Source organism: Agrobacterium sp. SUL3 (assembly GCF_001263295.1).
Lineage (GTDB): Bacteria > Pseudomonadota > Alphaproteobacteria > Rhizobiales > Rhizobiaceae > Agrobacterium > Agrobacterium tomkonis.
Genome location: NZ_KQ414505.1, coordinates 172,601 through 284,825, shown reverse-complemented (window position 1 = coordinate 284,825; position 112,225 = coordinate 172,601). Strand labels below are relative to the sequence as shown.

Below are 112,225 nucleotides of genomic sequence, written 5' to 3'. Positions count from 1 at the left end.
GCCGCGCGCGGCAAGGTCATGCTGAAGGTGATGGAGCGGGCGAAAGAGGAAATGGCGGCGGGTCGCGAACTCATCATCTATCCCGAAGGCACACGCCGCCCGCCCGGCGCCGAGCCAGAGTACCGTTACGGTATCGCCCGGCTTTACCGTGATCTGCAGGTGCCGGTCATTCCCGTCGCCATGCATCCCGGCCTCTTCTGGCCACGCCGTTCGACAATGCGTTATCCCGGCCATTTCAAGGTGCGTATCCTGCCGGCCATCGAGCCGGGGCTGGATCCCGATGTGTTTTTCAAGCGATTGATCGACGTCACGGAAAAGGCGAGCGACGAGTTGCTGCTGGAAACCGCGCGCAACAATCCGCACTTGCCGTTGCCGCCAACCGCCATCAAGCGGATCGCCGAACTTCAAGGCACGGGCACGCCCTCCGCCGGCTGAACCACGAACGTGCCGACATTGGCGGCAATGCTTTCCAGCAGAGAGTCGCGAATGCCCATATCCTGTAGATGCTGCACGGTATTGAAAACGTAATCCGTGTTCGGGCCGGACCGACCCGAGGCAGTCGCGACGATGCTGGCCGCCTCGGCCACAGCAAGACCGCCGATATATTGCTCATGCGCGGGGTCGGCCACATAGGTTACGGCGCTGCCGCGCCTGCCGTCGGCAAATGCAATGGCAACCACCCGTTCCTTGTAGACATTCGTCACCAGTTCGCGCTCGCGCAGATAAGCCATGACGGAATCCTGATCCTTGCCCTGCACGCGAAATGCAACACCGAGGCAGGAGCCGCCGCGCTCCAGACCCAGCACAAGACCGGGCTTTTCCTCCGTGCCACGATAAACGCTGGAACTGATGCAAAGGGAGCGGCGATAGCCATGCAGCCGCGCCTGCTGCCTTTCCTCAAAAGCAAAGCCGGGGTTCCACATCAACGAACCGTAGCCAAAGACCCAAAAATCGTCCATATCCCAAGCCAAATCAAAATTCCCTGAAGTCTGTTCATCGGAGATCAATATGGCAGCGTCAAGCCAATCCGGCACCGCCAAAAAATTCCTCTGGCTTGCCATCGCCGTCGCGGTGGTCATCGGACTTTATACGGCCGGGTGGTTTTATGCCGCCGACAGGCTAAAGCAGACGGTGCTGAACGTCATTGCTCCCTCACAGGCGAGGAATCTCAGCGCCGAATGCGGCGATATCGCCTTCCGGGGTTATCCTTTCCGCATCGGCCTCTTCTGCTCAAAGGTGACCGTGGACGACAGCGGGAACGGCGTTTCCGCGTCTTTCGGCGAGCTTCGCTCGGCAGCACAGGTCTATAATCCCGGCCACATCGTCTGGGAACTCGATTCGCCCGCAGAAATCCGCTCCGCCCATGGCCTGACCGTTTCAGCCTCCTGGCAGAACATGCAGTCGAGCGTCGTCACCAAGCTGAAGGGCATCGACCGCAGCTCGCTCATCATCGACGGGCTGAAGGCGCAGGCGGTTTCCTCCGTCACCGGCCAGACGATCGACTTCGATGCCGTCAAGACGGAGATGCACCTGCGCCAGAACGGGGCCGATCTTGACGGCGCAATCACGCTGACCGACTCGGCCACCGTCATCAAGGACTGGCCGCAGGTTCTTCCCCGCCTCGACGCCATCGTCGATGTGACGCTCGCGGGTAAGGCGGGCATGGTGGACGGCAGCGACACGTCAGGCCTTTACGGCACAAGCGGCGAGCTTCGCCGACTGGTGGCCGATATTGGCGACGGCCGCACCATGCGCATCAGCGGCCCCTTCTCGTTTGACAATGAGGGCTATCTCTCCGGCCAGTTCAAGCTGGAGATCGAAAAGCTCGGCGCTTGGTCGGACAATGCCAAACAGGCTTTTCCACAGCTGCAATCCACCATCGATACGGCCCGCAAGCTGCTCGGCGCGCTCGCCGGCGGCGGAGACAGGGCATCCGTCGATCTCGTGGTGGATCGCGGCCGCGCCACTGTCAGCGGCTTCATTCCGCTGGGCAAGATTCCGCCGATTTAACAGAGAGCTTTTGTAAAAAACACCTCAGCGGCATCCTGAATTTTTGGAAGGTTCAGGATGCCAGCTTCTTTGTATCCATTGCGACGATGCCACGTCTGCGGTTCCTGCTCGTCCTGCTGGCTGGAGGTCATCACCAGTGAGGCACCCTGCTCACGCATCAGGGTTTCCCAAAAAACTGTAAGCGTTGCACCGACGCCATGCCCGCGAAACTCGGGAATGACGCGGATCATGTCCATGTAAGGAATCTTGCCCCAGAACATCGAGAACCGCAGAAAACCGACTAGAATCGTATCTTCTTTCGCGACGAGATATTCGCGGTGTCCGACGCAACGCCGCAACCAATCCTCACCGATCCATTTGTCTTCGCGCAGCAGCCATTCGATATCGTCATCCGTCGCCGCCGATATCAGTATCATGCCAGCGCCCTACTTCTTCTGATCCAGCGCGTGGCGGCCGAAGTCAGGCGCGTCAACATCCTGACCAGCCTGCACGATAGAGCGGCGGATGGCGCGGGTGCGGGAAAACAGCTCAAACAGCTTGTCGCCCTCGCCCCAGCGGATCGCCCTTTGCAGCGACGCAAGGTCTTCGGAAAACCGTGCGAGCATTTCAAGGATGGCATCCTTGTTGTGCAGGCAGACGTCACGCCACATGGTCGGATCGGAAGCGGCGAGACGGGTGAAATCGCGGAAACCGGAGGCGGAATATTTGATGACTTCCGATTCGGTCACCGTCTCCAGATCATCCGCCGTGCCGACGATATTGTAGGCGATGATATGCGGCAAATGCGAGACGATCGCCAAAACCTTGTCGTGATGCTCGGCATCCATTTCATCGACGCGGGAACCGAGCGCCCGCCAGAAATCCTTCAGCTTTTCCAGCGCCTTGGCATCCGTGCCCGGCAGCGGCGTGAAGATGCACCAGCGCTCACGGAAGAGACCGGCGAAACCAGCATCCGGGCCGGATTTTTCCGTACCCGCCAGCGGGTGTCCGGGAATGAAATGCACATTGTCGGGCATATGCGGGGCCATCTGGGCGATGACCGAAGCCTTGGTGGAGCCGACATCGGTCACGATGGCGCCCGGCTTCAGATGCGGCGCGATCTGCTGCGCCACGCTTTCCGAAGCACCGACCGGCACCGAGACGATGACGAGATCGGCATCCTTCACCGCCTCCGCCGCCGAGACGGTATAATCCGTGCCAAGCGCCAGCTCCTCCGCCCGTTTCAGCGTGTCTTCGCTGCGGGTGGAAATTGTCACATGGCGGGCAAGACCCAGTTCCCTGATATCGCGGGCAATAGACGAGCCGATCAGGCCGATGCCGATCAGCGCGATGCGTTCAAACATGATCTCGCCCATCACGCCTGCCCCATAAACTCGGTGAGAGCAGCGATGACGCCGAGATTGGCCTCTTCCGAGCCGACCGTCATTCTCAGCGCATTCGGGAAGCCGTAACCACGCACCGCGCGCAGAATGTAACCGCGGCGGCTCAGGAACTCATCCGCATCCGTTGCCCGCTTGCCATCCTGATCCGGGAAATGGATGAGAATGAAGTTGGTGACCGAAGGCGTGACGGTGAGGCCGAGACCGGTGAAGGTAGTGACCAGCTTTTCCATCCACAGGGCATTATGCGCCACGGCCTTTTCAACGAAGGCCTGATCGCGGATTGCAGCGGCACCGGCAGCGATGGCCGGCGCGCTCATGTTGAACGGGCCTCGAACGCGGTTCAGCGCATCGATGACGGCGGCCGGACCATACATCCAGCCGACACGCAGCGCGGCCAGACCGTAAACCTTGGAGAAGGTGCGGGTCATCACCACGTTTCGGTTGCCGGAAACCAGCTCCAGCCCGGCTTCGTAATCATTTTTGCGCACATATTCGGCGTAAGCAGCATCCAGCACCAGCACGACATGTTTCGGCAGGCCGGACTGAAGACGACGGATTTCCGCAACCGGAACATAGGTGCCGGTAGGGTTGCCCGGATTGGCGACGAAAACCATCTTGGTCTTCGGCGTCACGGCGGCGAGGATCGCATCCACATCCACCGCGCAATCCTTTTCCTTCACCGTCATCGGGGTCGCGCCCGCACCCATGATCTGGATCTTGTAGACGAGGAAACCATGCTCGGTGATGATCGCCTCATCTCCGGCACCCAGATAGACATGGCACAGCAGGCCGAGCAGCTCGTCCGAACCGTTGCCGCACAGGATATTCGCGATGTTGAGACCATGCACATCGGCAATCGCCTGACGCAGCGCGATAGCCTGACCGTCCGGATAGATTTCCAGATGGCTGGCGGCTGTACCGAAGGCCTCGATCGCCTTCGGGCTTGGCCCAAGCGGCGTTTCATTGGAGGAGAGCTTATAAACCTTCGCAACGCCGTCCACATGTTCCTTGCCGGGAACATAAGCGGCGATATCCAGAATACCCGGACGCGGAACAGGTTGGTTAAGCTCTGCACTCATTTGATCGACCTTTGGAAAAACGCCGGAGAACCCGGCAAAAGCAATGCCGGAGGCATTAGACCGGAATGGCCGTTTTGTCGAGGGTCAGCGCGGCTTTACTTGGCTTGCGGCAGTGCGGGTGGTGGGCACCCCCTGCGGGGCGAGAACCGGCACAAAAACCCGGCGCGAGGCGCGCTGGGTGACGGGCAGTCCTTGGTAGAGACGTTTCTGGGCTTCCACCACGATGACGCCGGAAAAAAGCGGCCACAGCCGGCGGCCGGTATGTTCGAGATAACGGCGGAATTTCAGCACCGGCCGGCTGGTGGTGGGCGGGAAGAACAGCGCCTCTGCGGTGGCTCCCGGCGTGAAATTGGTTTCGCGCAAAAGCGCCGTCAACTGCCCGCGCGAATAGGGTCGGCCAGAACCGAAAGGCGTATGTTCCATGCGTGCCCAGACGCCGCGTCGGTTCGGCACCACAATCACCAGACGGCCGCCCGGCGCCAGCACCCGCCAGAGTTCTTTCAGCGTTTCCCGCGGGTTTTCGGCAAATTCCAGCGCATGCACCATCAGAACCCGGTCTATCGACGAATCGGGAAGCGGCAGTTCCTCGTCGAACACCAGCGCCGTTGAAGACAGCTCGCCAGCCGGCCAGTTCACCGCCCCCTGCCCCGCCGGCATGAAGGCGAAAGTGCGCTCCGTATCATGGCGGAACCGCTCCAGAAACGGCACGGCATAACCGAGGCCCACCAGCCGCTCCTCCGGCAAGGGCGGCCACAGCGTCGATAGCGCCATGGTGATCGCCTGCTCGGCCGAACGGCCAAGCGGAGAATGATAGAATTCGCGCAGATCGACGATATCGGTATTCATGGGCGAGAATGTAGCATCAGGTGGTTGGACTTCAAGGCGTCTGCCCCTACATTGGACGTCAGTTGGGAAAGTCAGGCGGGCGAATGCGCCGGTTTTGGCCGGCAAACGGAGAGGATACGATGAAACCTTTGGAAATAGACGTCTTTCTTTGCCGCAGCGATAATTTCGGAGTGCTCCTGCATGATCCCGAAAGCGGGGCGACGGCCACCATCGACGCACCGGAAGAAGGACCGATCCTGCGCGCGCTCGACGGCCACGGCTGGAAACTGACCCATATCTTCACCACCCATCACCATCAGGACCATGTGGAAGCCAATCTGGCGCTGAAGGACAAGTTCCGCTGCGAGGTATACGGCCCCTATGACGAGGCGATTGCGATCCCCGGCCTCGATCGCTCGCAGGCAGATGGTGACGAGTTCGAATTTGCCGGACGCCGCGTTCAGGTCATCGCCACACCCGGCCACACGGCGGGTCATATCTGTTATTATCTGCCGGACGACGGCCTGTTGTTTGCCGCCGATACGCTGTTTGCCATGGGTTGCGGTCGCCTGTTCGAACGCCCGGCGACGGACATGTGGCACTCCTTCCAGAAGCTGATGGCCCTGCCGGATGAGACGCGGGTCTATTTCGGCCACGAATATACGCTTTCGAATGCCCGTTTTGCACTGACCGTCGACCCTGATAATGCCGTGTTGAGCGAGCGCGCGGCGCGTGTCGAGACGGCGCGGAAGGCCAATGAGTTTACCATTCCCACCACCATCGGGCTCGAAAAGCAGACAAATCCCTATATGCGCGTGGCGGATGCTGGCATTCGCAGACATCTCGGTCTTGAAGGGGCCGCCGATGCCGACGTCTTTGCGGAAATCCGCACGCGCAAGGACAATTTCTGATGGGCGTCGATCTGTCTGCGGAAGCGATCATTCGCGAATTGGGGCTGGAACCGCATCCGGAGGGTGGTTTTTACCACCAGACTTTTCGCGACAAGGCAGGCGGCGAGCGTGGCCATTCGACGGCGATTTATTATCTGCTGGAAAAGGGCGTGCGCTCGCACTGGCATCGGGTCACCGACGCGGTTGAGGTCTGGCACTATTATGCCGGCACGCCGATCGCGCTGCATCTTTCGCAAGACGGGCGGGAGGTGCAGACCTTCACGCTCGGCCCCGCCATTCTCGAAGGCGAGCGTCCGCAGGTGATCGTGCCGGCTAATTGCTGGCAATCGGCGGAAAGCCTCGGCGATTTCACCCTTGTCGGCTGCACGGTCTCACCGGGATTCGCCTTCTCAAGCTTCATTATGGCCGAGCCCGGCTGGTCGCCTGGGAATCCCCTATAACCCGCAACGACGGCCTATAGAGTGAGCGGTTGCCGCTTGCTTCTTCTCCCCACCGGGGAGAAGGGCGCGGCAGCGGGATGAGGGGCGCCGCCAGAGATATTCGGAGAGGGTACCCCCTCATCCGACCCTTCGGGCCACCTTCGGGCGTCAGCCATCCCGACATGAGCCGTAATCAGCCGCCGTATTTCGTGGCCGTAATATACACCTGACCCACCCGCGTCGGAATGATCGCATAAACCGGCGCATAGACATCCATATTGTTTGACTTGGCGAACCAAATCTCCATCGAGATGGATTTCAGATATTCTATATCCTTGCGCCCCTGCCGGTAGCCCGACTTCGGCACATAACGCGCCTTGCAGACGATGGCGTCACCGTTAAAGCCGTTGGTCTTGAACGGCTTGGTGCCACTGGAGCTCAAAACGAGGTCGAGTCGCGATTCGCCATCATAGATCGGCAGGCGCGTTGGGCAGATGCGGCCGCCTGAGGGTATGATGAGACCGGAAATCGGATCGAGAACCGAGCGCAGGTCGCGGTCCTTCACATCCACCCAATTGTCCGGTCGGGCCTTGGGTTCAGGTTTCACCGTCGTCGATGTGACATTGCCGTTGCGGTAGACGACGTCATAGGTGCGTACCCGCTTGCCATCCTTATAGACCAGCGAATATTCGTTCGCCTGCAGCCGGTGGCCACGCTTGGCCCCGGAAACCGTTGTCTTGCCGGAAATGTCCTTGAGGATGCTGGCGAGGCCAGCGGCGCTGAAGGAACCGGAGATCGAATAATTCGGTCCGTCCATGCGAGTCGAAAAACTTGCCCGCGCAATCGGCAAAATGCCCAGATTGATGCTGTATTCGCTTGTGTGGCGTGCTTCGGCGGCGAGCGAGGGGGAGACGCCCGCAAACGCCATCGTCACGGCCATAAAAATGCTTTTTCCTCTGGCAATCATTTCGATATCACCTTAAAAGAGGCGCGGAAGCGGCCTTATCGGGCGATGATATACGCTGACTTGTGGCAATAAAAAAGCGGATGCCGGTTGAAAACGCCGGAATTTCCTTTCATTTGATCGCGAGCGGCTTGACTGTTAAGTCTCGTCTGACTATAGAACCGCAACTTTCCAATCATGGCCAGTTGGATTGCCACCCCGGTTTTGCCGGTGGCGAGCCAGTGGTGAAACAGACGAAACGAAATAGGTGTACCCATGTCCCGTGTATGCGAATTGACCGGCAAGGGCGTCCAGACGGGCAACAACGTCAGCCACGCCAACAACAAGACCAAGCGCCGGTTCCTTCCGAACCTCTGCCAGGTTACGTTGATCTCCGATGCTCTCGGCCAGCGTTTCCGCCTGCGTGTTTCCGCAGCCGCTCTGCGCTCCGTTGAACACCGTGGCGGCCTCGATGCTTTCCTTCTGAAGTCCGGCGAAAACGAACTGAGCATGCGCGCTCGTCTCCTGCGCCGCCAGATCGCCAAGAAGACGGCTGAAGCTGCTTAATAGCGGTTTCGACATCATCGATATTCAGAGGGCTTGAATGGCTTTTGCCGCTCAAGCCTTTTGTTTTATTTCAGCTCAGCTCCAACTGGTGGCATCACCCAGGATAAAAAAATGCTGACCCTGCGCTATACGCTGATCTACGTTCTCCTGATGACACTCGTGGTCGTCGCTTCCAATATTCTGGTTCAGTATCCGCTCTCCGGATCGCTGCTCGGCGTCAATCTCGGCGATCTGTTGACCTGGGGTGCCTTTACCTATCCGGTCGCCTTCCTCGTCACTGACCTGACAAACCGCCAGTTTGGGCCCTCCATTGCGCGCCGCGTCGTGCTGGCCGGCTTTGTCGTTGGGGTAACGTTGTCCTTCTGGACATCCATCCCGCGCATCGCGGTCGCTTCCGGCACCGCCTATCTCATCGGCCAGCTGCTCGATATTTCTGTCTTCAACCGCCTGCGCCGCCAGCGCTGGTGGCACGCGCCGCTTGCCGGCTCGATGCTGGGTTCCGTGCTGGATACGGCGCTGTTCTTCTCCATCGCCTTTGCCGCGAGTTTTGCTTTTGTCGGCCCCAATGATGCCTTCGCCATTGAAAATGCGCCTATCCTTGGCGTCTTCACTCTCGAAGCGCCGCGCTGGATCTCCTGGGCGCTGGGCGATCTTTCGGTGAAAATCCTCGTCGGCCTCGTCATGCTTCTGCCTTACGGCGCGCTGATGAACACGCTGAAGCCCATGCCGGGCGCGGTCAAATCGAGCTGACATTATCCGCCAGCCGCATTTGAAGCTGTGCAGGCGTGCATCAAATCACGCTTGCAAACCCACAGGTGGCGTTGCAATCTGCCGCCCGTGACAAAGCACGGAGGCGGATCGGCATGCAGATCAAGGACGTTATCGACATTGTGGATGCAACGAGCGCCACGCTCTCGGGCTCCAGCTTTGATGACGTCAATCTGTCGGGAACGGTCTTCAACAATGTCAATCTGGCCGGCACACGCTTCAACGACATCAACTTTTCCGGTGCGTCATTTACGGACAGCAACATGTCCGGCTGGTCAATCGATGACGTCAATTTTACCGGATTGAAGCTGAGCAACACGAACCTGTCCGGCGCGCAGATAATGGCATGTCGAATGACCGGCATGAAGATCGACGGCATTCCGGTCGAGGATCTCCTCGCTGCTTACAAGGCGGCACAGGAGCGGGCCTGATATTCAATCCACCAGCTTGAATTCCAGCATCAGATTGCGCTGAAGAAACGAGTGGTTGTCATCGGACACGATGATGAGGCGCGTCGAGCCATCCGGCCCCTTCACCACATCCATGCCCTCCATATTGTCGATCTGGTAGGCCATGCCCGCTTCCATCAGGATCTCACCATCTACCACCGCGCCCGGACGGATATCGGCGCCGCGGATACGGCGGATGCGCATGCCGACGCCCTCGGCGAAATTGAACCGGCGTTCCAGAAGCAGCAGGTCGCCATTGGGCAGGAACGCACCGTCCGTCACGTCGAATGAGGGATGATGCGTAACGGCAAATGTGCCCTTGCGCGGGCCCTCCAGAATGGCGGCAAGAAGATTACCGTCCGTATCGATGCTTTTTTCAGCCACCACGACCAGAGCGCCGGCAAGCGGCGAATCGGCCGGCGATACTGCGAGAGCCTCCATGCCGCCATTATGGCGCAGCTCGTTACTGGGAATGAGATATGGCAGGCGGTCGAGCGGCTTTGAGGTAGCAAAACCCGGATCGGGATAGATATCGATCCTGTGGCGCTGCTCGTAGCTGACGAACACCTTGCCGTCGCGCAGCGCCAGCCCTTCCGCATCCATTTCCATCTTGCGCGGCGGTTCGCGGCCGCTCATGTCCAGCATGGGGGTGATGCGGACATCGGCAAGCCCGGACAGCGCGCCAGCAGCACCACGCGTGATCCTGCCCGTCAACCAATGGCCGGTATCCAGCACCGCCACGAAATCCTCGCCATTGGGGCGGAAACGGATGGAGGATATCGCCCCGAACAGCTTTTCCGGCGCGCTCATCACCATGCCGCCGATAAATTCCAGCTTGCCGAAACGTTTTTCGCTGGTGCCGACTTCGAAAGAGGAGAGCAGACGCACGCCTACCGGCACATCGATGGTGGAAGCACCGATGGAAACCGGACATAGCGATATGGCCGCCAGAATGGCGGCCATCGCAAGCGTTTTGCAGGCGGAAGAAGCCCGGCCCCGCTTATCCCGCACGGCGAACCCTGCGGGACGAACCGGAGGCGCTGCTCGTATCCTCGAAGAGCGCTGCGAGCTGCTCGGTCATCGCGCCTGCAAGCTCATCCGCATCCACGATGGTCACGGCACGGCGGTAATAACGGGTCACGTCATGGCCGATGCCGATTGCCAGCAGTTCCACCGGCGAGCGCGTTTCGATCTGCTCGATGACCGCACGCAGGTGTCGCTCCAGATAGTTGCCCGGATTGACCGACAGGGTCGAATCATCCACTGGCGCACCGTCGGAGATCATCATCATGATCTTGCGCTGCTCGGGGCGGCCGATCAGGCGGTTATGCGCCCACATCAGCGCTTCACCGTCGATATTTTCCTTCAGAAGGCCTTCACGCATCATCAGGCCGAGATTGCGCCGTGCGCGCCGCCACGGGGCATCCGCGGACTTGTAGACGATGTGGCGCAGATCATTGAGGCGACCCGGCGAAGCGGGCTTGCCATTGGCCAGCCACTGTTCGCGCGACTGCCCACCTTTCCACGCCTTGGTGGTGAAGCCCAGAATTTCGACCTTGACGCCCGAGCGCTCCAGCGTACGTGCCAGAATGTCGGCGCAGGTGGCTGCAACCGTGATCGGACGACCGCGCATAGAGCCGGAATTGTCGATGACGAGCGAAACGACGGTATCGCGGAATTTGGTGTCGCGTTCCTTCTTGAAGGAGAGCGGCTGCATGGGATCGATGATGAGCCTGACCAGACGGGCCGGATCGAGATAACCCTCTTCCAGATCGAAATCCCAGGAACGGTTCTGCTGCGCCATCAGGCGGCGCTGCAGCCGGTTCGCCAGCCGTCCCACCGCACCCTGAAGATGGGCGAGCTGCTTGTCGAGAAAAGCGCGCAGCCGGTCAAGCTCGGCCTCGTCACACAGTTCCTCGGCGCGGATTTCCTCGTCGAATTCCTCGGTAAAGATGCGGTAGTCGACCTTCTCGTTGAAATCATCGAAAGGGCTGTTGGGGCGGCGGGTCTCGCCGGGCGTTTCGGAATCCTCGTCGAGATCGTCGGACATTTCTTCGTCCGACATCTCGGCACCGTCCATCTCGCCTTCTTCCATTTCCTCCTGCGAGGCCTCGTTTTCATCGGCGGGCGTCGCATCGGAGCCGGCCTCTTCCTCGACCTGCTCTTCCTCGGTCTCGTTGGTGCGCGGCTGATCCTCGTTGGATTCCGCTTCCTGGCTTTCCGGCTCGTTATCCTCGTCGCCGAAATCTTCCGCCATCTGCATGGAGGTCAACATCTTGCGCACCAGCCGCGAAAACGCCTTCTGGTCGGTAATGACGCGGGAAAGATCGTTGAGGTCGCCTGCGGCCTTGTCTTCGATGAAGTCGCGCCAGAGATCGAGAACCTTGCCGGCGCTCGCCGGCGGCTTTTCGCCGGTCAGTTTCTCGCGCACCAGAAGTGCCACAGCCTCGGCTAGCGGTGCATCATCCTTATTGTTGATGCCGGAAAAATTGGCCTTGGCGTATTTTTCCGTATTCATGGCCTTGATATTGGAGGCCATGCCCGGCATGCGCAGCGCGCCGATGGATTCCACCCGCGCCTGTTCGACGGCATCAAAAACCAACTGCGCTTCGGCGCCCTGCGGTGACATCGCCGCATGGGTATCCGCATCATGGCAGGCGAGACGCAGCGCCATGGAATCACCGAGACCACGCGTGATGGCGATCTCCTGCGCCGTGGGTTTCTTGGAGATTTCCGGCAGGCGCATGCGCTCACCGGCAAGGCCTGGCCGCTCATTGGCGAAGACGACCTCAACCTCGGCGTCACCGGCAACGGATCGCACGCACCCGGCAATCGCCTGACGCAACGGCTCCGTATCAACCGCCGTACCCGGTTTCGCTCTGGAATTGTCGCCGCGCCCTGCCATAGTCTTTCCTGTCAGTTGCCGACGCCTGCGGCCCACCCATCAGAGGATGCGCAGCCGCCGGCGTCTTCAAGTCATCGGTGATCTTCTCCGGAAAACCGGGGACGATCAGGCGCTGAGAACGATGTTCGCGGCGCTTTCTTTGAGCTCAACGCCGAAAGCGCGCTGATACTGCTCGGCTACCAGGGTACGCTCAAGCTCGTCGCACTTGTTGAGGAAGGTCACGCGGAAGGCAAAGGCGAGATCGCCGAAAATTTCCGCATTTTCCGCCCAGGTGATGACGGTACGCGGGCTCATGACCGTGGAAAGGTCACCATTGACGAAGGCCGAACGGGTAAGGTCTGCCACGCGCACCATCTTGGAGACGGTTTCGCGGCCCTTCGGATTGTCGAGGCTCTTCACCTTGGCGGCGATGATGTTCACTTCCTGCTCGTGCGGCAGGTAGTTCAGCGTGGTGACGATGGACCAGCGGTCCATCTGCGCCTGATTGATCTGCTGGGTGCCGTGGTAGAGGCCGGTCGTATCACCGAGGCCAACCGTGTTGGCCGTTGCGAAAATGCGGAAAGCCGGGTGAGGACGGATGACACGGCTCTGGTCGAGCAGGGTCAGGCGGCCGGAGGATTCCAGCACGCGCTGGATAACGAACATCACGTCCGGGCGGCCGGCATCATATTCGTCGAAGACCAGCGCGACATTGTGCTGATAGGCCCAGGGGAGAATGCCGTCCTTGAATTCGGTAACCTGCTTGCCGTCCTTCAGGACGATGGCGTCCTTGCCGACGAGATCGATACGGCTGACATGGCTGTCGAGGTTGACGCGCACGCAGGGCCAGTTCAGGCGGGCAGCCACCTGCTCGATATGGGTGGACTTGCCGGTGCCGTGGAAACCGGAAACCATGACACGTCGGTTGTGAGCAAAACCGGCAAGGATCGCAAGCGTCGTGTCGCGGTCGAAAAGATAGTCGGGATCGAGGTCAGGCACATAGGCGTCGCCCTGGGAATAGGCGGGAACCCGCAGATCCGTATCAATGCCGAAAACCTCCCGCACGGACACCGTCGTGTCGGGCAGGTTGGAAATATCAAGGTCGATTTTGCTCATCACGTCTCCAAGGCGGGCGGCAGCCACCCGGCCACATCATCAATCAGGCGGTAAACACGTAAGTTGGCTTAGCAGAAACCTGACTGCTTTAACAATTGATATGCTTGAACAACAGCCCGAAAACGTTCTTCCGAACCACGATCGCCACCATTAGCATCAGGATGGTGCTTTTTGACAAGCTCCTTATAGCGCCTTTTTATCTCTTCCTGCTTCGCATTGGCAGAAAGACCCAGCGTATCGAAGGCTTTTGCCTCCAGCGTCTTCAGCTTGCGGTCCTGCTGCATGCGCTGTCCACCGGCCTTTGCGCCGCCCGCAAAACCGCCGGCGAAGCCGAAGGGATCGCGAATGCGGGCATTGCCGCTCGCGGCGCCGGATCGAAGTGTCGAATGCAAAGGGCTGTCGCGCGCCGTCTTGTTGACGCCCACCGTCCAGGTCGGACGATGACCGGTGATCGCCTCCTTCTGGTAACGGGCGATTTCGCCGTCCGACAGGCCGGAGAAGTAGTTATAGCCCTTGTTGTATTCCTTCACATGCTCAAAACAGAACAGGAAGAATTGCCCCTCGGCATTGCGGCCGACAGGTGCGCGGTGAACGCCCGGTTTATCGCATCCGTCCCACTGGCAGGTAGGAGCCTGAACCTCAGGTTCCCGCTCCCTTTTCCGGCGCGTGCGGATGCGGTCGAAATATTTCGAATCCAGTTTCATGATGCCCTGATTATGGAGTGCGAAAAGCCGCACAACAAGAATTGACAAAGCGGAATGTTGCTGGCTTTTAGGTAACCCCCTTCAAGACCAGCCAACAGGAATGGAGCCCTTCGCATGTCCCTGCGAGAACGTATAGAAACGAAGCTCCGTGAGAGCTTTTCACCAGAGCGCCTGAAAGTCGTCGATGAAAGCCAGATGCATGCGGGCCACCAGCCGGATATAACCGGTACGGGCGAGACACATATGCGTGTTCAGATAGTGTCGGAAAGCTTCTCCGGCAAGTCTCGCGTCGAACGCCACCGGGCGATCAATGCTGTTTTGAAGCCGGAACTCGACGCGGGGCTGCATGCGCTCGCGATCGAGGTGGCGGCACCGGGGGAAGCGGTGCGGTTTTAGATTAACGCTGTCATCCGGGCCGAGAGCAAGCCCCCTCATCCGGCCCTTCGGGCCACCTTCTCCCCCTCGGGGAGAAGAAACCAGGCGGCAGCGCTTTGCTCAAAGCTAGGCCGCATGGCATTGCCATTGCGGCTTGTTCTTCTCCCCGCCGGGGAGAAGTGCCGTAGCGAAGCGAGGCGATGAGGGGGTACCCTCACCGTTTCTCACCATAAATCACGTAACCCGGATGCTTCTCCGACAGGAAGGATTGCACCTCCGACGACGCCACATCATCAGCCACGAAAGACTGGCCGATGCCGTGGGTGAGGATGAAGGTGAGCTTGCCGCCCTTGACCTTCTTGTCCTGCGCGATCGCCGTCATCAGCGTCTCGACCGGCGGCAACTCACCGGGAATGTCATTCATCGTTGTGGGCAGTCCAACCGCCTTCAGGTGCGCCTCGACACGGGCCGCATCGTCAGGGCTTGCGAGGTTGAGACGGGCTGAGAACTGGTGCGCCAGCACCATGCCGATCGCCACACCTTCACCGTGCACCAGCCGCTTGCTGTCGTAATTGGTCGCCGCCTCCAGCGCGTGGCCGAATGTATGGCCGAGATTGAGGAGCGCGCGCACGCCGTTTTCCTTCTCGTCGGCCACAACAACATCGGCTTTCGCCTGGCAGCTGGTCGCAATCGCCTGGATGCGGGCGGGGCCGCCGGTGCGAATTTCATCCCAGTTCTTTTCGAGCCAGAAGAAGAAATCCGGCTTGTCGATCAGGCCGTATTTCACCACTTCGGCATAACCGGCGCGGAATTCGCGCGGGCTCAGCGTATCGAGCACAGCCGTGTCCGCCAGCACCAGATCCGGCTGGTGGAAAACACCGACAAGGTTCTTGCCATGACGGCTATTGATGCCGGTCTTGCCCCCCACCGAGGAATCGACCTGCGCCAGAAGCGAGGTCGGTATCTGCACAAAACGCACGCCACGGCGCACGATGCCGGCGGCAAAACCCGCGAGATCACCGATCACGCCGCCACCGAGTGCGATAACCGCATCGTTGCGTTCCACACGTGCGGAGAGAACCGCATCGCAGACGGTGACCAGATGTTCGAAGCTCTTGGTTTTTTCACCAGCCGGCAGGGTCAGCGACACCGCCTCGATACCGTCCGTCTGCAGGCCATCCATCAGGCCTTCGAGGTAAAGCGGCGCCACATGCTCATCGGTGATGATCGCCGCTCTCCTGCCCTTCAGCCGCGCCGAAATCTCACCGCCCGCCCTGCCGATCAGTCCCGGCCCGATCAGAATATCATAGGCGCGCTCGCCGAGCGGCACATGGACAAGGCGTTCGTCGGCGTGGATTTCGGAAGGCGTCATGATGGTCAGTCTTTCTGTTCGATGCCGGCGATGGCGGCCAGCACTTCAGTCACGATGATTTCCTTGCGGACATCACGGGATTCGATGGTGAGATCAGCTCCGGCATAGATCGGGTAACGTTTCTCCATCAGCGCCGCCAATGTGGCCTTGGGATTTTCGGTCTTGAGAAGCGGACGATGATCGCGCTTGTTGACCCTTTCCCACAAAACCTCGAGATCGGCTTTAAGCCACAGCGAGATGCTGCCCCGCGTGATGTGACGTCTGGTATTGTCGTTGATGAAGGCTCCACCACCGGTGGAGATAACCTTGGGACCGCCGCGCAAAAGCCGCTTGATGACCCGTGTTTCCAGCGCCCGGAACTCTTCCTCACCATAGGTGGCGAAAAGCTCTGATATCGTCATGCGCGAGACACGCTCGATTTCCACATCCGTATCGATGAATTGGACTTTAAGCTGCTGGGCAACCATTCGGCCTATCGCGGACTTTCCAGCCCCCATCAGCCCGACAAAGACGATGTTGCGCCGTCCGAGCTTTGCCCGCGCTTGTTCCCCGAGTGTGGCCGGGACGGATAAATTCGTTTCATTCATAAATTTGAAAGCCCGTTTGGCATGGATATCTGCAAATGTTTACGAAGCGTCAAGCCAAATTGCTGACTGAATGGCGTTGAATCACAATCATCGCCGCATGCGGCACGGGGCGAAAGCCGGCTTTTTGATCTTGCCGCCGCTTTCGCCGCACCGCATATAAGTTCGACCGCCACCTTCACGGAGCCGCCATGCCCACCCTCTTCCGCTTCACGATGATACTGGCGACCATCGCGGGGCTGATCTATGGCGGCATGGTGCTGCTTGTCATGGTCGTCAAACCGCGCGACCGCGAGGTGACGGTGCGCATTCCGTCCGAACGTCTGAACCCACCGGCGGCAGAACCGGCAAGGCGCACTCCATGAGCGGACTAGCGGCAGGGCGTGACGGCGCACGGCTCGAAAGTTTTCTGGAGATGATGAGCGCCGAAAGAGGTGCTGCCGCCAACACGCTTTCCTCTTACGAACACGACCTTTCGGATCTGCGCGAATTTCTGGCCGGCCGAGGTCAGTCTTTGACCGAGGCCGCCACGCCAGACCTGTCCGCCTATCTCACTCATCTTTCCACGCAAGGCTTTGCCGCCACCTCGCAGGCTCGACGCTTGTCCTCGATGCGGCAGTTCTATCGCTTCCTCTATTCGGAGGGGCTGCGCGGCGACGATCCGACCGGCATCATTGACGCCCCCAAAAAGGGTCTCAGCCTGCCGAAGACCATGAGTGTTGCCGATGTGACGGGACTTCTCCGCATCGCAGCAGAGGAAGCAGCCACCGTCGGTCCCGGCCAGCTTGCCCGCATCCGCATGCATCTGCTGCTTGAACTGCTTTATGCCACCGGCATGCGCGTCAGCGAGCTCGTCTCCTTGCCGGTCAAGGTGCTGCGGCAGGAAGGCCGCTTCCTGATGATCCGGGGCAAGGGTAACAAGGACCGCATGGTGCTTCTGTCACGCGCCGCCATCGAGGCCATGGAAAAATACGACGCCGCCAGAAAGGCGCTCGCGCCGGAGAAAGCCAAGGCGGGGAAAAAAGCCGACACATCGGAAAGCCCGTGGCTGTTTCCTTCGAGCAGCAAGGAAGGTCATCTGCCACGGCAAGTCTTCGCCCGCGACCTCAAAGATATCGCCATTCGCGCCGGCCTCACCCCTTCGGCGGTGTCACCGCACGTCCTGCGTCATGCCTTTGCCAGCCACCTCCTGCAGAACGGCGCGGACCTGCGCGCCGTACAGGAACTGCTCGGCCATTCCGACATTTCCACGACACAAATCTATACGCATGTGCTGGAAGAACGCTTGCAAGAACTGGTACAAACACATCACCCCCTTGCCAAACAGGGCAAAAACCTTGATTAGAGCGACCGGAACCGCCGGATAATCCGGTCAAACCTTGCGCAAAACGATCGGAAACGGATCTCATGCACAATTATCTCGACTTCGAAAAACCTATCTCGGACCTTGAAGGCAAGATCATCGAGCTGAAGAAGCTTGCCGATGAAGACGAGAGCATAGACACCTCGGAGGAGATCAACCGCCTGGAATCGCGCGTCAATGATGCGATGCAGGATATCTATTCCAAGCTGAATGCCTGGCAGAAAACGCAGGTCGCGCGTCACCCGCAGCGGCCGCATTTCGTTGACTATGCCAAGGCGCTGTTCACCGATTTCACGCCGCTTGCCGGCGACCGCAAATTTTCCGAAGACGCCGCCATTCAGGCGGGCCTTGCCCGCTTCAACGGTCAGCCCGTCGCCATCATCGGCCAGGAAAAGGGTAACGACACCAAAAGCCGCCTGAAGCATAATTTCGGCAGTGCACGTCCGGAAGGTTACCGCAAGGCGATCCGCGTGCTGGAACTGGCTGACCGTTTCTCGCTGCCGGTCGTCACCCTCATCGATACCGCTGGCGCCTATCCCGGCGTTGGCGCCGAAGAACGCGGCCAGGCCGAAGCCATCGCCCGCTCGACGGAAATGTGCCTTAACGTCAAGGTGCCGATCGTATCCGTCGTCATCGGCGAAGGCGGTTCAGGCGGCGCGATCGCCATCGCCACCGGCAACCGCGTCTATATGCTTGAACATTCGATCTATTCGGTGATCTCGCCGGAAGGTGCGGCCTCCATTCTCTGGCGCGATTCGACCCGCGCCAAGGAAGCCGCAACCAACATGAAGATCACGTCCGAAGACCTGAAGTCGCTCGGCGTCATCGACGGTATCATTGCCGAACCGATCGGCGGCGCGCATCGCGACCCGGAAACCGTCATCAACGCCACCGGCGATGTGATCGCCAAGGCGCTGGCCGATCTTTCGCAGCGTTCGGGCACGCAGCTTCGCGCCGAACGCCGCCAGAAGTTCCTGGATATCGGCCGGAATCTCTAACTCCGGCCTTATTTTCCTTGAATATCGCCCCAACTCGGCCATAGTCCGGTCACATCAAAAGATGTATCGGCGGCCGCGGGGGCGGATCCGATTTGAGTTAAGAAGATGTAAACGGTTAATACCGTATTTAAAATACACACGGGACGGTGTAGAACTGCCGCCGCTTCGTGCCATCGTCTTTCGGATCAGATCATGCGTTTGACACATTTTGCACTTCTTGCCTGCACCGCGCTCGTTCTCGCCGGCTGTAACGATACGCTCGAAACCGTCGAACGCGACGTTTCCCACGTCAAGAACAAGGTTGATTACCCGCTGTCTCCGTCCATTCTGGCCGAGATCGACAAGCGGGGCATGGATCGCACCTCGCCGATCATGATCCGCATCTTCAAGGAAGAAGGCGCGCTGGAAATCTGGAAGGCCAGACGCGACAACCGTTTCGAGAAGATCGCCGGCTACGAAATTTGCGCCTGGTCCGGCAAACTCGGCCCGAAGGTGAAGGAAGGCGACCGGCAGGCGCCGGAAGGTTTCTACAACCTGACGCCCGCGCACCTTAATCCAAACTCGAAATATTACCTTGCCATCAATACCGGCTTCCCGAACCGTTACGATGCCGCCAATGGCCGCAACGGCACCAATCTGATGATCCATGGCGCCTGCTCGTCGTCCGGCTGTTATTCGATGACGGATGCGCAGATTCTTGAGATTTACGGTTTCGCCCGTGACGCCTTCAAGGGCGGCCAGAAGACCGTGCAGCTGCAGGCCTTCCCGTTCCGAATGACGGCGGAAAACATGGCCCGCCATCGCCAGAGCGAACATCTTGAATTCTGGAAGATGCTGAAGGTCGGTTACGACAATTTCGAAGTGACCAAGCGCCCGCCGGACGTAAACGTCTGCGAGAAGAAATATGTCTTCAACCAGCAGACGGAAGGCGGCACCTTCAACGGCTCCGCGCAGTGCCCGGCCATGAGCACACCGCCGGCGCTCGTCAGCGCACTTTCGAGCTACGAAAAAACCTATGATCTCGCCTATGAAAAGGCGATGAAAAAATATGACGGCATGGCCTGGTACGACCCGAGCGAAGCCGAGCGCAAGGCGCTGGTCGCCGAAAAGCGCAAGGGCCGCGAACCCGCCTATGCGCCGACCGGTTCGGCGCTGAAGGCCGGCAAGCTGATGAAGGAAACGGAATATGCAGCGCTGATGGAGAAAAAGGCGCAGCAGGTGACGTCGTCTTCACCGGCCACAACTGCAACCGCCTCTTCCCTGCGCGGCCCGCGCCCTTCGGCAGCACAGCCCGCCGCTCCGCAATCGAACCCGGCACCGGCGGCCCCGACAATGGTTGCCACAGCCACCCCTTCGGCCGCCGGACAGAATGGAACCGCTGCCCAGAGCATACCGGTTCCGGCCCTGAACCCACTCGCCTATTCCGCAGCACCTGCACCGGAAGCGCCCGAGAAGAAGCCGTTCTGGAAGTTCTGGGCCAAGGAATGAGCGACACGGCCGAGATAATTTTCGATCTGAGGGGGCTTAAATGCCCCCTTCCCGTTTTGAGAAGCCGCAAGAAACTCGCGGCACTGAAAGCGGGCGATATTCTGACTATCGAGACGACCGATCCGCTGGCGGTGATCGATATTGCGCATATGTGCAATGAGGACGGGCATAACTTGCTGGAAACCACTGCGGTGGATAAGGGGCATCGGTTTCGGATTGTGAAGGGCGGGTAACCGACGTTCAATGGCGTCGGTCGTGGTTACCCCCTCTGTCCTGCCGGACATCTCCCCCTCAAGGGGGGAGATCTGCAAGAAGCTCCCCCATCACTTCATTCTCAAATGTCGAGATGGCCGAAACCTCGCCTCGATTCGATCTCCCTCCTTGTGGGGGAGATGTCCGGCAGGGCAGAGGGGGTAACCCCACCCGCCGATTTCAACGCCNAAGGGGGGGAGGTCGGGGGGGGGGGGGGGGGAACCCCCCCCCGCCGATTTCAACGCCATCACGCGATCTAAAACCGCAACCCGGAAACCGCCAGCGGATTATCCGTCATTGCCTGCCTGTCCGGCCGGTCGATACCTGGCGTACCGGTGAAGGCCGCGAACAGGTCCTTTACGAAAGCCTCCGGCAAATCCTTCGTAATCAGCACCATGCGCGTGCGCTGGTCCGACGGGTCCGGCCAGGCCGAAAGACGCTGAGGCGTGTGGAAAATGTTCTGCACCCCATGCAACACCAGCGGTCTGCCCGGATTATCAGACAGCTTGACGATGGCCTTCATGCGCAAGAGCTTTTCACCATGTGCCGAGCGCAGCAGATCCACGAACATGTCGATCGCCATCGGGTTGATCGGCTGATCGTGAATGATCGAGAAGGAACGGATAGACGCATTGTGCCGGTTCACATCGTGGTGATGGTGGTCATCGTGGTCACCATGATGGTGGTGGTGGTGGCCATGTTCATGGCCGTGATCATGCTTCGCCTCTTCACCCAGCCAGCGGCCGACATCGGCATTCTTGCTGCCGGCATCGTAAAGGCCGTTGTCGAGAAGACCCGCAGCGCTCCACTCGGTTTTGTCGCCATCCTCGATTGTCGCACGCGGATTGAGGGCCTGAAGGCGGGCCGTCAACGCGGAAATCGCCGCAGCATCGGCAAGCGCCCGCTTGGTCATCACCAGCCGGTCGGCCACAGCCGCCTGCTTCACCGCCTCTTCGTGATTGTCGAGCGTGGAGAGGCCGTTCACGGCATCCACCACCGTAATCATGCCATTGAGCACGAAATTCTGCGCGATCACCGGATTGCCCATGATCGATTGCATGACCGGGGCAGGATCGGCAAGGCCGGTCGTCTCGATCACCACCCGCTTCACCGGCTTCAGCTTGCCTGTCTGGATACCATCCATCAGTTCCGCCAACGTATCCACCAGCTCACCGCGCACCGTGCAGCAGAGGCAGCCCTCCGCCAGCTCGATAATACCCTCGCCTGCGCTTTCGACCAGCATGTGATCGATACTGACGTCGCCAAATTCATTGATGATGATCGCGGCGTCACTCATCTCGGGATCTTTGAGAAGCCGATTGAGCAGCGTCGATTTTCCGGCGCCGAGAAATCCGGTGATAATGGAAACCGGGATGCGATCGCGAGACATGCCTTGCCTGTGTGTTGATGGCGGCCCAGGCAGGTCATTGGACGACATGAAACCCGGAACCGCGCGATAAAAACAGAAATCGCCCAAGGCCTGAAGCCGCGGGCGAGACTGTAATATCATAACAGATCAGAGCTGCGAATAGCCAATCCACAAGCGTGGTCGCCCTTCGTCATTGAAGAGCGGTCAAGGCAATCAGAATGTCGGGCGTGGGATCGGGATCGGCACGTTGGCCACCTCGCCCTTGCCGGCAGCCCCCTTGGTCGTGTTGACAGCCACCGTCTCACTGCCTGGAATGAGACCGGCAAAGGAATATTCCGGTGGGCGGGTCATCTCCGTCACATAGGGCGAATGGATGACCATACGGCCGGCTTCATCGCGGCCCTCGCTACGCACCTTGGCAGCCTTCGGGTTGCAGATTTCGGCGCTGACATCGTTCACATCGCCGGTATCGCCATAAGGCGCCAGCGAAGCGAGCGAAACACCCTGACCGGAAGGCGCCGTCAGCCCCATCTGCAGCAGGTCGGCAGACTGGTCGGTTCGTCCGGCAAGGCTGTCCGCGCCCAGCACCACGGTGATGACGGAGCGGCCATTGCGCACGGCAGACGACACCTGATTGAAGCCGGAGGCACAGATGAAGCCCGTCTTCATGCCGTCAGCGCCATCGAAGCGGCCGACCAGCATGTTGAAATTGGCATAGTTCTTCTTGCCGGTGCTGACGCCTTCCAGCGAGAAATAATGGGCATATTCCGGAAACTCGCGCTTGATGATCAGCGCCAGCAGCGCCAGATCACGCGCGGTCGTATATTGCCCCTTGCCGGGCAGGCCGTTGGCGTTCACATAGCGGGTGGAGCTCATGCCCAACCGCTGCGCCTGCGCATTCATCTGCGCCACGAAATTGTCGCTGGTACCACCGATGGTCTCGGCAATCGCCACGGCTATATCATTGGCGGATTTGATCAGCAGCAGCTTCAGCGCGCTGTCCATCGTCAGCTTCTGGCCGGGCTTGAAATACATTTTAGAGGCCGGCTGGTCGGCGGCCTTCTTGCTCATCACCACTTCCGTCTGCGGGCTGAGCTTGCCGGCCTTCATCTGCGAAAAGGCGATATAGGCAGTCATCAGCTTGGTGAGCGACGCCGGATACCACTTGCGGAAGGCTTCCTGATGGGAAATCACCTTGCCGGTTTTGACATCCACCACCATTTTCGGATTGGCATTGGCCACAGGCGCCACGGCAACGAGGCCTGCGGTCATGATGGCAACGGCTGCGGAGAGCCGCCGGGCGGCGTTTGGCGATTTAACTGTCTGTGGCAAGGCTTGTCCTCGAATTCCCGTCTTCGGTCGGGGAATGGCAATATTCACCATATATGTCCTAGCAATGGCAAAGTACATTGATTACGTCAATTATGCGGCGCACTATCCACCACGGAGGATGGCTTTTACCACACGCCGCACCGATGAACCCAGGAATGAACGAATGCCGATTTTGAACAGAGCCGCCGAACTTCAACAGGAAGTCAGCGAATGGCGGCGTCACCTGCACGAAAATCCCGAGATTTTGTATGATGTCGACAACACCGCAGCCTTCGTTGCGGACAAGCTGAAATCTTTTGGCGTTGACGAAATCGTGACCGGTCTTGGCCGCACGGGTGTGGTCGGCATCATCAGGGGCAATCTTGCCGGTGGACGCACCATCGGCTTTCGCGCGGATATGGACGCCTTGCCCATTCTCGAGGAAACCGGCAAGCCCTGGGCATCGAAAACAGCGGGCGCGATGCATGCCTGCGGCCATGACGGCCACACCGCCATGCTGCTCGGCGCGGCCAAATATCTCACCGAGACCCGCAATTTCGCCGGCTCTATCGCCGTCATCTTCCAGCCCGCCGAAGAAGGTGGCGCTGGTGCACTCGCCATGGTCGAGGACGGCCTGATGGAGCGTTTCGGCATTAACGAGGTCTATGGCATGCACAATATGCCGGGAATACCGCTCGGCGCCTTCGCCATCCGCAAGGGCGGCATCATGGCGGCACCGGACAAGTTCTCCATCACCGTCAAAGGCCGGGGCGGCCATGCGGCACAGCCACACCGCACCATCGATCCCATCACCATCGGCGCACAGATCGTCGGCAATCTGCAGATGATCGCCTCGCGCAATGCCGATCCAATCCGATCCGTGGTCGTCTCCGTCACCCGCTTTCACGCCGGCTCCAGCCATAACATCATCCCCAACGAGGCATTGATCGCCGGCACGGTGCGCAGCCTGGACGAAACGGTGCGCGACCTTGCGCAGGTCCGTATCAAGCAGATGGCGGAAGGTATTGCCCTTGCCAACGGCGCGGAAGCGGAAGTCGTCTATGAGCGTTATTGCCCGGTGACCTTCAACCATTCAGACGAGACCGACCACGCCATCCGTGTGGCGCGCGATGTGGTGGGCGAACCGAATGTCGACCCCGATGTCGACCCTTCCATGGCGGGAGAGGATTTTTCCTTCATGCTGAAGGAAAGGCCGGGCGCCTTCATCTTCCTCGGCAATGGCGATTCGGCCGGGCTTCATAATCCCGGCTACGATTTCAACGACGAGGCCATCGCCTACGGCATTTCCTACTGGGTGAAGCTGGCTGAACAGCGGCTGACGAGCTGATTGCCGACTGACGCGAAGAAAGCCGGGAAGAGATCGACCGCGATGAAGAACGCGGTTGATCCGCAGGCATCGTCAGGTTAAAGAGCAATTCAGTGTCCACGTAGCTCAGCAGGATAGAGCACAGGATTCCTAGTTGATAATTGGGGGCTACAGTCCGAAAGGCTGTAGTCGATCTGCTCAAATTCGGGGAACGCTTAGCTGGGCTTCCAGCATGCCAATCCCGAGCCAAGCTTCAGGCGAAAGCCTGTTGAAGGTGTAGAGACTGGTAGGGCAGCGCCTAAAGGCCGCAAGGTCCATGGTGAAGGGACAGTCCAGACCACGAACGCCCTGCCATTCGTGGCGGGACGGCGGTTAAAGCCGAAGTGGTATGAATCCTGGGGTCGGAGGTTCGAATCCTCTCGTGGACACCATTTTCCTGAGAATTATCTTTTTAAAACAACTAGTTAATGAAAATACCGGAGCTTAAATCCACCTTTCTGCCCACCTTTCGGGGTGCGGTATGAGGTCGCTCCCCTACTCTCGATCGGGGAGCTTCGCTCGTTCGAAACAAGGGGAATCGGTTTGGATGGATCGTTATTGCGAGAATTGGAGCAGCCTCCGTATCGAGTCCAACCAGTGACACAAGCTGCTCACCAAGAAACTGGTTCCAAATAGCTGCCGTCGAATGTGAGTGAACCGGCGCCGGAATCCACACTCTACATCAGCGGATTTCGAGAACTGAATTTCCCGTGACGACCAAAGTACCGTGGCCATACCTTGGCGTATGTCTTCGGCCAGTTAACTCGTGACGAGAAACCTGCGGGGCGCGGCTGTCCGGCAGTTTCTACGGGTCAACAGATTTGGCCTGTTCGTCTGCCTTAGCTTTCGCTCGTGCTGCCTGATCAATGACGCCCTGAATGGAACGTCCAGTTTCGGGTGACGCGAGAAGATCTCCTAGAATTTTTTCAAGCGTGGCTTTATCGTACGCTTTTGCTCCTATGTCCGAGTAATGGAGACTGACAGGATATCCGCGTGAGTTGGTATCCCATTTAGCAAGAAGGACAGGATTGTTAGGTTTTTCAGAGGTCTTTGCTCCAAGCCCTTTGAATTCCTCGTATTCAGGGGGACTGAAATCAGCGACCACCACCGCAAAAATAGAATTGTGTTGTTTCGGTTTCTTAATTCTAAAGGTCTCGACACCTATACGCACCGCCTCACCAGTAGCCTGCCGCACTTGCTCGTCTAGTTCACGAAGCACCTGCGAAATTTCATTGGCTTCTCTAACCGCCGCTTCATGCGCCGTTAGTCCTTCAGCTAGTCGACTTGCAAAATCTACCACGACTCAATCCTTCACGATGGCGGCTATAATTGGAAGATGATCCACCTTGAATCTACCGCTTTCAACCGCGCTGACAAGTGTGGGGTCGCGGTAGACGGTCACGCTCTTATCCACCAAGTGCCAATCGCTCCCACCTACAAACCCATGCGAAAACAACATCTGGTCGAATGTCAGCCATTTATGAATGTCATCAGCGGCATAAAAGTAGGTCCCTGTTGGAGAAGGTAGCTCTCCGTCACGTGAATATCCATTCGGACACGCAATATGCTTCCAGAAAGGGTTATAAAGAAGCTCCCTTTTTCTCGACACGTGCGCAGCGTCCCTTGTCGCCCTTAAGAATGAACGCATCGACTGATTGTACGGCTCTTCGTTGTAGTCGCCCAAGAGGATAATGTTATTACACCCCCTCCCCAAGGACTCATCAACTTCCTGGCGCAGGCTTTGGCCAATGAGAAGTCTATTCGGGGCCTCGTCAACAAGCATGAGACGGCTTGGCCAATGCGAAAGAAAGAAACGAACTTCGAGGGCATCGCAGATCAGCGCATCAATTTGGACCGCTAATTTGTAGTTCTTACCTCCAACGCCCGCGGTTTTGAAGATTGGTTCATCGAAGAATGCAAGGTCGTTGCGGTAGATAACGCCAAGATTGTAATTTGCCTTACCGTCATGCCTCTGAAAAAACTGAGATGTTAGATTTGATCTTCCGATATTTTTGTCTAACCAGTCCATATCTTCTTGGTCGACTTCGCCGAGGAAAAATATGTTAATGGTTGAGAGCATTGCCTCAATGGTTGCTAACACCAAAGCCTTTTCGAGGTCTGGAAGCTTGTTCCCCTTTGGCGGGGTTAGATGGGAATTCCACCACCCTATCGTGAACCCAGACGTTTTGGGCTCATCTTCCCCATCTGACATTTGGACCATTTTTTAAAATCTGTTTGCCTCGCCCAAATTTCATCCGTATTTTGATCGTCGCGAATTCTTCACTACTTCATGGTGCGAAGGACGTCAAAGGGTAGTACAATTACCAAGCTGGCACCTAAATGCGAAACAGCTCTGATCCGTTCGACAGCGGCGGCAAATTCCACAAGTTTAGCTGCTATGAAGTTGAGTTTGCTTGTTTTTTGCACCTCACGATTTTCTGCCCTTTGGAAACTCGCCATTTCACAAGCTTTTCCATGCGGTTGCTGATCTGACTTGTCGCGTAACGGCGTCTAAAAATTCAGCGCCGTGGGGTGTGCCCCCAAGTTTGGGGAGACGCGCCTCGCGCGCGCGTACTGGTCCGGAATGGCCACAGCGCGCATTATTCGTATCTGGCGAACACTGGTCTCAATTGTTCGGACAAAGGCGCATCAAACGATGTTGTTATCATCCGCATATCGGACAATACGCGGAGCAATATCGTCCGACAGACGGATGCCCGCCACTATCCTTGCAAATACGGCAGGGTCCCAATCTTCACGCGCAATATAGTAGTTCAAATCGACCATTTTGCCGACATGGGTTGCTCGTACTGTGTCAGCCCGTCGATACAGAACATAGCTCTCGTGTTGAATAAACGGGTGTTCGCCTGCATAGAGGACACAAGCCGGATCGTGGTATTTGTCGGGCTTGGTTGAGGTAATATTTACGACCATCACTTGATGTTGATCGCATGGGTCGTTCATCACCGCATGAAGGTGGTGGATCTCATTCGCAGGCGCCAGAAAAGAGGCCTTTTCATACGGCTTGTAAACTGGCGTCATGCTGCCCTGTATGAAGAAATAAGCGCACGCTCCGCCTGAAGCTCATTCGCTCTATCAACGGGATCGTCTTTGTCCAAGGCATCGAAGATTGTCGCCAGCTCGATCGGAATGGAGGATCCGTTAGGATTCTTCCACTCGGGGCAAAAGTCATGCGTCCACTGCGCCAGGTCGAACTGGTCGATATCCTTAAATTTTTCCCATGTGTCCTCAAGCACCTTCACATCACCACGGCTCAGTTCATCCAACTCATCGGGAGAAAGCGTCTGAGCAAGGCGCAATGTATTGCCGTAACGTGGAGATATAAACTCCAGCCATTCATCTTGGCGGTTAGCCGCAACACCCTGCATATGAGAATAGGTGTAGCTGTTCACTGGCCCGAATGGCATTGATACGTAGACGTCGCCCACGACAGGAAAGTCCTTTCGCTCCATGCTCAGTCGATCAGCCAGATAAATCAGCTTGGTCGCCTTCAGGATGTTTATCGCCCCCCCAGCCTTTAAGGCAAAGAACGCCGTTACCTGCGCAGCTTTGCGGGTCATGAACCAGTCAGGGATGGTCGGTACATAGGTCATAGTTCAAATCATATAGTCCGATTTGCGCCTGTCTACCAGTGCTACGGCATGCAACGGTATGTGCTGCGTTGATTACGCTTGATTAAATTTCAAAGGTGGAGGCCGATAATAGGTCCATTTGTGAGAATCACCGGTCCCGTCTCAATGTCAATTGCTGCCTTGACCTTAATATTCCTATATAACTGCGAGCCGTCCCTTTAGGGAAAACGCCTCCAGCAACCATCGTACGGAGTTCGTCCGATGTTGGGTTTCGTGAGGTTTTCGGCGCCAACCGACATTGACCGTGGAAGCAAAAGAAAAGGCCAGCGCCTGACTGCTGGCCTATTTCTCTCTGCGCCAGTTCATCCGTGGTCGCGGGCGTTACATAAACCAAATCGATCCATTCAATAAGCCCATCACAAAATTTGATGTTCTGTTTCCGCTCTGTATTATCAGGGTCGGCCGCCCTTTTTACGGCTTCCGAAAATTCGTTCTTTTTTAGGGAGTGACAAAATTCCTGCATCTGCCTTACGGCAAGCGTAGCTAGGACCCCGTTCCCCTATTTCAGCCTATTTTACGCTCTCATCAGTATTTCCCACTATTTTACTGGCTCATGGGGTGACTGAAAAAAAGCGGGGGCGTGGGTTTCCGGCTTGTTTCCCCTCCCCGTTGTTTCCCGTAAATTCGGGGCGGTACTGACTCCAAAAAAAACGGCGAACTGATCAAGTTTCCATCATGCTTGCCGGCTGGCGTCAGTTTGCAGTGACCTTGTTTTTACAACATTGAGACGGTCTGCTTCGATCGTTCTCTCAGTCTCTTGATAGTTTTGTGCGGCCACGTCCAATGGCAGCCATGGGTTACCCGGCATTCGCTTGAAATGCTCGGGGACCAAATCCGTCTGAGCAAGCAAGAAGTCACGAACAGAGAAAAGCAACCTAGTGAGGCGCCTGTAATCCTGTCTCGTTTCAAAGCCAATCGCCTCGCGCGGAACTTGATCCCATATCAAATCCAACGCTGACAAGCTCTCTTCCATTTGGATAGCCGCGCCCGTGATCGATTTTGCAGGCTCGAAAGAGAGCAACTGCCTTGTTGCAAGTTCACGGTCATACTCGTGCATCCTTGCGTCTTCCAGCCTGCCCTTGTGTGCGAATCTGTCTTTTGGGAGCTCGAACGAGGCCTTTTCGTAGTCCATTTGCTTTTGCACGCCGGCAGCGATGGCCTCTGCGAGTTGCAGCACCTTGTCGGATGCATCAGCGCCCGTCTGGGTTCGAAATTGAAACTCGGCCGTCAGCCGCTGTTGATCCTGCCGGACCTGATTTTCCTTTCGTGAAGTGCGCACCATTGCCTGTCCCATAAGATTTCCTCGCTTTGGTTTCATGAACTCGCTGAGGAGGTTGGAGCAGCGTTCGTGAAGCAGCAATCAATAGTCCGAGGTATGGGGGTTTTCGGGTTAGTTTCCACAGGCCAAGTTTTAGACACGCATCAAATCAGCACGCACAATAGGTCTTGGCGCCGACGCTCTGAAAGACCAATGTTTCTTTTTTCGTCGCTAATAAAAATCTCAGTTGAGTAGACTCGACTCTGAACGCCCTGCGTGTTTTGTAATCGCGGGGACATTATTGGGGGCTTTCTTGACAACTGTTTATTTGCGGGTGCTTGGCGCCCTGTTCATTTCGTGTGCCCTGAGCGCATGCACAACTTCGCGGGAAGCGTTCAACGCCAATCCGAAGTCGATCGATAAGCCGACGCTCTGTCGCACTTACCGGGCTCCCTTTCGTCGTCATCTTCTCTGTCTTGAAGCTCGGGAAATGTGTCTGCGAGATACGGCTCCAGGTTCTCGTCGCCGTCGAGATGATCAAGGAGCGCGATAAGCTCCTCAATCTTGGCTTCGACCTGGTCGCGGCGGTATTTGAGGAGGGCGCGGCTCATGGTGCAAACCTTCAGGCCGTACGGGCAATCTGCGTGAAAATCGCGTGTACGGCGCTTTCGTCGCAATAAAAGTAGGCGCGACAATCGCCCAAACGGTCATGAACCCATCGCGTGAGCGTCAGTACGTCATCGAACGTTGATAGCTGGTAGGCGAAGATTGCCGCCTCCATGCGCTCCACAACGGTCTTTGCATCCTGGCATCGTTGCTCTTGCGCAAGATATTTCGCCGTAGGCTCCCGCCGAAGGCCAGATGGGTCAAGATCGAACAGCGTTGCCCATTCCGCGCTGTCAGCCTCATAGGCAAGCGTGTGAAGGTCGATGAGGTGAGAGAGCGTCACATGGTCCGCTGTATCGGCAAGCGCGGTGACGGTCGGCGTGGCGGCGGCGATGACTGCGGCCTTCATGAAGGTTCTGCGGTTCATTGGGATTTACCTTTCGGGCGATAGGCAAGCGCGCAGTGCGCGGCGCAATATGGTTTGCCGTCAATGGCAGGGGAGCCGCAAAACACATGCGGCTCATGACGTTCGGGAGGCGTGAGCGGAAAGTGGCAATCGCTGGTCTTCATCAGGTGAAGCGGGCGGCCTTCGGCAAGAGCTTTCGTCATGCCTTGGTTCCACCCGGAATGTAGAGGCCGATGACAGCGCCAACGAGCTTGCTCTCCAGGTAGTCGCAACTGAAGGGGCCTTCAGCCCAGCCGCCGCCCCATTGAGGCACCATGCCCTTGCGGTTTGCTTCAGCGGCAGTGGCAAGCCAGTCTTGGAACTCTGCGGGTGTCGTGGTCCTCATAGAGCCGACATGCCAGCGAGGTTCTTCACCGGCCTTTTGCCATGCACTGTGGCGGGCTTGGCAGACATTGCGCCGGCCGCCGATCCACTCGATGACATAGATATCGCCAACGCGGGGCGTCCGGTCTTCGGTGTCGATCACAACGACCTCCCCCGGCTCGATGAAGGGGAGGCTGTGTCGGTCTGTCACCTCGAAGGCGATGCTGTGCGGCGGCAGGGCGCGATAGACGTTCAGAGAGAAGAGAACCGGAAGCCGATCCGGTGGACCACATCATTGCATGGCACGATGGAGACAGCCGCGCCGCCATTGAGACGCTGATGGAAGACATCCAGCATTTGCGGATGCAGCTTGCTCTGGCGACGGCCGCAATGGGCAGAGGATTTACGCGAGGCTGGGTTCCGAATGAAGACCGGGATGACAGCAAACGATAACGGCTACGAGTACAAGGAACTCGACAGAGAAAAAATATGGGTCATCTGCGAGGATTGTGAACTTCTTCGATGATTTGATGGCAAGGCGGTGAAAGCCGAATTTGCCGCTACCCCAGCCCCAAGCCCGCTCCGCCTGATTGCGCAGAAGCTTATAGGGGTGCCCAAAATCGAAGGAAGATTTCGGCCCACGATGCAGGATGAGCTACTATTGGACCTTCGAGGAGCGAACGGAAAAAGCGGCGCAAGAAGAAACAGCTAGTGTGCGGGTTTTCGATCTACGCTCTTGGGAAGTCGTTGTCGCTGGGTGTGGATCCTGCAAGCATGTGACGGAGTTACCACGCTGGACGCTCGTAAAGATGGTCGGCGGTAACACGACCCTCAAGGAACTGCGGCCCCGCCTGAAGTGCCGGAAGTGCGGCGAGAAAGGCGGCTCCTACATCACAGTTGCAAAATTGCCGAGGTGAGCATGTGTAATCTGTACCGCGTGAAGACCAATCAGGAATCGATCCGCAATATCGTGGGCATCATGGAGGAGAGGCTTAACCTGGAGCCGGATGTGGAAGTCTATCCAGACAGGCCAGCGCCAGTGGTGCGCAATGGAGAGAGCGGCCGGGAGCTGGTTGGGTGAACGGACGGTCATTCCCCCGCAGATGGATAGACTCGCAACCATTTGCATGTTTTCCTTAGTGATTGCCCGAGAGGGGTAAATGTCGGAGGAGAAAGGGGCCAAGAAATACAATGCCTAGGGGTCTTATTTCCGAGTTGGAGAAAGCGGCTGGCAATTTGGATCAATTGACGGCGCGCGACGTAAGCGTTTTGCTTGATCGATCCATCGCCATGGTCAGGGAACTTCGCAAGACAGCGGTAACTGTTGCGCCGATCGGACGCGACGTCGTTATATATCTCAAGGCAACATCCGAAGCGGCAGCCAATCTTCCAGACGATCAAAAAAGGGACGCGCTGCTTGATGCGGCAGAAGCGATAAGGCTGCTTCTAGAATCCGGGGCGAAGCCATGAAACGGGATGAAAAGGCTCAAATTGATGGGAAAGAAACACGATCCAATCGATGAGATTATCGAGGTTATGGCCAACATCCAGGCGGCCAACAACATGGCGTTGATTGCTCTCGCGAAGACACTGGAAGATGCCGGCTCAATGAAGGTGAAAGACTACAAGAAAGCCCTTCGCCAAGCAGCGGAAGACTTGGCACATAACGGCGCACTCGGCCCGTCGGCTCTCTTAGAGGATCTAGCTGAAATGATGAAGTATGACGAGGTGAAAAAGCAGTGAGCAGTGAGCAGCATTGGACATGCCGGGCTTTTCACTGTCGGTGATGCATGTTGACGAAACGTCGCTCGCTTTGATCGACGCACCGACAGACGCCAGCGCCTGGCCCCGCGGCGGAGCGGTGAACCGAAACCGCGTTCTTCCCTCCACGGCGCAAAACGATGCGCCTGCCTCCGACACCAAGGTCACCGCAGCCGGCGCAAGACTTCAACAGGCCGTCGAAGTTGTGGCGAAGGCCCTGATCGCTGCAGAGCCGCATCTAACCGAACTGGACAGCATAACCGGCGACGGCGACCTCGGCGCGAGCATGAAACGCGGTGCGGAAGCAGTTCTGGCCCTTCCCAATGAGAGTTATTGCGACGTAGCCACCGGACTGATGGCCATGGCCAACGCGATGAGGAAGGCCATCGGCGGCAGCTCGGGTCCGTTCTATGCGACGGGTCTCATGCGTGCCTCTCGACATCTTGCCGGCGTTGAAGCTCCAACAGCGACGCAGCTTGCCGACGCATTTCTGGCGGCGGTTCAGGCAGTCTCCGATCTGGGCGGTGCCAGGCCGGGCGACAGAACGATGATCGACGCACTACACCCGGCCGCCACGACTTTCGCGGAGAGCCTCGCTTCCAATCAAGACGCGACTCATGCCTGGAAAACGGCTGTCTCCGCCGGCGTTGGCGGAGCGGACGCAACGAGCGCCATGCGCCCTCGACTGGGTCGCGCGAGCTATTTGGGGGATCGCGCCATCGGACACCCTGACGGTGGTGCGGTCGCCGTCACCATATGGCTTCAGGCGATCTCTTCAGCGATCTGATCAATCAGCGGGCGTGTCGGCATTCGATGCGCGGAAAAGGGCAAATGCCACGTTGGGTGCCGAGTTCCGAACGAAGTACCCAATTTGACCGACCCACCATAGGCCGGTCGCACGGAGCATAGATTTCACTGACTTTGATGGTGACGCTCGCTAGACCCGATCGGTCCATTTCAGGTTTGCTCTAGGTCACATCCCGGAGCTTTTCCCGCAGGAATTCAATGAACCGCTGGGTCTTTGCGGGAAGTAATCGCGTCTCCGTCACCGCATAAACGGGGCTGGGCTCTCCGATCCATTCTGGAAGCACCGGAAGCAGCTTTCCCGCCGCAAGCTCGTCCGCGACGATCCGCTGGGGGAGAAAGACGACCCCCATATCCAGTGCGGCGAGCTTTCGGATCATCGCTACACTGTTTGTCCGGAAGTTACTCAAGGTTTTGACTGTGATCCTCTCGTGGCTGGAATGCAATGTCCAGGAGGATGAGGTGGAGATGGCCAGGCATTCGTACTTCTCCAGATCGCTGGGATGCCCAGGCTCGCCATTCGCCTCAAGGTATTTCGGCGACGCATAAAGCCGCGCGCAAACCCGCGCCACTACGCGAGTGATGAGCCCGGAACCCTCCGGGGAACCCATGCGAATTGCAAGATCGAACGGCTCTCCAACAAGATCGACGTTCCTTGGCGTCAGGTCCATGTCGAAGGTTATCCCGGGATATCGCTGCGCGAATTCGGGTAACAATGGCGCGAGATAGGTTGTAGCGAAGTCCACCGGGAGAGAGACCTTGAGCACTCCGGTCGGCCGCGCCACCATGTCGCCAAGCTCCTCATGGGCGATACGCGCTTCCTCGACGATCCGCTTGCTGCGTTCGTAATAAAGTTGTCCCGCCTCAGTCAGTTCGATCTTGCGTGTCGTCCGGTGAAGAAGTCTCAGTCCGATGGATTCTTCCAGCATGGAAATTCGTCGCGACAGGGTCGAGTTTGGCATCCCAAGCGCTTCCGCGGCTTTTCGGAAACTATTGGCTCGGACGACTTCAACAAATAGCGCCATATCATTCAGATAGTCAGGCATTGCTCCACCTATGGAATAATCAATTCCAATATGAGGCGTTTATTCCAATATTTTAAGCCCCTATTTGTTGATACGAAGATTACTGAAGAGAGAGCGTGACAGATGAAGCGTGACACGGCGAAGGTCGGGGCGGCAACCTATTTGCAGGCGCTCATAGCGGCAAGCGATACGCTGCTCCAGCGCGCTCTTCAGGACACGGCCCGACCTCCCATCCATTCAAACGAAAGGAATTGAAGTGACCGATATCTGGACCCGCACGCGCATCGGCGCGATCGAAGTGTCGAACCGCCTGGCGATGGCCCCGATGACCCGGAGCCGAGCGCAATACGACGGTACGCCTGGCCCGCTCGCCGCCGAGTACTATTCCCAGCGCGCCAGTCTCGGGCTGATCATCACCGAAGGCACACAGCCCTCGGATGATGGCCAAGGATACACCCTAACACCAGGCATCTACACCGATGCGCATGTGAGGGGCTGGAAGGAGATCACGGACGCGGTGCATGCCAAGGACTCGCATATATTCATCCAGTTGATGCATGTGGGCAGGACGTCGCACCCCGACAACACGCCGCATCACCGACAGGCGCTCGCGCCGTCCGCCATCGCCCCCAAGGATCAGATTTTCACGCCGACGGGCTTTCAGGCCGTTCCAGAGCCCCGCGAGATGAGCGCTGACGATATCCATCAGGCCATTGCCGACTTCCGCTATGCCGGCAAGCGCGCCATCGAAGCCGGGGCAGACGGCGTCGAAATCCATGGCGCGAACGGCTATCTCATCCAGCAGTTTTTCGCGCCCAACGCCAACCAGCGCACTGACGCATTTGGCGGCACGATCGAGAACCGTGCGCGCTTCGCCATCGAGGTCGCAAAGGCGGTAGCCGACGAAATCGGTCCCGAGCGCACGGGCATCCGCCTGTCGCCGGGCGCGACGCTCGGCGGCCTCGATGAAGGCTCCGACGGCCCAGACTTATACCGATACCTTGTCGGCGAACTCGACAAGCTGGGACTGGCGTATGTTCACGTCATGCATCTCGGTAACGAGTCGTTGCTCGCCGACATCCGCAAGCTTTGGCACAGGGCGCTGATCGTCAACCGCCCTGGCCGCGCCTTGGCCGACATAGGGGCGGATATTGTCAACGGACTGGCCGACATCGAGTCCTATGGGCAGTTCACGCTGGCAAACCCAGATTTCCCGGAGCGCCTCAAAAAGGGAGCCAATATGAACCCGGCTGACCGTATGAGTTACTTCGGTGGCGATGCCAAGGGCTTCATTGACTACCCAACGCTCGAGCAGGCGACCGCATGATGCTTCCGATCAATCTGGACAACTCGATCAAGCACAGTCATCTGCGCGGCGATTTCGATATCGAAATCCTGCACCCAGCTCTGGCTCTGGGCTGAGGTGTCTGCACGGGGATGGACAAGGCTGGAGCAACAATCACGAGCACCAATCAGTTCATGGCTGAACTGGCTGGCACTTGGGCCACGCCACAGGGTGGCCAGTTGGCTCAAGTGCTTGTCGAGGCCCTGACGGCTGAATATCCCCGCTTCCCCCGGAACCAATAATGCCGGGGTAAGCGGTGATCCCGAGATGACAGCATCCGTTTGGCATGTCTGGAATAGTGCTCACTCGCACGCCATTCTTCGACGCGCCCGCATTGAAACAAGCCTCAAGCCGAAATGGGTTGCAGCAATGTATAAGCCGACTATGGAGGCGTAGTTCACGAAGAAGCCCAACGTCGCCGCATTAAAATCCCACATGTCCAGCGAATAGCGCAGCATCAACTTCGATCCGAACGCCATATCGAACGAACTTTTCACACCCCAGGCCATGATAAGGGCCGTCAGCAAACGCAGGATCGCAGTCTGGCAAGCGCTCCGAGCAGGCATTCCAATCATTCCATAGAAAACGTTCATCACAACCTGCCAGCGCGTTCCGAGATGGATGCCAACGATCAGTAGCATCCAGTATCCCGTGAACATGTGGATTTCCCGGACGGCGAAAGCACCGCCCATCGCCGTGAGCGGGAAAAGGTCGCGCGATATCAGCAGGCTCGTTAAGAACATGATGGTCATTGCGATTGCCAGGCTGACAATCGTGATCAGATTGATGATGCGGGTGACATCCAGCTTCCGTTTCGTCACGCCGCCATACCAGCGGCGATTAAAGACGTTATGAACAATCACCAGCGTGAAAAGCACCGTTCCGAACAGCTCGTGCGACAGGTTGTCCAGCCACCAATAGGCCAGACACGCAACAATCAATCCGACGGCAATGAGGTCGAGGATCAGACGAAACCGCAAGACACCGTTCATTTAAGTTCGAACCGACGCATATCGTTGAATGTGTAGAGAAAGTCCCTGTCGGCCCGTGAGGTATGGCAACGCTGACAGCGGGCGGTGTTTTCTTCCATGTTGATCGTGCCGTCCGGCTTGAACCATTGGAACTGCCAGTCGGCAGTACGGCGGTTTTCGTCGTAATCCTGCCCCCAGCCCTCGCCCTTCTCCATGATGAAGTAACGGAAGAGCTTGCCACCGCGATAGTCGACCAGCGCGACATGGGTGCCGTTGGGAATGGGATCGCCGCGCTTGACGGCCTCGATTGCTTCACGGGTGGTCATGATGTGCTCCGTAACCTCCCCCCGCTCGACTGTCGTATAGTGTATGAGCTTGTCGATTTCAGGCATGGTTGCGCGGGTCGGCTCGGCACGGACCTGCATGCCGACGAGAAATACGGCGCTTGTTACGAAGGCGGCGGCACCCGCCATATACACGACCCTGTTCAATCAAGGCCTCCATCAATCTTGGTGTATTGCTCGTCGGTCACATGTTCCATCCATTCCACCGTCTGGCCGTCCAGGGCCTCCGCCACGGCGATGTGCGACATCCCGACTTCAGGTGAAGCGCCATGCCAGTGTTTGACGCCTGGAGGTATCCAGACGACATCTCCGGGTCCGATCTCCTGGATGCCGCCATCCCAGTGCTGAACTCGCCCCGCACCTTCCGTCACGATCAATGTCTGACCGAGGGGATGCGTATGCCAAGCGGTGCGGGCAGCGGGTTCAAAGGAAACCACACCGCCACCGACCCGGGCGGGCGACTGGGCCTGGAAACGGGACTGCACCTTGACGGAACCGGTGAAATAATCCGGCGAGCCTGCGGTTGTCGTCTGATCGTTGAAACGGGTAACCGTTACGGCGCGATCCGGTTCGGCGAAAGCTGCCGTGGCGCTAAAGGCCATGGCGGCGGTGACCATCGATTTCGTATTCATGGATTATTTCTCCGCAAAAACGTCTTTGGCGATCGCAACCGCGGAAACGCCGCTCGGCCAGCCCGAATAGAAAGCCATATGGGTGATGGTTTCGACAATCTCCTCCTTCTTCAGCCCGTTTTGCAGGCCAAGGCGGATGTGAGAGCGAAGTTGATCGGGACGATTAAGCGCGATCAGCGCTGAGATCGTTACGAGGCTCCGGTCACGTTTGGAGAGTTCGGGACGTTCCCATATGTCGTTGTAAAGAACCCCATCCGTCAGGTCGGCCAATTTCGGAGCGGTATCGCCCATCAATTGCTGGGCGCGCGTCTGCTGCTTTTCCGGCTGTGCCGTTTGCGTTGCTGTCTGGGCGTGTGTCATGGAAATGAAACCGTTGATGAGAGTGATGCTCGTAGCGAGAAAGAGACTTGTGGCGAATGCCTTCAAAGCTTGGCTCCTTAAATTGATCGCGTGCTCGCACGGCCGGTGACAGCAGGCATTGAACGACCCATCGTCATGACGAGCCCTTAACCCTGCGGTCACCGGTGAACGAACCGCTGATGGAAGATGTCAAACCAGGGTCCGGCCGAAGAAGGGTGTCAGCTTGTCCACCGCCGCTTCGACATATTCGGGTACCCAGTAGGTTTCGATGTGCTTTGCGCCCTTGATCGTGAAGAGTTCTTTGTCCTTCGTGCCGGTGGCCCTTGGGAACGCATCTTCGGTCATGTAAAGCGTATCGGCCTCGCTTCCGGCGATCATCAGCAGCGGCACGTCGATAAGTTCGATCTCGTCCGTCGCATCCCAGCGCATCAGGTCCATCAGGCTGCTCATCGTGTATCTGAAGGTCGAGCCGGGATGTGCATTAGTGCGCCAGTAATAATGATAGCCCTGTCGATAGAGGTCGAAAGGCAGGGCTTCGATCTGCGCATCCGTGAGGTTCGCGTCGCCCGCATAAAGAACCTCACCGCCGGCCGCTTCCTGCGCGCGGGCAGCGGACGCCTGCTGCAAACGCTTCTGGATCGTATCCATCTGCGTATCCTTAAAACCGTTGCGGCGGACGCGCCCGGAATTGAACATGCTGAGCGTCGCCACCGCCTTGAAACGCTTGTCGGTCTTTGCGGCTGCCAGCGAATAACCGCCACCGCCGCAGATGCCGAGCAGTCCCAGACGCGCCGTGTCTACACCAGGGAAGCCGCTGATGAAGTCCGCCATTCCGTGGATATCCTCGATGCGATGCTGAGGTTTATCGACGCTTCGCGGTGCGCCACCGCTTCCGCCCTGATAGGCGGCATCGGCCGTGATCGTAATGAAACCGCGCTCCGCCAGATGCTGGGCATAAAGGCCCGTGGTCTGCTCCTTCACGCCACCATTCGGATGCGCCAGCACGATTGCAGGGTATTTCCTGGCAGGATCATAGTCGGCCGGGGTATAAACGTTGGCGACGATATCGAGGCCGTTCAGTTTGTACGTCACCGGATGGATGTTCACCTTGCCGGGCTCGTTTTTGGTCAGCGCGCCATCATAGACGAGCGTGAAGGGGTTTTGCTTGTAGTCGGCAGCGACGGCTTGGGTCGTCGTCATGGTTGACACTCCTAACATTGCACCAGAGATGAAGAGGGCCGAAGCTCCGAGGAACTCCCGTCTCTTTCCGTTGATAATTTCGTGCGCCATCGTCAGGCTCCTCAATTTGTCGGAAACGCGCGCACCGACCTGTTGAGGTACGCGCGCATGGATCAGTCGAGCTTCTTGTCGGCGAGGAATTTCGAGACCTGATCGGCGATCTCGACATTGTTCAGGTCCGACATCAGGAAATGCGTGCCGCCCTTGATGCCGATATCCGGCAGGTGCACGAGCGTCGCGTCGCCACCATGCCTGTTGACGGCCTCCACCCAGAGCTTCGCCATTGCCAGCCTGACGCGCCAGTTGTCCTGCCCGCGTTCAGTGGTCGGTTCCGTCGGGAAATTATCGCCGTAATAGATGACGATCGGCAGGCGCGTCAGTTTTTCGAAGTCGGCGGCGGGAACAGCCTCGGCTTTCAGTGTGCCTGCGGCGCTCGGCATGTCCCCGGGTATCTCGCCTTCGGGGAAGATGAACCCGCTTCCAGGCTCCAGCGCCACGACACCCTTGACGTTCGGGTTCTTGATCACCGTCAGCCAGCCGGGACCACCCGCCTGCGAGTGTGTGAACAGGATGGCAGGCCCCGTCCTGTCGAACAGGGCCGACATGGCATCGGAAATTACCTTGGCATCATACGGTCCGGTGTTCGGCGTGACCGAACGCAGGAATTGGTCGAGCGTTGCCGGATCGCGGGAGAATTGAACATTGCCGAAATAGTCCGGCCATTTGCCGATACGAAACTGGTCGAAGAAGAGCTGGTCATAGGGTGTCGGCTCGATCGTCGTTGCAACCGTGCTGTTGCCCGCGCGGCCTCGGCGCGGCTGGTCGACAAGGTAAGTGGAGTAGCCACGGCGCAGGAAGATATTCTGGAAGCCCTCGCGGCCATCCGGCGTCGTCTCCCAGCTGCGCGCCGACTGGAACGCGCCATGCAGCATGACGATCGGCAGCGGCTTCGGATTTTGCGGAATCTGATAGAACACATAGGCGTGGTCGCCATGCAGCGTCTGGCCTTCGGCTGTCGGCGCATTGTTGTTGTAGGTTCCGGGTTTGCTCGAAACCGTACCGCCGACTGCAAAGCTTCCCTGCTGCTCGATGACAAGGGGTTCGGCCTTTGACGCGGTCTGGGCAAAGGCGACGCTGCAGGACGCAGCGATGGCGGAAAATACGAAGATTGAAATGGTTTTGGTAAAAATCTTTGGCATGGCTCTCTCACAACATGACGTTGAAAGAAGGCTAAGCGAACAGCGCTCCAGTGATTAGATACCCATTTACGATTGAAGCCATTAGCTACGCTTATCAATCACTTTTAGTTTATTAGCGGGTTATCCGCGATATCGAAGCGCGTCCACCACAAGGGCAAAGGCCGGAGATGCGTGGCGTCGATTTGGATAATAAAGGTGGTAGCCGGAAAAAGGTGCGCACCAGTCTTCGAGAACCCGTATCAGTGCTCCTTTCGCTATCTCGTCCGTAACAAGGTCCTCCGGCATATAGGCAAGGCCAAGCCCCCGTTTTGTGGCATCGAGGCGCATTGCAATGTTATTGAAGACAAGTTGCCCTTCCACCCTGACCTTGAGTTCATGGCCATCCTTCTCGAATTCCCAGGCGAGGATGTTGCCGTAGGTCGGCATGCGAATCTGGATGCAATTGTGGGAGGTTAAATCCTCGGGCACTTCCGGCCAGGGATTCTGCTGGAAATAGGATGGCGCACCAACCACGGCCATGCGCATCTCGGGGCCGATCTTGACCGCGATCATGTCCTTTGCAAGCTGCTCACCGAGCCGGACCCCTGCGTCATAGCGCTCCGCAACAATATCCGTCAGCCCGTAATCGACGGTAATCTCGACATTGATGTCGGGGTAATTCGAAATGATTTTTTCAAGTGCCGGCGCAAGAACGGAGATCGCGGCGTGTTCCCCTGTCGTGATGCGCACGGTTCCCGCGGGTTTGTCCCGCATGTCGCTGAGCGCCGAAAGTTCGGACTGAATTTCGTCGAACCTTGGACCTGCGGTCTGGAGCAGGCGCTCACCCGCAGCCGTGGGCGACACGCGCCTTGTCGTTCTCGTCAAAAGCCTCAGACCCAGTCGCTCCTCGAGACTGCGCACCGTCTGGCTCAATGCGGACTGCGAGACACCCAGCTTGACGGCGGCCCGGGTAAAGCTCTGCTCACGCGCGACGGTAACGAAGGCAGCCAGATCGTTGAAGTTCTCCTGCGGCATTCATTAGGCATCCTTATAGCTTCATGCCGATTACTGCCCCTAATCGAAAAGATCGGCAAGGAATATCTTTATGGCATCAAAACCACAGCTTCGCCGTGGAAAACGGTATTGCCACCCGTAGAACGGAACCCTGATGCCAAAAAGACAAGCGACCACCGCCCCTGCCAACAAAACCGCGATCCTCGCGATTATCCTCGTCAGCTACGTGATGATCGTTCTCGACATCTCGGTCGTGCTGACCGGGCTTCCGAAGATCCATCACGAACTGGGGTTCACCGACGCCGGGCTGGCATGGGTGCAGAGCGCCTATACGCTGACCTTCGGTGGTTTCCTGCTGCTCGGCGCTCGCGCCGGCGACATTCTGGGACGCCGGCGCATGTTCATCATCGGTATGGCTATATTCACACTGGCTTCCGTCGCCATCGGGGCTTCACAGTCCTCCGCATGGATGCTGTCATGGCGGGCAATACAGGGACTGGGTTCCGCCATCCTTGCTCCCTCCACGCTGGCCCTCCTCCAGATCAATTTCGAAGAAGGCGAAGAACGCGTCCGCGCGGTGTCACTCTATAGTGCCGCGGCTGGAGTTTCAGCCACAGTCGGACTGATTGCCGGCGGCCTTCTCGCTGACTGGCTGTCCTGGCGCGCCGGCTTCCTGATCAACCTGCCGATCGGGATCGCAATGATCCTTGCGGCCCGCGCCTGCATCCCCGAGACGGCAAAGCAGCCGGGTGCCCTGGACGTTCCTGGAGCGCTCTCCTCGACGATCGGCATGAGCGGGCTTGTCTACGGTTTCATCCGTTCAGCACAGGCTGGCTGGGATACAACGACCATCGCCATCCTCGTCATTTCGGTGACGCTCCTTGGCCTTTTCATCCTCATCGAGCGCCGTGCACGGCAACCCATTCTCCCACTTCGGCTGTTTTCGGATCTCGAGCGTTCGGGTGCCTACGGCGCGCGCGTCCTCTATCTCGGCGCGATGGTCGGGTTTTTCTTTTTCACGACGCTTTACCTTCAGGAAGTCGCTGGCTTGCGCCCGGCGCTTACGGGTCTCGCCTTCGTGCCGGCAACGATGCTGCACGTACCGATCGCCATGATCGTGCCGCGCCTCATCCAGCGCTTCGGGCGTAACACGGTCCTTGTCACAGGCATGGTTGTCGGCATCGTCGCCATGGGCTGGCTCAGCCGCGCGGGCATAGGCTCCAATTACTGGACCGCCATCGCAATGCCGATGATATTGATCGGGATCAGTCAAGGTTTGGTACTGAGTCCCCTGACCTCCTCCGGTGTCGCCCGGGTGGATCATGCGGATGCCGGGGCCGCATCCGGCGCAGTCAACGTTGCCCACCAGATGGGCAGCTCGGTCGGTCTCAGCCTGTTGATCGCCATTGCGGCCATCGGCTCTGCTGGCCTCACTGGCGCGGAACTCACCGCCTACCGTGCGTCGCATGCCTTCGAGGCCGGAACAGTGATGCTTATGGCAACATTGGTGATCGCGCTTTTAACCATCGTGCCGGCCGCCACACGGCGGGCACCCGCCGAAACAGAGGCCGCCCCGACAGAAAGCGCGGCCTGATCAAGGAGCAGAAACATGCAAAAACGCAAAATCGGAACCCTCGAAGTTTCCGCCCTCGGCCTTGGCTGCATGAGCATGAGTTCGGCCTATGGGCCAGCGGCCGATAAAACCGAGATGATCAAGTTGATCCGTTTTGGCCATGAGCGGGGCATCACATTGTTCGATACCGCTGAAGCCTACGGCCCTTTCGTCAACGAGGAGCTTCTCGGCGAGGCCATCACGCCCATACGTGACATGGTCGTCATCGCCACCAAGTTCGGCTTCGACATCGACCTTGAAACAGGCGAACGCCGCGGCGGCACCAATAGCCGGCCGAAGCACATCAAAGCCGTCGCGGAAGCGAGCCTCAAGCGCCTCAGGACTGATCGCATCGACTTGTTTTACCAGCACCGCGTCGATCCGGCCGTTCCCATCGAGGATGTCGCAGGCGCTGTGAAAGACCTGATCGATGAAGGCAAAGTCCAGCATTTCGGTTTGTCCGAGGCGGGTGTCGGCACCATCCGCAAGGCCCATGCCGTTCAGCCCGTCACCGCCGTCCAAAGCGAGTACTCCCTGTTCTGGCGCGGACCTGAGGCCGAGTTACTTCCGGTACTTGAAGAACTCGGGATAGGCTTCGTGCCGTTCAGCCCCCTCGGTGCTGGCTTCCTGACAGGTAAGATCGACGAAAATACCCAGTTCGACCCAACCGATTTCCGCAATGCTGTTCCGAGGTTTTCCCCCGAGGCCCGAAAAGCCAACATCGCACTGGTCGATGCCATCAAGGTCATAACCGACAACAAGCAATCGACACCTGCCCAAGTCGCTCTTGCCTGGTTATTGGCACAGAAACCATGGATCGTCCCTATCCCCGGCACAACCAAGCAGCACCGCCTTGAAGAAAACCTCGGTAGCGTCGATCTTGAACTGACCTCGACTGACCTTGAGCAAATCAACACGATCCTCACGAAGATCGAAGTCGTCGGCAACAGGCTTCCAGAAGCGGTGCTGAAGATGACCGGCCTTTGAGGATGGCCGTTCGAACGTCCTCCGTGTCACGTCAGTGGAAGGCCCGGCAGAGAAATTCGCGCGGCCTTCCGGACCGGCAGAGCCTGTCCGGAAGGCCGATTTTCGGCATAATCCGTCTTTGGCTGCGCGCCTATACCGCCACCGGGGCAATCCAGCGCGGATCGGCGCTTTCGGCACTGTCCACCACTGCCTCCACGAAGGCCACGCCCTTCAACCCGTCATAGGCAAGCGGGATGTTGCGGCCGATGGCTGCCGGTTCGCGCCCCGCCTTGCGGGCGCGGATGGCTTCCGCAAAACCGGCATAGAGGTTGGCGAAGGCTTCCAGATATCCTTCCGGGTGGCCGGGCGGGGTGCGGGTTCGGACCCTCGCGTCTTCGGAAAGATCGTCCGCACCGCGCTTGATGGTCTGCACACGCCCATCAAGTGGGCTATAGACGAGTTCGTTCGGCTGTTCCTGAAACCATTGCAGCGAGCCGGTCGCGCCGAACACCCGCAGACGCACGCCGTTGGAATTGCCGAGCGCCACCTGCGAAGACCACAGGAGGCCGCGCGCTCCGCCCTCATAACGCATCATCACATGGGCATTGTCGTCCAGCGCCCGTCCCGCCACGAAAGTGGCGAGATCGGCGGTAAGCGACTGAAGTTTCAGCCCGGTCACGAAACCGGCCAGATGATAGGCATGGGTGCCGATATCGCCGATGGAGCCGCCGCGGCCGTTCTTTTTCGGATCGGTGCGCCACGCCGCCTGGGCATTCCCCTGCTGCTCGATGGCCGTCGCCATCCATTCCAGCGGATATTCCACCTGCACGGTGCGAACCTCGCCGATATCGCCAGCCGCTACGCGTGCGCGGGCTTCATGCACCATCGGATAGCCGGAATAGGTGTAGGTCACCCCGACGAAACGGCTGGTCTCTCGCGACAGCCTTTCCAGCGCGATGGCATCCTCCAGCGTGGCTGTCAGCGGCTTTTCGCAGATTACATCAAACCCGGCCTCGATCAGCGCTTTGGCGATCGGATAATGGGTAAAATTCGGCGTGCAGATCGCAACCGCGTCGACGCGGTCTTCTCGGGAAATCTCGCCGGCAATCAACTCCTGATAACTGCCATAGCTGCGGGCGGGGTCTAACCCCTCATTGATCGCAAAGGTGCGGCCCCGGTCGGGATCGACATCGAAGGCCCCGGCAACCAGTATCCATTTGCCGTCAAGGCGTGCGGCAAGACGATGGATATTGCCGATATACGCGCCTTGGCCGCCGCCGATCATGCCCAGGCGAAGTGGTCTTTCGATAGTCATTGTTCCTCCAGCCCCAGCATGGCGCGGTTGGCGTTGCGATTGGCACCGGATTTGACAAAATCGTCAAAGGCGCGGTCCGAAACGCGGATGATGTGATCGGCGATGAAACGCGCGCCTTCAGACGCGCCGTCCTCCGGGTTTTTGACGAAACATTCCCATTCCAGCACCGCCCAGCCATCGAAGCCGTAGGTCGTCAGCTTCGTGAAGATCGCCCCGAAATCGATCTGCCCGTCGCCCGGGCTGCGGAAGCGCCCGGCCCGTTTGGACCAGGGCTGATATCCGCCATAGGCGCCCGATTTTCCGTCAGGGCGGAACTCGGCGTCCTTGACGTGGAAGGTCTTGATCCGCTCATGGTAGTGATCGATGAAAGCCAGATAATCCATTCCCTGCAAAACGAGATGCGAGGGGTCATACATCAGGTTCGCGCGGGGATGCTCCTTGACCTTGTCGAGAAATAGTTCCCAACTGTGCCCGTCATGCAGGTCTTCGCTCGGGTGGATTTCGTAGCAGACATCCACACCATAAGCGTCGAAGTCGTTGAGGATCGGCGTCCAGCGGCGGGCGAGTTCGTCGAAACCTTCCTCGACCAGCCCTTCCGGCCATTGCGGATAGGGATAGAGATAAGGCCATAGAAGCGCGCCGGGAAAGGTCACGTGACGGTCGATGCCGAGACGCTTGGAGGCGCGGGCGGCAAAGCGCAGCTGTTCTTCGGCCCATGCCCGACGCTTTGCGGGGTTGCCGCGCACATGCTCCGGCGCAAAACTGTCCATGATCGCGTCATGGGCGGGATGAACCGCCACAAGCTGACCGGTGATGTGGGAGGCAAGCTCGGTGATCTCCAGCCCATGCTCGCCGAGCATGCCCTTCAGATCGTCGCAATAGGCATCGCTTTCCGCCGCCTGTTTCATGTCGATCAGGCGCGTATCCCAGGTGGGAATCTGCACGCCCTTGAAACCCTTGGCCGAGGCCCATTGCGCCAGCGAGGCAAGCGAATTGTAGGGCGCCTCATCCGCCGCGAATTGCGCCAGAAAAACGCCCGGTCCCTTGATGGTCCGCATTGACCTATTCCTCCAGCTTTTTGGCGGGCACCGGCGCGTCGTCGTAACCGCCATAGACCGATTGGTCGAAGGGGATCACCGCACCCGTCATCATGCCGCCATCGTCAGACGCCATCCACAGGATGGCGCGGGCCACCTCGACAGGATCGAGAATCCGCCCGAACGGCTTGGCCGCCGCCGCACGGTCGATGAAATCGGGATCGCCCGTCTCGGAGAGGACGAGCTTGCGCTCGTGATCGGAATTCATCCAGCCGATATCGAGTTGGTTCACATGGATACGATGGCGCATCAGCGAAAAGCCGGCATGGCGGGTGACGGTGGCTAGTGCCCCTTTCGAGGCCGCATAAGGCGCAAGGAAAGGCTGGCCGGTCAGGCCCGACATCGATCCGATGTTGACGATACGGCCTTCGATGCCCTCGCGGATCATCACCTTCGCCGCATCCTGAATGAGAAAGAACGGCGCGCGCGTATTGACCGCGAACATGCGATCGAAGAGCTCGGGCGTCGTGTTCAGCATGTTGCCGCGATCCGTCAGCCCCGCCGCATTGACGAGAATATCGACACGCCCGAAGCGTTTGTCGGCAGCCGGGATGATGGTGCGGACATCATCGATGTTGCCGAGATCGGCCGCCACCACTTCGACAGGCACGCCCGTTTTCTGGGTGATGGCGCTTGCAACAGCCTGGCCCTTTTCCACACCTCGCCCGACGATGACGATCCCCGCGGCACCGGCCTGCGCAAATAGCTGCGCAACGGCTGCGCCTAAGCCCTGGGTTCCGCCGGTAACAACGGCGATTTTTCCTTCAATACGGTTCATTTCACAACCTCATAACCAGCGGCGTCCATGACGCGCAGCAATTCTTTGTGGCCCTTGCGGGCCATGTCCAGCGGCGGGTTCCTGACAGGATCCTGTTCCGCCTCGACCACGAACCAGCCCTCGTAACCTGTCGATGCAAGCGCCTTGACGATTGCCTCGAAATCCAGACTGCCATCGCCCGGAACGGTAAAGGCGCCCTTGATGACGGCGTCGAGGAAGCTCTCCCGGCTTCTGTCCAGCCCATCGACAACCTCTTGCCTGATGTCCTTGGTGTGGACGTGGGTAATGCGCGCATGGTGGTTTTCGATGACACGCATGACGTCCCCACCGGCAAAAGCCATATGCCCGGCATCGAACAGCAGCGGAACGGAAGAGTGCTTCATGAAGAGATCGAGTTCAGGCTCGGTCTCCACGACCGCCGCCATATGGTGGTGGTAGGAAATCGGCATGCCCTGCCCCGTGCACCAGTCGGAAAAATCGGACATCCTGCGGCCATAGGCCGCCATGCCGGCCTCGTCGAGCCGGGGCTTCGTTGCCAGTGGTGCGGAACGCACGCCCTGAATGGAGCGTGCCGTTTCTCCATAAACGATGCAGGGCGCACCGGCGGCGATGAAGAATTCCATCTGCTGCGCGATACGGTCTTTCTCCGCCTCGATGTCGCCATCCAGCAGCAGGCCGGAAAACCAGCCGCCGCAGACCGATATGCCGTAACGGTCGAGGATCGGCCCAAGCTCGGCCATGTCCATGGGAAACCGGCGTCCGGTCTCCATTCCGGTAAAGCCGGCTTCGCTTGCCTGCCGAAGGCATTCCTGAAGGCTGACATCATCGGAAAGCTCGGCAAGATCGTCATTCCACCAGGCAATCGGCGCGATACCAAGTCTTGCTTTCATCTCAAACTCCCACTCGCTGCGCCTTGCGGATGTTCTCCTGCGCGGCCCGAGCGGCTCGCACGGTCTCGAAGGTGGAGACGGAGGGAACACCGACATCCCAGTCGGCATCGCCCGGCACCCATTTCCACGCATCGGAGACGATGGAGATGACGGTCACGCCCTCGTTGCCCTGCGCCCAGATCATCGCCTCTTCAAGATCGGCGAGGCTCTCCGCCTTGCGCGCATGGGCACCCATGGCTTGCGCATGTTTGACGAAATCCACATGCAGCGGATTTTCCCGATCCCTGATGCGGCAATCCGCAAGCAGGTTGTTGAAACCGGGCACACCCTTGGCCTGCTGCAGGCGGTTGATGACGGCATATCCGCCATTATCACAGACCACCACGATCATCCGGTGCCCGGTGAGCGCGGCGGAATAGATATCGGAATTCATCATCATGTAGGTGCCGTCTCCCAGCATGACGATGGGGACACCGCCGGTGCCACCCGGCCCCTCCTGCGCCATGGAGCAGCCCCAGCCGGCGGCGATTTCATAACCCATGCAGGAAAAGCCGAATTCGCAATCGAACGTATTGGGGTTCTTCACCCGCCATCCCTTCGTCACCTCACCCGGCGTTCCGCCCGCCGCCGCAATCAGGGTGTCTTCGGGCCGGGCGACGCGGTTCAGTACGCCGACCACCTGCGCATAAGAGGGAACCGGCGCATTGGTGACGCGCTGATGCTCGTCCAGCAGATTATCCCATTCTGCGAACAGCGTTTTTGCCCGCTGCATATGGGCGGCATCGGCCTTATACGCACCGAGCGCCTGGTCCAGCTCATCAATGGTTTCGAGTGCATCGCCGACCACGGAAAGCGCCCGGTGTTTCACCGCATCGAAGCGGGCGGCATTGACGGAAATGAACTGCGCATCGCGGGAGAAGGCCGTCCAGGAACCCGTGGTGAAATCCTGAAGCCGGGTACCGATCGCCAGCACGACATCCGCATCCTTGGCCAGCGCATTCGCCGAAGTTGATCCGACAATGCCGATAGGCCCGGCATGGACCGGATGGTGATGGGTGAGCGCACCCTTGCCGGCGATGGTTTCGACAACGGGAATGCCGCGCTTTGCCGCAAATTCGGCAAGTCGTTCTTCTGCCAGCGAATAACGCACGCCACCGCCGGAAATGATGAGCGGACGTTTTGCCTGCGCCAGCAGTCGGGCGGCGGCCGCCACGGCGTCACGGTCCGGACGCGGCCGCGGAATTTTCCAGACTTTCGGTTCAAAGAAGACTGCCGGATAGTCGAAAGCGATTTCCTGCGTATCCTGCGCAAGACCGATGAAAGCCGGGCCGCAATCGGCCGGATCGAGCATGGTGGCAATCGCCTGCGGCAGCGATTGCAGCAATTGCTCCGGCAGCACGACCCTGTCCCAGTAACGCACCACGGATTTGAACGCGTCATTGACGGTCAGAGTCGGATCGCCGAAATGCTCGACCTGCTGCAGAACCGGGTCCGGCAGGCGGCTTGCGAAGGTATCGCCCGCAATGAGGAGAACGGGCAGCCGGTTGGCCATGGCGACGCCGGCGGCGGTCACCATGTTCAGCGCCCCCGGCCCGATCGATGTCGCAGCGACCATGATCTGCCTGCGCCGTTTTGCCTTGGCAAAACCGATTGCGGCAAGCGCCATGGATTGTTCGTTCTGCCCGCGCCATGTCGGCAACTGGTCCTGCACCGTCTCCAGAGCTTCGGAAAGGCATGTGACATTGCCGTGCCCGAAAATTGCGAACACGCCTGCAAACAGGGGAACGCGCTCTCCGTCGATCTCGGTAAACTGGTTGCACAGGTAACGTATTAGCGCCTGGGCCATGGTCAGGCGTAAGGTCTTTACGGTCATCTCGCCTCCTCCTGCGGATGGTTGTTGATATGTTTTTGGAATACATATTGACAAATTCGGTACTTTGCAATGATTATTGCCAAATACCTCGGGAGGAAAATTTCAATGCTGAGAATTGCAGTGCTTGGTGTGGGCCGTATCGGCCGCATGCATGCGGAAAACATCGTCGCTCATCCACGCGCGACATTGGCTGGTATCTTTGATGTATACGAGCCCTCGGCGAAAGAAATTGCCGAAAAGCTTGATGTGATGCGATTTAAGTCGGTCGAGGCGGTTTTTGCCTCGCCTGAGGTCGACGCCGTACTGATTGCCACCTCAACCCCCACCCATGCGGATCTGCTGGAAAAGGCGGTTGCCGCCGGAAAACCGGTGCTCTGCGAGAAGCCCATCGATCTCTCCCTCGACCGCGTCAACGCCTGTGCAACAAAAATTGCCGGCGGCGGCGTGCCGATCATGCTCGGCTTTGTCCGGCGTTTTGACAGCGGACACCGCGCCGTGCGTGAGGCCGTCGAAAACGGAACGATCGGTGAATTGCATCAGGTCGTCATCACCTCGCGCGACCCCGGCATGGCGCCCGCCGCCTATATCGAAATGTCGGGCGGCATTTTCCGCGACATGACGATCCATGATTTCGACATGGCCCGTTTCATTCTGGGTGAAGAAATCAGCCAAGTCTCAGCCACCGGTTCACGGCTGGTCGATAGGGCGCTGATGGAGAAATGCGGCGACTACGACACCGTGACCGTGGTTTTGAAGACCGCTTCGGGCAAACAATGCATGATCAGCAATTCGCGGCGTGCCGTTTATGGCTACGACCAGCGGGTCGAAGCCTTCGGAAGTGCCGGCATGGCGATTTCCGAAAACCGGACGCTCAATCACGTGCGTCTCTACACCGAAAGCGGCACCGACCATGCAGCGCCGCTGATGAACTTCTTCATCGACCGCTATGCCGATGCCTTCGCAGCCGAAATCAGCGCCTTTGTCGATGCCGTGGAACAGGGCAAAGCACCGGAGGTCGGCTTCGAAGACGGCAGGCAGGCCCTGCTTCTTGCCGAAGCGGCGATCCGTTCCGCCGCCGAAGGGCGCACCGTCAACACCAGCGAGATCGGATAAGCCATGTACGCGAATTTTGGACTTTTCATCAACGGCCGCTGGCTTACCGGCGCTGCAACGGGAGAAGTCGTCTCTCCGGTCACCGGCGCGGCGCTGGGCGAGGTGGCGTCCGCCACCGCCGATGAGACCCGCGATGCAATCGACGCAGCGGCAGCCGCCCTCCCGAAGCTGCGCACCATGGGTGGCTTCGCCCGCGCCGAAGCGCTGCATCGGGCCGCTGACGAAATGTTACGACGTGCCGACGAAGGCGCGAAGATGATCTCGCTGGAGACCGGCAAACCGATTGCCCAGGCAGGTCGAGAATGGAGCCTTGCCTGCGACCAGTTCCGCTGGTTCGCCGAAGAAGCGCGCCGCATCTATGGCCGCATCGTTGACAGCCGGGTGCCCGGCGGACGGTTTGAAGTGACCCGCGAGGCCGTGGGCATCGTTGGCGCTTTCACCGCCTGGAATTTCCCGGCTGCCCTTCCGGCGCGCAAGCTTGCCCCGGCGCTCGCCGCCGGATGCCCCGTCGTGCTGCGCCCCTCATCCCAGACGCCGGGTGTCGCCATGGTGATGGTCGACTGCCTCAGGGCAGCCGGCCTTCCGGATGGCGCCGTCAATCTCGTTGTCGGTTCGACCGCCAATACCTATGGCCCGATCATGGCGGACAAGCGCGTGCGCAAGGTGTCGCTGACCGGCTCGACACGTGTGGGGCAGCAAATGATCCGCGATGCGGCGCAGACCGTGAAGAAAGTCTCCATGGAACTGGGCGGCAACGCGCCTCTCATCGTCTATGACGACGCGGATCTCGATAATGTCCTCGACCTTGTCGTACCCACCAAGTTTGCAAATTGCGGCCAGGTCTGCGTCACGCCGGATCGCATCTTTGTTCACGAGAGCCTTCACGACTCCTTTGTCGAGGGTTTCGTGGCCCGCACGGCGAAGATCAGGCTCGGCGACGGGCTTGATCCCGATACCGGCATGGGTCCGCTCATCAATGCCGGCCGCCTTGAGGAAATCGAGGCGGTGGTCGCCGACGCCCTACGCGCCGGCGCAAAAATCGCCCATGGCGGTAAACGCCCGCCTCACCTCAACCACGGCTTCTTTTTCGAGCCCACCGTGCTCACCGGTGTGACGGACACGATGAAGGTCTTTGCCGAAGAGAATTTCGGCCCGATTGCCGCAATCACCCGCTTCAGCACCGAGGAAGAGGTTCTGGAACGGGCCAATGCCTCCGACATGGGCCTTTCCGCCTATGCATTCACCCGTTCGCCGGAAAGGGCACGGCGAACGGTAGCGACGCTGAAAGCCGGCATGGTTGGTATCAACAGTTTCGCGCTCGCCGCCTCCGAAGCGCCTTTCGGCGGCACGAACCATTCCGGCATGGGGCGTGAGGGCGGTATAGAAGGGATAAGCGATTATCTCGAAACCAAACTCGCCCAGATCGTCTTTTAGATCATTTCCAGTAAAAGTGCGTAGCGGTTTTGCGTCCGGAAAATGCGAAAAAACAAAGTGATAGAGCACGTCCGACAACCCGTTTTAACCGGACGTGTTCTAGCGACGGATATTCTTGCAGGAGAAAATCATGCGGAAAAACAAACTGAAGGAAATCTGGGCCGAAGGACGTCCGGTGCTGCATGGCTGGCTGTCCATCGCCAGCCCGTTCAGCGCCGAAATCATGGCGGCACAGGATTATGACGCCATCTCCATCGACATCCAGCACGGCGCGGTTGATTACAAGGATGTGCTCGGCATGTTTCAGGCGATGCGCGCCTCCGACAAGGTGCTGATGGCGCGGGTGCCCTGGCTCGACCCGGCATGGATATCGAAGGTTCTGGATGCGGGCGCTTATGGCATCATCTGCCCGATGATCAACAACCGGGCGCAGGCTGAGCAATTCGTCCGGTACATGCGCTACCCCCCGCTCGGGGAACGCAGCTTCGGCCCCACCCGCGCCGTTTACGCCGCCGGCGGCAATTACGCCGCGGAGGCCAATGACGAAATCCTCGCCTTTGCGATGATCGAAACGGCGGAAGCGATGGACAATCTCGAGGAAATCGCCTCCACCCCGGGCCTCGACGGGATCTATGTCGGCCCCGCCGATCTCAGCTTCTCGCTTTCGAAAGGGCAATTGACGCCCGCCTTCGACCGGGAAGAGCCTGAAGTCATCGACGCCATCAAGCGCATCCTCGACGCCTGCCACCGCAACGGCATCAAGGCTGCCCTCCATTGCGGCACGGCGGATTACGCAGCACGCGCGGTGGAATGGGGTTTCGACATGACCACCGTATCAGGCGATTCGCGCCTGCTGGCCGCGGCGGCGACGGAATCGACCGCGACGTGGCGCAGGCTGGTGGAAAAGACCACCAAAAAAACCGATGGCAAAGGGGGGTATTGAATGCCGAACCTTCTCGTGGCCGGAAAACTTCATCCTTCCGGCGAGGCGATGCTGCGCGATCTGCCCTCCCTCGGTTTCTCCGTCCGCTATATCGAGGACGTCTCCGAAGCCTCCTATGCGCCCTTCATCGAGGAAGCGGATGCGATCGTCATCCGCACGCAACCGCTTTCGGCGGCCACAATTGCAAAGGCCGGGCGGCTGAAAGTGGTGTCCCGCCATGGGGTGGGTTACGATAGCGTCGATCTTGCCGAACTCAACCGCCGCAACATAGCGCTCACCATCGTCGGCGACGTCAATTCCGTCTCCGTCGCCGAACATGCAATGATGCTGCTACTGGCGGCGGCGAAGCGGGCCATACTCGCCGACCGCGCGGTTCGTGAACCGGGGCAATGGAGCTGGCGAAACAGGCTGGAGCAGCAGGAAATATCCGGCAAGAACCTCCTCATCCTAGGTTATGGCCGGATCGGGCGGCATCTCGCCAGAATGGCTTCGGGTTTCGGCATGCATATCCGCGCCTACGACCCCTACCTGCTGCAATCGGGATGGCCAGAAGGGCCAACAAGACCCGTATCGCTGGAAGAGGGCCTGCCCTGGGCCGACTATATTTCCGTGCATATTCCCAAAGGGCCAAGCCCGGCAATCGGGGCCGCCGAAATCGCGCTGATGAAACGTGGCGTCGTGCTGTCAAACACCGCCCGTGGTGGTGTGGTCTGCGAAAAGGCGCTCAGCGAAGCGCTCGCCTCGGGTCATGTCGGCGCGGCCGGGCTGGATGTCTTCGATGACGAACCGCCGGAAAGCTCCTCTCCCCTGCTGTCGCAGTTCAATACCGTCCTGTCTCCGCATATTGCCGGACTTACGACGGAATGCGGGGAGAGGATGGCGATTGCGTCCATCCAGAACGCCGTCAATTACCTGAAAGGGACGATCGATCCCGGCCTCATCGTCAATCCGGAATTTGCCCATGTCTGAAAAACCCGTTCTCCGCGTCGGCCTCATCGGCACCGGCTTCATGGGCAAGGCCCACGTCTTCGGTTTCGCCTCTGCCCAGAAGGTGTTCGACCTGCCTTACCGGATCGAACTGCACACCGTTGCCGACATCACCGAAGACGCAGCCGCACGGGCGGCGGCGGATTTCGGCTTTGCCCATTCCACGGCGGACTGGCGCAGCATCATCGCCGATCCCGATATCGATCTCGTCGACATCACCGCGCCGAACGCCCTGCACAAGGAGATGGCACTTGCCGCCATTGCCGCCGGCAAACACGTCTATTGCGAAAAGCCGCTGGCACCGCTTGCTGCGGATGCCGGCGAGATGGCCGCTGCCGCGGCTGCGCGTGGCGTCAAAACGCAGGTGGGCTTCAACTATCTCTGCAATCCCATGCTGCGGCTGGCGCGGGACATGGTGGCGGCGGGCGAACTTGGCAAGATACGCGGTTATCGTGGCCTGCATGCCGAAGACTATATGGCCGACGCCGCAGGCGCCTTCACCTTCCGCCACGATCCGGCCGGCGGCGGTGCACTTGCCGATATCGGCTCTCACGCACTTGCCACAGCCGAATTCCTGCTCGGCCCGATAACCGAAGTGATGGGGGATTGCGTGACGCTGATTGCCGAGCGGCCGGATGGCAGAGGCGGCAAACGCAAGGTGGAAGTGGATGATGTGGGGCGCGCTTTCCTGCGTTTCGCCAATGGTGCGCAGGGTTCGATCGAAGGCAACTGGATCGCCACCGGCCGCAAGATGCAGCATGATTTCGAGATCTACGGCGACAAGGGTGCGCTTTATTTCACGCAGGAACGCTTCAATGAGCTGCATTTCTATTCAGCCGCCGATCCGGCCGGCCGCCGTGGCTTCCGCAGGATCGAGGCTTCGCCCGATCACGCGCCCTATGGCCGATTCTGCGTGGCACCCGGTCACCAGCTCGGCTTCAACGACCTGAAAGCCATCGAAATCGAAGGTTATCTGCGGGCGATCGCGGGAGAGGCGCCAGAGCCTTTCGGTTTTGCTGCTGGTCTGCGCATCCAGCGGCTGGTCGAGACAATCCAGCGCTCATCATCCGACCGCCAATGGATGGAGGTCGCCGGCTGAAAACCGTGATCGCGAGACGGGCTGCGGGCCTTCATGCCCCTTGGAAAACTGCAATAAATATTGCAAGATCATACCATGAAGCAACAACCGCAGCCCATCGACCCTCCGAAAGATTACGAAGAACTGATCCGCCTCATCCATGATCGTCACGATCAGATGAGCAAGACCTATCAGCGGATTTCCGTCTATCTGACGCAGAACCCCAATGAAGTCGCCGTGCATTCGGTCAATACCATTGCCGAGCGGCACAATATCCACGCCTCCAGCTTCGTGCGGTTTGCGCAATCGTTAGGCTACAAGGGTTTCAAGGAGCTGCAGGCGCTGTTCCAGAAACGGCTGGCGACGGCGGCTCCCGGTTTCGAGGCGCGCGTGCGCGCACTCGATGACGAATTGCAGAGCCGCGAGGACCGTTCGGAATACGGTTTCCTTCACGACCTTGTCGTCAGGGACATTGCCTCCCTGCAGGACCTTCTGGAGCGCATCAGCGCCGAACAGCTCGGCACCGCCGCGGACCTCATAGAGGCCGCCGGCACCGTCTATCTCGTCGGCCAGTTGCGCTCCGCGCCAGTGGCGGAACTGCTGCGCTACATCCTCACCATGCTCGGCAAGCAATGCATCCTTCTCGATCCGGGCGGCGGCCTCGCCACCCATATGGCGCGGACGATGAAGACTGGCGACGTGCTGATCGCCGTATCCTTCCGCTTTTATGCGACGGAGGTGGTGAATATCGTCGAGGAGGCGGAAAAGATCGGCGTGCCGACCGTGGCGATTTCCGACAGTACCCTGTCGCCTCTGGCAAAATCGGCAAAGGTCCTGTTCTCGGTCCCCGAGCACGATTACAGCTTTTCCCGGTCTCTGGCCGCGCCGATGTGCCTTGCGCAGGCTCTGGCCGTCGCCGTGGCCGCGCGCGTTCAGAAGAACGAAACGGCGCCACGCATTCCGACGGTTACGGGCCTCTAGGCACCAACATTCCTTAAAGCCCTGTCACGCCGTCCCAGATCAGCTTCACCGCCACCAGCGCCACGGACACATAGGTCAGGGGATAAAAGATCGAGGCGCGCATGTGGCGCACCGTCCAGGCGCCAAGCCATGTAGAGGCGATCGCCAGCGGCACCATCAGGGCGGCGCGGCCGAGATTCTGTGCGCCGAAACCGCCGAGAGCCGCATAGGGCACGAGTTTCAGGACATTGGTGATGGCAAAGAACATCACATTGGTGCCGGTGAAAACCTTCGGGTCCATCCGAAGCGGCAGCAGATAGACCTGCAGCGGCGGCGCGCCGGCATGGGCGACGAAGCTGGTGTAACCCGCAAGCAGGCTCCAGAACCGGCCTGCCATCGGCCGCTCCTTCGCAACCGTCACCAGAACGCCCCTCGACAGCACGACGCGCAGCACGAACACGGCCGAGACCAGGCCGACGATCAGGCGCACCACGGCATCCGAGGTGATCTCGGCGGTCATCCAACCAAGCCCGATGCCGACGACGGCAGCCGGCAAAAGCTGCCGCATGATCCGCCAGTCGACCCAGTTGCGCCAGGCCGCCACGCCGACCATGTCCATGACCACCAGAATAGGTAGCAGGATCGCCGCCGCCGTGACCGGCGACATCACCAGCGCCATCAGCGGCACGCCAAGCAGGCTCATGCCGCCGAGCCCGCCCTTGGAGAGCCCGACCAGCACAACGGCGAGCACGGTGACGCCCAGTTCCAGAGGAGAGTTGAAAAGGTTCAAGTGCATCTCCTCGGCAATGCCGCCGGCACCCCAGCCGGGGCACCGCGCGTATGGATATCAGCCCTTCCGGAGCCGGGCTTTTTGACGGTAGACATCAGCAACGACCGCGCTGACGATGATCAGTCCCTTGACGATCTCCTGATAGTAAGCATCCACGCGCAGGAATGTGAAGCCCGACATCATCAACCCCAGGATCACGGTGCCGATAACCGTGCCGAAAATGCGTCCCCGCCCGCCGGAGAGCGACGTGCCGCCGATAACCGCCGCGGCTATGGCGTCAAGCTCGTACATCATGCCCATGCCGGCCTGCGCCGTCTCCGCGCGGGCGGCGGTGACGATGCCGGCGAGGCCCGCGAGCAGGCCGGCAATGGCATAGACCTTGACCAGATGCAGCTGAACATTGATGCCGGACACCCGGGCCGCCTGCATGTTCGCGCCGATCGCATAGGTGAACTTGCCATAACGCGTATAGCGCAGGGCAATATGGAAGGTGACGGCGACGAGCAGGAAGATGACGACAGGCCATGCGCCCGAGCCGATCGAGGCAAAGCTCTCGGTCGGGAAGGAGATCGGCTGACCCTTCGTATACCATTTGGCGATGCCGCGTGCGGTGACCATCATGCCAAGCGTGGCGATGAAGGGCGGTATTCCCGTCACCGCTATGAGCATACCGTTGACGATGCCGGCAATGAGGCCGAGGCCCAGGCCGACGGCCAGCGGCACCACCACGGGCATATCGGTCAGTGCGGGATAGATGGCCCTGGCAAAATCGCTGCTTTGCGCAAAACTCATGGCGATCATGGCGGTCATCGCCACCACCGAGCCCGAACTGAGGTCGATGCCGCCGGTGATGATGACCTGGGTAACACCGACGGCAATGATGCCGACGACGGAGACCTGCAGGATCATGATCGTCAGGCGCTGCGGGCTGCCGAGAAAGCTTTGCCCCTGCACGAACCACCCGAGCAACTCAAACACAAGTGCGACGCCGATCAGCACGGTCAGAATATTCAGTTCCTGCGGCAGCTTGCGCCTTTTCCGTTCGACCGGTTCGGTCTGTACGCTATCCATGATTTTTCCTCCCCGGCATTGCCGCCGTCACAGCCTCAGCGGGCCGCCAGTTCCATGATTTTGACTTGGTCCGCTTCGGCGCGATCGAGAATCCCGGTCATATGCCCCTCATGCATCACGACAATCCGGTCCGACATGCCGAGAACCTCCGGCAGTTCCGACGAGATCATGATGACGGCGACACCTTCCTTCGCCAGACTGGAAATCAGGCGATGGATTTCTGCCTTGGCGCCGACATCAATGCCGCGCGTCGGTTCATCGAGAATGAGGATTGCCGGCTTCGTCAGAAGCCAGCGGGCGATCAGCACCTTCTGCTGGTTGCCGCCGGACAGGTTTTCGATCCGCTCGTCGAGATCGGGCGTCTTGATGCGCAGCGCCTTCTTCATGTCTTCGCACAGCACCGTCAGCCCGCGCTCATCGACATAACCCATGGTCGCGTGGCCATTCTGAAGGGCCGCAATCTGCATGTTTTCAAGAATCGAAAGCGGCAGAAAACAACCGGTTGCCTTGCGGTCTTCCGTCAGCAGCGCCATGCCCCTGCGCATCGCATCCGCCGGCGAATGGATCGTGACCGGGGCACCGTCGATGCGGATGGTCCCTTCACTCGCCGGCACCACCCCAAAAATCGCCTCCGCAACGTTGGAGCGGCCGGAGCCCACCAGCCCCGCCACGCCGAGGATTTCGCCGCGATGCAGATCGAAGGAAATACCGTGGAAAACCCCGGCCAAACCGAGATCCCGAACCTCAAGGACGACGTCACCGATCGAGGCTTCCTGCTTGGGAAACATGTTGGTGATCTCACGGCCGACCATCATTCTGATGATGTCGTCGCGCGTGACATCGGTGCTCGCATGGGTTCCGACATATCGTCCGTCGCGGAACACCGAAAACTCGTCGGCGATCTCGAACAGCTCGTTCATCTTGTGGGTGATGTAGACGATGCCGATATTGCGTGACCGCAGGTCGCGGATGATATCGAAGAGATGCGCGACCTCCGATTCTGTCAGGGCGGATGTCGGCTCATCCATGATGAGCACGCTGGACTGGTAGCTGACGGCCTTGGCGATTTCGACCATCTGCCGCTGCGCCACCGTCAGCGTGCTGACCTCCGCCGCCGGATCGATATTGATCTTCAGCTGGTTAAACAACGCCTGCGTCTCCGCCAGCATTTTCGCATGGTCTATGAGGCCGAGACGGTTTTTCGGTTCGCGGCGGATCCAGATGTTCTCCGCCACGGTCATCCAGTCCATCAGCGCCAGTTCCTGATGGATCATGGCGATGCCGCGCTCCAGCGCATCGCGGGGACTTTTCAGACGGACGTCTTCTCCCCGGAGCCTGACGGTGCCGGCATCGGGGCTGTAAATGCCGGCGATAATTTTCATCAGCGTCGACTTGCCGGCGCCGTTTTCGCCCATCAGCGCGTGCACGGAACCGGGGCGCAGGCGAAACTGCACATCATCCAGCGCGACGACACCCGGAAATTCCTTGCGCACCCCCTCGATTTCGAGAAGGTATGGGCCTGCGGCCTGCTTGAAGCGTTCGATCGCCTCTAAGGTGGTTGTGGAAATCATGTCTCACCCGTCCTTTATCCGGCCAGCGGCCGGGCCGTGATTTGCTGTGCCGGCGACCGAGGCAATGCCCGGTCGCCGGCCACAAATCAGTTGCTGGACTTGTATTGAGCGACATTGGCAGGGGTGACGAGTTCGAAGGGTACATCGACCTTGTGCTCGAATTTTTCACCACGTGCGATTTTCAGCACGGTATCGAGCGATCCTTCGCCCTGACCCTTGGCGGACTGATAGACCGTAACGTCAAGGTCGCCCGCTTCCATGGCCGCCAGAGCATCCTGCGTTGCGTCAACACCGGCGACGACGACATCCTTCATGCCGACGCCGGATGATTTCAGCGCCTGGATCGCGCCGAGCGCCATCTCGTCATTGTTCCCAAGCACGATTGTCGGCTTCATGCCCGATGTAATCCAGTTCGTCATCAGGTCCATGGCCGGGGTGCGCATCCAGTTCGCGGTCTGCGCGTCCAGCACCTTGATGTCCTTGCAGGCATCGCTTTTAAGGACACGTTCGGCCGCAGCGGTGCGGCCGCGCTGACCGGTGGTGCCAAGCTGGCCCATCAGAATGACCGCATCGCCCTTGCCGCTCGCAAGCTTGCAAACCTCTGTCGCCTGCAATTCGCCAGCCTGCTCCTCATTGGAACCAACCCATGCCTGCTTTTCCGGGAATTTCTCCATATTGGCCGGAAGCATGTTCACGAAGACAAGCGGGATACCCGCCTGATCGGCGATCTTCGACATCGCCCTGCCGGAATCCGCATCCACCAGCATTGTGATGATGCCATCAACACCGGCCGCCACGAAGTTTTCGATCTGCGACTGCTGACGGGCGATATCGCCCTGCGCATCTTCCATCTGGACTTCGACGCCGAGATCCTTGGCATGGCGCTGAATGTTGTGACGTAATACGGTGAGATAATTGTCGTCGAAAAGCGACATTGCCACGCCGATCTTCTCAGCATGGGCAGCGCTGGCCATCAGGGCGCAGAATGCAGTTGTGATTGCGATTTTTTTGATCACGAGATTTTCTCCTCCTCTTTTCCCCGCACGTGACGAATGTGTGCGATCACCCAAACCAGCGCCTCCCGGCTGTCTCCAGGCATGGCTTCGCCGTTGACGGATGCAGCAGCAAAATCCGCCTCAAGCGAAGTCATGTCCTGTCGATCAGTCGAAACGGCAGCACTGTTTGCGCGCAGCTTTAGTGCTACGCCCGTCTCTCCCATGCGACCGGGTGTTTTCCGGGCGCAGTTTCAACATAGCGGGATGAAACAAGATTCGCAACAAAAATTGCAGAATTTATATACGGCAATAAAATTTCCAAAATCTCACTCGTCGACCTGGACCCATCAAACTCGGATGCCACGGTTTCGCGGACCGCACCGTGCGACTAGAGCGTTGTCGCATTTCCGAACGGAAAACCGGGAGCCACTTCTCCTGGAAATGCTCCCTATTGCTTTTGAGGAAGAGCAGATGAAAGCGGCACGGTCTGGCCGCAAAACTCATTCGACGAAAACGCGTACGCTCGAAGCACGCCCATCGGCATCGATCACCGTGAGGGTGGAAAACCCTTGCCCCTCGGGTCGCCATTCGCTGTTGCGGCGATGGGAAGCGTCGGGCAGAGGCATGCCATTCGCGAGCCAGCGGAAGGGAGCACGCCCGCCTTGCAGCTTCAGCACCAGCGGTGAAATGCCCGACTGGCCGGAAAGCTCAACCCTTGCTCCTTCCGGCGGATAAACGATGCGCGGGGCGCTTTCGCGTCTCGAGGCCGAAAGCAGGCCGCTTGCGGTCAGGGTGAAACGCCGCTGATTGGCGGGAAGGTCGGCAACGGTAACGCGCGCAACGCCGGAGGGCGCAACAGGCATCGGCGTGATCGCCACACCGGATTTTGCGAAGGCCTCAAACAGGATCGGGGCCGCCGTCGCGTAACCGGCAATACCCGGCACCGCGCCATTATCGGCCCGGCCGACCCAGACGCCGATCACATGCCGCCCGTCATAACCCACTGACCAGGCATCGCGGTAGCCGTAACTCGTGCCTGTCTTGTAGGCGATGCCGCGCTGTTTCATGCCGAGCGGCGGCAGCACGCCAGAGAGAATGTCCGAAACATTCCAGATTGCGGCATCGGAAAACAGCCGGTCGCCGACAAGGCGCTCAGGGACTGAGCGGACGCCGTCACCCAACCGCACGGGGTCACCGCTGCCGGCAAGCCCGGCATAAAGCTGCACCAGATCAACAAGCGAAATACCCGCACCGCCAAGCGCAATGGCAAGTCCGGGCGCCTCGTTTGACGGAAGTACCAGCCGGACGCCCGCTCGCCGGAACCGCACCATCAGCGCCGATGGGCTGACGGCATCGAGCAGTTTGACGGCAGGCACGTTGAGCGACAATTGCAGCGCCTGCCGGATACTGACATCGCCCTGATAATGCATATCGAAATTGCGAGGGCGATAACCGGAAAAGTCGGCCGGGCGATCCTCGATGATGGTTTCCTGCCCGACAAGACCGTCTTCGAAGGCAAGACCGTAAATGAACGGCTTGAGGGTGGAGCCTGGCGAACGCACGGCGCGGCTCATCTCCACGAAACCACGCCTTGCCGTATCGAGATAATCCGCCGAGCCGACCTCCGCGAGAATATCACCGGTCTGGGCGTCGGCCATGACGATGGCGACGGAGACCTTATCGCCAAGCTTCTCCGCAGCATGGCGGGCAACACCTTCCAGTTCCCGCTGGATCGGCAATTTGAGCGTCGAGTACGCCTCGGCAGCATTTGGGAACTTCACCCGTGCGGCAACGGCCATATGCGGCGCATAGGCCGGCAGGTCGCGCCGGTTGGAAGGCACGTCCGCAAGTGCCGACCGTTCCGCCTCCCCCTCGCCCACCACGCGTTCCACGGCAAGCCGTTGCAGCACCCGCTCGCGCGCCTGCTTCGCCGCCTCCGGAAAACGATCCGGACGACGTTTCTCCGGCAGTTGCGGCAGCGCCACCAGAAGCGCCGCCTCCGCGGTATCGAGCCGGCCCGGCTCCTTGCCGAACCAGGCGAGGCTTGCGGCCCTGACACCTTCGAGGTTGCCGCCATAGGGCGCGATATTCAGATAGAGATCGAGGATGTCAGCCTTGCTGAGTCTCCTTTCGATCTGGAGCGCACGCATGGCCTGCAGCAATTTTGCCGAGAATGAGCGGTCGGCGCGCGGCTCGATCAGCCGCGCCACCTGCATGGAAAGAGTCGAAGCGCCGGAGACGATCCGGCCGTTGCTGGCCAGTTGCCAGGCGGAGCGCAAAAGCGCCCATGGATCGACCCCGTGGTGATCATAGAAACGTTGATCCTCATAAGCGACAAGCATGCGCAGGAACTGCGGATCAACCTCTGCGGCGGTGGTTTTCAGCCGCCAGCGGCCGTCGGGTGTCGCAAAGGCGCGCAACAACTTGCCGTCACGATCCAGCACCTCGAAGGATCGTTGCCGCGCAGCATCCAGCGGCGGCGGATAGGCTTTGTCCAGCGCATCAAGACCGAAGGCCGCGCCGCCCATAAGCAACGCGGCCGTCACGATGCCGACAATGATCGCCTTGCGTCGCCTCATGGGGTTGCCGAGCGCACCTCCATGCGGCCGGTTGCCGTGCGGGCGGCAAATTGCGGCCGGTACATATCTTCCACCGAGGCTGCCGGGTGATCATAGGTGCCCGGGGTAACGGCACGAACGACATAGGCAAGCGCAATTTCCGAACTGTCGCCGGCCGAGCGGTCGAGGGCCGCCACGAAACGGTCATAGCGGAATTCGGTATGGGCCGCTTCCGTTTCCGGCAACCAGTCGAAATTCGAAAGTGCTGCCGAATTGACGAGGCTCGGATTGTCGATTTCGAAGCCGGAGGGCAACAGATCCGTCACCAGAATGCGTGATTGCCAGTTATTCTGCGGCACGACGTTCAGCACCACCACATAACGCTCGTTTTGCGTGACCTCGCTCGGGTTCACCTCCTCACCATCCATGGAATAATAGGTGCGGGTGATGGTGAAGCCCTCGCCACCGGCGGCAAGCGGCTGCGCCGGCGGCGCCACCGTGGTGACAACAGCCGTGACAGGATCGGCCGAGGCATTGGCGATCTTCAGGGGAACTGCCAGCAATTCATCGCCGGTCATCCGCTTGCCGAAACCGCCGGTCTGCAAATCACCGTTCACATCGAGACGGATATCCTTGTCCTCGCCTTTGACAGCGCGGGCGGCCAGCAGCATCCAAGCCTGTTCCTGGGTGCTGGTATAGGGCTTCTTTTCCCATTCCTTCGCCACGGCACCGGCAAGCTGCGGCACGACGGCCGGAACCGGGCGACTTTCGGCCGCAAGCGCTAGCGTCGCAGCACCATCCCGCAGCGCAGAGCCGTAATCTGCCCGCGCGAAGCTGACATTGGTGGCGCGACTTGCCATATCGAGCGAAGCGCCGAACACGGCCTTGGAACGGGCCTGATCGCCATAAAGCGAAAGGGCGGCGGCAACCTGCGCCTTGGCGAGCGGGGTTGGGAAATCAGCAAGTGCCGTATCCGCGTAATAACGCAGATCGTTGATCGCCGCCTTGCGGTTGCGCGCCAGCACATAAAGCGAATAGGCGATCTCGTTACCGCGATCCTTGACGTTGCTGTCATAGGACAGGCCGTTCTGCACATTGTTCAGCGCCTGCACCATGGCCGCTTCGGGAACGTCGTAATTCTGCTCGCGGGCGCGGGTCAGGAAGTCGCTGATATAGGCATCGAGCCACAGATCGCCATAACCCGGCGACCAGAGGCCGAAACTGCCGGAACTCGACTGGAAGGACAGCACGCGGTAGATCGCCTCCTGCACCCGCTTGCGGGTATCCGGATCTTCGGTGAGGCCGGTATCCTTCGTCATTTCCGAGAGATAAAGCAGCGGCAAAGCGCGGCTCGTCGTCTGCTCGGCGCAGCCGTAAGGATATTTATCCAGCATCATCACCAGCGCCGGAATATCGAAGGCGGGCGAGCGCGTGACGTTGACGGCGACCGAAGAGCCGAGCAGCATGCTGTCGGCCAGAAGATCGCCGTTGATTGTCAGGCTGCTGTTCGGCGCAATCTTGATTTCGCGCCGCGTCGTCACCGGCAGAACGGCCGGGCGCACCGGAACGTTCAGAACCTGCTCCAGCGAGATACCGGCGGCATTGGAGACCTTGATGGTGATTGCGCCATTGCCGGGCTGTTCGCCGGTCAGGGGGACAGTCAGCGACGACTTTCCACCCTTTTGAAGCGCCAATGTCTGCGACATCTCGCCCTGATCGACCGTCAAGGCCGTGTTGCTGGTCACATCCAGCCGGTAATCGCCGGCCTCGCCATCGGTATTGGCGATATCGAGCCGCAATTGCGAGACATCGCCGGGAGCGAGGAATTTCGGTGCGCTGGCGGTCACCACGACCGGATCGCGGATGACCGCATCGGAGACCGCATGGCCGACACCCGTCTTCGTCCAGGCCACCGCCATGATGCGGGCCGTGCCGTTGAACTGGGGAATATCGAAACTGACAGTCGCCTTGCCGTCGCCGTCAAGCTCGACCGGACCGGCAAAGAACGCCACCAGCTTTTCGGTGGGCGGGCTGCCTTGAAGGGCTGCCCCTGCGCCATCACCACCGGTGCGCAGCCGGCCGGTGGCACCCAGCGAACCGTCGATCAGGCGGCCATAGAGGTCGCGGATTTCCAGCCCCAGCCGGCGCTGGCCGAAATACCATTCATCCGGCTTCGGCGGCTCGTAACGCGTGAGGTTCAGAATGCCGACATCCACCGCCGCAACAATCGCATAGGCCTTTTCGCCGACACCAGCGCCCGCAACCGTGATCGGAATTTCAAGCGGCTGGCGCGGCAGCGTCTTCTGCGGCGCACCGAGGGTCACGGCAAGCTTGCGCTCGGCCGGGTCGACAGCAAGCCACTTGATGCCGATGGCCCGCATCGGCATGCGGCTTTCCTGCGCATCGCCGGGCCGGAACAGCGTGGCGGTGACGTAAGCGCCCGCACCCCATTCTTCCGTTACCGGAATGTCGATCTCGCCGCCATCCGCGCCGATCTCGGCATTCTGAACGGAAATCAGCTTTTCAGAGCCGGACGTGATCATCAGCTCACCGGCAAAACGCGAGGAAACCCTGAGTTTGGCCGTGTCGCCGATCTTGTAGCTCTGCTTGTCCAGCGCGATTTCCAGCGCATCCGGCGTTTCGGTCGAGCTTGCCTCAACGTAGAAACCGGCATCGAATTCAACGCTGGAAACAGGTGCGCCATTGCCGGCACCCTCCACTTCCAGCCGGTAGCGGCCCCAGGTGACCGGCACGGAAATCTCGCTGCCATTGGCATCGACGGACAAGGTGCCGGCCTCTTGCTGCTTGGTATATTCCACCGGCTCGTAACGCCAGGAATTGCCCTGACGATACCATTGATAGTTCCGCTCAACCTTGATGAGCTTCCAGTTGAGGCCGCTCATCGCCTGTTTTACGCCATCGGCACCAACGCCGATGATATGGAAACGGCCGACGGAATTCTGGGCGAGATCGCCGGAAAATTGCGGCTTGATGCCGATAACAGAAGCTTCCGCCTTGATAGGCAGCGTCAGCGAACGCTCCACGGCACGTCCACCCGCCTCTTGCATGCGCACGGTGATGTTGGCGGAAAGAAGCTGCGTGGTGGAGGGCAGATCGGTGAGATCAACATTGAAGCTCGCCTTGCCCTCTTCGTCCAGCACCGGCAGATCGGCAAGCGCCGTGCGGTTCTCCTCTTCGCTTTCCTCATCCGCCAGACCGAAGAAATAACCTTCGAAATCAGCGCTGATGCGCGTTGGCTTGATGGCAACCTCACCTTCCAGCGTCAGGCCGGCAGCGGGCGCGCCATAGAGATAACGGCCGTCTACATCGATTGCCGTTTCCGCGCCAGGGTCAATCTGCTTTGCCTTGCTCGAGAGGTCAAACTCGGTACGGTCAGGCACGAAATCATCGACCAAAAAGCTCTTTTCGCTGATCGCAGGCATTTTCGGATCGGTATGGATGCGCACTGTCCAGGTGCCGCGCATCGCATTTGCCTGCAACGGCAGATCGACCGCATGGCCGCCCAGCGCCTTGCCATCGCTGACGAAGCGCCGGTCCTCGACACCGTCAGGGCGCGAGAAGATGAAGGTAAGCGGCAGATCCTCGATTGCCTTGCCATCGACGTCGCGAGCAAGCGCTGCGGCATGCACGGTCTCGCCGGCGCGGTGGATGCCGCGTTCGGTCCAACTGAACACATCAATCGCGCCGGGTGCTGCACGTCCCGTCACGCCGCGATCCGAAAGATCGAAGCCGGCACGGGTCATGTCGAGGAACACGTAGTCCTTGTCGCCGTTCCGTGCCGTCAAGATTGCGGGCGCCTGCGCTGCTGTGCCGCGCATCAGGCCAGCCGAGAACACCGCGCGGCCATCCGCATCCGTCTTCGCAGTGCCCAGCACCTCGTTATTCTTGGCGAGCAGCTGCAAATCCACATCTGCCAGCGGCTTCGCGCTGCCAAGTGCACGGACAAAGACATTCAGACCATCGGTTCCGGCATAGGTGGTGATGCCGGTATCCGACACCAGGAACCATTGCGTGGCGCGCGAATCCCAGGTTTCCGGTGCAGTGCCCGGCGGCACGGCGGTCAGCACATAGATGCCGGGCTTACGTTCCGGCAAAGCTTCATCCACCGGGAAACTCGTCACCACATCCTTGTTGAGATCCGGCTGGATATCGATCGCGCCCTGCCAGACGAGTTCGCCGATTTCGTTTTCGATACGGTCGGCATTGTAACCGTCCATCTGCGTCAGAAACTGCGAATTGGAAAGAAGCGAGGTGATGTTGCGATCACCGACGCGATAGAGCTTCAGATCAGCCTTGTCGGCATTAACAGAGACGATCGGGATGCCGCGGCGCGCAGTCCCCGGCAGCACGAAATTCTCGCCCGTGAAGCGCACGGTCGCGGCGCGGTCACGCACGTAAATATCGAGATTGACCTGCTTTTCCAGAGGCTCTTCCACCGAGGACGGCAGGCCAGCGCGCAGCGCAATCTTGTAACGCTGGCCATGGCTCAGGCCTTCCACGCAGATCTCGCTGCCCTTCGCTTCGATGGCCTTGGGGGCTGCCCCATCGAGCGTGATGAAGGAGGAATAATCGACACCGTTCTTTACCAGCGGTTCGGAAAACTGCACGCAGGCGCGCGGGCTGACGCTATCCGTATCCACGGTATTGTTGATGACGCGGAAACCCTGGCGCGTGCGCAGGTCGGCATAGGCCGCCTTTGTCTGTGCATTGTCGGTGAGCGCAAGGCTCTCCTTATAGGCGTTGAGTGCTGCGCGATAATTCTGGGTTCTTTCGAAAGCCTTCGCCAGCCGGTTCAGGGCCTCGGTACGGGCGCTGACCGTGCGGCTCAGCTGATAGGCGTTGATGGCGGCAGACGCCGCCTGCCCGGCAATCGAATAATTATCGGTGACCTGCGCCGCCTTTTCCGACAATTCCGCCCAGAGCGCGCCGTCATCAGGCGTGATAGCAAGAGCCTGTTTATAGGTCGTGACCGCATCGGGAATATTGCCCGCAGCGACCTGCTGCCGCGCCGTCTGCACAAGGGCTTCCACGCCCTGTTCGTCACCGTCATTGGCAGCGAGGCCTGATTTCAGCCGGCGGGCTTCCTGCTGCAGGCTGTCCGTCACGAAGGAAAGGCGCTGCGGCGCGCCGATATCGGCTTCCGCAGCCACTTCCACGATCTTGCCGGCGACTGCGCCCGGGAAGGCGTTCAGCTGGTTGAAATCCGATTTGAGGAAGCACCATTTCACCTTGGGATTGTAGGTGAAAGCCTTGCAGGCAGCGTCGCCGACGCAAATCTCGCCGCATTGTTCCAGCGAGACATTCTGCTCCGTTCGAAGATCGAAGCCGAAATAATCGCCGTTTTGCGTGGTTACCACTTTCCGCGAAGGTTCGGCCGCCGTAGCCGGGAGAAAAATCAGGGTGGTAGAGACCGCAACCAACGAAATCCGGACGAGCGCGCGCAACGACATCAGTATTCTCCCCGCAACAGACATGTCGGGCGGGACTCTGGTCAAATCCACGCATGGTTGTCAACGCATCTTCGTCAATTCACAACATGAGGATGCGTGAAGGCCAGCAGACGGGGGAAGACTAGTCTTCTATTTTACGCGCCTCGGAAATCAGCATGATCGGTACGCCGTCGCGGATCGGGTAAGCGAGCCTTGCGCTTTCGGAGATCAGCTCGTTGTGGGTCCGATCATAAGAAAGGCGTCCCTTGGTCAAAGGGCAGACCAGCAGCTCCAGGAGCTTCGGATCGACATTGCTCATCCTGTCGTCCATGGCGACAATCCTATTGCAGCACGGTGCCGCCCTCGCCCGACCCTTGGGCAAGAACGATCTCGGTGATGGCGATCAATGTTTCGGCCCGTGTCTTCAGGTCGGGTGCTTCAAGCAGCGCCTGTTTTTCGGCCGGACCGAAGGGAGACATCATGGAGAGGGAATTGACGAGGACACGATTGCCCGCCCTTTCCACGCTTTCCCAATCAGCCTCCAGCTGGTTTGCATCCAGAAACGCGCGGAATACCCTGAGCAGGTTTTCACGATCCACCGCCTCCTCGTTATATTCGCCGGAAAGATCGGCAATGAAGGGCGCATGACGGAAGCTGCGATAAGGCTTGTCGGCCTCCACCTCTTCCAACAAGCGGAAACGGCAGACACCGGTGAGAGAGATGACGTAACGGCCATCCCCGGTTTCGGAAAAGGAAGTGATGCGGCCAAGACATCCGACCGCACTCAAAGGCCCGCCTTCAATCCCCGCCTCAATGACATGCAGGGCCGGCTGCACCATGCCGATGACACGGTGGCCAGCCAGGGCCATGTCGATCATGGCGAGATATCTCGGCTCGAAAATATTGAGCGGAAGATGGCCTTCCGGTAGCAGCAGGGCACCCGGCAAGGGAAACACCGGTACGGTTTCCGGCAGATCGTCGTTCTTCACATATCTCGCATTTCCGACATGCATGGGATCAAGCCCCCTGTTCACCGCTGCCCGGCCGGCGGAATCAACCGCCGCGGCCGGGATATGCCCGCACTACGAAAACAATATTGCCGAAAGCTTCCGGCGGCCAGCGACGGTTGCCGGGTCCTTGAAGCCCCAGGCTTCGAAAAACTCCAGAAGCTGCCGGCGCGCGCCGTCATCATCAAAGGTCCGGTCCTTGCGCATGACATAAAGCAGATGGTCTGCCGCCTCATCGCGCCGCCCTTGAGCGTTCAGCACCTTGGCGAGCTTCACCCGTGCCTCGTGATGATCGGGATTGAGCGCCAGATCGCTTTCCAGCGCCACCGGATCGCCGATTTTTCGGGCTTCCTCATATTGCGCGATCTTTTTCAAAACGAGCTGAATGCCCGCATCTTCGTTGAGCTCCGCAGGCAGGGAGGAGAGCAGTTCGCTGGCCCGCTCATACTGACCGGCAGCGATCATGCATTCAGCGATACCGGCAATCGCCGCGGGGTTTTCCGGATCGGCCTGCATGACGGCACCGAACAGCTGTGCCGCACCGTTAAAATCGCCATCCGTCAGAAGCTGTTTCGCCTCGGTCAGAGCCGCCTCGATTTCGGCTTTCGGATCACCCGCATCCGGGCCGGCGATCTTGTCGATGAACTGCTTGATCTGGCTTTCCGGTACCGCGCCCATGAAGCCGTCCACCGGCCGACCATCGGCAAAAGCGACGATGGCGGGAATGGACTGGATGCCGAGCTGGCCCGGAATCGAAGGGTGATCGTCAATGTTCAGCTTCACAAGCTTCACACGGCCATTCGCTTCGTTGATGACCTTTTCGAGCACCGGCGTCAGCTGCTTGCACGGGCCGCACCAGGGCGCCCAGAAATCCACCAGAACCGGCTGGCGGCGCGATTCCTCAAGAACATCCTTGGAGAAAGCAGCTGTCGTTGTGTCCTTGATGTGACCGGAGGCCGCACCATTCAGCTCGCCGTTGTGATGCGCGCTTGCAGACATCTGCCCACCATAGGAACCGCCGTAAGGATTATTCGTGTCGCTCATGCCGGTCTCCCGCAATTTCTGTCGCATGTCTCAGTTGAAGCAAAGATCGTATCTCACTCACTGACTTTCAAGACAAGCGGCGCATGTCCGGTCGCCTCAAGAAAGCGAATGAGATCCTTCGACGCGATCGTCGTCGTCTGGTCGTTGGAAAGCGGATGGCCATTGACCAGTTCGTTTTCCAGAAGATCACTGTCGAGCACAAAGGTGACCTGCCTGCCAGTGTCGTTGATCGCCCCGAATACTGTCACCGATCCCGGTACGACGCCCAGATATTCGAGCATTTTTTCCGGCCTGCCAAAGGACACGCGGCTTGCAGCACCTATCGTCTTGTGAACGCTTTTGAGATCGACGATCGCATTCTCTTCGACAGTCAGAACAAAATATTGATCCTTTTTGTCCTTCACGAAAAGGTTTTTCGTGTGGCCTCCGGGAATGAGATCGCGCAGCGACTGGGACTCAGCAACGGTAAACACCGGTTCGTGCTGTTTCGTGGTATGAGAAATGCCGAGCCCATCCAGAAACTGGAAAAGCTCCATTGCCGTCCTGGGAGAATTCTCCGCCATATTCCGCCGCCGCCCCTGCCGATTTCGATACCGTTGCACTCCTGATTAAGGTGGCAACCGGCGCTTGGCAACGCAGGAAAAACCGCAGATATGAAAAACCGCCAATCATTTCCGTCGCTTGTCGCATTTTTCAAAGAAATTTTCGCGTTTTTGTCATTTCCCTGTTGCATTCCAAAATCGATTGAGCGATATAGCGCCCGTCGCCGCAACATGGTGACCCACGGTTCAGCGACTACCCCGGACCGGTGGATTTGAGCGGGTGTAGCTCAGGGGTAGAGCACAACCTTGCCAAGGTTGGGGTCGAGGGTTCAAATCCCTTCGCCCGCTCCAAATTTTCCAAAAAAGCCGAATCTTCACGGAATACTGAACTTCAGACCAGCGAGTTATGCAGGGTTATGCGGTTCGGGATCAAGAGTTCGCCATCTTCTTCGCCCCGTCAGAACAGCGGTGAAATTATCGGACGAATGGAACTTCCCCCGGAAATGGCCGTTTCAGATGCGAGGCTCCTAACCTCAGTTCCCCTCTGAATTGCCCGCCATGAGCGGGCATTTTTTTAAGGGCAACTGTCGCCGAGAAATAAATCCGCCCGTCTGGAACACCGCCCGTATACAGGGCGTTCTCCTGTGTTTGATCAACACCGGGGGAACACCCATGTCCGCAATCTCGAAAACTCTTTTGATTGCAGCACTCGCTGCCGTGACGATGCCGGCCGCCTCCTTCGCCGCAGACATGATCCCGTATGGCCACGACCAGCCTCCACGGCACAGAAACCATTATCAACCACGCACGGCTGAGAACACCTATTCGAATCGTACAGAAATGCGCTGCTCCGAGAACATCGTCTCCTATCAAGCGCCTTACCAGCGGCATACGGAGCTGGTCACGCTCTGCCATCCGCCACTAAATTGGCGAACGGAGCCGTCCACGGCAACAATATGGTCGCCATGATCTTGCCATAATTCATTCGATGTGCTTTTGTGCAGCCGCCCTTGTGGGAGGGGGTAGAGGTCGAGACCCGCTGGCTGCATTTTGGCAGCAGGCGGGTTTCCCTTTTTTTGGCAACCACTATGGGCCAGTACGCTGCTGAGGCACTTTCCGGCCTTGGGCAGACGGCAAAAAACAGGCGCACAAGGCGCTCATTTAATTTTGTACTTTGGATGAAAATGGTAGCGGGAGAGGGACTTGAACCCCCGACACGCGGATTATGATTCCGCTGCTCTAACCACCTGAGCTACCCCGCCACAGGGGAAACGTGACAGTCATGTGACCGGCCGTTCCTTCAGGATGAGCGGCTTATAAGGTGCCGCTCCCCAAAGTGTCAAGCGCAAGATGCGCAAAAAATTCGCTTTCCACCTCGCTGCAAAAAGCGAACCGTTTCAGGCCGCAACCGGCTTTTCCAGAAGCGCCTTCAGCGAAGCCTCGGCTTCCACCGAGCGTTCCGACCGTTCGATGAAACCGCCGCCGTAAACGCGGGCATCCGCGCCCGGCGCTGAATAGAGCACGCAGGCCTGGCCAGGGGCGACGCCCGCCTCGCCGGTCATCAGATCCACATAGATGCCGTTTTCGTCGGCATGCAGCACCGCTTCGGTTGGCGGACGCGTGGAGCGCACCTTGGCGAAGCAGGTAAAACCCTGCCCGGCATCATTTGCCAGCGCGTCATCGCCCAGCCAGTTCATATCACGAAGATAGACCCGGCGGGTTTCCAGCGCTTCGCGTGGACCAACGATGACACGGCGACCACGTGCATCAAGATGTACGACGTAGAGCGGCTCTCCCGTCGCCACACCGATGCCCCGGCGCTGGCCGATCGTATAATGCACGATGCCATCATGGCGGCCGAGCACACGGCCGTCCAGATGGACGATATCGCCGGCCAGAGCCGCATTCGGCTTCAGCTTGTTGATGATATCGGTATATTTGCCCTGCGGCACAAAACAGATGTCCTGGCTGTCGGCCTTTTTGGCCACGACAAGCCCCATATCTTCCGCCAGCGCCCGCGTTTCGGCCTTGGAAAGGCCGCCGAGCGGAAAGCGCAGGTAGTCGATCTGCTCCTGCGTGGTGGCAAACAGGAACCAGCTCTGGTCACGGTCGCTGTCGATCGGGCGATAGAGCGCCCGGCGTCCCGGCTGGCCGGAGACGGGGTTGGGGCGCGAGCGAATATAATGGCCAGTCGCCAGCGCATCGGCACCCAGCTCCTGCGCCGTGGCGAGCAGATCGGCAAATTTTACCGTCTGGTTGCAGGCCACGCAGGGGATCGGCGTTTCGCCCATCGCGTAGGCTTCGGCAAAGGGATTGATGACGGTTTCACGGAACCGTGCTTCATAATCCAGCACGTAATGCGGAATGCCGAGCGTTTCGCAAACCCTGCGCGCATCGTCAATATCCTGCCCCGCGCAACAGGAACCGGCGCGGTGCACGGCAGCACCATGGTCATAGAGCTGGAGCGTAATGCCGAGGACATCATAGCCCTCGCGCTTGAGGATACCGGCTACAACAGAAGAATCGACGCCACCGGACATGGCGACAACGATCCGGGTATCTTCCGGCCTCTTGTCAAAATCGAGCGTATTCACGTTTTTTCCCATCGTCAGTCATAACGGGGGTAAAGGCCCCGTCGCCTGTCGGTCATCCGCCGCGTGGGCATCAGCCGGAAAAACCGGACTGTCCTGCCTCGCCATCCTGCGGATTTAAGGGCTGCATATAGAAAGGAATGGCCGCGCACGCAAGTACGGGGCGGAAAACCGCCCCGTAAAGCCCTCAAACACGGGAAATGACAGTGGTGTTAAGCGCCAGCCGTCTTCTGGCCACTGCTGCCGATCCACTTGTCGCGCTCCCGCCACAGGGCGGGCAAAGCCAGCAATCCGATGGCCGTGAAGGCAATCAGCGTCTTGCTGACCTGCGACAGTTCCGCCGTACGGCCGTCCAGATAATAGACGCCGTAGACGATCGCCACGTGCCAGACATAGACCTGCAGCGAGTGGCGGCCGAGCAATTGCAGGAACTTCAACGACAGCACCCAGATCACGCCTTCGGCAATGGAGCGCACGAGCGGATTGTGATGCTTCGGACCGGCAATCACCAGCCAGGTGAGGCCGACGCCGACGGCGAGGAAGTTAATGAGATAGACGGGCCCGAAATCGGCGCGGATTTCCATGGTCGAGAACTTGCCCATCATGAATTCCGGCATCAGGCCCCAGGCCGTGGCGATGCGCAGAGGCAGGAAGAACAGGCAGATCAGCAGCGCAGCCTTTGGCAGCCACGTGTGCTGCGGCGAGAAGATCGCCTTCCACGGAATACGGTTCTGCGCCGTCATCGCACCCATAACCAGTGCCGAATAGAACACCAGCTGCCAGCCCAGCAGGTTGAAGCTGACGCGTATACCCTGCTCGTCCGCACCCTTGACGAGTTCGTTGAGCGGCGTCGTGACGATCTGCTGCAGGCCGAGCTGGCCAGCCATCCAGACCAGCAGGGAGCCGGCCATGACATAGGCCCACTTGCCATCGAGGCAGAGCTTCACCAGCACCGGCGCAAATATCATGTAGACGATATATTGCGGCAGAATATCCATGAAGGTCGGCTGGAAGAGGAATGTCGCAATCGCCGCCAGTCGCAACGGATCGTCGAACGACGTCATGCCAAGCCAGTTGTACCAGATATAGGGTGCATGCGGGATGACCATGCGGAAGAACAGCACGGCGATGACGAGACCCATCGCGTAACGATAGAGTTCCAGCGCCCGGTTCCAGATCATCTGCTTGCCGGCATCATAGCCGTATTTCATCATCTTGCGCGCATAGACCATGCCGATCAACAGGCCGGACAGGAACACGAAGCCCTGCGCGTCCTCGACAAAGGCAAACTGCCGGTGATTGATTTCCACCAGCCAGAAGCCGCCGGCAAACACCAGATGGTTGATCAGCATGAAAACGAGGAAGTAACCACGCATCCCGTCGATCAGATCAAAGCGTTTCATCTCGATAGCTCTCCGTTCTCACAGGGCCTGCGTTGCCCGGCCACCCAGCCCGGCTTGCGGGAGGCGGGCCGGGGATTGGATTGTCAACGCTGTTTTGCGGCTGAGGTTCCCTTTCCAAAGCGGTTTAGAACCGGCGCGAAAAGTCACATTGACGTGTATGCCCCGTGGTTAAGACGCGGGGACTGAATGCCGGATGAATGAAAAAAGGCCATTCCGTGGAAGCACTGAGCCATGCGCAGACAAGATGCCTTGGCAGGGAGCACGCAAACCCTTGCATGGCAGGGCGAAAGGCCAAATCGGAATTTGTGGGTGCGGCAGATATCACCCGTTAGATTTATCAGCCGTTTTTTTGCCCTGTCCCGCATCCGCCTGTGCCGGGCCGCAACCCGAATCAACACCAAAATCGGAGACATCGCGGGATTCTGGCAAACGAAAGCCCGGAGGTTGGTAAACCTCCGGGCCGCTCAGTTTAAAAAAGAAACTCGCTATCGCCTCAGGCGGCAGCCTGAATGGCGGCGACCTGCCAGTTGTCGTTGCCGCCACGGCGCACGAAGGTCCACATTTCCACCGCTTCGGAAGGCTTGTTCTCGTCACCCTCGATAACCTTGCCCGAGGTGCGATCGCGCATGATGTCGATGGCGGAGTAGCGCATGGCCACCGTCGCATAATCCTGCCCCTCTTCATGCCAGGCTTCGGCGACATCACCCTGCAACAGCGTCACGTCGCGGACGTCGTTTTTCACACCGCTCGTGGCATTGTCGCTCAGTTCCTCGGCGAGATAGGACATGGCTTCCGGGGTCGTCAGCTTGCGCAACGTGCCGTAATCCTCTGCAGCATAGGCCGACTGGACGTCTTCCAGCATTTTCTGGAAGGTTTCGAGGTCGCCCTGGGTGATGCCGATTTCATCGCCTTCCGAAATGGCGTTGGCGTGCGCCACCGGCTTGGCCGTTGCGGCAGTGGCCGCAGCCACGCCGCCCGCAGCACCGGCAAGCGCGCCGATCTTCGGGATTTTGAACGAGGATGCGGAAGGACCTGCCTGCGAGCCACCATTAAAGGAGGAACCGGAATGATCCGTGCGCTGCGAGCCGCCGGCTGCACCATAAGCGGGCTGGCCCTGACGGCGCGATGCGAAGAAACGCATGGCGAGCATCACCAGACCACCGATAAGCAGTACCTGCATCAGCATGCCGAAGAAACCGGCCATGCCGCCAAAACCGCCGCCCATCAACATGCCAAACAGACCACCCATCAACAGGCCGCCCATCAGACCACCCATCATGCCGCCAAACAGGCCACGGCTCTGCTGCGGGGCCGCCTGCGCACCGGGGCGCGCCGGCTGGGCAGCACTCGGCGCCGCCTGGTTGGTATTGGGAGTCATGCTGCGATTAATCGGCGCGGTCTGGCCCGGCGCGGTACTGGTCGAAGGTGGTGCTGAATATGTCCGCGTACCACGGCTGCCGAAACCACCGCCGGCACGGCGTGCCTCGGCCATATCAACCGCCACGAAAGACACCGCGATACCAAGTGCGGCGACTGCGAACAAACCCTTGAAGCGCCGAAAGGCAGCAAACATCACTATCTCCTGTTGGCCGCCCTCCCATGAGCGGCATGTCAGCAGGCGATATAGCAACTCATGATCATCATTTTTAGACCACCCGGCTTAAATTTTTCGTGATATGCAACCGAAACGCGAGACGGTCGCACATTGCCGTGAAATCGATGGTCGGAAAAACGAAAAACCCGGCGCAGGGTCTCCCCTGAACCGGGCCTTATTGTCCCCTTGGGAGGAACGATGGGTATCAGTCGACGTTGAAAGTCAGCGGCTTGACCTGGCGGATGGCCGGGTTGGCGCGCAGCTTGTCCAGCACGGTTTCGGAAACCGGACCATCGACATAAAGCAGCGCGATGGCGTCGCCGGCTTCCTTTTCACGGCCAAGCTGGAAGTTGGCAATGTTGACGCCAGCTTCACCAAGCGTGGTACCCATGAAGCCGATCATGCCGGGAACGTCGGTATTGGTGATGTAGATCATGTGCGATCCGACATCGGCATCCATGTTGATGTTCTTGATCTGGATGAAGCGTGGCTTGCCATCCGAGAACACCGTGCCGGCAACCGAGCGGATCTGGTTTTCCGTCTTGACCGTCAGCTTGATGTAACCGTCATAAACGCCGGTCTTGTCGCGCTTGACCTCGGAGAGGATGATGCCCTTTTCCTTGATCATGACAGGTGCCGAAACCATGTTCACATCGGCAACCTGGCTGCGGATCAGGCCGGCCAGCAACGCACTGGTCAATGCCTTGGTGTTCATGTTGGCGGTTGCGCCGTCATAAAGGATTTCGATTTCCTTGGTGGCGCTTTCCTGCACCTGACCGACGAAGGAGCCGAGAACATCAGCCAGACGGATGAAGGGCTTCAGGCGCGGTGCTTCTTCAGCCGTGATCGACGGCATGTTTATGGCGTTGGAAACCGCACCCTTGACGAGGTAATCCGACATCTGCTCAGCAACCTGAAGAGCGACGTTTTCCTGCGCTTCCGTGGTGGATGCGCCAAGATGCGGCGTGCAGACGACGTTCGGCAGGCCAAAAAGCGGGCTTTCGGTGGCGGGCTCAACTTCGAACACGTCGAAACCGGCGCCGGCGACATGGCCGGACTTGATGGCTTCGGCAAGCGCCGCTTCATCCACCAGACCGCCACGGGCGCAGTTGACGATACGAACGCCCTTCTTGGTCTTGGCAAGGTTCTCTGCATTGAGGATGCCGCGCGTCTTGTCGGTCATCGGCACGTGCAGGGTGATGAAATCGGCCTGGGCCAGCAGTTCGTCCAGCTCAACCTTGGTGACGCCCATTTCCTGCGCACGCTCCGGTGACAGGAAGGGGTCATAGGCGAGAACATGCATCTTCAAGCCCAGCGCACGCGAGCAGACGATGGAGCCGATATTGCCGGCGCCGATGACGCCGAGCGTCTTGCCGGTGATTTCGACACCCATGAATTTCGACTTTTCCCACTTGCCGGCCTGCGTGGAGCTGTCTGCGGCCGGAAGCTGGCGGGCGACGGCGAACATCAGCGCAATCGCATGTTCCGCAGTGGTGATGGAGTTGCCGAAAGGCGTGTTCATGACGATGATACCGCGGCGCGAGGCTGCCGGAATATCGACATTGTCGACGCCGATACCGGCGCGGCCGATGACCTTGAGGTTGGTCGCCGCCTCGATCAGCTTTTCGGTTGCCTTGGTGGCGGAACGGATGGCCAGACCATCGTAATTGCCGATGATTTCGGCAAGCTTGTCCTTGTCCTTACCGAGCTTCGGCTGGAAATCGACTTCGACGCCACGATCACGGAAAATCTGGACGGCGGTTTCCGACAGTTCGTCGGATACGAGTACGCGAGGTGCCATGGTTTACGGGCTCCTTGAAAAATGGTGCAGTTTTGAAAGCGGGGAATGTGCGGCCCTGCATCTGCGCAGGGCCGGTATCAAAATCAGGCGGCAGCCTTGGAAAGTGCTGCCTTCTGCGTCTGGTAGGCCCAGGCGAGCCAAGGCATGACGGCTTGCATATCCGCCGTCTCGATGGTGGCGCCGGCCCAGATCCGCAGACCGGACGGTGCGTCACGGTAAGCGCCGATATCGAGGGCGACATTTTCCTTCTCGAGCAGGGCAACGACGCCCTTGGCGAAATCAGCCTGTGCGGCCGCGTCCAGCGCCTGCACTTCGGGATCGACGATCTTCAGGCAGACGGAGGTGTTGGAACGGGTTTCCGGCTTGACGGCCAGATTGGCGATCCAGTTGTTCTTCTCGATGAAGTCGTAGATAACCTTGGCATTGGCATCGGCACGGCCGATCAGCGCCTTGAGGCCACCGAGGTTCTTCGCCCACAGCAGCGCGTCGATATAGTCCTCAACGCAAAGCATGGACGGGGTGTTGATGGTTTCGCCGGTGAAGATGCCTTCGATCAGCTTGCCGCCGGAGACCATGCGGAAGATTTTCGGCAGCGGCCATGCCGGCGAGTAGCTCAGCAGGCGCTCGACAGCGCGGGGCGAAAGAATGATGACGCCATGGCCGCCCTCGCCGCCCAGAACCTTCTGCCAGGAGAAGGTGACGACGTCGAGTTTCGTAAAGTCCATGTCCTGTGCGAAGGCTGCCGAGGTGGCGTCGCAGATGGTCAGGCCCTTGCGGTCGGCCGGAATGAAATCGGCATTGGGAACACGAACGCCTGATGTCGTGCCATTCCAGGTGAAAACCACGTCACGGTCGAAATCGACTTCGGCAAGGTTCGGCAGCAGGCCGTAATCAGCCTCGAACTTGCGCACGTCCTTCAGCTTCAGCTGCTTGACGACGTCGGTGACCCAGCCAGCGCCGAAGCTTTCCCAGGCGACCATATCGACGCCACGTTCACCGAGCAGCGACCAGAGCGCCATTTCAACAGCGCCGGTGTCGGATGCAGGAACGATGCCGATGCGATAATCGGCGGGAACATCAAGAATTTCACGGATGAGATCGATGGCCTGCTTCAGCTTGGCTTTGCCAACCTTTGCGCGATGCGAGCGACCGAGCGGTGCATCGGAGAGAGCATCTAGCGACCAACCGGGACGCTTCGAGCAGGGACCAGAAGAAAAATGTGCATTGCCCGGACGGAGGTCCGGCTTCACTATATCTGTCATTTGACTACCCTTTCAGATAGGCGCCTCTCGTTAGGGAGAGGTGTCCTGCCGCCGTTGCTATTCCTGTCGCCGATCTCAGTCAAGCGGAATATGTCGCTGCACAGAAGAATTTTGGTCCATATGCGTCATGCGCCAAGCCGCTAAAACAAAACCGCCCGCACCCAAGGAGGATGCAGGCGGCTTAAAGCTATCAGTCTGGCGTGACGTTTATTTGTAAACGGCAGGCTGCAGCGGAATATCGGCAGGCGGCATATATTGCGCCGTATCGCAACCGTTGAAGACATAGCGGCCACCGACGCGCACTTCATGCGAATAAAGGCCCTTGTCACGGCCCGGACCGCCGCCATTCTCGTAAGCGAACATATCGCCCTTGTTGATGTGGCGGAAACGATAGCCGATATCAGCCTTCAGGTTACAGGTGACGTCGATCGACGCACCTGCCATCAGGGCATAAGCGAAGCGCCACTTGCCCTTGCCGCCGTGCTCGGTGGTCGGGTCGCAGCCCAGGCCATTGACGCTGCACGATGTGTTGCGCAGCTTGTCCCACTTGACGTAGGAGCCACCGATACCGCCACCGACATAAGGCGTGACACGGCCATAAGTGCCGAGATCGACATAGGCGTTGGCCATCAGCGTGTAGGCCCTCAGCGAGCTGAGATCAGCCGAAACACAGCGACCCGGAACAGAGCCGCAGAAACCGCTCGTGGAGCCGCGGAAATCCGACTTGCCCATATAGTCGAAGGTCACGTCACTGCGGAAATAGTTGTTGAACTGATAACCGACACCGGCGCCGACGACATAACTGTCCTTGATATCAGCCGTATCGAAATCCTGCAGATAACCACCCGGTCCGCCCTGATAATAATGGGCGCCGCGCAGCTTGTTGAAGGAATAACCGACGTCGCCGCGCAGATACCAGCCGCTGGACTGCGTGATCTGAACTTCCGGCGCCTCGACATAGGCGGGCGCTGGTTCGGCTTGGTAAAGGTCGGCGCCGACGGCGCTTGTGCCGGTCAGCAGAACGGCCAGAAATCCGGCCAGGGCGTTTTTCATGACTTCCACTCCAGAATAGGCACGTGCGTTGCGGCAGCTGCCAGTGAACTGTTCAGTCACGGAGAGTGGCGTAAAATGGTTAAGTCCCGATTAACCACGATCATTCACTATATTTATTAGAAAACACGCAAAGAAAAAGCCGGCTTGAAGGCCGGCTTTTGTCTTTCGTTACTGTCGCGATAACTCAGGCGGCCGAGCGGGCGCTGGAGATGACGCCGACCAGATGGTTGACGATCTTTTCGACTTTTGCGCTATCGTCGCCCTCCGCCATGACGCGGATCAGCGGCTCGGTGCCGGAAGGACGGATGACGAGGCGGCCATTATTGGCCAGCGCGCTTTCCGCATCGGCGATTGCCTGCAGCACGACCGGATTTTCAAGCGGCTTGCCACCGGAAATGCGCACATTTTTCAAGAGCTGCGGCACGGGCTCAAACTTCCGGCAGACTTCACTAACCGTGCGGCCGGAACGCTTGACCTTGGCGAGAACCTGCAATGCTGCGACAAGACCATCACCGGTCGTGCCGTAATCCGACAATACGATATGGCCGGACTGCTCACCGCCGACGTTGAAATTGTGGTTGCGCATGTGCTCGACCACATAACGGTCGCCGACCTTGGTGCGGGCAAGAGTGAGGCCCTTGTCGCCGAGGAACCGCTCCAGGCCAAGGTTGGACATGACGGTCGCGACAATACCGCCGCCGCGCAGCGTGTTATCGTCGGCCCAGCTATCGGCGATGACCGCCATCAGTTGGTCGCCATCAACGATCTCGCCGCGTTCATCGACGATGATGACACGGTCCGCATCGCCATCGAGCGCGATGCCGATATCGGCCCGCACTTCATGCACCTTCTTCTGCAGGGCTTCCGGATGGGTGGAGCCGCATTCGAGGTTGATATTGATGCCATTCGGTTCGTTGCCGATGGTGACGACCTCTGCGCCGAGTTCCCAGAGTGCCGCCGGAGCCACCTTGTAAGCCGCGCCATTGGCGCAGTCGATGGCGATCCGCAGGCCGCTCAGCGTCACATCACGCGGCAGGGTGCGTTTGACGAATTCGATATAGCGGTAGATATCGCCATCCACGCGCTTGGCGCGGCCGATCTCGCTGGGCTTCGCCAGTTGCGCGTATATATCCTTGTCGAGAAGATCTTCGATCTCCAGTTCCAGCTCGTCGGAAAGCTTGTATCCGTCAGGTCCGAAAAGCTTGATGCCATTATCGGAGAACGGGTTATGTGAGGCCGAGATCATCACGCCGATATCGGCGCGCAGCGAGCGGGTGAGCATGGCGACGGCCGGCGTCGGAATAGGCCCGAGCAGGAAGACATCAAGGCCGGCAGCGGTAAAACCGGCAACCAGCGCATTCTCCAGCATATAGCCCGAAAGCCGGGTATCCTTGCCGATCACGACGCGATGGCGATGATGGCCACGCCGGAAGATCGTGCCGACGGCAATGCCCACACGCATCGCCAGATCCGGCGTCATGGGGAAGACGTTCGATTGTCCGCGGATACCATCGGTTCCGAAATAACGGCGTGCCATTTGAACTCCAAATCTTTTCAAGCATTCCGGCACAGGGTGAAACAGCCGGAAGCGTTTTTTGGCTAGATGCCACAAACCACGATAAACAGCACGTAAATTACCGCAAAAATGGCTTATATCTTGTTACCAAACTGAAAAGGCCACCCGGAAAACCGGATGGCCTTTTACAATAGCTTGCCTGTCACCGGCAATCAGTGCGGCTGCGGCTCCATGCCGCCTTCGGCCTCGCCGTCGCCCTTGGCTTCGCCGTCACCCTTCACTTCACTGGGCCCGTCCTTCTTGGCGCCGGCCTTCGGCACCGCCGAACCACGGCTGCCCGGAGAATCGTCACCCAGATCACGCGCGGGCTTCTCGCCCCTCAGCAATGCCTTGATCTCGTCGCCCGTCAGGGTCTCGTATTCGAGAAGGCCCTCGGCAATTGCCACAAAGCCATCGTGGTTGTCCGTGAGGATACGCCGGGCCTCGGTATAGGCCTCGTCGATCAGACGTCGAACTTCGGTGTCGATGGTCTGCGCCGTCGCCTCGGAGACGTTCTTCGACTGAGAGACGGAATGGCCAAGGAACACTTCCTGCTGGTTTTCACCATAGGCCACCTGGCCGAGAGCGTCGGAGAAGCCCCATTGTGTTACCATGGCGCGGGCAAGCTTGGTGGCCTGCTCGATATCCGAAGACGCGCCTGACGTGATGTTTTCCTTGCCGAAGGTCAGTTCCTCGGCAACACGGCCACCCATCATGATGACGAGGCGCGACACCATCCATTTGTAGCTCATGGAGTAGCGGTCGCCTTCCGGCAGCTGCATGACCATACCAAGCGCACGGCCGCGCGGGATGATCGTTGCCTTGTGCAACGGATCGGCCACGGCAACCTTCAGCGCAGTAATCGCATGACCGGCCTCATGATAGGCGGTCAACTTCTTTTCGGCCTCGGTCATGGCGGAAGAGCGGCGTTCCGCACCCATCATGATCTTGTCCTTGGCGTCCTCGAATTCCTGCATGGTGACCACGCGCTTGTTGCGGCGGGCGGCCATCAAGGCGGCTTCGTTGACGAGGTTCATCAGATCCGCGCCCGAAAAACCGGGTGTGCCACGGGCCAGAACCTTGAGATCGACATTCGGCGCCAGAGGCACGTTGCGGATATGCACCTTGAGGATGCGCTCGCGGCCAACAATATCCGGGTTCGGCACAACGACCTGACGGTCGAAACGGCCGGGACGCAGAAGTGCGGGGTCAAGAACATCAGGACGGTTGGTGGCGGCGATGAGGATGATGCCTTCATTCGCCTCAAAACCGTCCATCTCGACCAGCAGCTGGTTCAGCGTCTGTTCGCGTTCGTCGTTACCGCCGCCAAGACCGGCGCCACGATGGCGGCCGACGGCGTCGATTTCGTCGATGAAGATGATGCAGGGTGCATTCTTCTTGGCTTGCTCGAACATGTCACGCACGCGGCTTGCGCCGACGCCGACGAACATTTCCACGAAGTCCGAACCGGAAATGGTGAAGAACGGCACATTGGCTTCGCCAGCAACGGAGCGCGCCAGAAGCGTCTTACCCGTACCGGGCGGGCCGACCAGCAGCACGCCGCGCGGGATCTTGCCGCCGAGGCGCTGGAACTTCTGCGGGTCGCGCAGGAATTCAACGATTTCCTCAAGGTCCTGCTTGGCTTCGTCCACGCCTGCAACATCGTCGAACGTCACACGGCCATGGGCTTCTGTCAGCAACTTCGCCTTGGACTTGCCAAAGCCCATCGCGCCGCGCGAGCCGCCCTGCATCTGCCGCATGAAGAACAGCCAGACGCCGAGGATGAGGAACATCGGCAGAAGCGTGCCGAGATAGCTCAGAAAGCCGGAGGAGCCGTCGCTTTCAGGACGCGCCACGATGGTGACGTTCTTGCTCTGCAAGCGCTCCATCAGGCTGTCGTCGATGACGGGGGAATAGGTCTGAAAGGCCGTGCCATTTTCGGTATAGGTTCCGAGAACCCGGTTACCGGTGACGGTCACGTCGCGAACTCGCCCGGAATCCACGTCGCGAAGAAACTGGGAATACGGGATTTCCCGCGAACCCGTTTGCGTCGGCGACGTCTGGAACATGCTGAACAACGCGATCAGCAAGAGGGCGATCACGGCCCACAAGGCGAAATTTCTGAAATTTGGGTTCATCGAACTCCCCGAACTCACACGGACATATCTGCTGCCCGCTATTATGTGCCCCTAACATAAGGACGACATCTGCCGTTGCCAAGGCGAACGGCGTTATCTGATGCGTTTTGGTGTAAAAAGTATTCCAAGGCAATTCACGAAAAAGAGGCCCGATTTAAACCGGGGGCTGTGGATATGCCGGGCGGCCAAATAAAATTGCGATTGCATTCGCCAACTCAAGGTCGAAACGCGGCAGGAAAAGGTCAAACGGTGCAAGCCTTGGCGTAATCTCAACGTCGCCCTCAAGGGAGTTCGATCCGGCAACCGCTGCGGCGATTTGCGGCAGGCCCGCCATCGCCGATTTTGCCACCCCGGGCGGCACCGAAGGAAAAAGCCGGGCCGCTTCCGAAGCACCGCCCACACTGGCTGCGGCAACGCGGATCGGAAATGTGGGTCCGTTCCTCACAAAAAAACGATCGTCCCACAGCCCCTGTTCGGAAACCTCGAGACGAAGCTCCGGCAGGTTTCGCTGCTCACGGAAGATATAAAGCCCATCCCGCCTGCGATCGAGCAGAACGCGGCCGACCGTCATCCGACCGTTTTCACCGGCTTTGAGAAATTGCAGAACTCGCGCCATGCTACGAGCAGCCGGAAAATAGGCCCTCCCGCCAAGCGTGGCAATGAGCGCCGCCAGCCCGTATCGGAACTCGGGGGGATCGACCAGCTTGTTGTCCACCGGCAATCTGGCGACTGCGGCATGAAAGATTTGCGCGTGGTTGCGCAGGAAATCGGCGCTTTTTTCAGAAAGCGCCTGCCTTTTGACGGCGGCCTCCGCATCAGGCTGCACCGGAGAATCGGGAAGCGCCTGCCGCACGCGCACGCGCTCATATTTTGTATTCTCGTTGCTCGGATCGTCAAACCAGCCACACGAGCGGGATGATACGTAGTCGCGGATTGCCTGCCTCTCACATTTCAGGAACGGCCGCATGATCCAATAGCGCCCATCGTATAATACCGCGTCCGCCATGCCGGAGAGGCCGAGATTGTCAGCCTCCGCGCTGCGGGCGGCACGCATCGCCACTGTTTCCCGCTGGTCGCCGATCGTATGCCCAGTCACGACGAGATCGGCGCCGACCTCCTGGGCGACCTCGGCGATCAGGCGGTAGCGGGCAATACGGGATGCTTCGGATATGCCGGCAGCCGGCTTGATGCCACCCCATCGGCGCGTGGCATGAAAGATATTCAGTTCTGCACAAAGCGCGGCAACCTTGCGGGCCTCATCGGCGGATTCCGTTCTCAGCGCATGGTCGACAGTAATGGCGGAAAGCCGCAATCCGTCGCGACCCGCCTCCGTCACTACCTCATGTAATGCCAGCAACAGGCCGGTGGAATCACTGCCGCCGGAGATTGCGACGAGGATATGAGTAGGTTTGCGGAAATTTTCGACGAAAGACCTTGCCGCCGCAAGCGGCGCAACTGTGTTCTCGCTTAGAATGCGGGCATCAACCGGCATGGAAAGACCGCCACCATGGCAGGAAAAAGATCAGCAGCTCAGCCGCTTCTGTTCGCTTGCAACCTTGTTCAGTACGGTCTTCGACGCACTGGGATAACGCTTCGGCACCTCGCGCAGCGTGGCGCAGGCGGTTTCGGTATTGTCGAGAGCTGCAAGCGACATGCCGAGCTTCATCAGCATTTCCGGAGCTTTGGGCGATTTGCCATAGGCCTGATGACCATTGAGGAAGGTTTTTGCCGCCTCGTTGAACTTGCCCTGCGAATATTGCGCCTCGCCCAGCCAGAAACTCGCATCCGCAGCCTTGGTGCCTTTGGGATAACCCTGCAGGTATTGCTGGAACCCCTGCTCCGCCAGCCTGTAATCGCCGGAAAGAACGTGGCCGTAAGCGGCCTGATAAATATCGCTCTCGCTGGTCAGCGCCGCCGTGTTGACCGGATCGGTCTTGCGCGGCGTATTGCCGGTGGTCACACCGGGAAGACTGCCGGAAGAATTGTTGGCGCCCTGATTGAGCGTCCCACCGATCGGCATTCCCTTGGAATCAAGTTCGATAGAGCCGAGCGTCGTCTCTCCCGGTGCACCTGTCGGTGCATTGGATGGGGCAGACGGCGAAACGGAAGCGCCACCCTCGGGTGGCGTTTCGATGATCGTTGCAACGTCGTCGGTCGGCGGCGTGGCCGGACTTACCGGACTGGCCTCCGCCTTCTTTTTCGGCGCTGTAGGACTTGCGCCCTTGCCGCCGGCATTACCACTTTCCAGTTCCTGGAAGCGGAATTCATTGTCTTCCTGCGCCTTGCGGATCGTTTCCTGCATCTGCAAAAGCTGGAAGCTCATTTCTTCGATACGGCCGTTGAGCTGCCGGATCTGCTCTTCAAGCTGCTGAACCCGATAGGCTTCGTTGGCCTGAACCCGGATGACCGGGGGCTGCTGAGAGTTGATCGTGCCGAAGCTACCCCCCGCACCGAACAGCGGACCCGAAACGGCGATGCCGCTCAAGCCGGTGCAGGCTGCAAGCCCCAGCATTCCCGCCACGACAAGTTTCTTCATCTCATTCGTCCTGCCTTAACTGATTTGCACCGGAATGGCGCAAGCCGGATTTTTTCCATATCAACCAAAAAAGCAACTTAACTTCGGCCAAACTATGAAAAAAACGAAAGGCGGCCCAAAGACCGCCTTCCATTCAAGATCACAATAACGTCAGGCAATCACATGCCCGCGCCACCAAGAACTGTCACGGCGCGGCGGTTCTGCGACCAGCACGAGATGTCGTCGCAAACGGCGACCGGACGTTCCTTGCCGTAGGAAATCGTCTTCATACGGTTTGCCGGAACGCCCTGGGAAGCCAGGAAGTCACGGGTCGAAGCCGCACGACGGGCGCCGAGCGCCAGGTTGTATTCACGCGTACCGCGTTCGTCGGCATGGCCTTCGACCGTAATGGCGTAGTTCGGGTAACGGGCAAGCCACTGGGCCTGGCGCTGCAGGGTCTGCTGCGCATCGGCGCGGATCGAGGTCGAGTCCGTATCGAAGAAGATGCGGTCGCCGACATTGACCGTGAAGTCCTGCTGGGAGCCCGGCGTTGCGGAACCTGCGCCACCGAGACCGAGTTCACCGGCATTGTTCGGCATGTTCTTCTTCGCGCAGCCTGCAAGGGCAAGCGCGAGCGTCATGGCGATAACAGCCGGGTTACGGGCCAGTTTCTGCATCGGGCTGAGTGCCGAAATGTGTGTACGGCTCATCGCCGGTCTCTCCTTGGAATTTCAATAACGTTGCCAGACACTAACTGATCGCGGTTAATAGCCGGCAAACGCTTATGGTTAACAGAAAGGAAATGTCCCACTTTTTTGCTCCCTCACAACATTTTGCGGCAAGAAAGAGGCGCTTTCCCGTGTGGCATGCTTAAAAACACGGTGGCGCCGGACGAGCCGGCGCCACCATGGCAGTCAATATCAGTCCAGAAGCGGCGACCATGCCGGGTCCGAAGCAAAGGTTGGCGTCTTGATGAGCTGTTCATTGTAGCCCGTCAGGTCGATCGAATAGAGCTGCGGACCACCGGCACCGGCATTCTGGCGGAAGAACATCAGCACGCGGCCATTCGGCGCCCAGGTGGGGCCTTCATTGTGGAAGCCGCTGGTCAGAATGCGTTCACCCGAACCGTCGGTCTTCATCACGCCGATCGAGAACTTGCCGCCCGACTGCTTGGTAAAGGCGATCAGATCGCCACGCGGCGACCATACCGGCGTGGAATAGGAACCGTCGCCGAAAGAAAGACGCTGCTGGCCGGAACCATCGGCATTCATCACGTAAATCTGCTGGCGGCCGCCACGGTCGCTTTCAAAGGCGACGCGCTGACCATCCGGCGAAAATGACGGCGCCGTATCGATCGCCGACGTGTTCGTCAGGCGAGTCGTGGTGCGCGAACGCAGATCCATGGTGTAGATATTGGCGTTGCCATCCTGCTGCAGACTCATGATGACCTTTTGGCCATCCGGCGAGAAGCGTGGCGAGAACGTCATGCCGGGGAAGTTGCCGACGACTTCGCGCTGTCCGGTTTCCAGCTGCAGCAGGTAAACGCGCGGCTGCTGACCCTCGAAAGACATGTATGTCACTTCCTGACGGTTCGGCGAGAAACGCGGCGTCAGAACGATGTCATTGGAATTGGTGAGGTTACGGACGTTGAAACCGTCCTGATCCATAATCGACAGCTGGCGCTTGCGGGCCGTCTTCGGGCCGCTTTCGGAGACGAAAACGACGCGGGTGTCGAAGTAGCCCTTCTCACCGGTGATGCGCTCATAGATGGCATCCGCGATGATATGGGCGACGCGCCGCCAGTTTTCCGGCTGGGTAAAGAATTGCTGGCCGGTCATCTGTTGGCCCGCGAAAGTATCCCACAGACGGAACTCGGCACGCAGGCGACCATCGCTTTCGCGCGTCACACGGCCAGTCACGAGCGCCTGTGCGTTGATGACCTTCCAGTCTTCAAAACGTGGCTGCTGATCCGGGCTGGTAATCTTTTCGATAAAGGCGCTCTTGTTGACCGGCGCGAAGAGGCCGGAACGCTGCAGGTCGGCGGCGATGACCGCCGAGACCTGTGCGCCGATACCGTCGCTCGACATGAAGTCGGTGATGGCGATGGGCAGCGGCTCGACGTTACCCTTGTTGATGTTGATTTCCACCCGCGCAAAAGCCGGTGCGGAGAAAACCGACATGAGGGCCGCGACAGCGAGCACCAGCCGGATCGGCGAGAATATTTTCATGTTGCCAGGCCTTTCAGCATTCATAGCAATTCACTGGGATCGAAGTTCACAACGACTTCGTTCCATGCGTCATATTTGTCGGCAGGAAGGTTCGTGAACGGAGCAGAACGCATGATGGCGCGATAGGCTCCGCCGGAAAGGGCACGGCGCGTTCCTTCGGAACCACCCGTCGCCTCGATCTCGGGCCGGCCGATGATGGTTCCATCACGGTCGAGCTTCATGGTGACCCGAACGCGAACGTCCGAGGCATCCGCCATGCCGGGAATGATCTGCCAGTTCTTCTGGATCGCGCCACGCAGCGCATCCATTTCCGTCTGGCTGAGCGTAGAACCGCCCGTTGTCTTCTTTCCGCCAAGCGAAGCGGTTTGCGTTGACCGCTTCGCCCCGCCACCGGAGGGCGCCTGCTTGTTCAACAGGGCTGCAACATCGTCGGCGTTGAAATCACTTTCCTTGGACGAGGCGGATTTCGCCGTCTCCTGCTTCTTCTCGCCCGGCTTCTTGTCGGAAGGCTTGTCGGTGGACTTTGCCTGATCGGGCTTGGTCTCGGCCGGTTTTTCAGCGGGCTTCTGCTCTGCGGGCTTGGTCTCAGCCTGCTTCGGCTCTTCCGGCTTCGGCGGCTCAGGACGGGAATTCGGACGCGGCACGTTCTGCGGCACGGGAATTTCGGCCGGCTCCTGCTGCGCGGGCGGCGGCTCTTCGGCCTTGGTTTCCTGCGGCGGCGGCTCCGTCTTCGGCTGCGGCGCGATTTCAGGCTTGGTCTGCGGCAAGGCGGCCATTTCCTGCGGCTTCGGAGCCGAGGTCTCTTCCTTGACGATTTCCTTTACTTCATTCGCCTTGGTATCGACGACCGGCTGCGGCTTTTCCTGCTTTGGCGGGGCAGCGGCACTGATATTGTCATTGGGCTTTGTGGTCGGCGTCGGCGGCGCTTCTATATCGGCCGTGTTATTGCCGACATTCTGGGCGTTTTCGACGATGTCAGGACGCGTGGTCGGAACAGGGGCCGACTTCTCCGCTTTCGGAGCGTTCTTGTCGCCCTGCTGAATCTGGCTCAGCTCCTCGATAGGCACCAGTTCCACCGGCAAGGCCTCGGCCTGCGACACGTCTAGCGGTTCCGGCGAGCCCAGGGAAACCAGGGCGAAAGCCAGAAGCGACGCATGCACAATCGCGGATGTGGTGATGCTGCCCTTCATCGTTTTACGTCAATTGTCCTGTTTCTGCTGGGTCACAAGGCCGATATTCTTGAAGCCCGCCGCCTGGATACGCGCCATCACATCGGCGACGACGCCATATGCGGCAACGGAATCCGCGCGTACGAAGATACGTTCGTTATAACCTGTCGTGGCGATCGCCTGCAGCTTGTCGGCCACCTCGGCCGCCTGGATTTCAGTCTCCTGCAAATGGATCTGGCCATTGGCATTGACGGAAATCGTGATCGGCTGCGTGTCCGAATTCAGCGCATTGGCGGATGTCTGCGGCAGATCGATCGGCACGCCGACCGTCATCATCGGTGCCGCCACCATGAAGATGATGAGCAGCACGAGCATGACGTCGACGAGCGGCGTCACGTTGATCTCACTGATCGCGCCGCCTTTGCGCCGTCCGCCGCGCCCACCCCGGCGTCCACCGGAACCGCCGCCGCTGCCACCTGCTGACATACCCATACTATTTACTCCATTTTGCCTTGCGGCAAATTATTGCACAGCATGCAAGTTGCGCGGCCGCTTACTGGGCGGCCTGCCGTGTCTGAAGTTTTTCATCGATCTGGCGCGACAGGATCGCGGAGAACTCGTCGGCGAAACCTTCCATACGGGCGGAAAGCTTGTGCGCGTCGGCCGTGAACTTGTTATAGGCGATAACCGCCGGAATAGCCGCGACAAGGCCGATGGCCGTTGCCAGAAGCGCTTCAGCGATACCGGGCGCCACAACCGCAAGGTTGGTGGACTTCGAACCGGCAATCGCCTGGAACGAGGTCATGATACCAACGACCGTACCGAAGAGGCCGATAAAGGGACCTGCCGAACCGATGGTAGCCAGCGAACCGAGGCGGGCCTCATATTGTTCGCCTTCACGGGCAATCGTCACGTCCATTGCCCGGTCAATGCGCATCTGCAGACCAATGGGCGAACGCGCACCGCGTTCGAATGATTTTTTCCATTCCCGCATGGCGGAAACGAAAATTGCCGCAAGACCGCCATTCTGGCGTTCCGCCAGAGTGCGATAAAGCTCTTCAAGCGACTGGCCCGACCAGAACACCTGTTCGAACTGGTCGAACTGGCGCTTTGCCTTGCCGAAGCTCACATATTTGTCAAAGACGATCGCCCACGTCCAGACCGAGGCGGCGATAAGTCCGATCATCACGAGCTTCACGATGAGGCCCGCTTGCATAAACAGTGCCCAGAGACTTACATCGTGCGTCGCCGCTGCCAAACCTGCCTGTTCCATAAATATCCAATCCCCGAATCCAAACGCCCGGTACGGGACCGGGCGATTCAAACGCGTGTTAACGCTCGAAGTCATGCGGCCTCAGCCGTTAACCCCTTTGCCATACCCCGATACTTGCCAGTAAGCCTTACTTGCCAATAAATTTGGTGAAAGGAAGGCGTGCGCCGCACAAATGCCAGTTGCTAAAGTAAGACACCATTATGGTTAAAGGAGTGTTACAGCCGGGCCACGCCAGATGGATTTACTCGACGGGGCCGTCAATTACTTCAGGAATTTTTCCGCCACCGTCTCCGGAAGACGCCTTGGCCGGCCATTGGCATTGATGACGGCGATGATGACCTTGGCGGCAACAAGCAGTGTTTCGCCGCGCCGGATTTCCTGATTGAGCACCATTTTCGCGCCACCCGCCTTTTCGGTCACCGTGGTGATTGTCAGCACATCATCCATCCGCGCCGGGGTCTTGAAATCAATCTCCATGCGATGAACGACGAAGACAAGGCCTTCCTCGTCAGCGGTCAAAAGCGCGCTCTGCTCGCAGCCGAGGCAACGCAGGTAATCGGTGCGGCCGCGCTCGAGAAAATGCAGGTAGCGCGCGTGATAAACGAGGCCGGAAAAATCCGTGTCCTCATAATAGACGCGTTGCGTCAGGCGGTGCCCATGTTCGATGAGTTCGCCAGAAAGCGAAACCACAAGCTCGCTCATAATGTCTCCTCGGTAAATTCGTCTCTATCGATGTCGCCTTCACGAACGATGAAATGTTCATGTCGCGGCGGCAGCACCTCAATGCGGTCTGCAATAAAGCGAGGTCTGAGATCATGCTCCCGCAGAGTGGGAGATCGCGCACGCAGCCAGCGGAACTCCACCTCGACACCATCCAGAACCCGGTGAACGACATCACTTTCATGGAAGGGAAAAGCCTGGCGAAGCGACACCAGATAATAAAACGCCAGCTCATGGGCGGCATAATCGCCATAAGCAAAGAAATTCTCGGCGGACCATAAAAGGCGTTCGACCGAACAATCTCGCTCAAGCTCCTCGCCAATCTCGCGGATGATGGTTTCCTCGGAGCTTTCGCCGATTTCCGCCCGTCCGCCCGGCAAGGCCCAATAACTGTCCTTGGTGCCGCGCTGGACGAGAATATGATCATTTTGGAAAATCAGCGCCGCCACACGCATGCTGAAAAGCTGCGGTTTCCGGTCCAACCGGATCATATGGCGTTCGGGGGCAAAAGTCATTTGTCATCCAGATCGCCGTCATGCCAGACGAGATGTCTCGTCGTCTTAGGCAGGTGTTCTATTTCGTCGGCGATGAAATAGGGCGGAATATCCAGTTCCGTCAACGCCTGCCGGGTTGCCGCCACCCAGCGGAATTCCAGTTCGTTGTCGCCATCCTGAACGCGGTGGATGATGTCGGTCGGATGAAAGGCCAGCGTCTGCGGCAGGTCCATCAGGTAATAAAAACCGAGTTCGTGCCAGTCCTTGCTTTCATAATGGAAGAAATTTTCGACTGCCCAGAGAAGCCGCCCGACCTTGGCCTCGACGCCAAGCTCCTCCACCATTTCACGCGCCAGCGTTTCTTCCGAGCGCTCACCCATTTCGGCGCGGCCACCCGGAAAGGTCCAGAATTTTTCATGCGATGCCCGGTGCACCAGCACATGACCATCACGGAACGCCAGGCCCGCAACGCGCATCTGGAAGATGCGCTTCGGCTTGAATTTCATACGGATGCGGGTGTCCTGGCTTTTGTTATCATGCGTCATCATGCTGGCCTGTGGGCTGGAAACATCAAATCATCTTCCGTCCACCCTAACGCATCCATCTCGTCTTTTCTCGCCTTTGCATCATCTCCCACAATGAATTCATCCAGTTGCGGCGGTTTTATCGCCGTGCCGGACAGCATGGCATGCGCCTGCCCGCGATGATGCGTCTGGTGCTGGAAGAGATGTGAGAGGACATCGTCGCAACGATCCTGCTGGATACGCGCGCCACGATGGATATTGACCGTGGCCGCGAGGCCGTCTTCATCCAAACCGTCGACAAAGGCGATCAGTACCTCGTCAAGTTCCGTCTGGGCGCTGCCCAGTTCCGCCATGGTGGCGAAGGGCTCATCTTCGGCAAAGGCGGCCAGACCGAGCGTTCCACCCTGCAGGGCATCGATATAGAAGCGGTCGACGGTGTAGATGTGGTTCAGCGTAGCCCTGAGAGTGGGGAAAAAACTGACGCGCGGAGCGATGAAAGCTTCCTGCGAAAGCTGCAGACAGGCCTGATGCAGTCGAAAGTTGGCCAACCGGTTGTTGCGAGCGAGTTTGCGGAAAATCCGCAGCGGATCGTAAGGCATCAGCGTCCCTCCGTGACCGCCGGATGGCGGATGGCGGCGTTGTTCAATCGGCCCGCTCAAGCTCCGATCGGCTTTTCAGAACATTTGCGCCGTCTTCCTGTTCGATCAGAAAAGCGGGCTCGTCCTTGCTCGCCTTCCGCTTGATCCTGAAGCCGGCGATTGTGCGCTCAACGTCATCAGTGAAGGTCTCGACAATCTTACCTTCACCGGTGCCACTACCCCAATTCCAGCGAACTTTCGTTCCCTTGCGAAATGCCGACATGATCATCTCCTTGCCAAAGATGGTCAAATGCCAGCCCGCCGGGCTTGTTCCCTCACTCCTCCTCCAGCGTCAGTCGGAACTGCGCCGCCTCAAGGTCCTTCGGCGGCTGCATGCCCAGATGTTTCCAAGCGGTCGCCGTCAGAATACGCCCGCGCGGCGTTCGCTGAATGAAACCCTGCTGGATCATGTAGGGTTCGATAATGTCCTCGATCGCATCGCGCGGCTCCGAGAGGCCGGCGGCGATGGTTTCGATGCCGACAGGGCCGCCGCCGAAATTGACGGCGATCATGGTGAGATAACGCATATCCAGCTGGTCGAGACCCATTTTATCGACCAGAAGCCGCGTCAAAGCCTCGTCGGCGATCTCGCGGGTAACGGCTTCCGCCCGCGCCACCTCGGCGAAATCACGCACCCGGCGCAATAGCCGCCCGGCGATACGCGGCGTGCCGCGTGCACGCCTTGCCACCTCGCGCGCGCCTTCATCGGTCATATTGAGGCCCATAAGCCGTGCGCCGCGTCGAACGATCAGTTCCAGTTCGTCGACCGTGTAGAAAGCCAGCCGGACAGGAATGCCAAAACGGTCGCGCAGCGGCGTCGTCAGCAGGCCGAGACGGGTCGTTGCGGCAACAAGGGTGAATTTGGAAAGATCGATCTTCACCGAGCGCGCCGCCGGTCCCTCGCCGATGATGAGATCGAGCTGGAAATCCTCCATTGCCGGATAGAGGATTTCTTCCACCGCCGGGTTGAGACGGTGGATTTCATCGATGAAGAGTACGTCGCGCTCCTCGAGGTTGGTCAGAAGTGCAGCAAGATCACCCGCCTTGGCGATGACCGGGCCGGATGTCGACTTGAAGTTGACGCCGAGCTCCTTGGCCATGATCTGCGCCAGCGTCGTCTTGCCGAGGCCGGGCGGGCCAACGAACAGCACATGATCCAGCGCCTCGCCACGGTTCTTGGCGGCCTCGATGAACACCTTAAGATTGGCGCGGGCTTCTGCCTGGCCGGTAAAATCGTCCAGCGACTGCGGACGCAGCGTGGTGTCGATATCCTCGCCGCGCTTTTCCGGGGTAATCAGTCTCTCCGCATCGCTCATTCAGGGCATTCCATTGTTATAGCCGAATTCATCAGGTAACCGCCGCCGCTATATCATGAGTATCGCAACAACGCGCTTCACGAAATTCAGGATATGTATGGGCTACACGCCCGCTTACCAGCCATTCTTACCGCGAAAGCTCTTTCAGCCCGAGCCGGATCAGCTTGGCGCTGTCCCCGCCCTCGCCGCCATTCTTCAGCGCAGCGGCAACGGCATTGGCGGCCTGGTCACGCGAATAGCCGAGATTGGTGAGCGCGGAGACTGCGTCGGCAACCGGCGCGGAAGCAACGCCTTCCCCAAGCTCCTGCTTGAGCCCGATGGACGCCGAAGCATCCCCGGCGAAAGCGGGCGCCTTGTTGCGAAGTTCCGTCACGAGGCGAACCGCCACTTTCGGCCCCACGCCGGGCGCACGCGAAATCATTACCTTGTCCTGAAGCGCGATGGCATTGGCAAGCTCGGAGGGCGACAGCGTGGAAAGGACGGCCAAAGCCACTTTCGAGCCCACTCCCTGCACGCTCTGCAGCAGGTTGAACCACTCTCGCTCCAGCGCCGACAGAAAGCCGAACAGCTTCAGCTGGTCCTCACGCACGTAGGTTTCGATGAACAGCACCACCGCCTCCCCGACGGAGCCGATTTTCGACAGTGTGCGCGCCGAACAATAGGCGACGTAACAGACGCCGTGCACATCCACCAGCACGTAATCCGCGCCGATTTCCTCGATGCTGCCCTTCAATTTTCCGATCATGATGCCGCCCGCTCAATGAGACCTTATATTCAACCGGCCGCCAGGAGCCGCCGCATCCTGTCACCGCCGCGATTATGGGCGTGGCAGATGGCGATGGCGAGCGCGTCCGCTGCATCGTTACCCTTGAATTCGGCCTTCGGCATCAGGATTTTCAGCATCATGTGAATTTGCTGCTTTTCGCCGTGCCCGACGCCGATGACCGCCTTCTTCACAGCGTTCGGTGCATATTCGAAGACCGGCAATCCCGCTCGTGCCGGAACCAGCATCGCAATGCCGCGCGCCTGGCCGAGTTTCAGCGTGGCAACCGCATCCTTGTTCACGAAAGTCTGCTCCACCGCCGCCTCATCGGGCTGGTGGCTGTGCACGATGTCCGCCAGCCCGTCATGCAACTGGCAGAGCCGGGAGGCGAGGTCCATATCACCATCCGACGTTACCGTGCCGGAAGCGACAAACCGTAGGCTGTTGCCAAGGGTGTCGATGACACCCCAGCCGGTGCGCCGCAGTCCGGGGTCGATGCCGATGATTCGAATCGTCTTTTGCATGAGTTACCTTATCTTTCCGGCTGCGACCGTGCCAGCGATAAGTGAACAAAACGACAACATTGCTCAAATTTGCAATGCAGCATTTACCTCTGCTTAAACCGCGTACCGCATTGTTCCCCCACAAAACCAACAAAAGGGGAGCTGCGGACATGATGATCCGCAGCACAATATTTTCGCCATATCAGCCGTCCGATGGCGCCATCCATGCATGGCGCGGGAACTGATCCGGCATTGGGGGCTGCTTCGGCCATGCTGAATCGTTTTCATTCCATATCCACCAAAGTGCTGGTGATTTTCCTGGCGCTGATGGCAATCTCCACCGGGGCTCTGACCCTTCTCGGTTATCAAAGCAGCAGTGGCGTTCTCGAAGAACAGGCGTCGAAATCCATGGAGAGCATTCTCGTCTTCCGTGGCGACATGCTTCAGGAACGCCTTGAACAGCTGAAGACGCAGGCGGACTCCATCGCCAAGATCGAAGCACTGCAAATTGCTGTTGTTTCCATGCGCAGCGGCTGGGCAACCGTACAAAAGAATTCCGGTGACGCGAAGGCGGAACTGCAGCGTGTCTTCGTCAAGGAAAATCCCTTCGGTGAAAAGGAAAAGCTGATCAAGCCGGAAAGCCCAAGCGGCTTTTATTATTCGACCCATGAAAAGACCCAGACGGATATCGGCGGATATCTGCAGGGAACGCCGTTCAGCGACGTCCTTTTCATCGATCCGGCCGGCACGGTTTATTACTCTTATCTGAAGGGAACGGCCTTTGCGGAAACCGTGACCGGCGGCGTCTGGGCGGAAAGCGGTCTCGGCGCAGCATTTACACGCGGTGCCGCGAATGCCGAAAAAGCCGTCAACGACATGGCGCAAACCAGTTTCTCCGGCCTGCGCATAGATGCCGCAACAAAAGAGGTCGGTATTTATTTCGGCGTTCCGGTCGTCAAATTCGGCGCCTTCAAGGGCATCGTCCTCTTCCGCGTCAAGGAGGACGTGTTCAGCCAGATACTCGCAAAGGGCATCGCGGCCGGCAGTTCCGAACAATCGGCAATCATTTCGGCGGATGGCAAGGTTCTGGGCGAGCAGGGCGAAAAGCTCATCGGCCTCGACCCGGCAATCTACGGTTTCCATGGACAGGCGCTGAACGCCGCCGGCATGACGATTGCCAAGATCGACCGCCCGGATGGCGAGGCCAATGCCTATGCCCGCCCCTTCTCCTTTGCAGGTGAAAAATATCTCGCCGTCGAAAGCATGTTGCGCAGCGAGCTGAACGCGGGTTCCATCTCGATTGCCGGCACACTTGCCGTGATCGGCCTTTGCGTTCTGGCCGCCATGTGTGCGGCGACGGCCTTTTTCGCACGGCGCCTGTTCGCCCCGCTGGAAAAGCTCGCCGGGCTGACCGGCGAAGTGGCGGCAGGTCGTCTTGATGCGGAGATCGGCAATCAGGACCGGAAGGACGAGATCGGCCGCATGGCGCGTGCGCTCGGCAGTTTCCGTGAAAAGCTTATTCTGCAGCGGGAGATGGAAGAGACCGCATCACGCACCCGGGAGGAAGCCGAAACAGCCCGCCGCACACATCTTGCGCAACGGGAGGCCGAGGCCGGAACCCTGCAAATGGTCGTGCAGTCTCTGGACGAAGGTCTGGACCGGCTGGCGAACGGCAATCTTGCCTATCGTATCGACACCGTATTCCCCGACGATCTCGAAAGCCTGCGCCACAACTTCAATACGGCGCTTGCCCGGCTGAGCGAAACCATGCAGGCCATCGGCAGCAATTCCACAGCCGTTCGTGGCGGTTCCGAAGAAATGCGGGTGGGTGCCGACCAGCTGGCGGAACGCACCGAGCGGCAGGCGGCCTCCATTACCGAGACGGCAAGCGCCATCAAGGCCATCACCGTGGCCGTCCGCGACCAGATCGAACGTGCCGAACAGGCGACGCGGATCGCCCATGACGCGAGCACGGAGGCGACGGCATCCAGCCGCGTGATGGAGCAGACCATCGCCGCCATGGAGGCGATCCAGACCTCATCGCGCCAGATCAACCAGATCATTGGCGTCATCGATGAAATCGCTTTCCAGACGAACCTTCTCGCATTGAATGCGGGTGTGGAAGCCGCCCGCGCGGGCGACGCCGGCAGGGGGTTTGCGGTTGTGGCACAGGAAGTGCGTGAACTGGCGCAGCGTTCGGCCGCCGCTGCCAAGGAAATCTCCAGCCTGCTGAAACGCTCCACCGACGAGGTTTCCGCGGGTGTTGTCTTAGTCGAAAAGGCGGGCGCGTCACTCACCGGCATCGGCAAGCATGTACAGACCATCAGCTCCCGCATCGAGGAGATCATGGAATCGACCCGCGAGGAAGCGCAAACGCTTGCGGAAATCAATGGCACCGTCACCAGCCTCGACACCATGACACAGCAAAATGCCGCCATGGTGGAGGAAACGACAGCCGCCATTCATAACCTCGCCTCCGAAGCGGGAGAGATGGACGGCAGGCTCGGACAATTCGTGCTGGCCACTGACGGGCAAGCAGCGGGACAGAGCAAAACCCGTCAATTCCGGCGGGCCGGCTGAGTTAAGGGGGCCTCTTCGGAGGCCCCAATTTTTTTGAACCATCCATCAATTCTATGCGACTTCTATGGTAAATCGGGACACGCGCCTTACATCCGCAGCAAAGATTTGAATTTACGCAGGAGCGTCGGATGATCCCCTTTTCCATTCTCGACCTTTCGCCCATCGGCGAAGGCGAGAGCGTCAGCACGGCGCTTGAAAATTCCCGCCGCATGGCAATCAAGGCCGAAGACCACGGCTATAACCGCATCTGGCTAGCGGAACACCACGGCATGCCGGGCATTGCCAGTGCAGCGACATCGCTCGTCATCGCCCATGTGGGTGCGGCCACGAAACATATCCGTGTCGGCTCCGGCGGCATCATGCTGCCCAACCATTCCCCTCTCGTCATCGCCGAGCAGTTCGGCACGCTAGCGGCGCTGTTGCCCGGCCGGGTCGATCTCGGTCTTGGCCGCGCGCCCGGAACCGACATGCGGACGGCGCGGGCGCTGCGCCGCAACCTCGATGCCGGCGCAGAGAACTTTCCGCAGGATATCATCGAACTGCAGCGTTACCTCGGCCCGCCACAGCAAGACCAGGCGATCCTCGCCGTGCCGGGCATGAATTCCAACGTGCCGCTCTGGCTGCTCGGCTCCAGCACATACAGCGCGCATCTCGCCGCGGCACTTGGCCTGCCCTATTCCTTCGCGTCACATTTTGCCCCTGACATGCTGATGGAGGCGATCCATATCTATCGCGAGCGCTTCCAGCCCTCCGAAGTGCTGGACAAGCCCTATGTGATGGTGGGTGTGATGGGTGTCGGCGCGGATACGGATGAGGAGGCGCAACATCTCTTCACCTCGTCCCAGCAGCAATTCGTCAATCTGCGCCGCAATGTCCGCACCCCGTTCCCGAAGCCGGTGCACAGCATGGACGGTTACTGGAACGAGATGGAGCGTTTCTCGGTGGAGCATACATTGCGTTTCGCCGCCGTCGGCTCGCCCGAAACGATCGAGCGTCATCTCGGTGGTTTCCTTGCCGAAACGCAGGCAGACGAACTGATCGTATCGATGCCGATCCATGACATCGAAAAACGGCTGCGTTCCGTGGAAATTTTCGCCGATGTGCGGAGTTCCATCAGGAAGGCGGCCTGAATAAAAAAGCCCCGGAGCGAGAGAGCTACCGGGGCTTTTTATTAAATCTGAAACGTCAGGCGGAGAGCTTGGCGAGAATTTCTTCGGAAACCTCGAAGTTGGAATAGACGCTCTGCACGTCATCATCGTCTTCGAGATTGTCGATGAGCTTCATCAGCGACTGCGCCTTTTCTTCATCCACCGGCACCGTGTTCTGCGGCTTCCAAATGGCCTTGACGCTTTCGGCTTCGCCCAGCACGCCTTCCAGCGCCTTGGAAACCTCGTTCATCGCTTCGAAACCGCAGATGATGGTGTGGCCGTCTTCGGAAGATTCGACATCGTCGGCGCCCGCTTCGATGGCCGCTTCCATGACCTTGTCGGCATCGCCGACTTCGACCTTATAGGTGATTTCGCCAACGCGGTCGAAGGAGAAGGAAACGGAGCCCGTTTCACCCAGCGCGCCACCGGCCTTGGTGAAGATGGAGCGCACGTTGGAGGCGGTGCGGTTGCGGTTGTCGGTCAGGGCCTCGACGACGACGGCGACGCCACCCGGGCCGTAACCCTCGTAACGGACTTCATCGTAGTTTTCGCTGTCTGCACCGGAAGCTTTCTTGATCGCGCGCTCGATATTGTCCTTCGGCATGGACTGGGCCTTGGCGTTCTGGATTGCCAGACGCAGGCGCGCGTTCATGTTCGGGTCGGGCATGCCCGCCTTTGCCGCAACGGTGATTTCACGCGCAAGCTTGGAAAACATTTTGGACCGTACGGAGTCCTGCTTGCCCTTGCGGTGCATGATGTTCTTGAACTGTGAATGACCAGCCATGGAAAACCTGATTGTCTTAATTTGGAGATTGCGGGCCTTATAAGTGCGATACGCCCGCCGTTCAACCCCGCAAGCGCTTTCTCTTCCGTCAACAATAGAAGGAACTGATTTATCCGCTTCTCGTTTTGATCATGAACGCGGCACATGAGGGCATGGATTTCTCGCCGTCGTAGCAAAACAGACCGGAAGGAGAAAACACATGGTCAGCCTGACTGAAGCAAGAGAAGCCCCGGCCCGCCAGCTCTGGGACGAGATCAATTCCGTCCATGCCGGCATGCTCGGTCTGGAAGGCCTGCACAACCATATGCAGCCCATGGCGCCTCATGCTGACCCGAAAACCAACACCATCTGGTTTTTCTCCAAAAAAGACACCGATCTCGTAAAATCGCTGAAGTCAGGCTCGCGTGCGCATTTCTGCCTCGTCGGGAAGGACCATGATTACCACGCCTGCCTCTCCGGCATTCTGGAAGCGCGTGACGACCGGGCGAAGATCGACGAATACTGGAATTCCGTCACTGCCGCCTGGTTCGAACATGGCAAGGCCGATCCGCAGCTGACGATGCTTGCGCTTCACGTCGATGATGCCGACATCTGGGCGTCAACCGACAGCACGCTGAAATTCGGCTGGGAAATCGCCAAGGCCAACATGTCGGATGACAAGACACCCGACGTCGGTGTCCGCCAGCACCTCAACTTTGCTTGATTCCGACACCTGATTATCCGGGCTCCCCCGGCCTTCCTCGCCCACCGCCTGCTACATGCCTTTCGGCACCAGTATCTGCGGTTGGCGGGGAAGGTTTCTCATTGAAACGCGGATCACCGGATCGGCGGCATAGGCAATCTGGAAACTTTCACCAAACATTGTCAGAAACTGCTCGAGCGGCGGCCCGGTGCGGTGCATCGGCAGGATCAGCGCGGAGCGCAGGCGTTTCACCACCCGGCTCATGCTGTCAGCCCCCATGGTCAGGCCGCCATCCACCGGAACCATCAGCACATCCAGACGGCCTATTTCGGCATAATGCGTATCCGTCAATTCGTGATGCAGGTGGCCGAGATGGCCTATGCACAGTCCTGCAACTTCGAAAATGAAGATGGAATTGCCGTTTTCCTGGAAGGATTCATAGTCACCCCAGCGGTTGCGGATATCGGTCGCGACATTGCGGATATAGACATCGCCCACCAGAACCCTGTGCTCGGCCTTTTCGCCCGGCGTATCGCTCCAGCCATGCAGCACGTGTTGAATGGCTGGATCCGGATTGAGGGTGAAATGGGTCGAATGCGCCCTGTTCATCGTCACCACCGTCGGGGTGACGGGCGGGCGATAGACGCCATTATAGTCGGTGGCAATCGTCACCCCGCCGGGGCTTTCGATCAGATAGGTGGAATGGCCGATAAAGCTGATCTTCACTTCTTCCCGGGAAGCGGCCTGGGCAAGCTGAACGCCGGGTGGATTGAAACTGGCGAACATCACACCGGGAATATTGCGGGCAATCGCCTGGCACTGGCTGACGGGCGGGCGACTTTCCGCCTGGGCGAAGGCCGCTCCCGCGCAGGTGAGCAGTCCCGTTATTGCAAGCATTAGCACACGCAGCATCATGCCACTCCCCTGAACTTGCGAAGGGCAGAGGATGAGACAGGTTTTGCAAGGCGTCCAGTTGCAAGAGCTGTGGGAATGCTCACAATCTCGTCATTGTGAGCATTCACGCTGAAGGAAGGTCAGGCCCAGAAAGACGGAAGGGTTTCGGAGAGCCGCGGTCCGATGCGCAGTGGCGCAATCTTTTCAGCCAGTCCGGTGCGGTCGGAAATTTCGACACCGACGCCGCAGATCGTCGCCGGCCCGCTTGCCGCCTCGAAGCGCCCCTTCGGCATCTTGGAGATGAAACGGTTGATCGGCTCTTCTTTCTCCATACCGAGCGAGCTGTCATAATCACCGCACATTCCGGCATCCGACATATAGGCGGTGCCGCCATTGAGGATTTGCGCATCCGCCGTTGGAACATGCGTATGGGTGCCGACAACGAAGCTCGCACGGCCGTCTACGAAATGGCCGAAACACTGTTTTTCGCTGGTTGCCTCGGCATGAAAATCGAAAATGATGGCGTCGGCCTGCTCTTTCAGCGGGCAGGCGGCAAGAATAGTCTCGGCCGACTTGAAGGGATCGTCCAGTTCCGGATGCATGAAGACGCGGCCCATTATGTTGGCGACGAGGATACGCGCGCCGTTGCGGGCATAAAAAATGCCCGAGCCCTTGCCCGGCGTACCCTCAGGATAATTGGCGGGACGCAGGAACTGGTCGTGGCGCTCGCAGAAGGAAACAGCCTCCTTCTGGTCCCAGACATGGTTGCCCGTCGTCACCACATCGGCGCCGGCATTGATGGTCTCGAGATAAATATCCTCGGTGATGCCGAAACCGCCGGCGGCATTTTCACCGTTGACGATGACGAAATCGAGCTTCAGATCGGAAATCAGTCCCGGCAACCTGTCCCAGACCGCCGTGCGTCCGGTCTTGCCCACCATGTCTCCGAGAAAAAGAAGTCTCATTCACCGCCCCGTTTTGCGTATGTTCTTTGGATTGCGTCCCTCTAGCGGGTAATCCGTGTTTTAAAAAGTGCTAAAGCGCCTTTTGCCCTTGATCGGGCATCGACCGCCGTGCGGAAAACCAGCGCAGGCCGCTCTCCGTCAGAATTGCATCAAGCGGCACGTCATGCGGCTCCGCCGGCACCAACGATACTTCCTGACAATCAAAGGCGACACCGATGAGAACGGGGCTCCGACCCTTGCCATGCAATCGCGCAATGGCGCGGTCATAGTGGCCCGCGCCATAACCGATACGCTGACCATGCGCGTCAAAGACAGACAGCGGCACGAGCAGAATATCCGGATCGAGAACATCCGCATCCGCCCCCGGCCCGGTCGTGCCGAAGCCGGTCTTCACCAATGTGGTGTCCGCGTCGAAGGCGCGAAAAACGATGGTTTCGCGGTCCAGCACAACGGGAAGCACAAGACGCCCGCCCTTTGTCCGCAGCGCCTCCATCAGCGGCCGGATATCGGCCTCGGAACGGATCGGCATGAAACCGGAAATGATCGCGCCCGGCGCAAAGGGGATGGTGGATGCGCCATGGGCGGTCAGCGCCTGGCTCTTTTCCTGCCGCTCGGCCTGCGTCAGCGCATCACGCGCGGCAAGCCTTTCGCCGCGCAGTCTCGCTTTTTCGGCAATGTCGCCAGACATCAGGCGGCCCGGCTCACGAGCACCTTGTCGATACGATGGCCGTCAAGGTCGATGACTTCGAAACGCCAGCCGTTGCGGGTGATGTGCTCGCCCAGTTCCGGCAAACGACGGAACTCATCCAGCACCAGACCGGCAACGGTCTCGAACTCGGCATCCTCGTCGATCTGGAATCCCATTCGGTAAGCGAACTCATCGGCCGGCATCCAGCCGGCGACGAGGAATGAACCATCCTCGCGCTCGACCATTGCCGGCTCCTCGTCATTATCTTCCTGGAACGCGCCGGTGATGGCCTCCAGAACGTCGCCGGAGCTGACGATACCTTCGAAATGGCCGTATTCGTCATAGACCAGCACCATATGCACCGTTGAACGGCGCAGCGACTGGATGACGTCCACGGCGCTGGTCAGATCCGAGACGACAGGAACTTCGCGCAGAAGCTCGCGCACATCCAGCTCCTTGCCGGAGGCAAGCGCATCAAAGGCGTCCTTGGCGAAAAGCACGCCGAGAATTTCATCGGAAGCGCCGTTGCGCACAGGCAGGCGCGACCGCTGCGTGCCGCGAAGCTGCTCGCGGATTTCTTCCGCGCTGTCTTCGATATCCACCACTTCCACGTCACGGCGCGGCGTCATCAGGCCACGCGCATTACGGTCGGCAAGACGCATGACGCTGGTGATCATCGCCGATTCCTCGGTCTCGATCACGCCAGCGCTGTGCGCTTCGGCCAGAACGGTGCGAATTTCGTCGTCGGTCACCGACGCGTTGGACTCGCCGCTATGGCCGAGAAGGGCAAGAACGGCCTTGCCCGACTTGTCGAGCAGCCATACCAGCGGCGCGCCGACCCGCGACAGCATCACCATGGTGGGCGCAACGCGCGCGGCAACCTTTTCGGGATCGCGCAGAGCGATCTGCTTGGGCACCAGCTCGCCGACGATCAGCGACAGATAGGTGATGGCGACAACCACCGAGCCGACACCGATTGCATCGGCGGCACGATCCGGAACGCCCTGCTCCAGAAGCCATGCGGTGAACCGGGCGCCGAGTGTGGCGCCGGAAAATGCACCGGACAGAACGCCGACCAGCGTGATGCCGATCTGCACTGTGGAAAGAAAGCGTCCGGGATTTTCGGAAAGGCCGAGCGCCATGGTGGCGCCTCTGCTGCCTTGCGCGGCAAGCACCTTGAGCCTCGCCGGTCTGGAGGAGACAACGGCAAGCTCGGACATGGCAAGCACACCGTTCAATACGGTGAGCAGGACCACGATCATAATTTCAGTAAACAAGTTTAGCTCTTTGGGCTGTTGAACGGCACGTCGCGGTTTTGGCCGCAGCGCCCTTTCTATAAAAAGGGCATGACAGACATACCAATCCGGATAATAGGGAATTGTTCCGCCATTGCAATGACGGCACTATAAAAAAGCCGTTCCCGGCAGTAGTTAAAAATAACTGTCGACGATAAAATAATCAGGTGAAGAACCGGGGTTGACCCGAAACTTCAAGCGCGATCCACGGCGACCGATGGAGATTTACGATCCTGGGTGCCTACAAAAGTAGGTGGGCACCGTGTGTCCAGCCCCACGGGACTGGCCAGGGACAGCTCCCTTTGGATCGAGTATGGCCCCAGGGATTGTGGTTCCTGTCGGGAAGCGCAGAACGCATCCAAGATATAGGACGGATCGGGGAAAACCGCCAGAGGGCGCGGTGCGAAATTTTGCCGCCTCAGAACTCTTCAGCCAATCAATGCGCCGCGGGCTTCGGCCGGGCCAGCAGTTTGTCGGTTATTCCGTTCAGGCGGTCAGCCAGATCGCCGATGGCAAGCGCCACCATCTCGTCCGATTTCGCCTTGTGCTCGGCCATGCCATCGCGGTTGCGGGAAAGGGAAGTGACTTCGCCTTCCAGCTTCTCGAGCTTGCGGTTGATTTCGGAAAGCTCGTCCATCACCATGATGCCGGCCATGACGGTGAGCCTGAGATCACCGATTTCACCGAACTGGCTCTTGAGGTGCCCGACATAACGGTCAAAACGCGTGGCAAGATCGGTCAGGTGATCTTCCTGCCCTGCCTCGCAGGCCATGCGATAGGCCTTGCCGTCGATCATAACAGTGACTTGCGCCATGAAACCGCTCCTATCGATCCAGCACCGCGCGGATCGTCTCCATCGCCGTCACCAGACGGCGGGAAACCTCGCGGTTGACTTCTTCAAGACGGTTGGCGCGAAACTCGGCCTGATCCAGTTCCTGCGCCAGCCTGGCGCGGTCGACATGGACCCGTTTGACCTCATTATCGATCTCGCCCGTCTCCCTTTGCCGCTCGATACGCATATCGATGGCATTTTCGAGATTTGTGATGGCAGCATTCAGCTCCGTCAGCGCAGATTGTACGGTCTTCTCAGCCGACATCGTTTTTTCCAACTCGCACGCCACCGGGCGAATCGTCCGGTTTCAGGCCTTTTCAACAATCACGAGGTTATTACCCGATTTATCATCCCGTCAATCAAACCAGTGCATTGAGGCGTTTTGCTCTGTGGATGAACGAAGAGACGCCGGCCCATATCGCACGAATTTTGTCAGGACACCCGGTTTTCTAAACGATTTTTTCTCCCGGAGCGAACCGCAAACGCCCGTGGATTTATTGACTTGCCGGCCTCACCTGCTATGGATCAACCCGCTTTTTGGATAGTTGCGTAAAACTATCTCCTTTCACCCGGAAACAGACGGAAAAGCCATGATTTCTCGCGACAAACACAACCGGATGGCAAATGCGATCCGCTTTCTTGCCATGGATGCAGTGGAGAAGGCCAATTCAGGCCATCCCGGTCTGCCGATGGGCGCAGCTGATGTCGCCACCGTTCTCTTCACCCGTTACCTGAAATTCGATCCCAAGGCGCCGCTTTGGGCGGATCGTGACCGCTTCGTGCTGTCGGCGGGCCATGGTTCGATGCTTCTTTACTCGCTGCTCTATTTGACGGGCTACGAGGACATGACGATCGACGAGATCAAGCGCTTCCGTCAGTTCGGCTCCAAGACCGCCGGCCACCCCGAATATGGCCATGCGACCGGCATCGAAACCACCACCGGCCCGCTCGGACAGGGCATCGCCAACGCCGTCGGCATGGCAATCGCTGAGCGCAAGCTGGAAGAGGAGTTCGGTTCCGACCTGCAGAGCCACTTCACCTATGTGCTTTGCGGCGACGGCTGCCTCATGGAAGGCATCAGCCACGAAGCCATCGCGCTTGCCGGCCACCTGAAGCTCAATAAGCTCGTTCTGTTCTGGGATGACAACAACATCACCATCGACGGTGAAGTTGGCCTTTCCGACAGCACCGACCAGATTGCCCGCTTCCAGGCCGTTCACTGGAACACCATCCGCGTCGATGGCCATGACCCGGACGCGATTGCCGCCGCCATCGAAGCCGCGCAGAAATCCGACCGCCCGACCTTCATCGCCTGCAAGACCGTGATCGGTTTCGGCGCACCCAACAAGCAGGGCACCCACAAGGTGCACGGCAACCCGCTCGGCGCCGAAGAAATCGCCGCTGCGCGCAAGAGCCTCAACTGGGAAGCCGAAGCTTTCGTCATTCCGGAAGACGTGCTCGATGCATGGCGTCTCGCCGGCCTGCGCTCCACCAAGACCCGCCAGGATTGGGAAGCCCGCCTCGAAGCCGCTGAAGCCGGCAAGAAGGCCGAATTCAAGCGTCGTTTCGCCGGCGACCTGCCCGGCAATTTCGACAGCTCCATCGATGCCTTCAAGAAGAAGATCATCGAAAACAATCCGACGGTTGCCACCCGCAAGGCCTCCGAGGACGCGCTCGAAGTCATCAACGGCATCCTGCCGGAAATGGTCGGTGGTTCGGCTGACCTGACGCCGTCCAACAACACCAAGACCAGCCAGATGAAGTCCATCACGCCGAGCGACTTCTCAGGCCGTTACCTGCATTACGGCATCCGCGAGCACGGCATGGCAGCGGCCATGAACGGCATCGCGCTGCATGGCGGTCTCATCCCCTATGCCGGCGGCTTCCTGATCTTCTCGGATTATTGCCGTCCGTCGATCCGTCTTGCGGCCCTCATGGGCATCCGCGTCGTCCACGTTCTGACGCATGATTCCATCGGCGTCGGCGAAGACGGTCCGACCCATCAGCCGGTGGAACAGATCGCTGCCCTTCGCGCCATTCCGAACCTTCTCGTCTTCCGCCCGGCGGATGAAACCGAGACGGCGGAATGCTGGCAGCTGGCTCTCGAGCAGAAGCATCGCCCGTCCGCACTGGCGCTTACCCGTCAGAACCTGGCGCCTTCGCGCAAGGAATATGAAGAAAAGAACCTTTCCGCCTACGGCGCTTACGAGCTCGTATCGGCAAGCGACGCGAAGGTTTCGATCTTCGCCTCCGGTTCGGAAGTCGAAGTGGCGCTGAAAGCCGCTGCAACCCTGAAGGACAACGGCATTTCGGCCCGCGTCGTCTCCGTTCCCTGCTTTGAACTCTTCAAGGAACAGCCGGAAACCTATCGCAATGCCATAATCGGCAAGGCGCCGGTGAAAATCGCGGTGGAAGCCGCCATCCGCCAGGGCTGGGATTATTTCATCGGTTCCGACGGCGCTTTCGTTGGCATGCATTCCTTCGGTGCGTCCGCGCCGGCGAAGGATCTCTTCAAGCACTTCGGCATCACGGCGGAAGCCGTTGTCGCCGCAGTCGAGGCAAAACTCGCGTGAGGGCCCCAAGCCCTCACCATTCACGCAAAGACCAAGCCCATATCTTGATCGGGAGACTGTAAATGACTGTAAAAGTTGCCATCAACGGCTTCGGCCGCATCGGCCGCAATGTTCTGCGCGCCATCGTCGAATCCGGCCGCACCGATATCGAAGTCGTTGCCATCAACGACCTCGGCCCGGTTGAAACCAACGCTCACCTGCTGCGCTACGATTCGATCCACGGCAAGTTCCCGGCCGACGTAAAGGTCGAAGGCGACACGATCATTGTCGGTGGCGGCAAGCCGATCAAGGTAACGGCCGTTCGCGATCCGGCAACGCTGCCGCACAAGGAACTGGGTGTCGATATCGCGCTCGAATGCACGGGCATCTTCACCGCCCGCGACAAGGCCGCCGCTCACCTGACGGCTGGCGCAAAGCGCGTCATCGTTTCCGCTCCGGCTGACGGCGCTGATCTCACCGTCGTTTTCGGCGTCAATGACGACCAGCTGACGAAGGACCATCTGGTCATTTCCAACGCCTCCTGCACCACCAACTGCCTCGTGCCTGTTGTGAAGGTTCTCGATGACGTCGTTGGCATCGATCATGGCTTCATGACCACGATCCACTCCTACACGGGCGACCAGCCGACGCTGGACACCATGCACAAGGATCTGTACCGCGCCCGCGCCGCAGCCCTGTCCATGATCCCGACCTCGACGGGCGCCGCCAAGGCTGTTGGCCTCGTTCTGCCGCACCTCAAGGGCAAGCTGGACGGCACATCTATCCGCGTTCCGACCCCGAACGTTTCGGTCGTCGACTTCAAGTTCATCGCCAAGCGCGACACGAGCGTTGAGGAAATCAACGAAGCGATCAAGTCCGCTTCCAACGGCAAGCTGAAGGGCATTCTCGGCTATACCGAAGAACCGCTGGTTTCCCGCGACTTCAACCATGACAGCCATTCGTCGATCTTCGCGATCGATCAGACCAAGGTCATGGAAGGCAGGTTCGTGCGCGTCCTGTCCTGGTACGACAATGAGTGGGGCTTCTCCAACCGCATGTCGGACACGGCCGTCGCCTTCGCAAAGACCATCTGAGCATAAATCGCTCCATCAAAAAACCGGCAGGAGCAATCCTGCCGGTTTTTGTTTGTCAAAAAAAGCCGGCGGGACTGAGGGATCCCACCGGCGCCGATCCTGAAGCAAGGCGGGGACGCTTCGGATCGAAACAATCACCGGAGGCGAGAGGAACCAGCCCGTCGCCAGCCTTCCGGCAGGCAACCCTCACTTTCTGTTGTTGATGATGATCGGGTCGTGTGAACCGGCACTGCTCCAGATCGTATCGAAAGTCTGTTGCCGCAAATCACTTTGCTGCATGGAAAGCTTCATCATGCAGTCGGCAAAATCCCGAGAACCTTCAGGGTAGCCAAAGACACGACAACGCTCGCGTTGCGCGGCCATGTTTTCAGCTGTCTGCTCAGTGCTGGAGCAACCCGAAACAATCGAGCCCGCCGCCAGTAATATAAAGATGGATATTCGTTTCATCCGATCGCTCCGGTAATGATGAAAAGCAATTCGGAGATGACAACTAGCGCAGCTGGATTATCGCTATGTTACGTGAAAACACGGCTGCCGAATCTATTTCAACAATCTGCCTATCCCTCCCAAGCAAAAGCTCCAGGCGCGGGACAGGCGTTGCTTCAAGCGCGCACCTTCGCCCACTCGCCGAAAAAATTCCCATTTCCTGCCTTTGTCTGGTCCATTTTGAGACCGACAAGAAGCACAGGGACAACGGTCGTGCGCAATGCACTTCGGCCCTGCCGTATCATGCGATACACCCCGCCTTGCGTCGCCTTTCAACGCCAACCGACTGAAGCGCTGACAGACCGCAACCCGTGGCGCATTGGCTGCAGACGCGCAGAGCATTCATTGCATCGGCCAACGCGGTTTGAATGAGGCGGTGGACGTGGAATCATTTTATCTCCTGTTGCTCGTGGCAACTGTTCTGGTTCTCGTCACAGCCTTTTCCAGCCTCATCGCCTTCCGGTTCGGCGCACCGCTGCTGCTGCTCTTTCTGATGATCGGCCTTGCCGCAGGCGTAGATGGCCTCGGCATCGAATTTACCAACAATCCGCTTGCCTATATGCTCGGCTCGCTTGTGCTTGCCGTCATTCTTTTCGACTCCGGTTTCGGCACGTCGATACAGTCCTTCCGACTTTCGGCAGCCCCCGCCGTCGCACTTGCCACAGTCGGCGTCATCCTCACTTCCGTCTTTTTCGCCGGCGCGGCCGCCCTGCTCCTCGGGCTCTCCTGGCTGGAGGGACTGTTGCTCGGCGCGATCGTCGCCTCCACGGATGCGGCGGCCGTGTTCTTCCTGCTGCGCATCGGCGGCATCCATATCCGCGATCAGGTGCGTTCGACGCTTGAAGTCGAATCCGGCACCAATGATCCGATGGCGATCTTCCTCACCATCGCCCTGGTCGAAATCATCGCCAAGGGCCAGGGGCTGGCCGGCATCGACAGCGGCTTTTTGCTGCTTTTCATTGAGCAGATGGGCCTTGGCGTGATTTTCGGCCTGCTCGGCGGCGTCATGATCGCCACCGTGGTCAATCGCTTCGCCGCCGACCGCGGGCTTGCGCCGATCTTCGTGCTGGCGCTGGCGCTACTTGTCTTCTCTTTCACAGGGACAATTGGCGGTAGT

The 112,225-nt window shown here is 59.2% G+C and carries 112 protein-coding genes, 2 tRNA genes and 1 other RNA gene (2 of these 115 cut by a window edge); 35 read left to right on the top strand and 80 right to left on the bottom strand.

All coding sequences use genetic code 11. From position 1 onward, the window contains the following. Positions 1-435: the 3' portion of a lysophospholipid acyltransferase family protein gene (locus AKG12_RS15785; RefSeq protein WP_052819537.1), read on the top strand. 366 nt of this gene lie to the left of the window's left edge; only the last 435 of its 801 coding nucleotides appear in the window; its start codon lies beyond the left edge, outside the window; the stop codon is at positions 433-435. Here AKG12_RS15785 and AKG12_RS15780 read toward each other — a convergent pair. Further along, positions 405-959: a gamma-glutamylcyclotransferase gene (locus AKG12_RS15780; protein ID WP_052819535.1), complete on the bottom strand. Its 555-nt coding sequence runs from the start codon at positions 957-959 to the stop codon at positions 405-407. The genes AKG12_RS15785 and AKG12_RS15780 overlap by 31 nt on opposite strands. Positions 960-1,008: 49 nt before the next feature. On the opposite strand from AKG12_RS15780, the gene AKG12_RS15775 reads away from it, so the two are divergent. Further along, positions 1,009-2,010, top strand: a complete 1,002-nt coding sequence (locus tag AKG12_RS15775; protein WP_052819532.1) for a DUF2125 domain-containing protein — start codon at positions 1,009-1,011, stop codon at positions 2,008-2,010. Here the strand turns inward: AKG12_RS15775 and AKG12_RS15770 are convergent. From AKG12_RS15770 to AKG12_RS15755, 4 genes are all read right to left on the bottom strand, one after another. Then, on the bottom strand, positions 2,007-2,426 hold the full coding sequence (locus tag AKG12_RS15770; protein WP_052819530.1) for a GNAT family N-acetyltransferase: 420 nt from the start codon (positions 2,424-2,426) through the stop codon (positions 2,007-2,009). The two genes, AKG12_RS15775 and AKG12_RS15770, sit on opposite strands and share 4 nt — an antisense overlap. A gap of 9 nt (positions 2,427-2,435) precedes the next feature. Next, positions 2,436-3,365: a prephenate/arogenate dehydrogenase family protein gene (locus tag AKG12_RS15765; RefSeq protein WP_046799837.1), complete on the bottom strand. Its 930-nt coding sequence runs from the start codon at positions 3,363-3,365 to the stop codon at positions 2,436-2,438. After that, positions 3,365-4,471 carry a histidinol-phosphate transaminase gene (gene hisC / locus AKG12_RS15760; protein ID WP_052819528.1) on the bottom strand — a complete coding sequence of 369 codons (1,107 nt, stop codon included), beginning with the start codon at positions 4,469-4,471 and terminating at the stop codon, positions 3,365-3,367. The genes AKG12_RS15765 and hisC overlap by 1 nt, the downstream gene beginning before the upstream one ends. Positions 4,472-4,555: 84 nt before the next feature. Beyond that, the gene (locus tag AKG12_RS15755) at positions 4,556-5,317 is read right to left on the bottom strand and encodes a class I SAM-dependent methyltransferase (RefSeq protein ID WP_052819525.1); all 762 of its coding nucleotides are present in this window, start codon (positions 5,315-5,317) and stop codon (positions 4,556-4,558) included. Positions 5,318-5,436: 119 nt separating this feature from the next. Between AKG12_RS15755 and gloB the strand changes: the two genes are divergently transcribed. Then, complete coding sequence (gene gloB / locus AKG12_RS15750) at positions 5,437-6,207, top strand: hydroxyacylglutathione hydrolase (protein ID WP_046800024.1); 771 nt, start codon at positions 5,437-5,439, stop codon at positions 6,205-6,207. Then, on the top strand, positions 6,207-6,647 hold the full coding sequence (locus tag AKG12_RS15745; RefSeq protein WP_052819523.1) for a cupin domain-containing protein: 441 nt from the start codon (positions 6,207-6,209) through the stop codon (positions 6,645-6,647). The genes gloB and AKG12_RS15745 overlap by 1 nt, the downstream gene beginning before the upstream one ends. 172 nt (positions 6,648-6,819) lie before the next feature. Here AKG12_RS15745 and AKG12_RS15740 read toward each other — a convergent pair whose 3' ends face one another. Continuing rightward, the gene (locus AKG12_RS15740) at positions 6,820-7,593 is read right to left on the bottom strand and encodes a DUF3108 domain-containing protein (RefSeq protein ID WP_046799841.1); all 774 of its coding nucleotides are present in this window, start codon (positions 7,591-7,593) and stop codon (positions 6,820-6,822) included. A 252-nt stretch (positions 7,594-7,845) separates the two neighbouring features. On the opposite strand from AKG12_RS15740, the gene rpmB reads away from it, so the two are divergent. The 3 genes from rpmB to AKG12_RS15725 all read left to right on the top strand — a co-directional run bounded on the left by rpmB (position 7,846) and on the right by AKG12_RS15725 (position 9,335). Next, entirely contained in the window at positions 7,846-8,136 is a 291-nt protein-coding gene (gene rpmB, locus AKG12_RS15735; protein WP_003509888.1) for a 50S ribosomal protein L28, read from the top strand. A 111-nt stretch (positions 8,137-8,247) separates the two neighbouring features. Beyond that, positions 8,248-8,886: a queuosine precursor transporter gene (locus AKG12_RS15730; RefSeq protein WP_046799842.1), complete on the top strand. Its 639-nt coding sequence runs from the start codon at positions 8,248-8,250 to the stop codon at positions 8,884-8,886. Between the two features lie 113 nt (positions 8,887-8,999). Next, positions 9,000-9,335: a pentapeptide repeat-containing protein gene (locus AKG12_RS15725; protein ID WP_052819521.1), complete on the top strand. Its 336-nt coding sequence runs from the start codon at positions 9,000-9,002 to the stop codon at positions 9,333-9,335. A 3-nt stretch (positions 9,336-9,338) separates the two neighbouring features. On the opposite strand, the gene AKG12_RS15720 is transcribed toward AKG12_RS15725, so the two are convergent. The 4 genes from AKG12_RS15720 to AKG12_RS15705 form a co-directional block, all read right to left on the bottom strand. Beyond that, a complete protein-coding gene (locus AKG12_RS15720) occupies positions 9,339-10,316 on the bottom strand; it encodes an esterase-like activity of phytase family protein (RefSeq protein WP_052819518.1) in 978 nt (325 codons plus the stop codon). 37 nt (positions 10,317-10,353) lie between these two features. Next, positions 10,354-12,258: a cobaltochelatase subunit CobT gene (gene cobT, locus AKG12_RS15715; protein ID WP_052819516.1), complete on the bottom strand. Its 1,905-nt coding sequence runs from the start codon at positions 12,256-12,258 to the stop codon at positions 10,354-10,356. 105 nt (positions 12,259-12,363) lie between these two features. Beyond that, positions 12,364-13,353 (bottom strand): cobaltochelatase subunit CobS, encoded by a 990-nt coding sequence (cobS, locus tag AKG12_RS15710; RefSeq protein ID WP_003509875.1) that lies wholly within the window; start codon positions 13,351-13,353, stop codon positions 12,364-12,366. Between the two features lie 68 nt (positions 13,354-13,421). Beyond that, on the bottom strand, positions 13,422-14,057 hold the full coding sequence (locus tag AKG12_RS15705; protein WP_052819691.1) for a J domain-containing protein: 636 nt from the start codon (positions 14,055-14,057) through the stop codon (positions 13,422-13,424). Between the two features lie 114 nt (positions 14,058-14,171). On the opposite strand from AKG12_RS15705, the gene AKG12_RS15700 reads away from it, so the two are divergent. After that, positions 14,172-14,453 carry a BolA family protein gene (locus AKG12_RS15700; RefSeq protein WP_052819513.1) on the top strand — a complete coding sequence of 94 codons (282 nt, stop codon included), beginning with the start codon at positions 14,172-14,174 and terminating at the stop codon, positions 14,451-14,453. 193 nt (positions 14,454-14,646) lie between these two features. Here AKG12_RS15700 and aroB read toward each other — a convergent pair whose 3' ends face one another. After that, complete coding sequence (gene aroB, locus AKG12_RS15695) at positions 14,647-15,804, bottom strand: 3-dehydroquinate synthase (protein WP_052819512.1); 1,158 nt, start codon at positions 15,802-15,804, stop codon at positions 14,647-14,649. 5 nt (positions 15,805-15,809) lie between these two features. After that, positions 15,810-16,391 carry a shikimate kinase gene (locus tag AKG12_RS15690; protein WP_046799848.1) on the bottom strand — a complete coding sequence of 194 codons (582 nt, stop codon included), beginning with the start codon at positions 16,389-16,391 and terminating at the stop codon, positions 15,810-15,812. Positions 16,392-16,579: 188 nt separating this feature from the next. On the opposite strand from AKG12_RS15690, the gene AKG12_RS15685 reads away from it, so the two are divergent. The 5 genes from AKG12_RS15685 to AKG12_RS15665 all read left to right on the top strand — a co-directional run bounded on the left by AKG12_RS15685 (position 16,580) and on the right by AKG12_RS15665 (position 20,470). Continuing rightward, positions 16,580-16,753, top strand: a complete 174-nt coding sequence (locus tag AKG12_RS15685) for a hypothetical protein (RefSeq protein WP_052819510.1) — start codon at positions 16,580-16,582, stop codon at positions 16,751-16,753. Next, positions 16,750-17,733 carry a site-specific tyrosine recombinase XerD gene (xerD, locus tag AKG12_RS15680; protein ID WP_052819507.1) on the top strand — a complete coding sequence of 328 codons (984 nt, stop codon included), beginning with the start codon at positions 16,750-16,752 and terminating at the stop codon, positions 17,731-17,733. Before AKG12_RS15685 ends, xerD begins: the two co-directional genes overlap by 4 nt. A 62-nt stretch (positions 17,734-17,795) precedes the next feature. Beyond that, positions 17,796-18,749: an acetyl-CoA carboxylase carboxyltransferase subunit alpha gene (locus AKG12_RS15675; protein ID WP_046799851.1), complete on the top strand. Its 954-nt coding sequence runs from the start codon at positions 17,796-17,798 to the stop codon at positions 18,747-18,749. A gap of 192 nt (positions 18,750-18,941) precedes the next feature. After that, complete coding sequence (locus AKG12_RS15670; RefSeq protein WP_052819506.1) at positions 18,942-20,237, top strand: L,D-transpeptidase family protein; 1,296 nt, start codon at positions 18,942-18,944, stop codon at positions 20,235-20,237. Next, positions 20,234-20,470, top strand: coding sequence for a sulfurtransferase TusA family protein (locus AKG12_RS15665; RefSeq protein ID WP_046799853.1), 237 nt, complete (start codon positions 20,234-20,236; stop codon positions 20,468-20,470). Before AKG12_RS15670 ends, AKG12_RS15665 begins: the two co-directional genes overlap by 4 nt. A 275-nt stretch (positions 20,471-20,745) precedes the next feature. On the opposite strand, the gene AKG12_RS15660 is transcribed toward AKG12_RS15665, so the two are convergent. Both AKG12_RS15660 and AKG12_RS15655 read right to left on the bottom strand, forming a co-directional pair. Continuing rightward, the gene (locus tag AKG12_RS15660; RefSeq protein WP_052819505.1) at positions 20,746-21,879 is read right to left on the bottom strand and encodes a CobW family GTP-binding protein; all 1,134 of its coding nucleotides are present in this window, start codon (positions 21,877-21,879) and stop codon (positions 20,746-20,748) included. Positions 21,880-22,071: 192 nt separating this feature from the next. Continuing rightward, positions 22,072-23,130, bottom strand: a complete 1,059-nt coding sequence (locus AKG12_RS15655) for a D-alanyl-D-alanine carboxypeptidase family protein (protein WP_052819504.1) — start codon at positions 23,128-23,130, stop codon at positions 22,072-22,074. 223 nt (positions 23,131-23,353) lie between these two features. Here AKG12_RS15655 and AKG12_RS15650 point away from each other — a divergent pair, with 223 nt between their 5' ends. Further along, positions 23,354-24,517: a M20 aminoacylase family protein gene (locus tag AKG12_RS15650; RefSeq protein ID WP_052819503.1), complete on the top strand. Its 1,164-nt coding sequence runs from the start codon at positions 23,354-23,356 to the stop codon at positions 24,515-24,517. 823 nt (positions 24,518-25,340) lie between these two features. On the opposite strand, the gene AKG12_RS15645 is transcribed toward AKG12_RS15650, so the two are convergent. The 9 genes from AKG12_RS15645 to AKG12_RS15610 all read right to left on the bottom strand — a co-directional run bounded on the left by AKG12_RS15645 (position 25,341) and on the right by AKG12_RS15610 (position 30,984). Continuing rightward, on the bottom strand, positions 25,341-25,835 hold the full coding sequence (locus AKG12_RS15645; RefSeq protein ID WP_156316062.1) for a hypothetical protein: 495 nt from the start codon (positions 25,833-25,835) through the stop codon (positions 25,341-25,343). A 3-nt stretch (positions 25,836-25,838) separates the two neighbouring features. Then, on the bottom strand, positions 25,839-26,747 hold the full coding sequence (locus AKG12_RS15640; RefSeq protein ID WP_156316061.1) for an endonuclease/exonuclease/phosphatase family protein: 909 nt from the start codon (positions 26,745-26,747) through the stop codon (positions 25,839-25,841). Positions 26,748-27,184: 437 nt separating this feature from the next. Beyond that, positions 27,185-27,577, bottom strand: a complete 393-nt coding sequence (locus AKG12_RS15635) for a hypothetical protein (protein ID WP_052819500.1) — start codon at positions 27,575-27,577, stop codon at positions 27,185-27,187. Further along, entirely contained in the window at positions 27,574-28,149 is a 576-nt protein-coding gene (locus AKG12_RS15630) for a Panacea domain-containing protein (RefSeq protein WP_052819499.1), read from the bottom strand. Before AKG12_RS15630 ends, AKG12_RS15635 begins: the two co-directional genes overlap by 4 nt. A gap of 712 nt (positions 28,150-28,861) precedes the next feature. Beyond that, positions 28,862-29,482, bottom strand: a complete 621-nt coding sequence (locus tag AKG12_RS15625; RefSeq protein ID WP_052819498.1) for a hypothetical protein — start codon at positions 29,480-29,482, stop codon at positions 28,862-28,864. Positions 29,483-29,841: 359 nt separating this feature from the next. Next, on the bottom strand, positions 29,842-30,057 hold the full coding sequence (locus AKG12_RS30275; protein ID WP_052819497.1) for a hypothetical protein: 216 nt from the start codon (positions 30,055-30,057) through the stop codon (positions 29,842-29,844). An 11-nt stretch (positions 30,058-30,068) separates the two neighbouring features. After that, positions 30,069-30,479: a hypothetical protein gene (locus AKG12_RS15615; RefSeq protein ID WP_052819496.1), complete on the bottom strand. Its 411-nt coding sequence runs from the start codon at positions 30,477-30,479 to the stop codon at positions 30,069-30,071. Continuing rightward, positions 30,476-30,661: a GcrA family cell cycle regulator gene (locus AKG12_RS29415; RefSeq protein WP_082178875.1), complete on the bottom strand. Its 186-nt coding sequence runs from the start codon at positions 30,659-30,661 to the stop codon at positions 30,476-30,478. Before AKG12_RS29415 ends, AKG12_RS15615 begins: the two co-directional genes overlap by 4 nt. Further along, positions 30,658-30,984, bottom strand: coding sequence for a hypothetical protein (locus tag AKG12_RS15610; RefSeq protein WP_052819495.1), 327 nt, complete (start codon positions 30,982-30,984; stop codon positions 30,658-30,660). Before AKG12_RS15610 ends, AKG12_RS29415 begins: the two co-directional genes overlap by 4 nt. A gap of 119 nt (positions 30,985-31,103) precedes the next feature. Here AKG12_RS15610 and AKG12_RS15605 point away from each other — a divergent pair, with 119 nt between their 5' ends. The 5 genes from AKG12_RS15605 to AKG12_RS15585 all read left to right on the top strand — a co-directional run bounded on the left by AKG12_RS15605 (position 31,104) and on the right by AKG12_RS15585 (position 33,369). Next, positions 31,104-31,274: a hypothetical protein gene (locus AKG12_RS15605; RefSeq protein ID WP_052819494.1), complete on the top strand. Its 171-nt coding sequence runs from the start codon at positions 31,104-31,106 to the stop codon at positions 31,272-31,274. A gap of 466 nt (positions 31,275-31,740) precedes the next feature. Further along, on the top strand, positions 31,741-31,902 hold the full coding sequence (locus AKG12_RS29410) for an SOS response-associated peptidase family protein (RefSeq protein ID WP_285277747.1): 162 nt from the start codon (positions 31,741-31,743) through the stop codon (positions 31,900-31,902). 110 nt (positions 31,903-32,012) lie between these two features. Next, positions 32,013-32,291: a hypothetical protein gene (locus AKG12_RS15595; RefSeq protein WP_046798924.1), complete on the top strand. Its 279-nt coding sequence runs from the start codon at positions 32,013-32,015 to the stop codon at positions 32,289-32,291. A gap of 6 nt (positions 32,292-32,297) precedes the next feature. After that, positions 32,298-32,564: a hypothetical protein gene (locus AKG12_RS15590; protein ID WP_052819492.1), complete on the top strand. Its 267-nt coding sequence runs from the start codon at positions 32,298-32,300 to the stop codon at positions 32,562-32,564. A gap of 19 nt (positions 32,565-32,583) precedes the next feature. Then, positions 32,584-33,369 carry a DAK2 domain-containing protein gene (locus AKG12_RS15585; RefSeq protein WP_082178874.1) on the top strand — a complete coding sequence of 262 codons (786 nt, stop codon included), beginning with the start codon at positions 32,584-32,586 and terminating at the stop codon, positions 33,367-33,369. A 181-nt stretch (positions 33,370-33,550) separates the two neighbouring features. On the opposite strand, the gene AKG12_RS15580 is transcribed toward AKG12_RS15585, so the two are convergent. Next, complete coding sequence (locus AKG12_RS15580) at positions 33,551-34,432, bottom strand: LysR family transcriptional regulator (RefSeq protein WP_052819491.1); 882 nt, start codon at positions 34,430-34,432, stop codon at positions 33,551-33,553. A 235-nt stretch (positions 34,433-34,667) separates the two neighbouring features. Here AKG12_RS15580 and AKG12_RS15575 point away from each other — a divergent pair, with 235 nt between their 5' ends. After that, a complete protein-coding gene (locus AKG12_RS15575) occupies positions 34,668-35,738 on the top strand; it encodes an alkene reductase (protein WP_082178873.1) in 1,071 nt (356 codons plus the stop codon). Positions 35,739-36,058: 320 nt separating this feature from the next. On the opposite strand, the gene AKG12_RS15570 is transcribed toward AKG12_RS15575, so the two are convergent. The 7 genes from AKG12_RS15570 to AKG12_RS15540 form a co-directional block, all read right to left on the bottom strand. Next, on the bottom strand, positions 36,059-36,748 hold the full coding sequence (locus AKG12_RS15570; protein ID WP_052819490.1) for a DUF4405 domain-containing protein: 690 nt from the start codon (positions 36,746-36,748) through the stop codon (positions 36,059-36,061). Beyond that, a complete protein-coding gene (locus AKG12_RS15565; protein WP_156316069.1) occupies positions 36,745-37,200 on the bottom strand; it encodes a cytochrome P460 family protein in 456 nt (151 codons plus the stop codon). The genes AKG12_RS15570 and AKG12_RS15565 overlap by 4 nt, the downstream gene beginning before the upstream one ends. 14 nt (positions 37,201-37,214) lie before the next feature. Continuing rightward, the gene (locus AKG12_RS15560; protein WP_052819488.1) at positions 37,215-37,703 is read right to left on the bottom strand and encodes a (R)-mandelonitrile lyase; all 489 of its coding nucleotides are present in this window, start codon (positions 37,701-37,703) and stop codon (positions 37,215-37,217) included. A gap of 3 nt (positions 37,704-37,706) precedes the next feature. Beyond that, a complete protein-coding gene (locus AKG12_RS15555; protein ID WP_225244292.1) occupies positions 37,707-38,063 on the bottom strand; it encodes a carboxymuconolactone decarboxylase family protein in 357 nt (118 codons plus the stop codon). Between the two features lie 189 nt (positions 38,064-38,252). After that, positions 38,253-39,263 carry an alpha/beta hydrolase gene (locus AKG12_RS15550; protein ID WP_225244120.1) on the bottom strand — a complete coding sequence of 337 codons (1,011 nt, stop codon included), beginning with the start codon at positions 39,261-39,263 and terminating at the stop codon, positions 38,253-38,255. 152 nt (positions 39,264-39,415) lie between these two features. Further along, positions 39,416-40,501 carry an alpha/beta hydrolase gene (locus tag AKG12_RS15545; RefSeq protein WP_285277746.1) on the bottom strand — a complete coding sequence of 362 codons (1,086 nt, stop codon included), beginning with the start codon at positions 40,499-40,501 and terminating at the stop codon, positions 39,416-39,418. Positions 40,502-40,621: 120 nt separating this feature from the next. Next, positions 40,622-41,515 carry a LysR family transcriptional regulator gene (locus tag AKG12_RS15540; protein ID WP_052819485.1) on the bottom strand — a complete coding sequence of 298 codons (894 nt, stop codon included), beginning with the start codon at positions 41,513-41,515 and terminating at the stop codon, positions 40,622-40,624. 133 nt (positions 41,516-41,648) lie between these two features. On the opposite strand from AKG12_RS15540, the gene AKG12_RS15535 reads away from it, so the two are divergent. Together AKG12_RS15535 and AKG12_RS15530 are read left to right on the top strand one after the other, a co-directional pair. Then, positions 41,649-43,088 (top strand): MFS transporter, encoded by a 1,440-nt coding sequence (locus AKG12_RS15535; RefSeq protein ID WP_052819484.1) that lies wholly within the window; start codon positions 41,649-41,651, stop codon positions 43,086-43,088. A gap of 15 nt (positions 43,089-43,103) precedes the next feature. Then, positions 43,104-44,093 carry an aldo/keto reductase gene (locus AKG12_RS15530; RefSeq protein WP_052819483.1) on the top strand — a complete coding sequence of 330 codons (990 nt, stop codon included), beginning with the start codon at positions 43,104-43,106 and terminating at the stop codon, positions 44,091-44,093. A 130-nt stretch (positions 44,094-44,223) separates the two neighbouring features. Here AKG12_RS15530 and AKG12_RS15525 read toward each other — a convergent pair whose 3' ends face one another. From AKG12_RS15525 to iolD, 5 genes are read right to left on the bottom strand one after another with little or no spacing between them, the layout of a single operon-like run. Further along, on the bottom strand, positions 44,224-45,387 hold the full coding sequence (locus tag AKG12_RS15525; RefSeq protein ID WP_285277745.1) for a Gfo/Idh/MocA family protein: 1,164 nt from the start codon (positions 45,385-45,387) through the stop codon (positions 44,224-44,226). Beyond that, positions 45,384-46,445, bottom strand: coding sequence for a sugar phosphate isomerase/epimerase family protein (locus tag AKG12_RS15520; RefSeq protein ID WP_052819482.1), 1,062 nt, complete (start codon positions 46,443-46,445; stop codon positions 45,384-45,386). Before AKG12_RS15520 ends, AKG12_RS15525 begins: the two co-directional genes overlap by 4 nt. Positions 46,446-46,449: 4 nt before the next feature. Beyond that, on the bottom strand, positions 46,450-47,262 hold the full coding sequence (locus AKG12_RS15515) for an SDR family oxidoreductase (protein WP_052819481.1): 813 nt from the start codon (positions 47,260-47,262) through the stop codon (positions 46,450-46,452). Further along, the gene (iolE, locus tag AKG12_RS15510) at positions 47,259-48,152 is read right to left on the bottom strand and encodes a myo-inosose-2 dehydratase (RefSeq protein ID WP_052819480.1); all 894 of its coding nucleotides are present in this window, start codon (positions 48,150-48,152) and stop codon (positions 47,259-47,261) included. The genes AKG12_RS15515 and iolE overlap by 4 nt, the downstream gene beginning before the upstream one ends. Position 48,153: 1 nt before the next feature. Continuing rightward, complete coding sequence (gene iolD, locus AKG12_RS15505) at positions 48,154-50,025, bottom strand: 3D-(3,5/4)-trihydroxycyclohexane-1,2-dione acylhydrolase (decyclizing) (protein ID WP_052819479.1); 1,872 nt, start codon at positions 50,023-50,025, stop codon at positions 48,154-48,156. Positions 50,026-50,130: 105 nt separating this feature from the next. Between iolD and iolG the strand changes: the two genes are divergently transcribed. The 6 genes from iolG to AKG12_RS15475 all read left to right on the top strand — a co-directional run bounded on the left by iolG (position 50,131) and on the right by AKG12_RS15475 (position 56,561). After that, entirely contained in the window at positions 50,131-51,138 is a 1,008-nt protein-coding gene (gene iolG, locus AKG12_RS15500; protein ID WP_052819478.1) for an inositol 2-dehydrogenase, read from the top strand. Positions 51,139-51,141: 3 nt separating this feature from the next. After that, positions 51,142-52,572, top strand: coding sequence for an NAD-dependent succinate-semialdehyde dehydrogenase (locus AKG12_RS15495; protein ID WP_052819477.1), 1,431 nt, complete (start codon positions 51,142-51,144; stop codon positions 52,570-52,572). Between the two features lie 130 nt (positions 52,573-52,702). Continuing rightward, the gene (locus AKG12_RS15490) at positions 52,703-53,515 is read left to right on the top strand and encodes an HpcH/HpaI aldolase family protein (protein ID WP_052819476.1); all 813 of its coding nucleotides are present in this window, start codon (positions 52,703-52,705) and stop codon (positions 53,513-53,515) included. Next, positions 53,516-54,484 carry a hydroxyacid dehydrogenase gene (locus tag AKG12_RS15485; protein ID WP_052819475.1) on the top strand — a complete coding sequence of 323 codons (969 nt, stop codon included), beginning with the start codon at positions 53,516-53,518 and terminating at the stop codon, positions 54,482-54,484. Continuing rightward, entirely contained in the window at positions 54,477-55,601 is a 1,125-nt protein-coding gene (locus tag AKG12_RS15480; protein ID WP_052819474.1) for a Gfo/Idh/MocA family protein, read from the top strand. Before AKG12_RS15485 ends, AKG12_RS15480 begins: the two co-directional genes overlap by 8 nt. 75 nt (positions 55,602-55,676) lie before the next feature. Further along, entirely contained in the window at positions 55,677-56,561 is an 885-nt protein-coding gene (locus tag AKG12_RS15475) for a MurR/RpiR family transcriptional regulator (protein ID WP_052819473.1), read from the top strand. A gap of 13 nt (positions 56,562-56,574) precedes the next feature. On the opposite strand, the gene AKG12_RS15470 is transcribed toward AKG12_RS15475, so the two are convergent. The 11 genes from AKG12_RS15470 to AKG12_RS15420 all read right to left on the bottom strand — a co-directional run bounded on the left by AKG12_RS15470 (position 56,575) and on the right by AKG12_RS15420 (position 71,589). Then, positions 56,575-57,330 (bottom strand): sulfite exporter TauE/SafE family protein, encoded by a 756-nt coding sequence (locus AKG12_RS15470; RefSeq protein ID WP_285277744.1) that lies wholly within the window; start codon positions 57,328-57,330, stop codon positions 56,575-56,577. 57 nt (positions 57,331-57,387) lie between these two features. Next, positions 57,388-58,401 (bottom strand): ABC transporter permease, encoded by a 1,014-nt coding sequence (locus tag AKG12_RS15465; RefSeq protein WP_046799878.1) that lies wholly within the window; start codon positions 58,399-58,401, stop codon positions 57,388-57,390. Positions 58,402-58,436: 35 nt separating this feature from the next. Beyond that, on the bottom strand, positions 58,437-59,972 hold the full coding sequence (locus AKG12_RS15460; protein ID WP_046799879.1) for a sugar ABC transporter ATP-binding protein: 1,536 nt from the start codon (positions 59,970-59,972) through the stop codon (positions 58,437-58,439). 86 nt (positions 59,973-60,058) lie between these two features. Beyond that, entirely contained in the window at positions 60,059-60,985 is a 927-nt protein-coding gene (locus AKG12_RS15455) for a substrate-binding domain-containing protein (protein WP_052819687.1), read from the bottom strand. Continuing rightward, a complete protein-coding gene (locus AKG12_RS15450) occupies positions 60,985-61,122 on the bottom strand; it encodes a hypothetical protein (RefSeq protein WP_156316060.1) in 138 nt (45 codons plus the stop codon). The genes AKG12_RS15455 and AKG12_RS15450 overlap by 1 nt, the downstream gene beginning before the upstream one ends. Before the next feature lie 345 nt (positions 61,123-61,467). Next, positions 61,468-63,546, bottom strand: a complete 2,079-nt coding sequence (gene pbpC, locus AKG12_RS15445; RefSeq protein ID WP_052819470.1) for a penicillin-binding protein 1C — start codon at positions 63,544-63,546, stop codon at positions 61,468-61,470. Further along, the gene (locus AKG12_RS15440; protein ID WP_052819469.1) at positions 63,543-68,996 is read right to left on the bottom strand and encodes an alpha-2-macroglobulin family protein; all 5,454 of its coding nucleotides are present in this window, start codon (positions 68,994-68,996) and stop codon (positions 63,543-63,545) included. The genes pbpC and AKG12_RS15440 overlap by 4 nt, the downstream gene beginning before the upstream one ends. Before the next feature lie 121 nt (positions 68,997-69,117). Then, positions 69,118-69,306, bottom strand: a complete 189-nt coding sequence (locus AKG12_RS15435; RefSeq protein WP_006310303.1) for a Trm112 family protein — start codon at positions 69,304-69,306, stop codon at positions 69,118-69,120. A 10-nt stretch (positions 69,307-69,316) separates the two neighbouring features. Then, positions 69,317-69,988 carry an LON peptidase substrate-binding domain-containing protein gene (locus tag AKG12_RS15430; RefSeq protein ID WP_052819468.1) on the bottom strand — a complete coding sequence of 224 codons (672 nt, stop codon included), beginning with the start codon at positions 69,986-69,988 and terminating at the stop codon, positions 69,317-69,319. A 69-nt stretch (positions 69,989-70,057) separates the two neighbouring features. Beyond that, entirely contained in the window at positions 70,058-71,026 is a 969-nt protein-coding gene (trxA, locus tag AKG12_RS15425; protein ID WP_046799884.1) for a thioredoxin, read from the bottom strand. A gap of 53 nt (positions 71,027-71,079) precedes the next feature. Then, positions 71,080-71,589, bottom strand: coding sequence for a prolyl-tRNA synthetase associated domain-containing protein (locus tag AKG12_RS15420; protein WP_082178871.1), 510 nt, complete (start codon positions 71,587-71,589; stop codon positions 71,080-71,082). A gap of 255 nt (positions 71,590-71,844) precedes the next feature. Between AKG12_RS15420 and AKG12_RS15410 the strand changes: the two genes are divergently transcribed. Next, positions 71,845-71,919 (top strand) — tRNA-Gly (locus AKG12_RS15410). 834 nt (positions 71,920-72,753) lie between these two features. Here the strand turns inward: AKG12_RS15410 and AKG12_RS15400 are convergent. The 24 genes from AKG12_RS15400 to ruvC all read right to left on the bottom strand — a co-directional run bounded on the left by AKG12_RS15400 (position 72,754) and on the right by ruvC (position 97,129). Beyond that, positions 72,754-72,830, bottom strand: a tRNA-Met gene (locus AKG12_RS15400). Positions 72,831-72,965: 135 nt separating this feature from the next. Next, on the bottom strand, positions 72,966-74,162 hold the full coding sequence (gene mnmA, locus AKG12_RS15395; protein WP_046799885.1) for a tRNA 2-thiouridine(34) synthase MnmA: 1,197 nt from the start codon (positions 74,160-74,162) through the stop codon (positions 72,966-72,968). Positions 74,163-74,371: 209 nt separating this feature from the next. Next, entirely contained in the window at positions 74,372-75,562 is a 1,191-nt protein-coding gene (locus AKG12_RS15390; RefSeq protein ID WP_052819464.1) for an OpgC family protein, read from the bottom strand. 493 nt (positions 75,563-76,055) lie between these two features. Further along, the gene (locus AKG12_RS30270) at positions 76,056-77,135 is read right to left on the bottom strand and encodes a Tim44 domain-containing protein (RefSeq protein WP_052819463.1); all 1,080 of its coding nucleotides are present in this window, start codon (positions 77,133-77,135) and stop codon (positions 76,056-76,058) included. 226 nt (positions 77,136-77,361) lie between these two features. Then, positions 77,362-78,957, bottom strand: coding sequence for a phosphoglycerate dehydrogenase (gene serA / locus AKG12_RS15380; protein ID WP_046799887.1), 1,596 nt, complete (start codon positions 78,955-78,957; stop codon positions 77,362-77,364). A gap of 83 nt (positions 78,958-79,040) precedes the next feature. Next, complete coding sequence (locus AKG12_RS15375) at positions 79,041-80,219, bottom strand: phosphoserine transaminase (protein WP_052819462.1); 1,179 nt, start codon at positions 80,217-80,219, stop codon at positions 79,041-79,043. Between the two features lie 207 nt (positions 80,220-80,426). Next, positions 80,427-81,272, bottom strand: coding sequence for an outer membrane protein (locus AKG12_RS15370; RefSeq protein WP_052819461.1), 846 nt, complete (start codon positions 81,270-81,272; stop codon positions 80,427-80,429). Between the two features lie 184 nt (positions 81,273-81,456). After that, a complete protein-coding gene (glmM, locus tag AKG12_RS15365) occupies positions 81,457-82,809 on the bottom strand; it encodes a phosphoglucosamine mutase (protein ID WP_052819460.1) in 1,353 nt (450 codons plus the stop codon). A gap of 191 nt (positions 82,810-83,000) precedes the next feature. After that, positions 83,001-84,965, bottom strand: coding sequence for an ATP-dependent zinc metalloprotease FtsH (gene ftsH, locus AKG12_RS15360; RefSeq protein WP_046799891.1), 1,965 nt, complete (start codon positions 84,963-84,965; stop codon positions 83,001-83,003). A 154-nt stretch (positions 84,966-85,119) separates the two neighbouring features. Then, positions 85,120-86,457: a tRNA lysidine(34) synthetase TilS gene (gene tilS, locus AKG12_RS15355; RefSeq protein WP_052819459.1), complete on the bottom strand. Its 1,338-nt coding sequence runs from the start codon at positions 86,455-86,457 to the stop codon at positions 85,120-85,122. A gap of 30 nt (positions 86,458-86,487) precedes the next feature. Then, a complete protein-coding gene (gene ybgF / locus AKG12_RS15350; protein ID WP_046799893.1) occupies positions 86,488-87,501 on the bottom strand; it encodes a tol-pal system protein YbgF in 1,014 nt (337 codons plus the stop codon). Between the two features lie 158 nt (positions 87,502-87,659). Beyond that, the gene (gene pal / locus AKG12_RS15345; protein ID WP_046799894.1) at positions 87,660-88,190 is read right to left on the bottom strand and encodes a peptidoglycan-associated lipoprotein Pal; all 531 of its coding nucleotides are present in this window, start codon (positions 88,188-88,190) and stop codon (positions 87,660-87,662) included. A gap of 210 nt (positions 88,191-88,400) precedes the next feature. After that, positions 88,401-89,708: a Tol-Pal system beta propeller repeat protein TolB gene (tolB, locus tag AKG12_RS15340; RefSeq protein WP_052819686.1), complete on the bottom strand. Its 1,308-nt coding sequence runs from the start codon at positions 89,706-89,708 to the stop codon at positions 88,401-88,403. Positions 89,709-89,728: 20 nt separating this feature from the next. Beyond that, a complete protein-coding gene (gene tolA / locus AKG12_RS15335) occupies positions 89,729-90,898 on the bottom strand; it encodes a cell envelope integrity protein TolA (protein WP_052819458.1) in 1,170 nt (389 codons plus the stop codon). A gap of 9 nt (positions 90,899-90,907) precedes the next feature. Beyond that, positions 90,908-91,369 (bottom strand): protein TolR, encoded by a 462-nt coding sequence (gene tolR, locus AKG12_RS15330; RefSeq protein ID WP_003506238.1) that lies wholly within the window; start codon positions 91,367-91,369, stop codon positions 90,908-90,910. 61 nt (positions 91,370-91,430) lie between these two features. Then, positions 91,431-92,150, bottom strand: a complete 720-nt coding sequence (tolQ, locus tag AKG12_RS15325; RefSeq protein ID WP_003497570.1) for a protein TolQ — start codon at positions 92,148-92,150, stop codon at positions 91,431-91,433. A 261-nt stretch (positions 92,151-92,411) separates the two neighbouring features. After that, positions 92,412-92,852 (bottom strand): tol-pal system-associated acyl-CoA thioesterase, encoded by a 441-nt coding sequence (ybgC, locus tag AKG12_RS15320; protein WP_045019133.1) that lies wholly within the window; start codon positions 92,850-92,852, stop codon positions 92,412-92,414. Then, entirely contained in the window at positions 92,849-93,385 is a 537-nt protein-coding gene (locus tag AKG12_RS15315) for an NUDIX hydrolase (RefSeq protein WP_052819457.1), read from the bottom strand. Before AKG12_RS15315 ends, ybgC begins: the two co-directional genes overlap by 4 nt. After that, positions 93,382-93,909 (bottom strand): NUDIX hydrolase, encoded by a 528-nt coding sequence (locus tag AKG12_RS15310; protein ID WP_052819685.1) that lies wholly within the window; start codon positions 93,907-93,909, stop codon positions 93,382-93,384. The genes AKG12_RS15315 and AKG12_RS15310 overlap by 4 nt, the downstream gene beginning before the upstream one ends. Then, positions 93,909-94,487: a DinB family protein gene (locus AKG12_RS15305; RefSeq protein WP_052819456.1), complete on the bottom strand. Its 579-nt coding sequence runs from the start codon at positions 94,485-94,487 to the stop codon at positions 93,909-93,911. Before AKG12_RS15305 ends, AKG12_RS15310 begins: the two co-directional genes overlap by 1 nt. A 43-nt stretch (positions 94,488-94,530) precedes the next feature. Beyond that, positions 94,531-94,749 (bottom strand): hypervirulence associated TUDOR domain-containing protein, encoded by a 219-nt coding sequence (locus AKG12_RS15300; protein WP_082178892.1) that lies wholly within the window; start codon positions 94,747-94,749, stop codon positions 94,531-94,533. A gap of 52 nt (positions 94,750-94,801) precedes the next feature. Beyond that, positions 94,802-95,842, bottom strand: coding sequence for a Holliday junction branch migration DNA helicase RuvB (gene ruvB, locus AKG12_RS15295; protein ID WP_052819455.1), 1,041 nt, complete (start codon positions 95,840-95,842; stop codon positions 94,802-94,804). A gap of 127 nt (positions 95,843-95,969) precedes the next feature. Then, entirely contained in the window at positions 95,970-96,587 is a 618-nt protein-coding gene (gene ruvA, locus AKG12_RS15290) for a Holliday junction branch migration protein RuvA (protein ID WP_046799902.1), read from the bottom strand. Positions 96,588-96,616: 29 nt separating this feature from the next. Next, positions 96,617-97,129 carry a crossover junction endodeoxyribonuclease RuvC gene (gene ruvC / locus AKG12_RS15285; protein WP_003523217.1) on the bottom strand — a complete coding sequence of 171 codons (513 nt, stop codon included), beginning with the start codon at positions 97,127-97,129 and terminating at the stop codon, positions 96,617-96,619. A gap of 249 nt (positions 97,130-97,378) precedes the next feature. Between ruvC and AKG12_RS15280 the strand changes: the two genes are divergently transcribed. Both AKG12_RS15280 and AKG12_RS15275 read left to right on the top strand, forming a co-directional pair. Further along, positions 97,379-99,688, top strand: coding sequence for a methyl-accepting chemotaxis protein (locus tag AKG12_RS15280; RefSeq protein WP_052819454.1), 2,310 nt, complete (start codon positions 97,379-97,381; stop codon positions 99,686-99,688). 128 nt (positions 99,689-99,816) lie between these two features. Then, positions 99,817-100,818: an LLM class flavin-dependent oxidoreductase gene (locus AKG12_RS15275; protein ID WP_046799904.1), complete on the top strand. Its 1,002-nt coding sequence runs from the start codon at positions 99,817-99,819 to the stop codon at positions 100,816-100,818. A 55-nt stretch (positions 100,819-100,873) separates the two neighbouring features. Here AKG12_RS15275 and AKG12_RS15270 read toward each other — a convergent pair whose 3' ends face one another. Beyond that, on the bottom strand, positions 100,874-101,620 hold the full coding sequence (locus tag AKG12_RS15270; protein WP_052819453.1) for a YebC/PmpR family DNA-binding transcriptional regulator: 747 nt from the start codon (positions 101,618-101,620) through the stop codon (positions 100,874-100,876). 199 nt (positions 101,621-101,819) lie between these two features. Here AKG12_RS15270 and AKG12_RS15265 point away from each other — a divergent pair, with 199 nt between their 5' ends. Then, positions 101,820-102,323 carry a pyridoxamine 5'-phosphate oxidase family protein gene (locus AKG12_RS15265; protein ID WP_052819452.1) on the top strand — a complete coding sequence of 168 codons (504 nt, stop codon included), beginning with the start codon at positions 101,820-101,822 and terminating at the stop codon, positions 102,321-102,323. Positions 102,324-102,374: 51 nt separating this feature from the next. On the opposite strand, the gene AKG12_RS15260 is transcribed toward AKG12_RS15265, so the two are convergent. The 7 genes from AKG12_RS15260 to AKG12_RS15235 form a co-directional block, all read right to left on the bottom strand. After that, positions 102,375-103,217, bottom strand: a complete 843-nt coding sequence (locus AKG12_RS15260; protein ID WP_052819451.1) for an MBL fold metallo-hydrolase — start codon at positions 103,215-103,217, stop codon at positions 102,375-102,377. Positions 103,218-103,336: 119 nt separating this feature from the next. After that, a complete protein-coding gene (locus AKG12_RS15255; protein ID WP_046799908.1) occupies positions 103,337-104,161 on the bottom strand; it encodes a TIGR00282 family metallophosphoesterase in 825 nt (274 codons plus the stop codon). Positions 104,162-104,231: 70 nt separating this feature from the next. After that, entirely contained in the window at positions 104,232-104,849 is a 618-nt protein-coding gene (locus AKG12_RS15250; RefSeq protein WP_052819450.1) for a 5-formyltetrahydrofolate cyclo-ligase, read from the bottom strand. Continuing rightward, a complete protein-coding gene (locus tag AKG12_RS15245; RefSeq protein ID WP_046799910.1) occupies positions 104,849-106,111 on the bottom strand; it encodes a hemolysin family protein in 1,263 nt (420 codons plus the stop codon). Before AKG12_RS15245 ends, AKG12_RS15250 begins: the two co-directional genes overlap by 1 nt. Before the next feature lie 231 nt (positions 106,112-106,342). Next, a non-coding RNA gene (ssrS, locus tag AKG12_RS29400) (6S RNA) lies at positions 106,343-106,501 on the bottom strand. Positions 106,502-106,580: 79 nt separating this feature from the next. Next, positions 106,581-106,958 carry a cell division protein ZapA gene (locus AKG12_RS15240; protein WP_046799911.1) on the bottom strand — a complete coding sequence of 126 codons (378 nt, stop codon included), beginning with the start codon at positions 106,956-106,958 and terminating at the stop codon, positions 106,581-106,583. A 10-nt stretch (positions 106,959-106,968) separates the two neighbouring features. Then, positions 106,969-107,241: a DUF4164 domain-containing protein gene (locus AKG12_RS15235; protein ID WP_046799912.1), complete on the bottom strand. Its 273-nt coding sequence runs from the start codon at positions 107,239-107,241 to the stop codon at positions 106,969-106,971. A 325-nt stretch (positions 107,242-107,566) separates the two neighbouring features. Here AKG12_RS15235 and tkt point away from each other — a divergent pair, with 325 nt between their 5' ends. Together tkt and gap are read left to right on the top strand one after the other, a co-directional pair. Further along, positions 107,567-109,549 (top strand): transketolase, encoded by a 1,983-nt coding sequence (gene tkt / locus AKG12_RS15230; protein ID WP_052819449.1) that lies wholly within the window; start codon positions 107,567-107,569, stop codon positions 109,547-109,549. Positions 109,550-109,611: 62 nt separating this feature from the next. After that, on the top strand, positions 109,612-110,622 hold the full coding sequence (gene gap / locus AKG12_RS15225; RefSeq protein ID WP_046799914.1) for a type I glyceraldehyde-3-phosphate dehydrogenase: 1,011 nt from the start codon (positions 109,612-109,614) through the stop codon (positions 110,620-110,622). A gap of 186 nt (positions 110,623-110,808) precedes the next feature. On the opposite strand, the gene AKG12_RS15220 is transcribed toward gap, so the two are convergent. Then, positions 110,809-111,069, bottom strand: a complete 261-nt coding sequence (locus tag AKG12_RS15220) for a hypothetical protein (RefSeq protein ID WP_046799915.1) — start codon at positions 111,067-111,069, stop codon at positions 110,809-110,811. Between the two features lie 421 nt (positions 111,070-111,490). On the opposite strand from AKG12_RS15220, the gene AKG12_RS15215 reads away from it, so the two are divergent. Beyond that, positions 111,491-112,225 carry the 5' end (the start) of a potassium/proton antiporter gene (locus AKG12_RS15215; protein ID WP_052819683.1) on the top strand. The gene runs 1,131 nt beyond the window's last position, so only the first 735 of its 1,866 coding nucleotides appear in the window; it begins with the start codon at positions 111,491-111,493; its stop codon lies off the right edge, out of view.

Excerpts from the sequence above, each read along its gene's own strand:
- ftsH (WP_046799891.1), bottom strand. The coding sequence starts at position 84,965 with ATGAACCCAAATTTCAGAAATTTCGCCTTGTGGGCCGTGATCGCCCTC.
- AKG12_RS15440 (WP_052819469.1), bottom strand. The coding sequence starts at position 68,996 with ATGTCGTTGCGCGCGCTCGTCCGGATTTCGTTGGTTGCGGTCTCTACC.
- AKG12_RS15435 (WP_006310303.1), bottom strand. The coding sequence starts at position 69,306 with ATGGACGACAGGATGAGCAATGTCGATCCGAAGCTCCTGGAGCTGCTG.
- AKG12_RS15585 (WP_082178874.1), top strand. The coding sequence starts at position 32,584 with ATGCCGGGCTTTTCACTGTCGGTGATGCATGTTGACGAAACGTCGCTC.
- AKG12_RS15495 (WP_052819477.1), top strand. The coding sequence starts at position 51,142 with ATGTACGCGAATTTTGGACTTTTCATCAACGGCCGCTGGCTTACCGGC.
- AKG12_RS15485 (WP_052819475.1), top strand. The coding sequence starts at position 53,516 with ATGCCGAACCTTCTCGTGGCCGGAAAACTTCATCCTTCCGGCGAGGCG.
- AKG12_RS15765 (WP_046799837.1), bottom strand. The coding sequence starts at position 3,365 with ATGGGCGAGATCATGTTTGAACGCATCGCGCTGATCGGCATCGGCCTG.
- AKG12_RS15520 (WP_052819482.1), bottom strand. The coding sequence starts at position 46,445 with ATGCGGACCATCAAGGGACCGGGCGTTTTTCTGGCGCAATTCGCGGCG.
- tolA (WP_052819458.1), bottom strand. The coding sequence starts at position 90,898 with ATGAAGGGCAGCATCACCACATCCGCGATTGTGCATGCGTCGCTTCTG.
- AKG12_RS15235 (WP_046799912.1), bottom strand. The coding sequence starts at position 107,241 with ATGTCGGCTGAGAAGACCGTACAATCTGCGCTGACGGAGCTGAATGCT.
- AKG12_RS15390 (WP_052819464.1), bottom strand. The coding sequence starts at position 75,562 with ATGAAACGCTTTGATCTGATCGACGGGATGCGTGGTTACTTCCTCGTT.
- AKG12_RS15465 (WP_046799878.1), bottom strand. The coding sequence starts at position 58,401 with ATGGATAGCGTACAGACCGAACCGGTCGAACGGAAAAGGCGCAAGCTG.
- AKG12_RS15530 (WP_052819483.1), top strand. The coding sequence starts at position 43,104 with ATGCAAAAACGCAAAATCGGAACCCTCGAAGTTTCCGCCCTCGGCCTT.
- AKG12_RS15315 (WP_052819457.1), bottom strand. The coding sequence starts at position 93,385 with ATGACTTTTGCCCCCGAACGCCATATGATCCGGTTGGACCGGAAACCG.
- AKG12_RS15675 (WP_046799851.1), top strand. The coding sequence starts at position 17,796 with ATGCACAATTATCTCGACTTCGAAAAACCTATCTCGGACCTTGAAGGC.
- iolG (WP_052819478.1), top strand. The coding sequence starts at position 50,131 with ATGCTGAGAATTGCAGTGCTTGGTGTGGGCCGTATCGGCCGCATGCAT.
- AKG12_RS15265 (WP_052819452.1), top strand. The coding sequence starts at position 101,820 with ATGGTCAGCCTGACTGAAGCAAGAGAAGCCCCGGCCCGCCAGCTCTGG.
- AKG12_RS15570 (WP_052819490.1), bottom strand. The coding sequence starts at position 36,748 with ATGAACGGTGTCTTGCGGTTTCGTCTGATCCTCGACCTCATTGCCGTC.
- AKG12_RS15685 (WP_052819510.1), top strand. The coding sequence starts at position 16,580 with ATGCCCACCCTCTTCCGCTTCACGATGATACTGGCGACCATCGCGGGG.
- AKG12_RS15650 (WP_052819503.1), top strand. The coding sequence starts at position 23,354 with ATGCCGATTTTGAACAGAGCCGCCGAACTTCAACAGGAAGTCAGCGAA.
- iolE (WP_052819480.1), bottom strand. The coding sequence starts at position 48,152 with ATGAAAGCAAGACTTGGTATCGCGCCGATTGCCTGGTGGAATGACGAT.
- ybgC (WP_045019133.1), bottom strand. The coding sequence starts at position 92,852 with ATGAGCGAGCTTGTGGTTTCGCTTTCTGGCGAACTCATCGAACATGGG.
- tilS (WP_052819459.1), bottom strand. The coding sequence starts at position 86,457 with ATGCCGGTTGATGCCCGCATTCTAAGCGAGAACACAGTTGCGCCGCTT.
- AKG12_RS15420 (WP_082178871.1), bottom strand. The coding sequence starts at position 71,589 with ATGGCGGAGAATTCTCCCAGGACGGCAATGGAGCTTTTCCAGTTTCTG.
- AKG12_RS15545 (WP_285277746.1), bottom strand. The coding sequence starts at position 40,501 with ATGCCAAAGATTTTTACCAAAACCATTTCAATCTTCGTATTTTCCGCC.
- trxA (WP_046799884.1), bottom strand. The coding sequence starts at position 71,026 with ATGAGCGACACGAATAATCCTTACGGCGGTTCCTATGGTGGGCAGATG.
- AKG12_RS15580 (WP_052819491.1), bottom strand. The coding sequence starts at position 34,432 with ATGCCTGACTATCTGAATGATATGGCGCTATTTGTTGAAGTCGTCCGA.
- AKG12_RS29415 (WP_082178875.1), bottom strand. The coding sequence starts at position 30,661 with ATGACGAAAGCTCTTGCCGAAGGCCGCCCGCTTCACCTGATGAAGACC.
- AKG12_RS15745 (WP_052819523.1), top strand. The coding sequence starts at position 6,207 with ATGGGCGTCGATCTGTCTGCGGAAGCGATCATTCGCGAATTGGGGCTG.
- AKG12_RS30275 (WP_052819497.1), bottom strand. The coding sequence starts at position 30,057 with ATGAGCCGCGCCCTCCTCAAATACCGCCGCGACCAGGTCGAAGCCAAG.
- AKG12_RS15640 (WP_156316061.1), bottom strand. The coding sequence starts at position 26,747 with ATGTCAGATGGGGAAGATGAGCCCAAAACGTCTGGGTTCACGATAGGG.
- AKG12_RS15305 (WP_052819456.1), bottom strand. The coding sequence starts at position 94,487 with ATGCCTTACGATCCGCTGCGGATTTTCCGCAAACTCGCTCGCAACAAC.
- AKG12_RS15655 (WP_052819504.1), bottom strand. The coding sequence starts at position 23,130 with ATGACCGCAGGCCTCGTTGCCGTGGCGCCTGTGGCCAATGCCAATCCG.
- tkt (WP_052819449.1), top strand. The coding sequence starts at position 107,567 with ATGATTTCTCGCGACAAACACAACCGGATGGCAAATGCGATCCGCTTT.
- AKG12_RS15705 (WP_052819691.1), bottom strand. The coding sequence starts at position 14,057 with ATGAAACTGGATTCGAAATATTTCGACCGCATCCGCACGCGCCGGAAA.
- AKG12_RS15245 (WP_046799910.1), bottom strand. The coding sequence starts at position 106,111 with ATGATCGTGGTCCTGCTCACCGTATTGAACGGTGTGCTTGCCATGTCC.
- AKG12_RS15525 (WP_285277745.1), bottom strand. The coding sequence starts at position 45,387 with ATGACTATCGAAAGACCACTTCGCCTGGGCATGATCGGCGGCGGCCAA.
- AKG12_RS15720 (WP_052819518.1), bottom strand. The coding sequence starts at position 10,316 with ATGGCCGCCATTCTGGCGGCCATATCGCTATGTCCGGTTTCCATCGGT.
- AKG12_RS15725 (WP_052819521.1), top strand. The coding sequence starts at position 9,000 with ATGCAGATCAAGGACGTTATCGACATTGTGGATGCAACGAGCGCCACG.
- AKG12_RS15590 (WP_052819492.1), top strand. The coding sequence starts at position 32,298 with ATGAAAAGGCTCAAATTGATGGGAAAGAAACACGATCCAATCGATGAG.
- AKG12_RS15280 (WP_052819454.1), top strand. The coding sequence starts at position 97,379 with ATGCTGAATCGTTTTCATTCCATATCCACCAAAGTGCTGGTGATTTTC.
- hisC (WP_052819528.1), bottom strand. The coding sequence starts at position 4,471 with ATGAGTGCAGAGCTTAACCAACCTGTTCCGCGTCCGGGTATTCTGGAT.
- AKG12_RS15430 (WP_052819468.1), bottom strand. The coding sequence starts at position 69,988 with ATGCATGTCGGAAATGCGAGATATGTGAAGAACGACGATCTGCCGGAA.
- AKG12_RS15780 (WP_052819535.1), bottom strand. The coding sequence starts at position 959 with ATGGACGATTTTTGGGTCTTTGGCTACGGTTCGTTGATGTGGAACCCC.
- AKG12_RS15615 (WP_052819496.1), bottom strand. The coding sequence starts at position 30,479 with ATGAACCGCAGAACCTTCATGAAGGCCGCAGTCATCGCCGCCGCCACG.
- AKG12_RS15770 (WP_052819530.1), bottom strand. The coding sequence starts at position 2,426 with ATGATACTGATATCGGCGGCGACGGATGACGATATCGAATGGCTGCTG.
- AKG12_RS15565 (WP_156316069.1), bottom strand. The coding sequence starts at position 37,200 with ATGGCGGGTGCCGCCGCCTTCGTAACAAGCGCCGTATTTCTCGTCGGC.
- AKG12_RS15460 (WP_046799879.1), bottom strand. The coding sequence starts at position 59,972 with ATGATTTCCACAACCACCTTAGAGGCGATCGAACGCTTCAAGCAGGCC.
- serA (WP_046799887.1), bottom strand. The coding sequence starts at position 78,957 with ATGGCACCTCGCGTACTCGTATCCGACGAACTGTCGGAAACCGCCGTC.
- AKG12_RS15755 (WP_052819525.1), bottom strand. The coding sequence starts at position 5,317 with ATGAATACCGATATCGTCGATCTGCGCGAATTCTATCATTCTCCGCTT.
- ruvA (WP_046799902.1), bottom strand. The coding sequence starts at position 96,587 with ATGATCGGAAAATTGAAGGGCAGCATCGAGGAAATCGGCGCGGATTAC.
- AKG12_RS15515 (WP_052819481.1), bottom strand. The coding sequence starts at position 47,262 with ATGAACCGTATTGAAGGAAAAATCGCCGTTGTTACCGGCGGAACCCAG.
- AKG12_RS30270 (WP_052819463.1), bottom strand. The coding sequence starts at position 77,135 with ATGTTTGCTGCCTTTCGGCGCTTCAAGGGTTTGTTCGCAGTCGCCGCA.
- tolR (WP_003506238.1), bottom strand. The coding sequence starts at position 91,369 with ATGGGTATGTCAGCAGGTGGCAGCGGCGGCGGTTCCGGTGGACGCCGG.
- AKG12_RS15535 (WP_052819484.1), top strand. The coding sequence starts at position 41,649 with ATGCCAAAAAGACAAGCGACCACCGCCCCTGCCAACAAAACCGCGATC.
- AKG12_RS15730 (WP_046799842.1), top strand. The coding sequence starts at position 8,248 with ATGCTGACCCTGCGCTATACGCTGATCTACGTTCTCCTGATGACACTC.
- AKG12_RS15540 (WP_052819485.1), bottom strand. The coding sequence starts at position 41,515 with ATGCCGCAGGAGAACTTCAACGATCTGGCTGCCTTCGTTACCGTCGCG.
- AKG12_RS15270 (WP_052819453.1), bottom strand. The coding sequence starts at position 101,620 with ATGGCTGGTCATTCACAGTTCAAGAACATCATGCACCGCAAGGGCAAG.
- tolQ (WP_003497570.1), bottom strand. The coding sequence starts at position 92,150 with ATGGAACAGGCAGGTTTGGCAGCGGCGACGCACGATGTAAGTCTCTGG.
- AKG12_RS15220 (WP_046799915.1), bottom strand. The coding sequence starts at position 111,069 with ATGAAACGAATATCCATCTTTATATTACTGGCGGCGGGCTCGATTGTT.
- rpmB (WP_003509888.1), top strand. The coding sequence starts at position 7,846 with ATGTCCCGTGTATGCGAATTGACCGGCAAGGGCGTCCAGACGGGCAAC.
- xerD (WP_052819507.1), top strand. The coding sequence starts at position 16,750 with ATGAGCGGACTAGCGGCAGGGCGTGACGGCGCACGGCTCGAAAGTTTT.
- AKG12_RS15240 (WP_046799911.1), bottom strand. The coding sequence starts at position 106,958 with ATGGCGCAAGTCACTGTTATGATCGACGGCAAGGCCTATCGCATGGCC.
- pal (WP_046799894.1), bottom strand. The coding sequence starts at position 88,190 with ATGAGCCGTACACACATTTCGGCACTCAGCCCGATGCAGAAACTGGCC.
- AKG12_RS15550 (WP_225244120.1), bottom strand. The coding sequence starts at position 39,263 with ATGACGACGACCCAAGCCGTCGCTGCCGACTACAAGCAAAACCCCTTC.
- AKG12_RS15700 (WP_052819513.1), top strand. The coding sequence starts at position 14,172 with ATGTCCCTGCGAGAACGTATAGAAACGAAGCTCCGTGAGAGCTTTTCA.
- AKG12_RS15300 (WP_082178892.1), bottom strand. The coding sequence starts at position 94,749 with ATGTCGGCATTTCGCAAGGGAACGAAAGTTCGCTGGAATTGGGGTAGT.
- AKG12_RS15480 (WP_052819474.1), top strand. The coding sequence starts at position 54,477 with ATGTCTGAAAAACCCGTTCTCCGCGTCGGCCTCATCGGCACCGGCTTC.
- AKG12_RS15310 (WP_052819685.1), bottom strand. The coding sequence starts at position 93,909 with ATGACGCATGATAACAAAAGCCAGGACACCCGCATCCGTATGAAATTC.
- AKG12_RS15450 (WP_156316060.1), bottom strand. The coding sequence starts at position 61,122 with ATGACTTCGCTTGAGGCGGATTTTGCTGCTGCATCCGTCAACGGCGAA.
- AKG12_RS15775 (WP_052819532.1), top strand. The coding sequence starts at position 1,009 with ATGGCAGCGTCAAGCCAATCCGGCACCGCCAAAAAATTCCTCTGGCTT.
- ybgF (WP_046799893.1), bottom strand. The coding sequence starts at position 87,501 with ATGAAGAAACTTGTCGTGGCGGGAATGCTGGGGCTTGCAGCCTGCACC.
- gap (WP_046799914.1), top strand. The coding sequence starts at position 109,612 with ATGACTGTAAAAGTTGCCATCAACGGCTTCGGCCGCATCGGCCGCAAT.
- AKG12_RS15660 (WP_052819505.1), bottom strand. The coding sequence starts at position 21,879 with ATGTCTCGCGATCGCATCCCGGTTTCCATTATCACCGGATTTCTCGGC.
- AKG12_RS15375 (WP_052819462.1), bottom strand. The coding sequence starts at position 80,219 with ATGACAGATATAGTGAAGCCGGACCTCCGTCCGGGCAATGCACATTTT.
- tolB (WP_052819686.1), bottom strand. The coding sequence starts at position 89,708 with ATGAAAATATTCTCGCCGATCCGGCTGGTGCTCGCTGTCGCGGCCCTC.
- ruvC (WP_003523217.1), bottom strand. The coding sequence starts at position 97,129 with ATGCAAAAGACGATTCGAATCATCGGCATCGACCCCGGACTGCGGCGC.
- AKG12_RS15250 (WP_052819450.1), bottom strand. The coding sequence starts at position 104,849 with ATGTCTGGCGACATTGCCGAAAAAGCGAGACTGCGCGGCGAAAGGCTT.
- AKG12_RS15630 (WP_052819499.1), bottom strand. The coding sequence starts at position 28,149 with ATGACCTATGTACCGACCATCCCTGACTGGTTCATGACCCGCAAAGCT.
- ruvB (WP_052819455.1), bottom strand. The coding sequence starts at position 95,842 with ATGAGCGATGCGGAGAGACTGATTACCCCGGAAAAGCGCGGCGAGGAT.
- cobT (WP_052819516.1), bottom strand. The coding sequence starts at position 12,258 with ATGGCAGGGCGCGGCGACAATTCCAGAGCGAAACCGGGTACGGCGGTT.
- AKG12_RS15555 (WP_225244292.1), bottom strand. The coding sequence starts at position 38,063 with ATGACACACGCCCAGACAGCAACGCAAACGGCACAGCCGGAAAAGCAG.
- pbpC (WP_052819470.1), bottom strand. The coding sequence starts at position 63,546 with ATGAGGCGACGCAAGGCGATCATTGTCGGCATCGTGACGGCCGCGTTG.
- AKG12_RS15595 (WP_046798924.1), top strand. The coding sequence starts at position 32,013 with ATGCCTAGGGGTCTTATTTCCGAGTTGGAGAAAGCGGCTGGCAATTTG.
- AKG12_RS15690 (WP_046799848.1), bottom strand. The coding sequence starts at position 16,391 with ATGAATGAAACGAATTTATCCGTCCCGGCCACACTCGGGGAACAAGCG.
- cobS (WP_003509875.1), bottom strand. The coding sequence starts at position 13,353 with ATGAGCAAAATCGACCTTGATATTTCCAACCTGCCCGACACGACGGTG.
- AKG12_RS15560 (WP_052819488.1), bottom strand. The coding sequence starts at position 37,703 with ATGAATACGAAATCGATGGTCACCGCCGCCATGGCCTTTAGCGCCACG.
- AKG12_RS15370 (WP_052819461.1), bottom strand. The coding sequence starts at position 81,272 with ATGAAAAACGCCCTGGCCGGATTTCTGGCCGTTCTGCTGACCGGCACA.
- AKG12_RS15740 (WP_046799841.1), bottom strand. The coding sequence starts at position 7,593 with ATGATTGCCAGAGGAAAAAGCATTTTTATGGCCGTGACGATGGCGTTT.
- AKG12_RS15255 (WP_046799908.1), bottom strand. The coding sequence starts at position 104,161 with ATGAGACTTCTTTTTCTCGGAGACATGGTGGGCAAGACCGGACGCACG.
- AKG12_RS15490 (WP_052819476.1), top strand. The coding sequence starts at position 52,703 with ATGCGGAAAAACAAACTGAAGGAAATCTGGGCCGAAGGACGTCCGGTG.
- iolD (WP_052819479.1), bottom strand. The coding sequence starts at position 50,025 with ATGACCGTAAAGACCTTACGCCTGACCATGGCCCAGGCGCTAATACGT.
- AKG12_RS15635 (WP_052819500.1), bottom strand. The coding sequence starts at position 27,577 with ATGACGCCAGTTTACAAGCCGTATGAAAAGGCCTCTTTTCTGGCGCCT.
- aroB (WP_052819512.1), bottom strand. The coding sequence starts at position 15,804 with ATGACGCCTTCCGAAATCCACGCCGACGAACGCCTTGTCCATGTGCCG.
- AKG12_RS15275 (WP_046799904.1), top strand. The coding sequence starts at position 99,817 with ATGATCCCCTTTTCCATTCTCGACCTTTCGCCCATCGGCGAAGGCGAG.
- glmM (WP_052819460.1), bottom strand. The coding sequence starts at position 82,809 with ATGGCACGCCGTTATTTCGGAACCGATGGTATCCGCGGACAATCGAAC.
- AKG12_RS15260 (WP_052819451.1), bottom strand. The coding sequence starts at position 103,217 with ATGATGCTGCGTGTGCTAATGCTTGCAATAACGGGACTGCTCACCTGC.
- AKG12_RS15665 (WP_046799853.1), top strand. The coding sequence starts at position 20,234 with ATGAGCGACACGGCCGAGATAATTTTCGATCTGAGGGGGCTTAAATGC.
- AKG12_RS29410 (WP_285277747.1), top strand. The coding sequence starts at position 31,741 with ATGTGTAATCTGTACCGCGTGAAGACCAATCAGGAATCGATCCGCAAT.
- AKG12_RS15670 (WP_052819506.1), top strand. The coding sequence starts at position 18,942 with ATGCGTTTGACACATTTTGCACTTCTTGCCTGCACCGCGCTCGTTCTC.
- gloB (WP_046800024.1), top strand. The coding sequence starts at position 5,437 with ATGAAACCTTTGGAAATAGACGTCTTTCTTTGCCGCAGCGATAATTTC.
- AKG12_RS15625 (WP_052819498.1), bottom strand. The coding sequence starts at position 29,482 with ATGGGACAGGCAATGGTGCGCACTTCACGAAAGGAAAATCAGGTCCGG.
- AKG12_RS15475 (WP_052819473.1), top strand. The coding sequence starts at position 55,677 with ATGAAGCAACAACCGCAGCCCATCGACCCTCCGAAAGATTACGAAGAA.